We start from the raw sequence: 111,718 nt of genomic DNA, 5'->3' as shown, positions 1-111,718 counted from the left end.
GCGGCGCATCCTCTGCAGAATGTCCACATCATAGAACATTTTTGCTCAAATTATGGACACATCCTCTAGCCTGCACTGTATGGACGACAGCCGGATAACCCAAGAAGATCTTCCACCCTTTATTGATGCCGCGTGGCTCGAGGCGAACCGACGTAACGTTGTCACCGCTGATGTTCGCTGGTACCTCGACGGCGGGTCGGGCCGTGCAGCGTACGACGGCGGGCATCTTCCAGATGCGGTGTTCGTGGACCTGGCCGCATGGCTGTCGGGCAATTCGGGACCACACGGGCTGAACCCGCTTCCCGACTCTGAAGTGTTCGCACATGGAATGTCCTCCTTGGGAATCGGCGACGACACGACCGTCATCGCCTACGACGACGCGGGGGGAGTCATCGCCGCGCGGCTCGTGTGGATGCTGCGTGCGCTCGGGCACCGGGCGGCGTTGCTCGACGGCGGGATTGCCGCATGGACGGGACCGCTGGAGACAACGCCCGTGAAGCCGGCGCCCGCGACCTTCACGCCGTCTCCGTGGCCCGAGGCCCGTCTCGCCCAGCTTCAGGACATCACCGCAGGGGCTGCCGGGATCATCCTCGACGCCCGCAATGCCGACCGCTTCGACGGAAGCCTCCAGCTGCCCACCGATCCCCAAGCCGGACACATCCCCGGCGCAGTGAACGTCCCGTGCCGTGGGAACCTCGCCCCCGATGGACACCTGCGCCCGATCGCCGAGGTCCGACGAGCGTTTGCGAAGGTTGGGATCGAAGACGCGACTGCCGTCATCTCCTACTGTGGCTCAGGCGTCACGGCCTGCCACAACCTTCTCGCTCTCGAGCATGCAGGACTCGGCCGCGGCCGTCTCTACGCAGGCCGGTGGTCAGAGTACGGAGCCGAGCCTCGCCGCCGAGCCGAGCTTGGCTGACAACCGACCTACGATGCCCGCTCGGGTCGAAACCACGACCTCCATCCTGAAGAGTGGAGACAGTCTCAGTCTGGCCCGGTAAGGGATCCTTGGGTTCTTGCGGTGATTGCAACACTTAGCGGATGGGTGTTGTCGTGGCGAGGTATTCAATTTATGTAAGACCGGATCTTCTGCAGCTGTTTTGGGCCGGGATGCAGGCCGGCGATTTCATCACGGACGCTGTTGTGCCGATCGATACGAGCAGGCGGACCGGTCGCCGGGTCCTGGCCGAAGCCGGGGGTGTCAGGCCACGCCGCGGCCGGGATCTGAAGGGCAGGTGCCTGACCTTCGCCCAGCGTGAAGAGATCGCGGTGCTGCGCGCCCAGGGACACTCGCTGCGCCGGATCGGGGTCGTGATCGACAGGTCGGCCTCGACGGTGTCCAGGGAGCTTCGGCGCAATTCGGTGGCCGGGTTGCCCTGCCGGGCAACATCGGCTCACGCGTTGGCGTATGAGCGGGCTTCGCGGCCGAAACCGTCGAAACTGCACACGAACACGGTGTTGCGTGCGAAGGTGGAAGAGGACCTGAAAAAGAAGTACTCGCCGGAGCAGATCGCAGGACGCCTGCGGGTTGAGTTTCCCGATGAACCGGAGATGCGGGTGTCACCTGAGACCATTTACCAGTCCCTCTACGTTCAGTCCCGCGGAGCACTCAACCGTGATCTGGCCGCGTGTTTACGCACCGGACGTGCGCTCCGGCAGCCCTGCAGGAAGGCCGGTCAGCGGAAGAACCGGATCCCGGGGATGGTCAATATCTCCGAGCGTCCCGCGGAGGTTCAGGACCGTGCGGTGCCAGGGCATTGGAAGGGTGACCTCATCATCGGCAAGGGCAACCAGTCCGCGATCGGGACCCTCGTGGAGAGAACCACCAACTACACGATGCTCGTTCACCTGCCGGATAGATACAAAGCAGAACAAATGCGTGACGCCCTGGCAGCCAAGATCAAGACGCTCCCCGAGGCGCTGAGGCATTCCCTCACCTGGGACCAGGGCATCGAAATGCAGGACTGGAAAACCGTGAAAGTGGACGCCGGTATCGACATTTACTTCTGCGATCCGCACTCACGCTGGCAGCGGGGCATCAACGGGCCTAGTTGTTGCATGCGAAACGGAAGGCAGTCCCGAGTCCTATCCATTCCAGGTGCTTTTTGACTCTGCAGGGGGCGACGTGATGCCCGGCCGCACGCCGGTTGAGGAGAGCGTGCGGCCGGAGTCTTTGGGTCGAAGGCGGAGCAGGGGTCGGCATTTCGGGGCTATTTTCAATGTCCCTCTTCGCGCTGAGAACAGCCTGAGAGCCGACCCTCCACTGTCCCGCATCCCACCGGCCGGACCGGAGCCGTCAGCCCACACGTTTAGGTGGTCGGCCCGGGCGGGTTCCCACGCCACACCCGGGTCAACCACCGCCGCGCGGCGCGCCCCACTGCGGGCGGACGGCCACGGCTTGCAAAACCTACCTCCGCACCCGCCGCGCGGCAAGGGCCCGAGGCCCACCGGATCAGAGTGCCCGCGCTGCATCGACGCATGGGAGAGCCCCGCAGCTAGTGTTGACGAGAACGAGGCAAATAGAATCTGGCTGGAGGTCACGGTTGCATGAGCGAACCTCCAACGTTGAGTTTTACTCTGACGTACGCCGCCACACTTGGAGTGGCGCTGCCATTCTTCCTGGCTCAGATCATCGCCATGAGCGCACTACTGGCCTTGGCCGGAATCAGCGCTGCGCTGGCCGGGACAGTCCAGTCCATGGCTCGGCTCCTGTCACGGTTCTGATGGTTGTGTCACGTATTTCTGGCCCCTCGAGGGCGGTTGAAACTTGCCCCACCCTGCGATGACTGGGAAGTCTTGTCGCGGGCCCGTCTTCGGTGCCTCATCGACTTGGGGTCTCAGTCAGGGCGCCGCGGACGAAGGAGTTTCAACGTTGGAACCCGCTGGGGGTTGCGACCGGCAGATCTGCCGTCGTGCTAGGTGAGCCTTGCGGCCAGCTCCTGGTATGCGGGGTGGAGTTCTTGCCACCGCACCCGTGCGTCGCAGCGGTCACGTCCGGCGAGGTAGGCGGCGAGATCTTCGACGTGGATCTGGTCTCCTGCCCCGTAGGCGGCGATCTGCTCCAGAGGCAAGCCGCGGTCCTCAATAACCAGGATGGTTTGATCGCCGTCAGCGCTAAGCGTCGCCTCGATCACGCCGTCCGGTTCGTCTGGGGCCGTGGTCAGAATCCGGAGCCACTGTGGGGGCTGGCACACTTCCACACGACAACTGCCTTCCCACCCGCTGGCAAAGTAGCGGGCCCTGAAGTCACCGCCCTCGCGAAGATCGCCTTCTACCTCGCCGAGCCAGCGGGCGAGACGGCCGGAATCGGTGAGCGCCGACCACACGTCCTCCCTATCGGTGTCGAACCGGACCTCAAGTCGCACGATGCCGTTGCCCTCCACCGCTCGCAGGGTGCCCAGCGTGCGCACGCTTCCAGGGGTGTTGTTGGTCACGGGGTGCTCCTTCGCTCACGCTTGCCGCGTGCTATTTCGGTGTGCAGGACATCCAGCCGCTGTTCCCACAGGGCCACGTATCGATCCAGCCAGTCGTAGATCTCAGTGAGCGGCTGTGGGCGGAGGGAGTAAACCCGCCGTTGCGCTTCTTGGTGCACCTCGACCAGACCCGCTTCTCGCAGCACCCGCAGGTGCCGCGAGACACCCGGGCGTGCAATCGGCAGGAGCGCTGCCAGTTCACCCGCGGTTGCCGGGCCGTCAGCAAGGGCCTCCAGCATTCTCCGTCGGCTATCATCCGCGAGGGCCTTTAGAGCGGCTTCCATGACCCTTTTGTACCAAGTCGGTTACGTACCAGTCAAGGTACTTAAGCCGCCTTCGATTCCATCCGGACCGGCCTTCCGCCGCATCCATCCACTGGTGAATCCAACGCTGAAGGCGGTCACAGGTAACCGTCGCAAGTGCCCGGCGGGTCACCAAGTGGGGCCAGAAATAGCCGTCCTGTCTCTGGAAAACGTGCGGGGGCCCAGCCGTGGAGTCCCGAGCCCGAGAGGCTTCACAGGGCTTACTCAGGGGCTACAGACACAATGTTGATTCTGGTGTGGAACGGTAGACGCCACTTGACACCTGGCCCATTGGGAGCCGGGCCAGAGAGAAAGCCGGAACCGATGAGCCAGAATGTCGCAAAATTCTTGGGCCGGAGCCGCGCGGCACGACCGGCGGCGCTGATTCTTGCTGCAATCCTCGCCGTGGCGGCCACGGCTTGTGAGCCCACCCCGCCAGGAGGCGGGCCATCGCCGGGCCAGGGCAAGACAACGGCCGCCCCCGGCACTCCTACGACAACCCCCTCCCCACAACCCACACAGGCCTCGGGGAAACCCGGCCACGTCTTCGTGATCAACCTGGAGAACCACGACTACAACGACGTCTGGGGCCCCGAGTCGGCGGCCACCTACTTATCGAAGACCCTGCGCGCACAGGGCGTGCTGCTCTCCCAGTACTACGGGACAGACCACAACTCCCTCCCCGACTACCTGGCCCAGATTTCCGGGCAGGGCTCGAACGCCATGACGCGCGCCGATTGCCCTGTATATGCCGAGTTCCAACAAACCGGGACATCCGAGGCGGGCCAGGTGCAGGGTACCGGCTGTGTGTACCCCGCTTCGGTTCCCACCCTTGCAGGCCAGCTCAGTTCCGCCGGCAAGACCTGGAAAGGCTACATGGAGGACATGGGCACGCCCTGCCAGCATCCCGAGCCCGGCTCCACGGACGACCATCACAAGGCGAAGGAGGGCGACCAATACGCAACGCGCCACAACCCGTTCGTGTATTTTGACGAAATCACATCGTCTCCGGACTGCCCGAACAACGTGGTGGACTACACCCACTTCGCTGATGACCTGAAGTCCACGGACACGACACCGAACCTTTCCTACATCACACCCAACCTGTGCAACGACGGACACGACAGCCCCTGCGTCGACGGCAGCCCGGGCGGCCTCGAAAGCGCCGACAGCTGGCTGCAGCAGCAGATCCCCGCCATCCTGGACTCCCCCGCCTACAAACAGGACGGGGTGCTGGTCATCACCTTCGACGAAACCGAAGCCAAGACCTCCGGCCCGTCGGGAGTCACCGGAGGCACCGCGGGCGGCCGCGTCGGCGCACTGGTGATCTCCCCGTTCACCAAGGGCGGGACGACGTCGGACACGATGTACAACCACTACAGCCTGCTCGCCAGCATCGAGGACATCTTTTCAGTACCCCGGCTCGGATACGCGGGGGCACCGGGCCTGAACAGCTTCGGCCCGGACGTCTTCAACGCCCGGTAACCGCCCGCGTCACCGAACCTCCACATTGCCGTTCCCCGATCCGGGGCTCCCACAGTGCAAGAAAAAGCGCAGCTTCAGAACCTACTGTTGCGTTGTGGCACAGCAGCCCAGTCAGGGGCACGCCACAACGTCATTTCACCCTCAGAATGACGAAGCGCACCCCAGAGACCGGCTCCACCTCCCTTAAAGATGGAGCCGGTCTGAGCGGACCATGGAAAAACGCGCGGAGCGATGCCCTGCAGCTAGCGATCGACTTCGCCCAACGACAGCTGAGGACACCGGAGGAACTTGATCTCGACTTCGATCTCAGTGACTAGGAGTCGCGGCGCGACCTATGCGGATGGGGCCCATGGTCAGCGGAGCGTGCGCAGGTACCGTGGGCGCACGATTCGCTGCCCGATTCGACGGAGTGGGTAGGGTGTCCGCCAGGGTTGGTGTGAGGCCGCCGGCGTCGGTGAGCACCCCGGGCGGGGTCACCCCTTTCCGATTTCTTGTAGCGCCCACGAGTTGCCGTCGGGATCGCTGAAGTACGCGAACTTGACGCCTCCCATGTCCTCTATTTCGGTCACGGCGGCCCCGTGCTTGATGAGTTGGTCGCGCGCCGCAGCGATGTTTTCGACCACTAGGTGCAGGCCCTTGACCGTGCCGTCGTCTGGGCTGCTGTTGGCCATTCCGGCGCCGATGACTATGGAGCATGCTGAACCGGGTGGCGTGAGCTGCACGATCCGCATGCCGTTCCCGGGCTGCACGTCATGATCCAAAGTGAAGCCGACGGTGTCCGTGTAGAAGGTCTTACTCCGCTCGACGTCTGCTACCGGCAGCGGCACCAGTTCCAATTTCATTGGTACGCGCATTTACCTCTCCTAATTTTCGTCAAATGACGCTTGGATCTTGGGGTGAGCCTGTTCCAGCTTCCTCTGCCCGGTTGTGACGAGGCGGTACGGCGCAACTCTGATCACACAACTATTCAAGGCCGTGCGGGTCAGGGGTCGATCCGGCGTATTTCGATCGGCCAAAACTTGGCCTCTCCGAATTTTCCGGCGATTTCCACGGCGCGGGCCATGCCCACACAGTCGACGATGTAGTAGCCGGCCACGATTTCCTTGGTCTCAAGGTACGGACCGTCGGTCACGGTGCAGGTGCTGCCGTCACGTCTTACGAACTTCGCCTCTTCACCGAGCTGATGTGCCTCCACGAACTCACCGGATGCCCTGAGTTCCTGCTGCAACGAGGTATGTGCCTGCATGATCGCCTCGATTTCGGACGGGGAGAGTGCGTTCCAGGTGTCAACGTCGTTGGGGATCAGCATGAGGTGTTTCATTTGTACTCCTTCGCGGCGGTGCGGGGATCGGGTGGGGATGGGGACCCGGCGCTTGTCTCGGCCAGGCGTTTGGAGAGGTAGCGGCGCTCGGCCTCGGAGGGAGCGAGGTCACGGGCCCGCTCATACTCGAAGCTGGCCTCTGACTTTCTGCCAAGGCGGCGCAGGAGATCAGCCTTCGCCGCGGGCAGGAGGTAGTACCCCTCGAGGGACCGTGTCCGGTCCAGCTCGTCGATGAGGTCAAGTCCTGCTTCCGGTCCCTGAGACATCGCGACGGCAACGGCACGGTTGAGCTCGATGACCGGTGACGGTGCAATGTGCGCCAGGCGGTCATACAGCTGTGCCACCCGGGCGAAGTCCGTGCTGCCAGAGTCCGGGGCGATCATATGGCAGGCAGCAATGGCGGCCTGCACACGGTAGCTACCTGCTCGGGAACGGCGTGAAACGCCCATTTGCTCCGCGGCCGCCAGCAGCGCCACAGCCTCCGCGACCGCAACCTTGTCCCACAATCCGCGGTTCTGCTCCTCAAGGGTCACCAAGTCCCCTGCGGCGTCCGTCCGCGTCCCCCGCCGGGCATGGTGGAACAGCATGAGCGCAAGGAGGCCCAGGGCCTCAGGTTCCTGCGGGGACCCGTCGAGCAACACAACCAGCAGCCGGGTCAGGCGAATCGCTTCCCGGGCGAGTGGTTCGCGGATCAGTAAGTTGCCCCCGGTGGCCGAGTACCCTTCGTTGAACATCAGATACAGCACGGCCAGGATTCCGGCGGTGCGTTCGGATATCAGCTGCGGCGGCGGCACCCGGTATGGGATCCCGGCATCGCGTATCTTCGCCCGGGCCCGAACGAGCCGTTTGGCCATGGTTGCTTCGGAGACCAGGAACGCGCGGGCGATCTCCCCGGTCGCGAGTCCCGCGACTGTGCGCAAGGTCAGGGCCACCCGGGCCTCAAGCGGGAGGGCCGGGTGGCAGCAGGTGTGAATCAGCCGCAGCGTGTCATCCTCTGCCGCCGTCCCTATGCCGGCCTTGTCTTCGAGCCCTTCGAGCTCGGTGAGAATGGCGAGTTCACGGACCGCCCGCCTTTCGCTGGCGGCGCTCCGCATGCGGTCGATTGCCTTGTTCTTGGCCACGGTAGTCAGCCACGCCCCGGGATTCCTGGGAACGCCGTGCTCCGACCAGTCGACGAGGGCCCTGGCGAACGCATCCTGGACACAATCCTCGGCCAGGCCCCAGTCGCCCGTCACGCGGATGAGGGTTGCGGTGATTCGTGCTGCCTCACCGACGGACGCGGCCTCCACGACGGCCCGCACGTCCGTCAGCTCCGGCGCGTCTTCCCTACCCTGATCATCAATGCCGGCCTCGGGGCGAATCACTATTCCCCGAGCGGCCACACGGGCCTGATCTCGATCTTGCCGAACCGGGCCATGGGGTGCTTGGACGCCACCTCGATAGCCTCATCAAGATCGGCACAAGCGATGATGTCATAGCCCGCGATCCATTCCTTCGTCTCCGCGAACGGCCCATCCGAGACCACCACTTCGCCCCCGCGCACCACTACCGTGGTTGCGTCCTCGACAGGACGCAACCTGTCACCGTGACGGGCGACGCCCCGCGCCTCCATCTCGGCCCCCCATTCGACAATGTTGTCCTCGGCGGCCACATATTCCGGCGCTGTGGGATCGCTACAGATGAAAAGCATGTACTCCACGACGTCTCCTTCTTTCGTTAGTTACATCAGCACGACGACCGGGGAGCCGCCAAAAGGACATCTGGTGGGAAATTCTTTTCCGGGGCCATCCCCACGCATTCAACGCCAGGGCTCAGCACGAACTCAAGGCGGCGCGGATGTCCCAGACCGCGAACGGCTTCCCGTCCGGGATGAGATCACGTCGCCACGAGGGACGATGTCCAGTATCGTCGCGCGCCCGGCGGGAACATAGGCTCTACATAGGCTCGGGGTTCTCACCATCGGCCGAGTGGGTTAGCCTCAACGTCGTTTTCCAAGTTCCCGCCGTATTGGGGTCGATGGCAGCCTAGGCTGGGGCGCCGTTGAAGAACTTGATCAGGACCGGTGCGACAGCATCGCTGGCGACTGCGTGGTCCTGGCCTTCCAGCTTTTCTTTTTTCATGCCAGGAACGGCTGCGGCGACGGCATTGATGGCATTCCCGGCCCAGGAAGGGCTCGCACCACCGTAGATCCCGAGCGTGGGAACCTGAATATTCGACAGCCTCTCCGGGACGCTGCCGTCGGCCGTGAGGGTGAGGTCATACGGCAGGGTCTGGGCAACGCTGAGGAGCGCGGGCCACCACGGCATGGTTTTGATTCCTTCGTCGAAGTCAGAGCCGGTATGGCGGATGAACAGTTCCACGGCGGCTTCCCGGTCTCCCCCGTTCAGTGCCTCCTGGACCCGGTCCCTGAAATTTTCCCAAGGTTCTTCGGGGGCATGCCCGGTCAGATATGGCGGCTCGTAGGCCGCCAATTTGGAGATGCCCGCTCCGGCAGCCGCTGCTTCAAGAATCAGGATGGCACCCGAGGAATGGCCGTAAGCGTAGGCCGAACCGCCCGCCGCGGCTATCAGCGCTTCCAAATCCTCTAGTTCACGGCCGGGACTGTAGGGAAGGGTGTCGGAGCTCTCGCCTCTCCCCCGACGGTCATAGGCGTACACGGTGAAGTGCGGGGCCAGCCAAGGCACCAGCCCGTCGGCCGAACGCCGGCTGTTCAATGCACCGCCGATAATGATCAGAGGTGGTCCTTCACCTGTCCGTTCGAAGGCGATTTTCGTGCCGTCGGCCGAGCTCAGAAAGTCAATCATTTGCGCGTCCTGTTCTTCAGTGCCGGATGTCGGGCCGGTTCGGGTGAATGCTGAAGTTCATGCCGTCCCCGAACGGAAAACTCACCGTAACATCCCCTCCCTGTAAGCAGCAGAGGCGGTGGATAAACGGATCCGTGGGTAGCGGCCAACGAAACCCGACCGCGGTCCATCAAGACCCGCGACGGCATCGCAGATTCCGGCGCTGGCGAGCAACCCGAACAAGAACTCGTCCATCGTGGACAACAACCAAGAAATGTCGCAGACACAGTCAGTGCCCGATTTGGACCGAGCCTGCGTCGGACACCATTGGAACCTCTAGCTGGCCGCGCCAGCAGAGGCCGTCACAGGTTGGAGCGCGGCGGAAACCACCATCTGAGTTCGGCGGGAGTGTCTTGGGTGGGCTTCTCGCAACCGAGTTGGGCCGCCTGACCCGACGTTCCCTCGCGCCAGGCGGCCATCTGCTGTCGGCTCAGTGCGCGCCCGGACCGGGATGGACCGCAGCTTTGCCTAGACTCGGTGAATGTCTGAGATCGCAAATCTGAAGGACAGCGCCGAACACCGCTGGCCGGCCGTAATCGGGCTGCTCATCGCGCTGGGCCTCTATGCCGCCCTTCCCAGCGCCTTCCTGCCSGCCRTCCGCTACACGGTGGTGGGAATCGGACTCCTGATGCTGATCCCCCGCTGATCCTCAACCCCCGSCGCCTGCACAAAGAGACACGCTGGTCCAAACGATTRGCSACGRGCCAGGCACTCCTCCTCGTCGCCGCCAACGGCGTCGCCCTGGTGCAGCTCATCATTCTTCTGACCGACTCCGGCAGCGGCGACGGGCGGCGCACGCTCCTTCTGGCAGCACTGCAGATCTGGGTAACGAACATCATTGCGTTCGCCTTGGTTTCTGGGAAATGGACCGCGGCGGACCGGTCGCACGGCGCAATACCCACCGGGGCAACCTCCCGGCCGCGGACTTCCGGTTCCCCCAAGACGAAGACCACGACGCCGTCACGGAAGTTGCGACACGGTCCGCTGGGTCGCTTCTTTCGTGGATTACACCTACTTCTCCCTGTCCAACTCCATGGCCTTCAGCCCCACCGACACCATGCCCCCGTCGCCGCGGACCAAAATGATGATGGGACTCGAAGCCGCCGGAGGCTTCGTTCTCCTGGCCCTCGTGATCGCCCATGCCGTCCCCCTGCTGGGCTAAGCCTCGATCCGACGCATTCCGGGCGCTGCGGGAGRGGCGCAGCAGGCCATATCTGCAGCCTTCGATGAGTATGGACTCATGACACACGCACGTTTGGCGACTCTCGGCACCAAGCCGGGCGCGCGCGATGGCCTCATAGAACTCCTCACCAGGCGAGCCGACGGGCTTGCGGAACTGGGTTGCCTCCTCTACGAAGTAGGGGTAAACGACGACCAACCCGACACGGTGTTCGTTGCCGAGTTGTGGATATCCGAGAGCGCCCACAGGGCCTCCCTGGAACTAGACTCGGTCCGGAGCAGCATTGCCGAAGCGATGCCGCTGCTGTCGGGATCGATGAGCAGCCAGGGTTTCGAAGTCGTCGGATCTCCACTGCACGATTGAGGTTCGGATTTTTCGATACCGGTTCCTGATCAAAACGACGCTAGGCCACTTTCTGTGGTGCCTCGGCACAGCCTTGCGCGAAGGCTTCCCAATACGCACGCCGCTAAAAAGCCGGCCCGGAACTTCGGTGTTCCTGGCGACGCGGCTTTCGTGATCGTTCGAGGGTGTCGCGCCGGATGGCCCCCCGCTGGAGCGTGACTGCAGTGGTTGGCCCAGCGGCGGACCGCCCGGAATTTCCAGGTTCGATGACTCTGGGAACATGAGTTACCGGACGACTGTATTGGGGGATCCAGCCGCCCGGACTCACTTCAACGTTACTCCGTTTCGTCGGTGAATAGGGTGAAGTGGATCTGCCCACGTCGCTACCGTGCAGGCCCAGCAGGCAGGCGTCGCAGTACGGCCGGACTGTCGGGTCTTGTGAAAGAGAGGCGACCACTGATGCGGCGATGTCCCGGAGTTTGACGTATCTGGTGCTGGAAGCAATTTTTAGGATTTTTATGGCCGTGTCCTGACTGCAGCGGTTTTGCGCCATGATGGCGCCGGTTGCCAGGTCGATGATCGTCCGGGATTCTATGGCAGCGGTGGGGTTTGTTTTCGCCTCGGCCAGTTGGCTGATCCGGACCGCGAGGCGGAGTGCTTTGGACGCGTGGTATGAGTACGCTTCGACCGTGTCGATATCCTCATCGGTGAAGCCATGGGACCGGGTGGAATACAGGTTCAGGCCCGCTTCTGCTTCTCCCTCAAGGACCAGTGGTACAGACAGGCCGGATCCCACACCCGCCTCCAGCGCGGGCGCCGTGTAGGCGGCCCAGCGGTGCTCGTTGGTTAGGTCCGGAACATGTACGACGACTTGGTTGCGGGCGCTACCTGCGGCGTCTCATCGCAAACCGCCCGACGCCGGGTGGAACGGTTTCTCGCTTCCGGTTACATCACGCTGAGGTGCGACGCGTCCTCCGCAGCGAACCGGGGCCTCCGGGAGGTGACGTTGATGCTCAATGTCCCGGCGCAATACGTTGACGATGCCGGCCGTTACTTCGCCGCCCAAACAAATTGCCGGCTGAGCGCCCAGGTTCTCGGCGCACAGAACCTGGAGGTCACGCTGTGGGTCCGCGACTACTTGGAGGCGCCGGCGTTTGAACGGGAACTGGCCGAGCGCGCGCCCGGCAGCATAGTCATCTCACGTCAGGCTGTGGTCCGGGCGTACACGCGACTTGGCCATATCCTCGATGAATCCGGACGGAGCCTCAGCGTGGTGACGCCGCCGCCGTGGAGGCACGACACACCACAGAATGCCACTGGCTTGCCTCGGGCTGCACAAAAACATTGGGCTGCACGGCGGGAAGAGGAAGCGTCGGCGACCGGCCGTCGGCGGCGGGTTTGACCGCGGCTCACCATGGAGCGAGACGCTGATGGGCCGACGGCGGGGTCAGGTCTACGATTTTGAGAGCCGGCCGCACGTGGGTTGAGGTTGGACGTGCGGCCGGGGCCTGCAACGACGCCAGAGGGCCAGATCTACAGCGTCCAGATACTAATCTCCCCCCTCGGCCTGAGAACAGCCTGAAAGTCTTTGGGCGCGTAAACCAATCCCCCCACTGCAGCCATCGAATCCCGGACCATTATCGACCTGGCGACCGGCGCCATCATGGCGCAGAACCGCTGCAGCCAGGAGACCGCCATCAAGATCCTGAAAAACGCTTCCAACACGCGAAACGTCAAACTCCTGGACATCGCCGCCTCGGTCGTCGCTTCACTATCCCAGGACCCGAGAGTCCGGACGCACTTCGACGCGTAAGCACGTTGCTCAAAAGGCCGGAAGCGCACCGGTGCGGGAGGTAAAACAGCGGTATCGACAGTGCGGCGCGGCAACGCCGCACCTGCGGCTTCGATGTAGGTGGCGATAGGGTCTACAAGCCCGCGGGGAAACGTCCCCCGCGAGGGTGTCCCGCACCTGTCAGGCCCCCAGACCAAGGTCCCGCCCGCGAACACCGGCAAATCCTGAGGTCGGCATAGGACCCGCCCGAGAAAATGCCCGGTGGCTGGGGATAAACGGTACGGGCACGACCATGACCGGACTGCTGATCGGATATGCGCGCGTATCCACCAACGACCAAGACCTCACCGCCCAGAACAATACCCTGGCCGCTCTGACGACGCCGAGCTCCGCGGCTACTGGGAGAAACTCTCAGCACCGGCATGAGAGTTGCGGTCTCCAGTGACTCCTTCCTCGCCTCGGGACCCGACTCTGGACCTGAGTTCGGGCATCTGACTCCGCCAGGCGGGCGTCCGGCTGGGGCGGGCCATGACGTCGGCGCTTCGTGAGGATCGAAGACGTATCCACGCGGCTCACGTACGCCGCTCATTCACGCCCCGGCGGCTCGGACACCTTGTCACGACGGCCGTTTCGGTGGAAAGCTTTGACCATTCGCCACCCGGACTTCCGCCGCTTCAGTGAAGACCGGTTGTAGACACAGTCCTGAACACTCCAGATTCAAGAACTGACGAGACAGAGGAGCTGCCGTGAACCCGCTGAATTCCGTGGTCGCCGCCATAGAACATTCCGAGCGGCTTGACGGGGTGGCTTCAGCCGTTGCCGCCGCGGTCGGGCGGGCAGTGCGGGCGCGCACTGTTCGAAACATCGTCAGCGGCACCGCCCTGGGCCATCCGCTGCATCCGGTCCTCACGGATCTGCCCATCGGAGCGTGGACCATGGCAATGCTCCTTGACACGATAGGGGGCGTGGATTCCGCCCCCGCCGCCGACATCCTGGTGTGCGCGGGCATTGCCGCTGCTGTTCCCACTGCGGCAGCCGGGCTCAACGACTGGTCGGACACCCAGGGGAAGGCAAGGAGAACAGGGCTAGTTCACGCGGTCGCAAACAGCACAGCCCTCTGCCTCTACACAATCTCCGCTGTGGCCCGCGCGCGCGGACACCGCGGTGTCGGAAAGTCACTGGGCATGGCTGGGTTCGGGATCCTGATGTTCGGCGGTTTCCTCGGCGGACATCTCACCTATGCCAGCGCCGTGAACGTCAACAAGACCGCAGACAGGAACGGCCCTACGAAGTGGACACCTGCGCTCAGTGAGAATGACTTGCCCGACGGCGACCAGCGCAAGGTGGACATTGCCRGCGTCTCCCTGCTGCTGCACCGCGCAGGCACCCAGATTCACGCCCTGGACAGCATGTGCAGCCACATGGGCGGCCCACTGGATGAAGGGAAAATCGCCGACGGCTGTGTCACCTGCCCCTGGCACGGAAGCACCTTTCGCCTCAACGACGGGAGCGTCGTGCGCGGGCCAGCCAGCCACCCGCAGCCCGCATACGAAACGCGGCTCAACGACGGTCAAATCGAGGTCCGCCGACGATAGGGCCGGCACTACGCACGCCTCAACCCGCAGCGCTCCGGGGAGCGTGAGGGCCTGCGGACGTCGGTCCAGGCCTGAGGCCGCGCCACCTCGCGACGATGTGCGCGGACCAGGAGCGCAATCGAATTCACGACGGAAAGGTCATCGCCAAAAACCAGACGCCGCGATTCCAAATCCCAGAAGGAGGGGCTCAATGTCCACGGAACGACTCACTGCAACAGGACCGGGGGCTGGAATGGACGGTGTCGGCACGGCGTCCGCCGACTCAGCCTCGTTTGGATCCGCCGGACGGGAGCGCTCGGTTCCCCCTGGGGCCCTGGTGCGTACCCGGGTGCGTATCCCTCTCAGGTTCACCGACGGCTTCGCCACGACCGCAGATGCGTTCACTTTCCGGGATCTGGTGGACCGCAAGGAGCACCTGCTGCTGGGGCTCGGTGATTGGCACGGCGCCCTCGCCGCGGCTGCCGCCCCCTTGGTGCGCCCTCACAGCGAATGCCTCACCGGGGACGTCCTGGGATCGCAGAGGTGCGACTGCGGCCCACAGCTCCGCGAGGCGGCCGAGCGGATCGCCGGTGAGGGCGGCTTCCTGCTGTATCTGAGGCAGGAAGGCCGGGGCATCGGACTCTACGAGAAGCTCGACGCCTACTCCCTTCAGGACCGCGGGCTCGACACCTACGCCGCGAACGTCGCCCTCGGCCACGGTGAGGACGAGCGGGACTATCGTGCAGCGGCCCAGATGCTGCTCGCCGTCGGAGCGCACCGGATCCGGCTGCTGAGCAACAACCCCGACAAGGCCCTCCAGCTCGAGGCCAACGGCGTCGCTGTGGCCGAACGCGTGCCCACCCGGGTCCACCTCTCCTCCGCAAATGCCCGCTACCTGGCCACCAAACGCGACCACACCGCCCACACCATCGTCCTGGGACCGATCCCGACCGACATGTGAAGGAATTCCGTCGCCTCCGGCCACTACCAGTTCCTCAAGTTTGCCGGAGCGGACCTCCGAAGTATCCAGGTAAGCGAGGAAGTCATCCATGTCATCTCTCCCGTTGAAGGCCCCGGCTGAACGCCTCGACCTGGCAATTAGTGCGGGCCGGCGGCGCCGCCTGGCATGCCGGCTTTGATCAGATCCATCACTGAGGAGTCGGCCAGGGTGGTGACATCCCCGATCGGCCTGTCCTGCGCCACGTCTTTGAGGAGCCGTCGCATGATCTTCCCGGACCGGGTTTTAGGCAGCTCGGTGACCACCATGATCTGCCGGGGCCGGGCGATTTTGCCGATTTCCTTGGCTACATGGTCGCGCAGCTCCTGCACGACCTCCGGTCCGCCGTCGCCCGCATCGCTGCGCAGGATGACGAAGGCGACGATGGCCTGCCCGGTGGTGTCGTCGAGGGCGCCGACGACGGCGGCTTCGGCCACCTTCGGATGGGCGACGAGCGCCGATTCGATCTCCGTCGTCGAGAGCCGGTGTCCTGCCACGTTCATCACGTCGTCCACCCGGCCGAGAAGCCAAATATCCCCGTCCTCGTCCTTCTTCGCGCCGTCCCCGGCAAAGTAGAGCCCCGGGAACCGTGACCAATACGTCTCCACGTACCGGTCGTTGTCACCCCAGATGGTGCGCAACATGGATGGCCAGGGTTCCCTGAGGACCAGATAGCCGCCGGAGCCGTTGGCAACCGGTGCGCCCGCGTCATTGACGACGTCGGCCACGACCCCGGGCAACGTCCTCATGGCGGCGCCCGGTTTACCCGCTGTGACTCCCGGGAGCGGACTGATCATGATGGCTCCGGTCTCGGTCTGCCACCAGGTGTCCACCACGGGCGTGTGGTTGTGCCCGATGTTCTCGCGGTACCAGATGTAGGCCGCCGGGTTGATCGGTTCGCCCACGGTTCCGATCACGCGCAAACTCCTGAGACTGTACTTGGCCGGTATCTGGGCGCCCCATTTCATGAAGGTACGGATGGCGGTCGGGGCGCAGTAGAGAATCGAGACTTTGTACTTGTCGATGATTTCCCACCAGCGGCCCTGGTGCGGGGTATCCGGCGTGCCCTCGTACAGCACGGAGGTGGCACCGTTGGCCAAGGGACCGTACACGATGTAGCTGTGCCCGGTGACCCAGCCGATGTCCGCGGCTGTCCAGAAAATATCGGTCTCGGCCTTTAGGTCGAACACCGCCCAGTGGGTGTAGGCGCACGCCGTGAGGTAGCCCCCAGTGGTGTGCAGGATGCCCTTGGGCTTGCCCGTGGTGCCGGAGGTGTACATCACGTACAGGGGATGGTCAGCGTCGAAGGCCTCGGCGTCGTGATCGGCGGAAGCCAGCTCAACCGAGTCATGCCACCAAATATCACGGCCCGGTGTCCAGTCGACCTCCTGGGCTGTGCGGCGGACCACCAGGACGTTGCGAACGTCCGGACAGTCCAGCAGGGCCTCGTCGACGGCGGGCTTCAACCCATTGGCCTTGCCGCGGCGGTAGGCGCCGTCGGTCGTTATGACGATCCGCGCGTCGCAGTCGTGGATCCGCGTCCGGAGCGCGTCCGCGGAAAACCCGCCGAACACGACGGTGTGCGGTGCTCCAATTCGTGCGCAGGCCAGCATAGCCACGACGGTTTCCGGGATCATCGGCATGTAAATGGCAACCCGGTCTCCCGGCTTGACGCCCAGATCGGTCAGCGTGTTCGCCGCCTGGCAGACCATGTGGGTGAGCTGGGCATAGGTGATGGCACGGGTGTCCCCGGCTTCTCCTTCAAAGTAGTAGGCGACCTTGTCCCCGCGGCCGGCAGCTACATGCCGGTCAAGGCAGTTGTACGCGGCATTGAGCCTGCCCCCGACGAACCATTTGGCAAATGGCGGATTCGACCAGTCCAGGACCTCACTCCATTTTTGGGACCAGTCCAGCCGCTCCGCCTGCCGCGCCCAAAACGCCAGCCTGTCGCCGGCAGCTTCGTCATAGTCCGACGATGTAGCGTTGGCCTGCGCCGCAAAGCCGGCGTCCGGAGGAAAGCGCCGCTGCTCGTGCAACAGGTTTGCGAGGGTCTCATCCGATTCTGTTGGGTCTGCTGCCATGGCCTGTCACCGTCGTCCCACCGGAAGCACAGTCCGCTTGTAGGTGGAGTTCGCGACCACCGCGAGGGAGCAGTACCAGGCAATCAGCGCCGTCACGATGCCCAGCCAGCCGCCCAGCATCGACAGCCCGGCTGCCCCGAAGAAGGCGCCGAGAAACAGCGCAATGAAGGTCAGGGTCAAGAAGACAAAAACGGCAAAGACACCCATGCTGACGCGCCAAGCTGAAACGGTCATGTAGGCGGTAAAGATTGCCCAGCCCAGAAGATAGAGGCCGACTCCTTTGCTGGCGTCCGCTGCCGGAAGGCTGCCAGCGCTGAACTGGCTCAGGAACCAGAAGGACAGCCAGAAGGCTCCGTATGAGCAGAAGGCCGTCGCGCCGAAGACGTTGCGGTTGGCAAATTCCCAGATTCCGGCGGCGAACTGCGCCATGCCGCCGTAGAACAGTGCCAGTCCCAGGACAACGGGTTCGACTGCTTTGGGGATCAGGCCGGCATTGATGACACTGAGGACAAACGTGGTCATTGCGAAAGCGCCCAGACCCAAAGCTGCCGGATCGGCAAAGGGTGGGCTGGTGCTCCCCTGTGGAGAAACAACTGCGTCTTGGGCTGGTACGGGATTTTCAGCCCTGCGACCACCTCCCGCCGGGACGGTCCCCGCCGCGGAGCTTGATTCGACACTCATGGCACGACTCCTTGGTCAACACCAGCACCATTGCTGGTGACGTATAACAGGCTACTCCTGAATGCGCAAGGAAATTATCTGAATTTGTTGTGATTCAGGTCGCGCACCCTTGTGTCGCAGATCACATTGCTTGGCCCAGTGGTGAAGTGCCGGCAGGACCATGCCCCCTCTTGGCCTGAACCGTACCGCCTAGGGTCGAGCATGCGTGTACCGTTCGAACCGAACGGCGCCACGCCGGGCGGACCAAAAGTCGACTCTGCGGCTCCCGTCCCGGCCCAGGACCTACACTCCTGACCATGACCACCCACAATGAACGGCAGGCCCGGGCGGAACACCGTTGGCCTGCCGTCATCGGCCTTCTCATCGCACTGGCGCTATACGCCACGCTGCCCACGACGTTCCTTCCGGCGGTACGCTACTCCGTTGTTGTCGTCGGCCTGGCCCTGCTGATTCCGCTCATTATCCTGAATCCACGCAGGTTGGTCCGCGAAACCCGCTGGTCAAGGCATCTTTCCGTCGGCCAGGCGTTGTTGCTTGTCGTGGCCAACGAGGCAGCACTCGTCCAACTGGTCATTCTCCTCACGAACTCCGGAAACAGCAACGGGCCAACGCTGCTGCTCGCGGCCCTTCAGGTATGGGTGACAAACGTCATCGCGTTCGCCTTGGTCTACTGGGAACTGGACCGGGGCGGTCCGGTCACCCGGCGCCACGCCACGCGCCATGAGCTGCCCCGGGCAGACTTCCGGTTCCCCCAGGACGAAGACCACGACGCAGTGCAGGAAGTTGCCGCCCGGTCCTCCGTGAAGACGGACTGGACGGCTTCATTTGTCGACTACGTCTACTTCTCCCTTTCCAACTCGATGGCATTCAGCCCCACAGACACGATGCCCCTTTCGGCCCGGGCAAAATCCCTGATGGGACTGGAGGCCTTCGGAGGATTCGTGCTGCTCGCACTCGTCATCGCCCACGCCGTCTCCCTGCTTGGCCAGTAGGCCGCCGGGCAGCAAAGGGCCGGACACGAACGACAGCCGTTCCACGATCGAAGCGCCCTGCCCCTATATGTCACACACACCGGTTCACAACGAACAACTGCTCCCCGCCAGCCAATTTTCCGCAAGGTGACTTGCGGCTGGTCTCAGTTTTCGTCGAAATATCTCGGCCTCCGTATGGTCAGTGGCGGGGAGTGTCTGAATAACGGTGGATTCAGGGTTGGCCAGACACACCGGGCGATGCCTGGCGGGGAGGACTGATCATGAGCGGAACCATGGATCCCATGGCGACTGAATTGGATCAGCAAGAGTTAGCGCAGCAGCTCCTGGCCCAGGCCAAAGAGCAGGGTATCGATCTCGTCGGCCCGGACGGGCTGTTGAACCGGCTGACGAAAAACGTCCTGGAGACCGCTCTGGAAGCGGAGATGGACGAACACCTCGGATACGAAAAACACGACGTGTCCGGGCGCGGGAGCGGGAACTCCCGCAACGGCACCCGCACCAAGACCGTCATGACGGAGATCGGGCCGGTGGAGATCGACGTGCCGCGGGACACCGGTGCGACGTTCGATCCGCAGACCGTGAAGAAACGCCAGCGCCGGCTGACGGGAGTCGACGAGATCGTGTTGTCGCTGAGCGCGAAAGGGCTCACGACCGGAGAAATCGCAGCCCACTTCGCCGAGGTGTTCGGCGCCAGGGTCTCGAAGGACACGATCTCGAGGATCACCGAGAAGGTCATCGGCGAGATGACCGAGTGGCAGAACAGGCCGCTGGACCGCGTCTACCCGGTGGTGTTCATCGACGCTATCCACGTCAAGATTCGTGACGGGCAGGTCACGAACCGGCCGGTCTATGTCGCTATCGGTGTCAGCGTCAACGGTGAACGCGACATCCTCGGGCTATGGGCCGGGGACGGCGGCGAAGGCGCAAAGTTCTGGCTCTCGGTGCTGACCGAGATCAAGAACCGCGGCGTGGAGGACGTCTGCATCACGGTCTGCGACGGACTCAAAGGCCTGCCGGAGGCCATCAACACCGTGTGGGAACTCGCCGTCGTCCAGACCTGCATCGTGCATCTGATCCGGAACACCTTCCGGTATGCGGCCCGGCAGTACTGGGACGAGATGTCCCGTGATCTGCGCCCGGTCTACACGGCACCGTCCGAGGCCGCGGCCAAGGAAAGGTTCGTAGAGTTTTCGACCAAGTGGGGCCGGCAGTACCCGGCGGTGACCCGGCTGTGGGAGAACGCCTGGAGCGAGTTCGTGCCGTTCCTGGACTACGACGTCGAAATCCGGCGGGTCATCTGCAGCACCAACGCCATCGAATCCCTCAATGCCCGCTACCGGCGCGCGGTCCGGGCCAAGGGCCATTTCCCCACCGAGCAGGCGGCCCTGAAATGCCTGTACCTGGCGACCCGGGCACTGGACCCGACCGGCAAAGGCAGGGCACGATGGGCCTCACGGTGGAAGCCGGCCCTGAATGCCTTCGCCATCAGCTTCGACGGAAGAATCAACTAAATGCCAACGGTGAATCCACCGTTAAACGGACACTCCCCAGTGGCGGTGTCCTCCTGCAAGAGGGTGTGTTAACTGTCGTCATGGTGCCGCCGGCCGGGCGAGGCGGTGAGCTGTTTCGAGCATGGCGGCGTGGACGAACGCCTGGGGGAAGTTGCCGCGCAGCTGGCGCTGTTCGACGTCGTATTCTTCGGTGAACAGTCCCGGGGAACCGCAGGCGGCCCGGTTGCGTTCAAAGAGTCTGAATGCGTCTGTGGTGTTGCCCTGCTCATGTTCGGTCAGGGCCAAGAAGAAGCCGCACAGGAGGAAGGCGCCTTCGGCGTCCGCCAGGGGGCCTGGCCCGTGCCTGAACCTGTAAACGTATCCATCATCGAGGAGTTCTTTCCTCACGGCCGCTGCCGTGGCGAGGGAGCGGCCGTCGCCGGTGGGGAYGGCTCCGCGGATGGCGGGAAGAAGCAGTGCCGCGTCGATCCTYTCGTCGKCGGCCGATCGTTGCCATCTGCCGCTGGGGTGCGTGCAGGTGTCGGCTGTATGTGCCAGAATCCTGTCKGCCAGTGRTCCCCAGGCAGAGACCTGGGTGGCGGGGGCATACCGGGAGACGGCTTTGAGGCCGGCGACGCACATCAGCCGTGAATGGGTCCACCGTTCGTTCTCGAGTTCCCAGATGCCGGCATCCGGCTCGGCCCACTTCTCCTCTATGGCCGCCACCGCCTGCTCCACTGCGTGCCARTGCCTGTTGTCGAGGTGGTCATGGCGGGCGGCGGTGGCGAAAAGCAGCAGGRCYTCGCCGAGRCTGTCCAGCTGGAATTGCCCGTTTACCCAGTTGCCGACCTTGTCCGTCCCGCCCGGGTAACCCGGAAGGTCGAGTGTGTGCTCGTCCGGGACCCTGCCGCCGCGGACGGTGTARGCGGGTTTGAGGCKKGTTCCGTCCGCCAGCAACCGTTCGCTGACGAAGTGCACCGAGCTGTCGAGGAGGCCGGTGGCTYCGCCGGCRCCGGCGGCCTGGCCGGCAATGCATTGATCCCGGATCCAGGCGTAGCGGTAGTCGTAGTTGCGTTTYGCCTCGTCACGCTCCGGCAGGCCCATGGTGGCGGCTGCGGCCATGGCACCGGTTGYGCCSGTCATCCCGCGCATGACCGCGTAAGCCCGGCGGGCGTCGGCAGGGGCAACAGTCCCGTTCATTGCAGGTACCGTTGTGGCCCAGGCGCGCCCGGTGGCCGTCCAGAGATCCGCRGGGACGGGCGSCCGGGTCGGTAGCGGCCTGGYGGAAAGCTCCAKSACGACGTSGTGTTCCTCYCCGGGCCTAAGCTGCACATCCTGYTGCAGCACGCCATCGTTCGCGTTTGCCCGGCCCATCCCGCTGACGCGAAGGTGCAGTCCGCCGCCCTCACCGGACCACACACCGTCCCCGCCGTTGGAAAGGTCCACCCGGCACCGGCCGAAGCCCGGCCGGGGGTGCAGGAGGACCCGGACCGGCGCGGTGCCCGATACAACCCGGATATGACGCATCAGCACCGCCAGGGCGGGGTCSCCYGGCATSGCGAGGGCMTCGCGGCATTCGACGATGCCGTCCGTGGTGACCCAGCGACTGTTCCAGATCAGTGTGCCGTCGTCGTAGTGCCCTCCCCACACATAGCGCGGGTTCAGGGGTGTCACGGAAAATGCCCCGGCGCCGCCCACCAGGGACGAGAACACGGCGGGGTCATCCCATTGCGGGGCACACAGCCAGACAACGTCACCGCGCGGGCCGATCACCGCGCCCCGTTCACCGTCCGCCAGCAGGGCATAGTCGCGCAGAACCTGGGGCGGGAAGAAGACTTCYCCGCCRTCGGGCTGGGCTGKTGYCATCAGGTGTCCGCCMGGCCCGTACCGGCGTGCCYGCRTCCYTGAAAARCTGAGTGYTTCAARCYGGCTCCTTCTGSYCYRCGGCCTAGATTCGGTATGGTTCGGCGTCCMGSGCCCGRAAAAYGAGTCCGTTGCCGGGCCGGTCGTCGCTGGGCCGRACGYTKCCTCCTTGYGGATCGGGCGTCCCGTCRAAGAACATCTCCTCGATCCGGACGTGGTCGTGRAACCACTCCAGGTGACGGAAATTGCSKGTGCTTGCRGCCGCGGGSACGGTCAGGTTCGGTGCACAGTGCCCGGAGACTTCCAGGCCGTGGGCCGCGGCTACCGCGGCGGCCCGGAACCACTCCGWGATTCCCCCGCAGCGGCTCACATCCACTTGRAGGCAGTCAACGGCGCCGGCGCCGCACATCTGCTGGAAATAGAACAGGGTCGTACCGTATTCGCCGGCTGCGACRTCCGCCGTGACAGACTGCCGGACCTGGCGAAGCCCCTCRAGGTGATCGCTGGATACCGGTTCTTCGAACCACGTCAGATCCTGCTCTGCCGCGGCGTCGAAAACCCGAACGGCTTGCTTGGCGGTGTAAGCGCCGTTGGCGTCGACGAACAGCTGGACGTGCGGCCCGATGGTGTCCCGTGCCTGACGGATCCGGAGGAGGTCGCGGGCCGTGTTCGCGCCGCGGTCCTCGCCGATTTTGATCTTGACCCGCGGGATCTGTTGCTGGCCGGTCCAGCCCTCCAGCTGGCGTCGGAGCTGGGCCTCTGAATASGTGGTGAACCCGCCGCTGCCGTAAATCTCCACCTCYGCCCGCGCCGCCCCGAGGAGCCGGTGCAGGGGAAGGCCGAGGATCCGTGCCTTGAGGTCCCAGAGCGCGCAGTCGACGGCGGAGATCGCGTAGCCGGCCAGTCCGGGGCGTGRAGYGTTGCGCACCGCCCGGGCCATGGCTTCGGCCGCTGCAGGAACGTCGAAAGGGTTGAGCCCGGTAACGGCCGGTTCCAGGGTCTCCTTGATCAGCGCCGCGCAGGCCCCCGGCGCGAAGGTCCAGCCGATGCCGGTCCAGCTGCCGGCCACGGCCTGGACCAGGACGATGGTGGTGGCGTCCCACGCCAAGGTTCCGTCGCCCTCCGGCGCGCTGGTCGGCACCGTGTAGGCCGAGACGTCAAGACGTCCCAGCTGAAGGCTTGAATCGATCATGACGGTCAATCCTTCTTGTGCGGGAGGAACTCCTGGGCCTTGGYTTTGACGCCTTCTTTGATGATGCCCCAGCCGCTGTCGTCGCCCTTCATGACCGCTTTTGCGCTGTTGAGTGCCTGTTCCAGGGTGGCGTGGGGCGGGATTGGCGGGATGTCCGGGTCTGTGCGCACATCCAGAACGGTCGGCCGGTCCGCTGCGAGTGCCTTCTCCCATGCGTCCCCGAGTTCGTCGGGGGACCCCACGCTGATGCCCTGCAGCCCGAGGCTGGACGTGAAAGCCGCGTAGTCGACGTCGGGAAGGGCTTGGGATTCACGGAACGCCGGGGCCCCTCCCATGGCCCGCATTTCCCAGGTCACCTGGTTCAGGTCATCGTTGTGCAGGATCGCAACGATGAGCCTGGGATCAGTCCACTCGCGCCAGTARCGCTGGATGGTGATGAGCTCGGCCATGCCGTTCATCTGCATGGCRCCGTCCCCGGCGAAGGCGATCACAGGACGTGCGGGGTGGGCGAATTTTGCTCCRATGGCGTAGGGCACCGCCGGTCCCATGGTGGCCAGRTTGCCGGACARGGAGCCGCGGATGTGGCCRTGAAACTTCAGYTGCCGGGCRTACCAGTTGGCYGYGGATCCGGAGTCTGCTGTGAGGAYYGCGTCKTYMGGCAGCCGGTCGGAGAGCTCGGAGAASAGCCGCATGGGGTTGATGGGGCTGGCTTCGACCATSGCCTCGGCGCGCATGGTCTCCCACCACCGGGTGATTTTCGTTTCCAGGTCYGCGCGCCAGGACTGGTTCTGTTTCCGYTGCAGATGCGGAATCAAYGCCCGCAGGGCGGTGGCGGAATCGGCGACGATGTTGAATTCGTAGGGGTACCGCAGTCCGATCATGCCTGGRTCRATGTCGATCTGGACRCCGCGCGCCTGCCCTTCTTCCGGCATGAACTGGGTGTASGGGAAGCTTGATCCGATGGTCAGCAGRGTGTCGCAGTCGCGCATCATTTCGTAGCTGGGGCGGGTTCCRAGMAGGCCGATTGATCCGGTCACATAGGGAAGATCGTCGGGCAGGGAGTCCTTGCCGAGCAGCGCCTTGGCAACGCCTGCGCCCAGCAATTCCGCGACCTGGCGGACCTCCGCGGCCGCGCCACGGGCCCCCCGGCCAATGAGCATGGCCACTTTGCTTCCCTCGTTGAGCAGCTGGGCCGCGCCGCGAATCGCGTCGTCGTTGGGCTGGATTTCAGGCCAACGGATGCCGAGGCTGGAAGGAACCATCTTGAAGGCGTGCGTCGGTGGCGTGTACTCCAATTCCTGGACRTCGGASGGGATGATGACCGCCGTCGGGGCCTKCCTTGCCAGGGCTATCCGTACKGCCCGGTCCAGGACGTTGGGGAGCTGYTCGGGGACCGTGACCATCTGGAGGTACTCGGAGGCCACGTCCTTGAAGAGGCTCASCAGATCCACTTCTTGCTGGTASGAGCCYCCCATCGCGCTGCGGGCTGTCTGGCCGACGATCGCCACCACCGGCACGTGGTCCAGTTTCGCGTCGTACAGCCCGTTGAGCAGGTGGATCGCGCCCGGGCCGGAGGTGGCCATGCAGACCCCGACCTTGCCGGAGAACTTGGCATAGCCGACGGCTTCGAAGGCACTCATTTCTTCGTGTCGGGCCTGAATGAATTTCGGTTCGTTGCCGGCTTTCCCGAAGGCAGCGAGCAACCCGTTGATGCCGTCCCCCGGAAAAGCAAAAACTTTGTCCACGCCCCATYCGCGGAGCCGGGCCAGCAAATAATCAGCAACTGTCTGTGATGCCATGATCAGTTTCCCTTCCAGTGCTCAGTCTTTCGGCGGCGCGGGCCGCCACYGCCATGATCGTCAGCGCCGGGTTCGCGCTTCCCTGTGTCGGCAACACGCTGCCGTCGGTGATGAACAGGTTCGGRACGGCGAAGCTGCGGCACRTCTGGTCGACCACGCCATGGCGTTCGTCGGCAGCCATSCGCGCCCCGCCCACCAGATGGGCGAAGCGTTTGATGGTCATGACTTCGTCCGCGCCKGCAGCTTTCAGGATYTTCTCCATGACATCCTGYGCGGCRCCCATCAGTTGCCGGTCGTTCTCGCATTGGCTGTAGCTGAACTCGGCAACCGGCAGCCCGGTCCGGTCTTTTTCCTCCGCCAAGGTGACACGGTTTCCTTCCAGCGGAAGAAATTCGCACAGCGCGCCCAGGCAGGCCCAATGCGGAAAGTCGCTCATGTAGCGGCGCAAGTCCGCTCCCCAATGTCCCTGGGCGGAGACGTGCTCGGCCCAGGTGATGGGCAGYGGSGAAACGGTCTGRATGGAGAATCCGCGCTTGTAGGGCTTGGTGGGGTCCGTTTCATAGAAGTCCTCAGTGCTGACTTCCGGCGGCGGAGCCTTCCACATGCGTACCTCCGCGTCGAACCGGCCCGCCGTTTGCGGSGCGCCCTGGACCATCACGTACCGGCCGACCTGGTCGAAGTCGTTGCACATRCCCTGCGGGAATCTCGCKGAGGTCGARTTCAGCAGRAGACGCGGTGTTTCGATCGAATATCCGGCGACRGCSACCATCCGSGCCCGCTGGAACCGTTCCMGCCCGTGCCGGGYGTAGTGGACRCCGGTGGCCCTGCYGGTCSCTTCGTCGAAGCCGATGCGGGTCACCATCGAATCGGCCCGCACTTCGGCGCCGTGGGCGAGTGCGTCCGGAATGTGGGTTATCAGGGGCGAGGCCTTCGCGTTCACCTTGCAGCCTTGAAGGCAAAAGCCCCGGTAAATGCAGTGTGGCCGGTTGCCGAAGCGGCCGTTGGCGATCGCGACCGGACCSACCWTGGCCGTGATSCCGCAGGCGCGTGCRCCGCGGAGGAAGAGCTCWCCGTTGCCCGAGACRGGGTGAGGCCGGTGCGGATACCGGTGCGGATCGCCCCACGGCCAGKGTTCTCCGGCCACCGGGAGTTCCCCTTCGATGTCCTCATARAASGGACGCAGATCCGCGTAGTCCAGGGGCCAGTCGGCGCCGACGCCGTCCGTGGTGAAGGTGCGGAAGTCGCTGGGGTGGAACCGGGGCGTGTATCCGGCGTAGTGCACCATGGAGCCACCCACCCCGCGGCCTGAGTTGTTCGATCCGAGGGGCACGGGGTCATCACCGCCGATCACGCGCGGATCGGTCCAATACAGTTGATGCGAGCCGGCCTCGTCACTCACCCAGTCACGCTCAGGGTCCCAGAACGGGCCAGCATCGAGGGCGACCGCCCGCCATCCCGCGCGGGCCAGCCGTTGCAGCATGGTTGAGCCGCCCGCWCCGCACCCCACGATRACGATGTCCACTTCGTCACGGTCATCGAACACGCGCATGTCATCGCGCAGCSSGTGGTTGCTGCCCGGGCCGGCCGGCAGCAGCCACGCGGATTCATTACGGCTCCGCACRSTCCGCACGTGGCTCACCTCCGGGTTCCACCGTCCAGCGCCACGGGGTCCTCCGTGGGTCTGGTATCGGCCACTTCGAACGGTTCCAGCCGGTTGAGTCCCACATTTTTATACCCGCGGGGGTACGCGGGYCCCCCGAATCCGATYTCGTCCCACGCCCACGGATGTGAGTAAAAGGCYGTGCACGCGTAGCGGGTCCACAGCCCCCACACGCGTCCGGCCGGCAGGCCCTGCCATGACGMAGCGCCCAGGTCCCTGACGGTCCGGAGCAGGTCGGCCTGCCGGTCGTCGTTGCAGYTGGCGAACGTCTGGTTGAACGCCTCYTCCGCCGCACGGTCCAGCGCCGACAGCGATGTCCGCCAGGCCTGTCCGTCTTCAGGCATGTCCTCGAAGCGCCAGCCGTCGGTCTGGTTCTCGGCCAGGCGCGCGTCGACGAAGTTAACGACCGGGACGCGGGGCTCGGCATGCTGGTCAAGGAGTTGGTCAAAGAGYGCCCTGGCAGTGGCCTCTTCGGCCGGRGTGAAGAAMCGGATGTCGGCGGGTCGCGCCAGCCGGCCCAGGACCACGCCCGCGGTTGCCCGGTCCCAATGGCCGGACTGGGCGASCGTGCTGAAYCCCGGGTACCGGCCACCACCGKCGCCSCTATCCAGGGGAAGCCGGCTCATCGCTCCCGCCTGAGAACGGAAGCCAGCAGCCCCATGCCGCCGACCAAKGTCACCAGYAGCGGCGCMAGCAGCGGCGGYCCCATCTCCAGGTTGTAGCGCAGATTGGAGAATCCGCCCGGTTTTTGGGCTATTCCYCGGGCATGSAGATAGGTTCCCTGCAGCCCATTGGCCACTATCGCGGCACTGGCGATCGGCAATRCAGTTTTGGCCATCCKGCGGCTGAAGACCCCKGCAASCCCGGCCGCGGCGCCCACCGGACCAAGCGCCACGGGCAGCCACATCCATTTGTTCCCGAAGCTGGCYTTGTCATGTTCGAAGTAGATTTCTGCCGCTGTCACCAAGGCYCCYGCTGCGGTGAGCCCGGAAAGAGACCGTTCGAATCTGCCCGTTTTCACGTTGCGGACCAGGCGATCAAYGAGGTGGGTCATTTCCCTTTCGGGTGCATGCTTCATGGTGCGCTCCTCCGCAATCAGGAAAAATACGTGCCGCTGGGCAAACTTTGCTGCTCCGCAAGCACCGGGGTAATACTGGGGTGCGTGGAAAGAAACAGCGACGAGCGCGCCGACGCCCARATCGATGCGGTCCTTAGGGCCGCGAACGTSCTGCTGCGTGTCGTGGCCCAGTCAGTTGTCGAAGTCGAAGACATTGTCACCAGCCCCCAGCTGCGGGTGCTGGTAATGATTGCCTCGCGCGGACCGCAAAATCTCGGTGCGGTAGCCATGGAACTGGGGGTCCACCCGTCCAACGCCACCCGCACCTGCGACCGGCTGGTCAATGCCGGACTGATCGCGCGGCGCGATGACCCCGCGGACCGGCGGTACGTGGAGTTGTCCCTGACCCCTGAAGGCGCGTCGCTGGTCAACACCGTCCTGGAGCACCGGCGAAACGCCGTTGCCGCGGTGATGGGACGGATGACAAACGAGTTGCGCGGCGCCACGGCGCTGGGAATGGACGCGTTTGCCGCGGCGGACGGCGGCGAAGGCACCGAAGACGGCAGGTTCACCATCGACCTGCACGTGTGACCGGCGCCGCTGCCAGGCGCGCAAGCAACACCGCTGACGATGATCATCCGAACTCCCCCGCCGCGAAAACCAACGCAAGCGCCGCGCTGACTCCCGCAGACCTCCGATGACGGCTATCCAACACGGCGACCCCGGCCATACTCGCGGCGTGGACCACATCCACACTGCCTCCGACAAGGTGGGCAGAGCGCCCGCCGCGGACAGTCAGCACCGCCTGAACCAGGTGCCGTGCGCCCAGAATCCGGATCACCACGCGGGTCCTGCCATCCGGCATCTCACCCAGTAGCAGGCCGGAAACATAATCCGGTGCCAACAGCTCGCACATCCCGTACGCCGCCCGGACCAATTCCAGCGGCTTCACCGGTTCGCCGACCGCAAAAGCGCGCGGCCCGCGACGGCCACGGAGGCGAGGAGCCCGGCTGCGGCCGCGCCCACCGCTGCATAGTGCTGGGAGGCCCACAGCTGCGCGCTGCGGTTGGAGGCCCTGGAATCAAAAATACCGCGCGTCCCGAAATCCTTCCGTTTGTCGGCAGGTTCCCAGAGATTCTTGGGCTGGTCGGGATGGCGGGGTTCCGCGGTCTGCTGGGCGTTGAAGCCTGTCTTGGCCAGGTAGCGGTCGAGCAGGCCWGGRGCGACGGCGTTCGCGATGAGKGTCCCMGCAGTGCTGCCGCCGACCCAGTACTCSCGACGCTKKGGATGSTCCGCCGCGTACACGACCGCCCGSGCSGCSASCTCSGGCTGGTAAATCGGSGGCACGGGCTGCGCCTGTCGCGGAAGGCGGGACAGGACCCAGGAAAACTGGGGCGTRTTGACCGCCGGCATTTGCACCATCGTGGTGTGGATCCCGCTCGACTCATGCAGCAGTTCACACCGCAGCGATTCATTGAAACCCTGGATAGCATGTTTCGCGCCGCAGTAGGCGGTTTGCAACGGGATGCCCCGGTAGGCCAGGGCCGAGCCGACCTGCACTATGACGCCGCGGTTTCGCGGCCGCATGCGCTTCAAGGCCGACATGGTTCCGTAGACGTAACCGAGGTAGCTGACCTCGGTCACGCGTGCGAACTCAGCTGCGGAAATTTCCGAAAAGGGGGAGAAAACCGAAGTGAAGGCAACGTTGACCCAGACGTCGATGGGCCCCAACTCGCGCTCAATTCGCTCGGCGGCAGCATCCACAGCATCGGCGTCGGCGACATCGACGCTCAAAGTCCACGCGCGGCCGCCGGCGGCCTCCACCTCCTGCGCGGCCCCGGCCAGACCTGCCTCGCCACGGGCAAGCAAGGCAACGGTGGCGCCTTGACGGCCAAAGGCAACCGCCGATGCGCGCCCGATTCCGCCACTGGATCCGGTAATAGCGACGATACGCCGGGCCTTGTCCATGAGGGTGACTCCTTAGAGTGTCAGCAATCGCGTCAGCTTCCCGCCCTTCCTGCACGGGCGCCGAGCCGGGTCCCCCACTAAGTCTTCAATCTAACGGGAATCATTGCGTAACCGCAACAGTATGCAGGCTTATGGATCTCAGGAAAATACCTGACTGTGGCGGCCCTTGGGTCGTTCTGGTCGACATGGCCCTTCCGCATGCTGGCGACTCTGCACTATTGCAAAGCATGCGTCACGACCAGGAACCCCGGATCAACCGTTATCCAGATACTCCTGGAGAGGGTTCCGTGGACGACCGATTCGGCACGAGTGGAGCTCCGCAGGCCCGTGTCGTCAGGTGGCCATAGAGCCCGCCTGCGGGAACTCGGATGTAGGTGGTGCCGTCGCGGAGCACGGCCCAGAGAAGGTTGAGGCGGCGCCGGGCCAGGGAGAGCATGGTCTGGGTGTGGGTCTTGCCTTCGGCGCGCTTTCGGTCGTAGTAGGTCCGGGAGGCGGGCTGCTCTTCAGGGCCGAGAGATCCGACCTGTAGAAAACCCGCAGGAGCTGCCGGTCGTAGCCGCGGGGCGGTGGAGGTTGCCGGGGCTCCTGCCGGAGTCCCGCGGGGGTCCGGTGTTTGGTCCGGATCACGGCCGGTGTGAAGCGGGGCGGCCGGGCTCCAACGCCCCACCCGGTCGAACCACAAATCGGGAATTTCCTGTCTCCGGAGCAACGACCGTGGCCTGCACTCCGGCTCCCAAGCTCGGAGATCGCCGCGGCAACGGCTTCCGCCAAGGCAAAAAGACCCCGGCCCCTCGCGGACCCTTCGGACGACGGTCAACGCGAGAGAGTCTTGAGCGGTTCGTAACTTGCGGCGGTGATGGCGTGGAAGTGGTTATGGCATGAGTGTCAACGCCGACGACAAACCGACGGAATTGCGCCACGATAGACACACCTGCCCCTTGTCTCGTCCCCGTTTCGCGGATAACCAGGCCGCGTTCGGTCGGACCCAGTCCGGTAGAGGTGACTCGGAACAGCACCGTCCCAACCCCGCCGCACGGGCTTCCGGGTCAAGTTACCGGGCGGCGAGCAAGTACCGTCGATGCCCGCGGACGGGCAAAWTCGAAGGGCAGTTGGACCCAACATGACAGAAAGGAACCCCCATGAGCCCCGACTCGCGCAACGCGGGCACACCCAAGACCGGGCCACTTAACACCGACCCCGTTGAACAGGCTCCGAGCGCCAAAGATCCGGCGGCGGATSAGAAGGTGCAGCTCCAGCTGGCCATTTTCGAAGTCACGCAGGTCGCCCGGGGCAAGAGCCTGGGTGAGATCCAGCAGATGCTCYTGGCTGCGTTCTCGCGCCGCGGGGTGGAACCCCCGCCCGGCATCTGGCTGGACTCGGTGGCTTCGGCGGCCTATTACGGTGMGCCCTACATCGTTGACCTCCCCGCSGCGSTGGCAGCGGACGGCGTARTGCCCGCTCCGAATGAGAAAGTGCGGCGCAGGCTTGCCTCACGTCGGCGTCTCCGACAGCAGAGGCTTCCGGCCGGTATCTTCCCCTCCTCTGCCGAATGGGAGGTGACGGACAACGAGGTCACAGGTGGCAGCACCGGCCAGCCCGCACACGGGTTTCCCCGTGCCGTCACCGGGCGGCTGGGTGGACCGGGCACGGCCTTGGCCGCGGCCGTGCTGATCGTGGCCGCCGTAGTTGCCGTGCGCGCCGTGAGCGCGGTTCGCCAGGAGCGTGCAGGCAGTCGGTCGGGCCGCCCCGGGTAACCGAGGGGCAACGACGCGGTCCTGACGAGAGCACCGAACAAGAAGAACGAACAAGCTTTTCAAGGATCTGCGGGGTGACAAAATAGCGCTGCGAAAAGACCGCCATTTATCGCTGCGAGTCACAAGCCAGCACCTGCACGGAACGTAGCGGCGCGTTCCTGGGCACGGTGATCGACCGGCATACGGACAGCTGGTTCAGGGAAAATGAAGGGGTTTATCCTCAGTCGATGGAGCGATTTGAGAAACGGTTGATAACAGTTCGCCAGGGGAATGTCCGCCCGACCGGCTCGTGGCTTTATGTGTGGGTTGATACTGCTGATGGCGCGATGGCGTACGTCGGCGCCACCGGCTTTGACCCTGAGCTGCGATAGAACAACCGTGGGAGGTGGGAAGGATGATCCTCAACGTCGACCTGGCCAGAGAGATACCGATCTATCAGCAGCTCCGGGACCAGATCGTGGAGGCGATCGCCGAAGGCGCGCTGACCGAGGGCAGCACCTTGCCGGCCACCAGGACGGTCGCGGCCGACTTCGGCATCAACTTCCACACCGTGAACAAGGCCTACGACCTCCTGCGCCAGGAAGGCCTGATCCGGCTCAACCGCAAGACCGGTGCGGTGGTGACCCCGACGGTCGCGGATCCGCCGTTCCCCGCAGAGTGGACCGCGAGGGCTCGGACCCTGCTTGCCGAGGCCTTGGCCAGAGGCCTGCCGGCCGACGAGGTTCTCGCGACCTGCCGGGCGATAGTCGAGTCATTTGATGCCAAGAAGCCAGAGGACACGCCATGACCGTTGCCATCATCCTGAGCTCCGCGGTGCTGGCACTCGCGCTCGTAATCGCCCTGGCGCTGCCCTCGATCACCAGCCCCGCCGTGCCCTTCGGGGTCCGGGTACCGCCCCAGCATGCCGGGGACCCGACGGTGGTCCGGCAGACCAGCATCTAACGCTGGCGGGTACTCCTCGGTGGAATCGCCACCGCCGCGGCCGGCGTGCTCATCTTCGCCGTGACCGGCGCAACGTTGGTGTTGCCGCTGTCGGTGCTGGTGCTCGAGGGCGTCTGGTACGGCTGCTTCTTCCTGGCCAACCACGAGATCCGGGCCGCCAAGGCCGCCGGGGGCTGGTACCGGGGCCTGCACCAGGGCATCGCGGTGGACACCGAACTGCGGACCAATCCACCGCGGTTTCCCTGGCTCTGGCTGGCCCCGGCACTGATCATCACGGCCGCCACGGTAGTGATCGGCGTGATCAGCTACCCATCGATGCCCGAAGTTCTCGCGGTCCACTACGACGCGAACGGGGTGCCCAACCGCGTGGTCGCCAAGTCGGTCGGCGCCGCCTTCTCACTGGTGTTCGTGCAGATCGGCATGACCGCGCTGCTCGCCGGTATAGCAGCGGCCATCGTCCGCAGCCGGCCCGATCTCAACCCGGCACACCCCGTTACCTCAGCGCGCTGGTACCGCCATTACATGTCACTGGGTGCCGAGGCCCTGCTCGGGCTGACCGCGATGATCGACCTGGGAATGCTGGGATCATCGCTGCTGATGTGGACCGGGACGGTCACACCGTGGGCGCCGCTGGTAATCGTCCTCCCGATCCTGACCGCCGCCGTGGTGGCCGTCGTCATCCTGGCCAGGAACAGCCGGGAGCGGAACGACGCCGAGGAAGACACCGGCCTGATCCACCGGGACGATGACAAGCACTGGCGCGGTGGCCTGTTCTACATCAACCGCGAAGACCATGCGCTGGTCGTTCCGCGCCGGTTCGGTCTGGGATGGACGCTAACTTCGGCAATCCCAGGGCAGCGATGCTTCTGGCCGGTGCGGCCGCGCTGATCGGCCTGGCGGTCAGCCTCCGTTTTGGCGGCTGACCCAGACCATAGCGTCGCGAGTGGACTTGCGTCCCTCCCCAATGTCTATCGGTAACGGCGAAAGCCCCTGCCTCGAGAGGCTTTCCCATGTGCCGGGTGTGCGGGCGGGGCGGCGTTCACAGGCCGCCTGACCAGGGTCCCGGCGCGCCCCCGGCGACCCTCATGGAGCCAACTGCCGTCTGCTCGCAGCAACGGTGGCGGACGTTCGGGACCCGTGTCCTGCATGCCCGGCGTACGCCTAAAGACTTGATGCCTCATTCCCTCCGGACGAAGGGCACGACTGTGACTGTGTGGGCCCACCGCCATTGGGATCAGGATGTCGCGAGCCGAGCCTCGGGAATCGTCGGTTCGAATAGTTCGATCGGATTGCCCGAGGGGTCTTCGATCAGTACCTGATTTCCGCCCATGCCCGTCACGATGTCATTGCGGAACTGCACGCCTGCGTCGCGGAGGGTCCGCACGGTTGCCGCGAGGTCAGACACCTCCAGCGCGAATCGATTCCACCCGCCCGGCGCGGGCCTGGTGCCGTCGGGCATGCTCTGCCCTCCTCCGCCCTGGCCGCTCGGAGCGCTGAGCAGCAGCCGCAAATCACCGCGCTCGAGCATGGCAAAAGGCGGGGCCGGATGCATGACGAGCGTGAATGCCAAATGTTCGCGGTAAAAATTGATGGATGTATCGACATCATCGACGATGTAGCGCACGCTTACGGTGGCCATAAGGAGACCTCCTTGCTCTGCACTCAGGAATACGCGCCACCTCGCGGCCTGTCAACGCGCCGAATATCAGACACGCCTACGATCGTTCGGGGCAGGACATGAAGGCAGTGGTTGTCGGGGCGGGCATAGCGGGCCTCGTCGCGGCCCGCCAGCTCGGCTTGGCCGGCTGGGACGTCGAGCTTCTCGAGAAATCGGCCGCTCCGCGTCCCGATGGCTACATGATGGACTTCTTCGGTCCGGGAGTCGAGGCTGCGGAAAGAATCGGCCTCTACCCGCGGCTCGCAGAGGTGGCCTACCATGTCGAGGCAGCCGAGTATGTGGACGCAGAAGGCCGCCCGACGTCCAGCCTCGACTACGACCAGTTCGCCCGGCTTGCCGGCGGGAAGGTCCTGAGCCTGCTGCGCCCCGACATGGAGTGCGCAGCCCTCGCCGCGCTCGACGACGTGGCCCCGGGCCGGGTGCAGGTCCGCTACGGGATGCCCGTTTCCCTGGTGTGGAATGATGAGGACGGCGTGCGGGTCGCCGTCGATGACTCGCCGGACGTGACGATCTCCGCGGACGTCCTCGTGGGCGCTGACGGCATCCATTCCGGAGTGCGCGCCCGGGTCTTCGGGCCCGAAGAGGAGTACTTGCGCCCCTTGGGCATGCGTGCTGCCGCATTCATCGTGACCGAACCGATCCTGAATGCAAGCTTCCGGAACAGGTTCGTCCTCAGCGACAGCATCGACCGGATGGTCGGGCTCTACAGCCTCCGCTCGGACGAGGTGGCGGCATTCATGGTCTACCGGGACGCCACAGGCGCACCACGGCACCTGCGGCCCGGGAGCCCGCGGGAGCGGCTGCGCCGCGAGTTCGCCGGACTCGGCCACGCGGTCGACCGGCTGCTGGACTTGTGCCCCGAGCATCCCTACGACGATGTCGTCGCACAGATCGCCATGCCGGGCTGGCAGAGGGAGCGGACCGTTCTCGTGGGGGACGCCTGCGGGGCCGTATCGCTCCTCGCGGGCCAGGGCGGCTCGCTCGCCATCGCCGGTGCCGCGCTACTGGGGGACATCCTTGGACCCGTGGCCTCACCCGAGGGGATCAGTTCGGCCCTCACCGAGTTCGAGCGACGCTGGCGACCCGTGGTCGAGGAGGCTCAAGCCGCCGGGAGACGCACCGCGTCATCGTTCCTCCCCGCGAACCGGACCCAGCGCCTCCTGCGCCGGTGGACCATACGGGCAACCCATCTGCCAGGAATCGACCGACTGGTGGCCCGCCAGATCGTGGGCAGAATTGCAAAATAAGCCCGACCCACGCCATCCCCAGTGACCATTAGTGGAAGCCGCATGAAAGACCCGCACAACACCCTGGGAATCCGAAGGACACCCTGATGTCAGCAGGCAACGACCTGAACAGCGCGGTGACGTGGTCTCTGATTCTCGAAGGCGGCGGCACGCGGCTGATCCTCATTCACGAAGGGTTCGACCCGCAGGCGCATAGTCACGTGAGAGCTCACCGCCTCATGGCCGGCGGCTGGCGCGGACAGATACTCAAGAAGCTGACGGAAACGCTGCGCAGACCGAGGAGTGGGTATCCGCCAGTCCGGGGTAGTCGAACCTGACGACATGGCCTGCCGTTGTGGTTATACGCCCGCCCGGGCCGAGCCGGCGCCTTTGAACCGGAGGAGCAAATCTCCCTGCGACGCCCATCTCTCAGAATCCTTAATCGCCTATGTTTCGGCCGTCCTTTTCGTTTCGGTCGCCGGAGGTGTCTCTCCGCCTGCCCGGCCCGGAGGCGTGGATTCCTGCAGCCTGATGCGCGCATGGAGGACGTCGCCGATGAACCAGTCGTAGAGCAGCACGCCGATCACTGCGCCGATGAAAGGCCCGACGATCGGCACCCAGAAATACCAGCTGAAGGCCCCGTCCACGGTGCCCGGCAGCGCCGTCTGCCCCCATCCGGCCAGCCAGGCAAACAGCCGTGGCCCGAAGTCACGGGCCGGGTTGATGGCATAGCCGGCGTTCGCGCCGATCGACATGCCGATGGCTGCAACGGCCAGCCCGATCATGAACGGACCCAGGTTCGCCTGGACCGCGGTATTGCGCATGTCGATGATGGCCACCACGAACATGAGGAGGAAGGCCGTGCCGACAATCTGGTCGACCAGCGGCCCCACGGGGCTGCCGTTGAAGTAGGGTGCGGGGAAGGTGGCGAAAATGGAGTAGCTGGCAAGCCCCTTCGGATCTGCACGCCCGGTCCCGACGGCCTGGTTATAGGCATCGATGGCGTCGTGATACAGCAGGTACACCATCGCGGCGCCGACGAAGGCGCCCAGAACCTGGGCGACGATATACGGACCCACTTTGCCCCAGGGAAATTTACGCCGGACTGCGAACGCCAGGGTCACTGCCGGATTGATGTGTGCGCCGCTGACGCCACCGGCAACGTAGATGGCCATCGTCACCGCCAGTGCCCATCCCCAGGTGATCAACAGCCAGTCCCCGGCGGCCAGGAAGATCGTCGTCGATGTAGCGGCCCGGCCGGATCCCGGCAAAGCGGCGACTGCCATGGCCACAACGCCGTCGCCGAAAGAGATCAGCACAAAAGTGCCGAGAAACTCTGCAAGAAGTTCACCCCAAGTGCCGCCCAACTGCTTAAGGCCGCTGCCATGACGGACTGCATTTCTGAGTGGACTGATATCGCTCATCGCGAGTGCCTCCTCGAGTCATCTGATCTACCTACCGAAATTGACAACCCCAGTAGATTTATGCTACGCCGATAGTGTCCGTAGGCAACGGTCTAAGATCTATCCGCCGTGGGCAGCACCTCGGGCCCGCCCCTCCCGTCCCGTCCCGGCAAGCCCCAGCAGGCCCGGAGGCGGATTCTGTCGGGGAGCGCGGCCCACGGTGGGCTTGGATTGCGCCGCAAAGACGCGGATTTCGTTTGGGAAAGGCACCACCATGTCCGACGACAGCAGCATTGAAGACACCCCCGATGAGGCAGGCCCGGAGAAGAAGCCGGAAGAACCAGACCTGCGCGGCCGGTACGTCGAAGGCAACTACGGCAAGGCCGGAGCGCAAAGCGGCCGCCATGCGGACGACGAGGAAGGCCAATACATCGAAGGGGACTACGGGGCGGCCGGCAGCGAAGGCGGACTGCCCGAACCCCTCGGAGACAAGGCAAAGGAATCGGGACGCTACGTGAAAGCCAACTTCGGCGACGCCGGGTCGACACCGGGCCGCACCGCTGAATCTGAAATCGGTCAGTATCCAGAGGGCAACTACGGAGCAAGCGGTTCCGTGGATCCCGTCCGCAAACCGCGCACCAAGACCGACACCGATACGGACACCGGCACCGGCACCGGCACCGGGACAGATAAACAGGAATAGTCCGGCACCTGCACCCCGCAGAACAGGCCGGGAGCGCCGTCGACCACCAGTAGTGAAACCCCCAGGCTGACGCAATATTCGGTGCCGCTGTAAACGGCACTGCTGGTCACTGACTACCCGGTCAGCAGCCCGGGTGAGAAGCCGGCCGACCGCTCACCCGAGGCGCGGCGCATTCTTTGCCTAGCCGATTCCAGAGGGAGGGCGTGGCCGGCAGCAACGCGTGACCCGCCGGTGCTTGAGTCAGCCACGAATTGAGGCACGCCTGCTCTTCCGGGGAGCGCGGGAGCTGACCTTTACCGTCCCTCACGGGCAGAATGAACGACATCGTTAATCCCGGCACGATAACGCAGAACCCTGCCCTCGAACGTGCCAGGGCGACACAGAACCGTGCAAACGACAGCTGACGCGCGCCTCCTAAACAACGCAGCCGGCGCCGCCCCAAACAAGGAACGAGCACACGGCGGGCAAGCCTCCCCCACACCCGTAGCTCCGTTGGCAGAGCAGTGAACTCTTAATCCTCGGGACGAGGGTTCAAAGCCCACAGGCGCACCCCAGGACCCCCACCGCATCACGCGCCCCCGGCGCGGAGGCAGCCCGGGCGAGTTCCAACGGCACCCGGGCCAACCATCACCGCACCCGCCTATCGGAGGGAACCCGCTGCGGCATATCAATACCTATGGCCGGGCAAGAGTAACGGTAAGAGTCCTATGGCCCTGAAACTACAAATGCCTGGCCAGCTTTCGGTCGGCCGCCCATGCCTTACCGGACCTTGGCATGCCTTCAGTCGCTTCGTTCATGTTCGCCACGGATAGCGGCCAGGCGGTGGTGACGGCCTTATCCGTCCATGTCCCCGTGCGCCCCTTCAGCGAGCCGCCGTTAAGCCTCGAACTTGGCGGCCGTCCCGGACACCACTGAGGCTCTCCGGGTCCATCAGGTTTGGAGAGCCCGCGGAATCTCCGCTCCGGACTCTTAAGTGCTGCTCTGTTGAGGACGCCTGACTCTCAGCCCGGTCCGGGCCGCAGTAAGGGCGGCGGCAAGCCGGGCGGCGTCCGTTGCCCGCTTCTGGTCCGTAGGTGGCACGGTGCCGGCCTCGCCGGTGCAATTCAACAGTGCTGCAGTGACTTCGGGGATCAGGTCCGGGAATTGGCTGGACCGGTAGCCTCCGTAGGAGGGGTTTTCGGAGTGGTCGAGGGTTGCGGTGACAAGCAGGGCGGCCTGCGTCCTGGTCGCGGTGCCGAGTTTCGTCAGGATGGTCGAGACCATGTTCTTCACGGTTTTTTCTGCCAGAAACATCTCCTTGCTGATTTGGCGGTTGCTCAGTCCTTTCCCCAGGCCGATCGCGGCAGTCATTTCCTGTTTCGTGAGGGTCAGGAGATTCTCATCCGGGCGCTGTGGCTGGAGCAGGAAGAACGGGGCCACGATCGCCGGATAAAAGCGGCCGCTGTACGCGGTGTGCCCGGCCAGGGCCCGTCGGATGAGCCTGAGCTGTTCGCTGCCCTCATCGTCTTTGGACAGGCATCCCCACGCGCCGGCCAGAATGGCGTCGATCAGCACGGTCTCGCCGCCCTCCTCGGTCATCAGCACACACCGGATCCGCGGGTCCGCCACGGCAACGGCACGGCACACCTCGGCACCGGAACCGTCCGGAAGGTCATCATCAATAATGACCAGCTCCGGGCGAAGGGCAGGAATCCGCCGGACCGCTTCGCGCGCGGATCCGGATTCCCCGGCGATGCCGAGACCATCGAACTCCAGCAGCTGGCGCAACCCCCGCCTCACGACCTCGTGATCGTCCAGCAGGTATACGCCCCGACCGACAAAAGCGGTGCACGGACGGCGTTCCGGGTCAGCCATCATTGCTCCGTTCCCTAGCCCCAGGGTGTCAGTCGGGTATCTCCATTTGGAACCCGCAGCTGCAGCGCAGCACCCTGGTGCGCAGGTACACCTCCAGGGGGCCTTCACCGGTCAGTTCCGTTGAGAGCGTGGCATGGATGCTGCGCTGCTGGGATCCGGCCATTGTCATCGGTTCCCCGCAATGGAGGTAGTTGCCGCCGAACTGCAGCACCCCGGATCGTTGGCCCGGCCGGTTCAGGACCACAGCAACATCCCCCACCGAGGCGGTGTGGGCGTAAAAGAAGTCACATTCAACGCAGGTGTACGCGACGTCGACCAGCCCCATGCGCGGTGGCCGGAGGGTGTCGATGGATTCGATGATCAGGTACTCATCCGTCTGGCATTGAGCGCACCAGAGCCGCTGCCCCTGGGACCAGCTGGACGGCCCCGGTTTGCTCGGATGGGAAACGGTAGACATGACAGACTCCTTTGTCCGGGAAAGCTGGCCCACATCCAGCGGCCCCGCTTCACTCGTCGTGCCCCCGTGAATCAGGCTAACTCCCGGTCCTGACACTGACAAGGAACCGGCCAGCCGAGGGGGCCATCCCTGCACCGCCGCCCGCTGGGTCAGCCCACCCGTCCGGAACCGCGGGACGAGCCAGGCTCCGGGGCCCACTTGGAACCGTTGACCGATGCAAACCATTGCCCCCTGTAAATTCACCCACCGGACCAGGCCTTTGTCATTGCTTGCTGCCAGGTTCCAGGGACAAGGGAACGCCCTCAAGGCCCCTGCAGACACTCACGTCCGCTCCATGATGCGCCTCGAAGTCAAGGCGTATGCTCCGGTTGACAGTCGCAGCCCGGCATCTTAAATTTTCTATGTACCCGAAGCCGGGACGGTTTTGCTTCACCCCTTGATAGCTGTGCCAGTTGAGCGGCTACGCCGCGGACGCAGGAGGCCAAGATGTTGAAGTCACCGCTACACGAATTCGTCAATGACTGCATCGCCCGGAACCAGGACGCTGACGGACTCACCCAGGAAGAGCTGTACGGTCTATACCTCAGCTGGTGCTCCCTCCGGAGAACCACACCCGCTCCAGCCAGAAGTTTCAGAGCCGGGCTGCGCGCAGCGAACATCCAGCCCGACCACCCGGGCGGCCTGTGCACCGGGCTGGCGATGATTGGCCCCGCGGCCTGCGATTACATCGTCCACCGGGAACTTCCCCTCGCACCGCTCCCCCAGGGATTCCAAACCAAGGGTGCCGACGCCGACCGGACCACCCCGATCGGCCGGGGACCGGCGAAAGAAAACGGCCCGGCATCGGCTCCGGCTGCCTAGACCCCGGTCCGGTTCCTCGATCCGTGGGGGAACGCTTGCGCTCCCAGGCGTTGCAAAATTGTGCCTTTTGCCCAGAAAGATCGTGTGCGACGATGCGGTCATGAACGAACACACCGAACCCGGGCCGGCACAACGTGCCGCCGCGTGGACGCGCCGCGAGGACCTGACCACACACCAGATGCGCACCATCGGGCAACGGCGCGCTGCCGCTGAGGAAAAGCTCGCACGCCATCTCAAGGAAGCACACCACCTGGCCGGAGAACACCCTCCGGCCACGGAAAAATCTCCTGACGTATAACCGGCCACATCAGCTCCGCCCTACGCCGTGCTGGACCGGTCAGGCGCCGGGTGCGGGCGGCACGGGGACCCGAACCGAACCTGCCCGATCCCTTTAAGGGAACGCCTCGTGCCAAAATACGCAGACCAGCCAGGGCGCAGAATCAGCATTTCCATCCGCAGACAAACAAGGGAGACTCTCATGTTGCTTTGGATAGCCATCATTATCGCTGTTCTCTGGCTTCTCGGCCTGCTCGGAGGCATCGGCGGTGGGCTCATTCACCTGCTTCTGGTAATTGCCGTGGTCGTCCTGATCTTCCACTTCCTCCGCGGCAGGTCCCGCGTGTAGTCCCGCGTGTGAATAGGAACTATGTTCCCGCCGCCGCCGAGTTGTCGGACAGACCACAGGTGCCGGAAGAGCGTCCAGCGTCAACAACGGTCGTTTGACTAGTCGCCTTGAAGTGGCTTCCAAGGGCCTCTGACCGCCGAGGGAGTAAGCATGAGAACTCGGGTATCCGATCACAGCCGGCAACTCTCCCGTATTCTCTCAATCCCGAACAATTCGCTGTTGTGAGACCGCCTTTTGTTGGACGGCATTTCGAGACAGCGGCGGCCCTTGTGGTGCCGGGAACTCCTGAGGCCCTCTGCGAGCCGCCGCGTGTCTCATCAATCGATCATATTTGAGACGCCAATAGGTGCCGGCGCGGAGGTGCAACTATGCCCATGCCTACGTTTCTGCCGGCATGACCGCACGCTCGGAACGCAACCGCTGTAGAGGCGCTGGAACAAGGGCGCGTTCAGCGGAGACCCCGCTGGGGAGGACACGCTTCGAGACATTGGCCTTTACCTGGCGAACAAATCTGTCCCCGTATGTGACCCAATGGCTACAGCTGCAACAGCCGGTCGCATCCTTGGCTCAATCCTCGGGCGTCTGCGCCTTCCACTCCAGCCGCATAAGCACTCGGAGATGTAGACCGTCCGAGGAAGGGTTCACTCCGGTCACTTGGGCCGCGAAGGACCCGGATTGGCCTAGGATTTCCACGTAGTCCAAGACGGGTGCTGGCACGTAACCAAGTTGGTCACCTGTCTCTGCAAAGACAGCCTGAGCCCGTGCGTCCGCCGGGTTGTTTGGCTCTGCGACAACTCGAAGGCTGGCTCCTTCCTTAAGCCGACCATAATCGACCAGTTCGCGGGCCTCCGTGCTCTGATATTTGAGGCCATGAATGGGGACTAGGAAACGCAGCGAGTCGGCAGCCAAATCCACTGCCGGCTCCGCGAACATCTCGTATGTGTCTGCGACACGCTTTCCAAATGATCGGGCCAAGATTTCAAAGGGAGCTGCGTCAGAGGCAAGGCCAAGCTTATGCAGCCACTCATCGCGGTCAGGTCGCCGGTGGCTCATTATCCGACCAGAAAAGAAGGGGAACAAAACCGTGGATTCATAGGTGCGCGTGACATCTCGAAATCCAGGAATTGCTCGGAAGTTGGGATTTTTTTCCACGCCCGGGAAGTACTGGAAGGTGTACGTACCGTCGACGTGCTCGACGGCACGTCCGAGGAGGACGTAGGTACGCGTCTCTGGATTTTGCCACGAAACGAGAAGTGACTTGTCCTGCGGGAGGGTTTCTGCCGTCGAGGGCCGATCTAGCAACCGAGACATGAAACCAACCTTTCCTTGTTGATGCTCACGATCATTGCAGCTAGCCTAGTCGCCCCTGCAGACATTTTACTTTGTTCGATGGACTGGGTTGCCAGCTCGATGTGGAAGCGACTCACAGTATTCGCCCAGTGGTCCTGAGCTTCCATGCTGCACCCTTTCAGGAAGTGCGATGCGAACTCAACCAGGGATGTCTTCGACTGTCCCTCGAATCGATGAGCCATTGCCTTGGTCGCAAACTGCCGTATCTGGTCCTCTGAGGAGAGCAGCCTCTCGAGGCGCTGTCCCCTCGTGGTTACGCCGAGCGAAGTGGCGTGATCGTATGACGGTGCCAGATGCATCGCGCCCTTTGGCGTAATTTCTATCGCCCAATTTTCACTATGCCGGTCTGTGTTTCCGATCAAAGCGTCAAAAATAAGGTAACCAGCAAACCAGTCCTCCGCACTCAATCCTTCGCTCGAGGCACCAATGGGCGGTTCCAGCTGCCTTAGGATGGTCCGGATCCACTCTTCGCTGTGGCCTTTGGAGTCTTTGGCGCGCGGGTCGAAGTTCGTTACAAACTCCGACAGGTAGAGGGAAGCGTGTTCAAGCGCATTGTCTTCATCACACACAACGTTTCTAGACAGGCACCCGCGAGATCCCGGAAGACGGGCGAGTCGAACATCTGCAGCAGGGATTCCGATTTGTCGGGCAAGGATGCTCGCCACCAGCTCTGAACGGTCCTCATGCTCACTGCGGTGCTGGCGGTTAGGCTTGTATATCCAGCGGTGGTCGGGCGCCTGGGGATCCCTGAACCAGGTCTTCTCATTTTCACCCGCAGGTTCATCTCTATCCAACAGCCATCCGGTAAGATCCAGACTTTCGAAACGATGGTCTGATGAGCTGGACAATCTTCTCCCAGGGTTCGGTAAGTTGAAGGTATTCAACAGAAGAGTACGGGCCGTTGGAGACGAGGGCCGTTTCGTTTATGCATCCGACTCCTAGCGGCCACCCTCACACGATATCTCTCTAAGCCCTATGAATTGTTGTCGAACGTCGCCAGCTTGTCGGAGGGGTGTGCGATTATTGCTTTCACACCGTCCTGAGGCGTCACTTTCATTGAGTATGGGGGAACCATGAAGGTCCATCGCTCCAGCTATGTCCGCGCCGCAGCGTTGCCGGTACTGAAGTCCGGGCGATTGCTTGCGCTGCGGCGGGCGGTCGGTGTATCGGTGGTTGTGGCTGGCCTGCTGCTGACCGGTCTTGCTGTTCCGGCCGAAGCAGCAACCGTGTACAAGGCTCCGTTGCGGACTGCCGTGCGTGCGCTCGTTGTCGCGGCCGAGGTCAACGCGGGCTATGACCGGGACCGCTATTTCGGTGTCTGGCGGGATACCAACGGGGATTGCCAGAAAACCCGGCAGGAAGTCCTGGTCCAGGAGTCCAGGGCTGCCGTGTCATACACGAGCCGGGGTTGCACGGCCAACAGGGGACGCTGGGTGACATCGTGGGACAACCGCGTTCACACCTCGGCGTCGACGGTGCAGATAGACCACACGGTTCCGGTTCATGAAGCCTGGGGATCCGGGGCACGGTATTGGTCCCAGGCGCGGCGGGTGGCGTTCTACAACGACCTCGGGGACAGCCGCACCCTGAGCGCCCAGACGTCGGCGCTCAATTCCTCCAAGCAGGCCAGTGGCCCGGAGGCGTGGATGCCGCCGAAGAACCGCTGCGCGTACATCGGCCAGTGGGTGGCGGTGAAGATCCGCTGGGGACTGCGCGTCGACAGCGCCGAGAAAGCCGCGCTGGTCCGTTACGCGGACTCCTGCTCCAACATCACGCTAACAGTTACTCGCGCCTGATCAGGAGACGGTTTTAGCCGCACTCCCCCGGGCCTGGCGCTGCCCACCGTAGAGACACGAACTGACGGGTTTATCGACGGTCGCCGGCCTCCCCATCGACGACGGTGGACTCACGGTGGCCGGCGGGCTTGCCGTTTAGGAGTGGGCGTTGTCGTAGGCCTGTTTGATGTCCTGGCTGATGCGTCCGCGGGAGCTGGGGCTGTATCCGTTGGCGAGGGCCCATTCCCGGATCTTCTGCGTCTCTTCCCTGCCGATCGGCGCGCTACTGCCGCGCCGGCTCCCTGCAGCGCCGCGGGCGCGCCGGCCGGCGGAGACAAACCGTGCCAGCGCCTCGCGCAGTTCTGCCGCGTTCCCGGCGGTCAGGTCGATTTCGTAGTCGGCGCCGTCAAGGGAGAACCGGACGGTTTCCTGGGCATCCTCGCCGGAGAGATCATCGATCAGCTGGATCTGTACTTTGCGGGCCATGGGGGTCCTTCTATTTGTGGTTCACGCTGCTGCCACCCCCAAACCGACAGCGGCCTCTTACCTTCATCGTATTTGACTACCGCCCGCTTCCGCGGAACGCAGGCCTGAGCGGCCAGCCCCGGCGGCGCGACAGCGCCCAGGAACGCTCCCGCTGGGCCGGCACTCAGGTGGGGTCGATTCCGAGCAAACCGCCCAGCGAAAAATGAGTAACCACAGTGGCAGCTGGCGACGGACGGAAGCCATGTTGTCTTCCACAGTCACCCTCGACTCCCGCTCAGGCGCCGGAACCTGCCAACCGCTCCCCCATAGAAGGACCCAGAGTACCCTGCTGGCCGCGGCAACCAAGGAGACCTGATGCTGCCGGAATTCCTGAACCACCGGCAGGTGGATCAGGACACCGAGGCCCACAGCTGCATGGCAAACTGACGGCCCCCCGACTACTTCCGGTAACCCCTTAGGTCTCCAAAGGTCTGCTTCGGGGAACACTGCCAGGATCTGCGGTGAACAGGTTCCCCTCGTTGTACTGGCGCTCCAAAGCCTCGACCTCACGCTCCACGGCAGCGAGGATGAAGTCCGAGAGCGTCCTGGATCCGGTCAGGTGACGGGTCGCCATGTACGCGGAGCGCATCCGGGCGCCTGACTCCTTCGACTGGAAGAAGCTGGTCTTCCGGTACTTCTTCTGCTCCGGCGGCTCCGGCGGCTCGGGAGCCGGCTGCCGCAGAAGGGCTTGGTTCTGCTGCACCGGCTGAACCGGTTGCATGTAAGTGACAGGATTTGGCTGCTGAATGGGTGCCTGCTCTACCACCGGTGCCTGGACTATAGGAGCGTACTGAACCAGCACCGCTTCAGTCGGAGCCTGTCCGGGTGCGCCTCCGGCGACTGAGGGTGCCTGCGCGGGATCTGCCGCGGAGGTCGGCACGGAGTGCAGAGTCGCTGACTGTGGATCCGCGGTCGGCTCGTCTTCCATGCGCGTCATGTCAGCGATGACACTGGTGTTGCGTGCCTTGGTCAGTCCGCTGCGCTTCCGGACAGCATCCAACGCGCTGGGAGTTCCTCCGCGTTCCGGGGCGGGTCCTAGGCGATTCATGACTCTGCACCTTTCCAGATCTGCGTGGCCAGTTGGACCAGATCGGCCCGATGCGGGGCGGCTTCGGAGCCCCACGCCCGCAGCGGCTGCGCGGCCGCCTGCGCCTTGGCGAAGACTTCGCGGTCCTGAAGCATCGGCTCGAAGACAAGGTCACCGAAGTTGGCGTTGATCTTCTCAATCCAGTGCATCTGGTCAGCGCGCTTCTTCTGCTTGTTAACGATGACACCCAGGAGCGATATGTCCTCGCTATGTCGTACTCGTCCACGACACCTTTGAGCGCGATCCGCAGCCGATGTTCCCGGGCCATCATAGAGTCGCTTTCGCGAGATGCCAGATTGCGTTCGGCCGCGATCAAGTCGAGTCTCGGGAAGGACTCGTTCTTGTCGGCCTTTGGCTGCCAAGCCTCACCCGCCGGCATGATCGCGTCGCCGCCGACGCGGCGCCGCTGCGCCGTTTCACCGATAGCATGGGGCGTGCCCACTGGCGCCCCCTGCGGGTGGGAACCAGTGTTGGCGCTATGGTCCGGACACCTACGATTCGATCAATTGAACTTCATGCCATAAGCCATGCCATAAGCCACGTAGGACGATCCACGGTACGCAGGGTTGGCCATCAGGCAATACAGCCAATGGTGATGCCTGTCTGATTCCGGGCAGGAGATCCAGCGTGTCGGGCAATGACTAGTCCTGCTGTACTTGGGGCAGGACTTCACACCTCACGCCAAGTGGGTAATAACGCCTTAAAAGCCATTGGATGGACTGCTTGAGTAAACGCATCTCGTCCTGTAGATCAACTCATAGATAGTCCGGTAAGTAGATCAACCTAATTTCCCACGTGACTTCTTGCAGGACCTCAAATATGACGTCAGCCACCACTTCCAACGGTGTGTACAGCGTGTCGTCCTGTGAGCCTCCCAACACGACGCACCGTGAGGCCTCTTACGCGTGTCACTGCCATCAATCACGCAGTAATGCACATAGCGTTAGAGGCAGGACCACACGCCACCCATCACGTAGGAGAGTAGCCGGCCGATGGCACGATCACTGCAAGCCCCAGTACCCCCGAAAACCCACGAAACACGCGCAATTGACCGGGTCGTTTCCCTGGCGAACGGCAAAGGGGGAGTGGGGAAGACCACGACAGCAGCCAACGTTGGCGGCTACGTGGCGCTGGCCGGCTCCCGCGTCCTGATGGTGGACCTGGACCCGCAGGGTGACCTGGCCCGGGACCTCGGCTATGAGCGGCAGAGCGGCCGAGAACTGTTCCAGGCACTCATCGCCGGGACCGCGCCAATGATCCTCCGGAACGTCCGGGAGAACCTTGATGTCATCCCCGGCGGGCAGGACCTCGAGGACATCCAGGGCATCATGCTTTCCCGCTCCAGCCGCTCCGATGCCGGCGACTTCGGCGACATGCTTTACGGCGTCCTGGCGCCGCTGGCGGACGACTACGACCTGATCCTGATCGATACCCCGCCAGGGGAGCGGATCCTCGTGGAGGGTGCCTTCGCGATCTCCAGTGCGGTTGTCATACCCACCCGCTCCGACGACGCGAGTATCGACGGTGTGGAGCGCATCGCACGCCGCTTCATGGCCGTCCGGGACCGGAACCCGAACCTGCAGCTGGCCGGCATCGTCCTCTTCGGTGTTGGACCGCGTTCGCTTCGCCTGGAACGCAGCGTCCGCGACACCCTGGAGGAGATGCTGGGTACCGTCGCACCGGTCTTCGAGACCCGAATCAGGAACCTGGAGAGCGCCAGCGCCGACGCCCGCCGCAAGGGCCTGCTGTTCCACGAGCTGGAGGGCGCAGTCACTGACGCCCAGAAGAAGCGCCTGAAGGCGCTGCGGGCGGGGGAGAAACCGGCTGACGGGTTCTTCTCGCGCAATGCCGGGGGACTGGCTGAAGAATACGAGCAGCTGACCGGGGAGATCCTGGCCCGATTGAACGAGATCGAGAGCGGGAACCTGGCATGAGCGGCCGCCAGAGCCTTGCCGGGGCGTTCGCGCCGGTCGCACCGGCCCGCGGAGTAGGACTGCAGGGGCTGCTGCCTCCGAGGCGGGGGAGGGGCACCCAAGCGCCGGAAGCAACAACGCCCGACGAGTCCGGCGAAACCCCCGTCCGGGAGCCCATTCAGGCACCGCCGGCCGCCGCACCCAGGCCCGAGGGGGTGCAGGTGCCTACAGTCGAGCTGGCTCCCCCTGAACTGGGGGAGCGGGATGAGCCGGAGCTGGCATCAGGGCCCGCCGTCGCCCCGAAGGCCACACACCGGCAGTCGGCAGCAAAGAAGGCCGCTGCCGTACAGAAACCAGCACCAGTACAGAAGGCATCCGAGACGGTACCCGGGGCGCTGCGCAACGTCGGCGTGTACCTGCCGCCGCAGCTGCTAGCCGAGGTCAAGGATGCGGTCTACCAAGGCCGGACCACATATGCCGACCTCCTCATTGATGCCTTTGAGACTCTGACCGACGAGCAGATCACGGGGGAGTTCACTGCTGATACGGAGCTGACCAGCTCGGGCATGCCTCGGCGCGCACCCCGAAAGAGGGGAGAGGCCGGCATTCAGATCCAGTTGCGCCTCGACGGGCTGCAGGTTGCCTGGCTGGATGAGAAGGTCACCGAGTTCGACGCCCCGTCACGCAGCGCCCTCGTCTCAACCGTCTTCAGGCTCCACACCCAAGCGGGTCCAGGAGCGGAGAAGTGAGGCCACGCGTCGAGCAGGACTTCCGCCCTCACTTCTCATAGTCCTTATGGCATGACTTATGGCATGAAACTGTGGCTGCAGGAATTCGTTCCTGCAGTGGGGGAGTAGCTGCCGAAGGGCAGACCTTCGGCGTTTGACTTACCCGCCTCTGCTAAACGCGATTTCCGCCAGGGCCCAGTCATCCGGCGGACCCTCGAAGGCTTCCCACGGGTAATCCTCACCGGGAGAGAGGAGCTCGGCGACGGTGGTGACGTTGCTAGCAAGCCATTCGCGCCAGATGATCCGCTCGATCCGGTAACGCTGCAGCTGCACGGCGACAGCTTCGAGGACCCCAAAGTGTTCGGCGAGCTGACTCAGCGACGTCGTTGCCACCACCGACCAGGCCCGTCCGCCGTTCCGTGTCACCAGGTCCCAGGCGGCGAGTATTTCCAGGGCCTCGTTGACCGCTGACCGCGAGAGCCGGGTGACCCTGACGAGGTCGGTGATCGGCAGAGCAGGGGAGTGCTCCAGTGCTTCGTAGACGAAAGCCGCCGGCAGCCCCAATTCCCTGAACGCCGGGCGGAGTGCGTGGATTTTTCCCTTCTGCCAAGACGCATCCTCGGCCGCGGTCTTCAGCTCTTCGGGGACTGTGAGCATATACAGATCGCCCCTTGTCCCGCGGGCTTCTTCGACCAGGGTGATGAGGGGATCTTTCTCCGCCCGGAGGGCCTTCAGGTGCAGGGCCACCGTGGTGTGATCCAGCCCGGTGGCCACGGCAATAGACCTGACACCGAATTCAATGAACCGAGATGCTGTCATGTGGGCCGCCTCCCCCAGTGACCTCAGCACCATTCTTCGAGCCATTCCTATCCGGGATTCCGTGTAGTTCACCTCCCTGACTCGTAGCGCGTTGCGCCACGTCCGGATGAACCGATGCTCTGCATCGGGATTCGAATTTTGCTTTAAGCCCTTTAGTTCTGGGGGCTGTGTATTTGGCTGGCTTGTGGGGGATCTGCGGACATTGTTATTTCCGTCCGCAGTAGACCGGTTTTTGCTCAGGTAGGCGACCGCATTGATCCAGTCCCTTCGCAGTGCCGGGACACGGTGACGGGAGGCATAGCGGGCATAGAAGGAAGCGAGCCCCGGCCAGGTCCCCTGCATCATGCGGCGTTCGACGTCAACGAGTTCCAGTCCGGCGGCCGCGGCCCCTGTGATGATGGCCTGGCGTGCATCCGAATTCGAGGCGTACCGGTTCGTGTCGTAGAGCCCAGTCTGGGCCATCAGCTGCATGACGCGGGACATCCGGCCTGCCGGATGCTTGATCACAGGGGCCTCTTCGGCCTTAGGGGTGAAGGTGGCCTCGAGGCGGAGCGCACGGACGGCGGCGATCTCCCCCGCCAGATCATCGGTCATCGCGGCCCAAACGGTGGCCGTGTTGGGTCGGCGGGCAACGTCGTAGGCCATGGACAATGACATGGCGAGTTCCTGGTGTCCGCCTCGCTTGTGTGGGGACCCGGGTGTGCGCATGCAGCCGTGCAGGAGGTTCTGGTGCGGGGTCTTGTCCAGGCTCCGGTACCGGGTGCCCAGCGCCTCGACAAGATCACGCGCTTCAGAAAAGGTGACCCGCTGCTTGAACGGGATGTAGACGTGACGGCCGCCGTTGGGGGAGTAATCCTCAATCCAGCGGGCACCAACCGAGTGCAGCCACATCTGGACGGCACGGACGTCGGCCTCGACCCAGTCAATACCGGCGACGGACGAGTCAAAGTCCAGGAAAATCGCAGCGCAGGTGCCGTCTTTACCGAAAATTCTTACTGCGGCGGGCAGCGAAGGAAGGCTGTCCGTGAGGTTCCGCTCGTTTTTTTGCGGGTAAGACTTCCCGGCGTCACGGGAAACCCGTACGCGGGGCTGGCCGGCCAGCAGGGGTGATAGCGCTGCCCAAACAGTGGCTGGATCGTCTGACTGGCTTGACACGCCAGCAGCGGGGCGTGCTGGAAGCACGGAGACGTGCTGATGTACGATGTGAGTAATCCTTCCGGGGATTGAGGTACGAAAAAGGGCCGATCCTGCCAGATCGGTTTCATGGCAACACAAAGGATGGCCTGTTCAGGCTCTCCACGACTTACAATCTGATCCGCCGGCAAGCAATCCAGAGGGTAAGTCTCAAGCTTCGAAGGCCCGCCTAGTGCGGGCCTTCTTTTTGTTATGAGGCAATACGGATGGGCAGCTCCTGCTGGTAGTCGTCCTGGACTAGTGCCGCCAGGTCTTCTTGCAGCTTTGGCTCTACAACGGACAGAAGGTACTCAGTGACGGTCAACCCCTTGTGAGCGGCGACCTTGGCGATACCGTCAGAAGTGGGTATCGGCGCCCGCAAACCAATGAACTTACGCAGGCCTTTACTGGGGCGCCCGCCGCCTCGATTTACTGCTACTGCCGTCATGTTCTGTGTCCTTTGAATTTTGTACCCGCCAGAGCGGGTACAGCTTCATCGTTGTATTGCCTGCCGCTCAGACTGACTTGGATGTCAATGCGACTGCTCTGAAGCTATCACCGGGCAATTGAAGGCGCGGGGATTTGTTTTCAGAAAACGGGAGCGTGTCGCGTTTGTGACTTGGGACTCCGGCATTTATCTCCTTCGGCCGCTAGACGGCACGGCGTGCCAGCGCCTTCGCTGAGTTCATTAGCATGTGTCGAGAACACCGCGGAGACTGTTACATCCACATGATGTGGTGTCCGCCATCGACGTGGATCATCTCTCCGGTGGGGGCCGGGAACCAGTCACACATCATCGCAATAACCGCCCTGGCCACAGGTTTCAGATCAGTTCTGTCCCAGCCCAGGGGGCGCGGTTCTCCCACACTCCGTCTGTACTCTCGATGCCATCGATGGCTGCGACCGTTTTGATAAACGAACCCTGCACGCGGTGGCGGCGTGTCGCTCTTTGGCTTTTGGTGTCCTAGGACTCTTCGATAGGCAACGCCCCCTGTTGCATCCCATCAAGCTTGTTGGGACGCCCTTCCGCTCGGTCTATCAAAGCACCAACGTACTCACCGAAGGACATGTTGTACCGCCGCGTTGCCTTCCAGGCGGTGAAATGCTGATGTGGGAGCACAAGGCAGTTCAGTGGCGCCTTCTTACCGATCCGCTTGGGTGGGCCGTATTCCTCCATTCCATCACCCTCACTTCCGTTTTAGAGAACCTGTAGATATACAGGTCCTGTCGCGGTTGCTCCTTCAAAAAGACTTAGCAAGCGACAGACTACATACATGCTCCGCACATGCACAACTCACTACCTGCACCCTGCGGTAGGCATCGGGTAACATCTCTTGTGTCAGCTGCCCGCCTGCTCTGTGTTGGCGGCCTACGCAAGTGGCTGAGCTTGGCTAAGGAGCTGTATAGATGGCAAATGGGGGCCGCAGCGTGTTTCTGACGCAGCAACAGAAGAAAGAGCGGCTAGCGGATCGCATGGGCATCCTGGTGGATATCTGGGAAGCAGATAACAACACTGCGCTCATTTACCCTCATGTCGAAGAAGCACTTTCCGCCCATGGAATCCACCTGTCGCGGACACGGTGGTCCTACTTGATCAATGGCACTGGCAGCCTGGTGACGGATCAAGAACTGCTGAAGGGCATAGCAGAGTTCGTTTTTGCCGTACCAGCCAGTTACCTGTGTGATCTCAACAGCGAGACTCCTCCCGAGGTAGAAGCGCGCATGGAATTCCTTGTGCAGATGCGGAAGCTCAAGGTGAAGAACTTTGCAGCGAGAAACCTGGGGGCCACCTCGCCAGAAACACTGAGGACGATCACGAGGATCATCGATGCATCGATGAAAGGCGACGAGTGAATGGCACTCCCGCCGGTCCCGGAAAAGGTCCGGGAGTTATGCGGAGACGGCACGACGTCGATGAAGGAAGTTATCGATCGCTTGACCGTGATCTGTGAGAAGCCGATCAATCTGATCGAGTACAAGGAGTCCTGGGGTGCGCTGACGGCCTTCAAAGCCGAATTTGAAGATCGCATAAACGTCTATTTCCCCCCGCAGAAGTCGCGGCAATACAAACTTCACTGCATCTATCACGAGCTCGGACACATCTACTTGGAGAGCTTTCGGATTTCCCTGGCTCTGCCGGATCTCTCTGAAGAGATGCTGAGGGAAACCGCGGACGCAATTAGCGTTACCTGCCGGTCCGTTCCGAATCATCCTGTCGAACGGTGGGTGGAGGATTTCGCTTTCGAGATGTCGAAGAAGACCCGTGCACGCAGCTTGTCCGATCCTGATCCTTTCCTCAGCTAGACCATGAAACTGTTGCTCTTTGCGCTGCTGAGTGCCCTATGCCTCCTTCGGATCCCCTCGGTGGTGAAGGTGGCGGAATCCCGGGCGTCGTGGCTGGCTTCCATGTTCGGCCTGACGGCGCTCTTTGTCCTGGGCACGGTTACACCGCTAGAGGTCATCGACAGCTACCTCGGTGGCATCAACGTGACGAACCTGCTTCAAGCCATCTTCGCGCTACTGGCGATCTTCTTCTTCAATGACAGCGTGCGGCGTTTAGCGAACGTACCCATTGTCAGATGGACCTACTACGCCCCGTTGCTGAGCATTCCCATCATGATTGTCAGCTTCGCCCTGATTAAGGACAAAGCTCCAACAGCTGCGGACTTCATTGATACCCGCATGGATCAGCTCGCAACTGCCACGTACAGCGGCACATACATGCTCGCGTTGTTGTTCACCGTGCTCAGGATCATCTACATGCTTCGGCACAAGGCGCGGGGCCCGTATGCAACATTCTCAGCGGGCCTGCTTGTGGTTGCGGCGGCTTGTTCGTGCCACATTACGTACGTGGTGCTGTTCCATTTCTCGCCCTGGGATGCCTTCGCCCAAGCGATCGGATCCTGGTTTGACCGCCTTTTCTATGTAGGACTCTCGGTGACGGCGGCGGGGTGGCTGATTCTTTTCCTGTCCAAGCAGCTCCCGAAATTGCGGCTCTGGATGATCGATGCACTCTGGCTTACGGCGTTGAGGATCCGGGTAAATGCAGATCAATCCCGAGTCAGCCCGGCGTGGGACCTTTTCAATGAAACGCTCGAAAACGGGGTTTACAAAAGCCTCATCGTTCTGCACAACTACCAGCGGGGGAACATGACGATGTTCCCGGAGTCTGTTGAGGGCAGAATCAGCAAAATTGAGGCCAAGCTAGACGCAAAGACCTAGCCCTGCTCAGCCAAGATCGTCTTGCTGACCCAAGCCGTCAGTTCGTTGGAGAAGGTACAAGGCGAGGCATTCCACTCCTGGGTATGATGCGCCTCAGGTAGGGGAATCAGGGTGACGGTGTCAGGATTCGCGCGTTGGAACGCCGCGGAGATCTCCCAGGGAACCTCTTGATCTGTGTAGGAGTGCAGGACCAGCGTCGGGACTGCAACCCGGTTAGGTACATCGACCCATTCAAGTGCATCGAAATCGATCGGTTCCTCCAACCCGAGCATCCTCGCGAACGGGGGAGCCTGCAACAGGCACATGACAAGGCCGGCACCAATCGCCGGCACGCCAGCCCGCACCGCCCCCGCCGTGATGGTCTTGCGCCAGCTCGTGACCGGCCCTACCAGGACGACTCCGACGATCCGGTCCCGATGGGCGCTGCGCTCCGCCGTCAGCAGCGCAATGGTCCCACCCATTGACCAGCCGGAGAGGATGATGCGTCTGGCTCCACGAGCGACGGCGTAAGACACAGCGCTTTCCACATCACGCCACTCCGTTTGCCCAAGGTGGCTCGATTCGGCCTGTGGTGGGCTGACCTCCGGGTCGCTGCGAAATGTGGGGACCAAGGAGGTGAATCCTAAAGAACTGAATGCGTGGACGTCCCGGAACATGATCGAGCGGTCGGTCCAGCTGCCATGGATATGGATCACCCATACGTCCGTGTTCTCAGCTTCAAATAGCCATGCAGGCGCCGCACCGTACGCGGTGGGGACGTCCACCTCTTCGAACCGTCCGCCGACAGCAGAGGGCTCGAAAAACACGTCCGGAGTCCAATCGACGATTGGCCCCAGACGTCCCGGCGCGGACCCAAGAGGATCAATCCGCCGTTCTACGTACTTTTGATCCTCATTGATCAGCGTGACCTCGCCGACTCTCGTGTACTTCTCTGTCGCGGGGTCGAACACGCCAAAGTCGCCCGGGGCTTTGGTGTAGTCGTCCAAATCGATGCGGACTCTACGGCCATCATCTGTCAGTTCGGCACGACGGTAGTCCTTTGGTCCCCGTTTAACGATCTTGCGGGCCATGACAACCGCGAATCCAGATAGTGCGGCCGCCGGTACAAGGAACGCGAGGCAGGCCAGGCCGCGCCGTGTCGTCAGCATTAGGTCTCATCCTCCAGCGCCGAACCAGGAAGAGGAACGGAACCCAATCATCGTAACGTCGCCTCATCCCTCATATCTGAGCAATTCATGCCCACTACAAGCGTTGCACATGTTCACTACAGGCGTGTAATCTTTTGGTTGAGCCAGTCGACGTCCAAGGGGGAGGGGCGAATCTAATGCAGCGCACATCGCTTGGCCTAGTGGCCATCATTGCCATCCCCGGGCTGTTCTTCGGACTGATCTTCTCCATGCTTCTGCTTCTCGCCCCCGCGAAGCCAGCTGCCGCCATCTGCGGTCCGGCCGTCTCTGTTGTCATCGACGGCAACACCAGGGTCGAGGGCTACACCGAGGAGCAGTTGAAGAACGCCGCGGCGATCATGGGTGCCGGTAAGGCACTAGACCTGTCCGTGAAAGGGCAGATGATCAGCGTCATGGTTTCCCTGGGGGAGTCGGGCCTGCGGGTCCTGGACTACGGCGACGGACCGGGCCCTGACTCCCGTGGGTTGTTCCAGCAGCGGGATAACGGCGCGTGGGGCTCCTACGCCGACCGCATGGACCCCACGACCAGCGCGACGAACTTCATCAAGGCCCTGCAGCGCGTGGCCGGCTGGGAGCTGTTGGAACCGACCCTCGCCGGCAACAAGGTCCAGCGCAACGCCGACCCCTACCACTACCAGAAGTACTGGCCCGAGGCAGTGAAACTCGCCCAGGCGCTCTCGAACTCGAAGTTCTCCCTGCAAGGCAGCGACTGCGCCATCCCGGGACAGTCGGGCGCGGGGGATGACTACCCATGGAAGAACTCCCCGACCTGGCTGCAGGTCGGAGCGAACACCGCCAGCACCTCACCGCTGGGCATGTACTACCGCGAGTGCGTGGACTTCGCCCTCTGGCGGGTAAACCAGCAGATGGGTTCAACCAGCGCACCGTTCAAGTTCCTCAACGGCTCCTTCCGTCCGGACGGGCGGGGCCTCGGCTCGGCCCTGACCTGGAAGGCCGGCTGGGACGCCAAAGGCTGGGACGCCGGCAGCACACCCCGGGTCGGCGCCGTTGTCTGGTACGCGCCCGGCGCCGGGGGAGCGGACCCGAACTTCGGCCACGTCGCGGTGGTCAAGGACGTCAAGGACGTCAAGGACAACGGGACCTACGTCGAAGAGGGCTACAACGGCAACCCGGCCCCGGCGGACCACAGCTACTACACCCGGACAGTGGCCAACACTCTCCCCTCAGCTTTCCTGTACCTGCCCACTCAAGAGGAGAAGAAGTGAAAAAGCCCTTGACCCTGCTCGCCGTGGCGCTGCTCTGCGTTTCCTGCGCACCGGTGGCAAGCACGACGCCGGCACCGGCGGCATCAGCCAGCCAGCCCACAGCGTCCGCGCCGGTCTCACTGAGCGCCAACAGCGGACCCCAGGCGCCCGGGGGAACAGTCCCGGCCACGATCGGCATCACCTGGGATCAGGCCAGTAAGGACCAAGCAGTGGAAGTCGCAGGGAAGGCCATGGCGGACTTCGCCCGTCCCGCGGTGGAGGAAAAGCAGTGGGCCAATGACCTGGCCCGGTGGCTGACTCCGCAGGCCATCGCAGACTACTCGGCGGTCGATCCGGCCAACATCCCGGTAAGCCGCGTCACCGGCCCCGCCACCCTGAGCGTCGATGGAGCCAACGGCTTCGGTGTCATGGCGGCCGTTCCCACGAACGCCGGGACGTACACGGTGCAGCTGCTCCGCACGGGCAGGGACGCCCGGTGGAAGGTCAGCCGGCTCACCCCGCCCTCGTCCTAAGCGCCGCACCTCTCTATCTCACACACGTAAGGAAGAAGCTCATGGGTACTACACCAACCGAGGTCATGGCCTTTCCCAACATCCGGGCCATCGTCCGGGACAACGGCACCGCCGAGGTCGTCGTCGCGGGTAACTCCCGCGTCGTTCCTGCGGGGGAATCCGTTCAGGAACTGCGCAACAATGCGCTGGCCCTCATCGTGGGCGAGGCACAGACCCTGCAGCGCCCCGTGCGGGTCCAGATCGAGGATCCCGAGGGCCACGGTGAACTCATCGTGCATCCGGATAACAAGATCGAATCCGTCTCCTATGACCCCCGGCAGACCCGCCGCCGGGCAGAAGCTCCGGAATCCACACCCAAGGCAGTTGTCCCGGCGATCATTGAGACCGTCCCTGCACAGGAGCCCGTGGCCGCTCCCGCAGAGTCCGCGCCAGTTCCTGTCCCTGCGGCACCGGTGGACGCCCAGCGGTGGCCACCCGTCCCCGTCCCAGCCGATACCCTTCCGGTGCCGGTCAACCCGGAACAGCAGGCGCCCGCCGCCGTTGCTGAGGAAGCGGCGCCGACGCGGCGCCGCCTGAAGGAAACCTCGTTCCTGGTCAGCGCCCCGGTGCTTGAACCGGCCACCCAGGGCTGGCGGGGAACGCTTACGCGCCTGGGACTGCGGATGGACCCCTCGGAAGAAGAACTCTCAGAGCGGGAGGACATYCGTACGGTGAGCCAGCACTGGCCCGGTCCCCGGACCATTGCCGTGGTCAACCGCAAGGGCGGGGCGAACAAGACCCCCACCGTGGTGATGCTCTCGGCGATCCTCGCCCGCTACAGCGGCGCGGCCACCGTGGCGTGGGATAACAACGAGTCCCAGGGCACCCTGGGCTGGCGGACGGAAAAGGGCTCCCACGACCGGAGCGTCCTGGACCTGATCGATGCCTCCACCGAACTTCTCTCCCCGGCAACGAACGCGGCGGAAATCGCCAGGTTCGTCCATCACCAGACTGCCGACAAGTTTGATGTCCTGCGCTCGGATGAGAACGAGGAAGGCGACCACGAAGTGACCGCCGAGGAAGTGGACATCGCCCACCAGGTCCTCACCCGGTATTACCGACTGGTGGTCATGGATTCGGGCAACACGGCCAGGGCCGCGAACTGGCGGCGGATGATCGACCACACCAACCAGCTCGTCGTCCCGGTCACCGCCATCGAGGACCGTGCCGAAGCCGCACGTCTGACGCTGCAGACGCTGGAATCCCGGGGCGGCCATGACGCGGAGCTGGCCCGCAACGCCGTCGTGATCGTCTCTGAGTCCACCGACGCCAAACGCAGCATGAGCGGCGAGGCGCTGAAGCGGGCCAAGGACGAAGCGCAGCGGATCGCGGACGGCTTCGCACCGTTCGTCCGGACCGTCGTGCGGATTCCCTACGATCCGGCCCTGGTCAACGGACCCATCCGCTACGAAGCCCTCCAGCCCGCAACCCAGCGGGCATGGCTCGCGGCCGCGGCCGCCGTCGCCGCCGGCTTCTAAACCACCCACCACCGGACTCTGAAAGGAGGCAACCATGCAACAGTCCCTGAACCCCTGGATCACCCGCCCGGCTCCAGCCGACGGCGCGGAAACGGCACCCCCGGAGGCGCAGGTGCCGCCGACGGCCGTGATCAGTGCACCGCTGAGGGGAATGGTCGAACCGGACGCCGCAGACCGGCTTGGCTGCCGTACCGTCGCGGGCTCCGCAGCACTGTGGGTCACCGGGGCCCACGGGGGATCCGGTGAAAGCCGCATCGCTGACCTCATCGGCGGGGCACGCATCACCGGTCACTGCTGGCCCGTCCTCCAGGACGGCAGCAAGCCGCGGGTGCTGCTGGTCTGCCGTGCAGACATCCGTGGCCTGACAGCGGCCCGGAGCGCCCTGACCCAGTGGGTATCGGGCGCGGCGCCCGCGGTTGATCTGCTCGGCCTCGCCGTCCTGGCGGACGCGCCGGGGAAGACTCCCAAACCCTTCCGCGACTTTGCCGCCATTGTCGGCGGGGGAGCGCCCCGGTTCTGGACCCTGCCCTGGGTCGAGGCTTGGCGACACGGGGATGCCACCACCCCGCCGACCGTCCGCGAGTACCAACGCTTCATCTCTGACTTAGCCGTCCTGGCTACCGACACCACACCCAGCACCACCCACTGAAAGGTCTCACCATGAACTCCTTCTCCGCACTTGCAGCAAGCGTCATCCCGAACCCGACGCCCACCGTCCCGGCAGAAGCCAAGGGTTTGCTGACCGTCCTGAACTGGGCCTCCGGCATTGGCCTGGTCCTCGGCGTCCTGGGCGTGATCATCGTCGGCATCGGCATGGTCATCCAGCTCCGCCGCGGCGAAGGCGGGGAGTCCATCGGCAAGCTCGGCTGGGTCCTGGCCGGCTGCATCATCATCACCGGCGCCTCCGGCATCGTCCGCGCCTTCGTCTAAATCCCGACAACCGGAGAGGTTCATCATGAGCGAATCCACCCAAAGCAGTACCGAACGCAGCCCGTTCACCAAGCCCGGATTCATCATCTCGGCCGCCCTGGTCATCGCACTGATCGCCGCCGTCGTCGTGATCTTCTTCCTCCCCAAGGCAGACAGCACAGTCCAGCCCGCCACCGCCTCATCGTCTGCCGGCGCCTCCTCGTCGCCAGCGAAGACAGAAGACGCGGCTGGAAAGAGTGTTTGCGGGCTGCCCTCCAGCACGGAGAAGACTTTGGGAACCGCACCGAAGTCGACGTGGGCACTCGTTGGAAAGATGGCGGCACCCACCGATCCAAAAACCTTCGGGCCGGGATTGACGGACGGAAACGGGTTCCGGTCATGCTTCGCCCAGAGCCCCACGGGAGCCCTCTTCGCGGCAGCCAACGTTATCGCCCTTGGTTCATCCACAACCCTGGACAAAGTCAAACTCGCCGAAGACTTCCTAGTCCCCGGCAGTGGTCGGGACGCTGCCATTGCAGACACCAAGGCCAAGGTCTCGTCGCCCAGCTCCAGCGGGGGAGCCGCGCAATTCCAAGGCTTCCTTATCAAGTCCTTCACTCCGGCAGAAGCCGACGTGGATGTTGCCTTCCAACTTCCGACCGGTCAGTACGCCCACACGGTCCTTTCACTGCGGTGGGTTGATGGTGACTGGAAGGTCAAAGCAGCCGACGACGGCCAGATCTTCAATGCCGTCGCCCAGCTCAGCGATCTGAGTGGATTCATCCTCTGGACCGGAGTCTGACATGGCCGGGTGCGAGTTTTGGGACCTTAATTGCGTATCGAAAAGCGCGGTGTCCGGCGTACTCGATGACGCCATAGGCAATCTGGCGAAAGCCATCATGGAGGGCATGAGCCAGATGGTGACCACGCTCTCCACCTTCTGGGTAAGCATGCCCACGGCCAACCTCGCATCCCAGGACGGGCTCACCCCCAGTCCTGTGGTCGGGTTCGTCAATTCAGAACTGGGCTACTGGACGCTGGCACTGGCTGTTCTGTCGGTCATCCTGGGCGGCACCCGGATGATCTGGGAGCAGCGCGGGGCACCGTTGAAAGACCTGCTTCGGTCCCTGCTGACGCTCACCCTGGTGTCCGGTCTTGGGCTGGCGGTGATCTCTATTCTGGTGATCGCGGCCGATGCGTTCTCGGCCTCGATCATTGACCGGGCAACCGATGGCAAGGGCTTCGCCCACGCGATGGCCATCCTGGTGATGACGAACCAGACCGGGGTCGGGGTCTTCATTCTGATCATCCTGGGCCTGGTGGGTTTGCTTGCCTCGCTGGTGCAGATCGTCCTCATGATCGTCCGCGGCGGCATGCTGGTGATCCTGGCCGGCATCCTCCCGACCACGGCTGCGTTCACCAACACCGAGATGGGACGGCAGTGGTTCCAGAAAGCCATCGGCTGGACCATCGCGTTCATTCTCTACAAGCCCGCCGCGGCCGTCGTCTACGCCGTTGCCTTCAAGCTCATGGGATCCTCTGGCGGGAATGTCCTGCTGGGATCCATTACCGGGTTCGCCCTCATGATTGTCGCGCTGCTGGCGCTGCCGGCATTGATGCGCTTCGTCACCCCGATGGTCGGAGCTGTCGCCTCTGGTTCCGGCGGGGGAGCAGGAGCGGCGGTGGGGGCCATGGCCACCGGGGCCGTCTCGTTGGGCCGTTCCGGGAGTGGACGCGGCAACGCGTCACCCACACCGGGAAGTCAGCCCGGCCAGACGGGCGCCAGCGCACAGGGCAGCAAGGGCGCCGGCGGCAGTAACGGCGGCAATGGCAAACCCACCCCTGGCTCAACGGGCCCCGGCGGAGCGCCCGGCAAGGGCACCACCGGAAGCGCCGCTACCGCCGGGGCAGGCACCTCCGGCTCGGTCGCAGGAGCCGGAGCTGGCACCGCCGGTGCAGGGGCCGCGTCGGGAGCGGCGAAAGCCGCCGGCCCGGCCGGAATCGCCGTCGCCGCGGGAGCACAAGCAGCGTCCAAGGCCGCGTCGGCCGCACAACAGACCGCGCAGGATTCAACCGGGGAGGGCCCCAGTGGCAGCAATTAATACCGAATACAAGGAACCGTCCTACGGCAACTGGCGCGTTCCCCGTTCCGCAGGGCTAGGAAGCCTGGGCGCGATCGGCACCGGCATCGTCATGACCGGCTTGCTGGCCGGCATCATCACCTTCGCGTTTCTTGGCCTGCTGCCGGGCCTGAGCGTCCTTGCCGTCGCCGGGCTGCTCGTGCTGCTTCTGACGGTCAAGGACAAGCACGGTCAGTCCACCGTGGACCGGTTCGCGACGCGGATGAACTTCCGTCTCGCCCGTTCCGGCGGGACCAACCTCTACCGTTCCGGCCCGCTCGGTGTCACCGAGTGGGGCATGTTCCAGCTTCCCGGCCTGGCCGCGAAGTCCCGGCTGTACGAGTTCAACGACTCCTACAACCGCCCCGTCGCCATGCTCCATGTCCCCACCACGAACCACTTCACCGTGGTCTTCTCCACCGAACCAGATGGCGCTTCCCTGGTGGATCCGGAACAGGTCGACGCGTGGGTCGCGAACTGGGGCGGCTGGCTCGCCGGCCTCGGCGACGAAGCCGGCTTGGAAGCCGCGGCCGTGACCGTGGAGACCGCTCCCGACTCCGGCTACCGGCTGCGCAACGAAGTTGAAATGAACATCCATGCCGACGCCCCGGAGGCCGCGAAGGCAATCCTCCGCGAGGTCGTCCGCACCTACCCGGAAGGCTCGGCCACCGTCCGGGCCTGGGTGTCCCTGACCTTCACCGCCGCACTGCGCTCCGGATCCCGGAAGCGCGATCCCGAAGACGTCGCCCGTGACCTGGCCTCCCGGATCCCCGGGCTCGGTGCCCGGCTGCAGGCCACCGGCGCCGGCATCGCCCGGCCGATGTCCGCGCAGGAACTCTGCGAGGCCGTCCGGATCGCCTACGACCCGCCCGCGGCGTTGATCATTGATGAAGCCCACGCCGCCGGATCCCCGGTCGCCCTCACCTGGGGCGACGTCGGCCCCTCTGCGACGCAGGCGAGCTGGGATGACTACCGGCACGACGGCGCGTTCTCTGCCTCCTGGACTATGACCGGCGCCCCGCGCGGGTCGGTGAACTCCTCGGTCCTGTCCCGTCTGCTGGCCCCGCACGGGGACATCGATCGTAAGCGTGTTTCCCTGCTGTACCGTCCGATGGATTCGGCCCGGGCCGCCGCCGTGGTCGAGCGGGATCAGAACAACGCCAATGTCCGCATCACCTCCGGGGGCAGACCGTCCGCCCGCGCCCTGGTCGATGCCCGCTCCGCCGCGCAGACCGCCCAGGAGGAAGCTCAGGGGGCCGGGCTGGTGAACTTCGGCCTGGTTGTCACCGCCACCGTCACCGACTCTGCCCGCCTCCCCGATGCTGTCGCCGCCGTGGAACAGACCTCCGGCACTGCCCGGGTGCTGCTGCGCCGGGCCTACGGCTCCCAGGACACCGCCTTCGCCGCGTCCCTGCCGCTCGGACTCGTCCTGCCCAAACACATCCTGCTGCCCACCGAATTCAGAGAGGCACTCTAAATGGCACCCATGTGGCCCCTCCGCCCAAAGACAGTAAAGGCAGTAATGACTGCATTCAGTGCCGGTGACGGGCCCCCTATGCCAGAGAAGTCGGTCAGGGTTCGTGAGAGGGTTCCGGGCTCCCGCGGCTGGGATGGGCGTGGGGGAGGGGCTGCCGCCCTCGTCCCGGCAGTGCGTGAATACCGTGGGACCACCGTGCAGGTCTGCGGGCTGTGGCCGTTTTCCTCGGGTACGTCCTCGCCCATGGTCGGTGTGCCGCTGGGCCGGCACGAGGAAACCCAGGCCACGGTCTGCTGTGATCCGATCAGCTGGTTCCAGCGCGCCCACCTGATTTCCAACCCCTCCGCGTTTGTCCTGGGCAAACCCGGACTGGGGAAGTCCACGCTTGTACGCCGCATGATGCTGGGCCTGTCCGGCCAGGGCGTCCACCCGCTCGTGCTTGGGGACTTGAAGGGCGAACACGTGGACGCCATTAGCGCCATCGGCGGGCAGGTCATCGAACTCGGCCGGGGACGGGGCTACCTGAACATCCTCGATCCGGGACAGGCCATTGAGGTCGCCCGGCTCCTCGAGGAGCACGGTCACCATCAAGCGGCCGTTCGGGTCCGGGCCGATGCCCACGGCCGGCGCCTGAACATGGTCGTTTCCCTCATCACGATCAGCCGGAACAACCCGCCCACGGATCAGGAACAGACCATTTTGGACCGGGCCCTGCGCGTCCTCGATGAATCCTTCGACGGTGTTCCGGTCCTGAAAGACCTGCTCGACGTCATCATCGCCGCCCCGGACGAGCTGCGCCAGGTCGCGTTGGACCGTGGGGATATGACCGTCTATCTGCAGGAAACCCGGGCACTGGAAGCCACCCTGCTGGGCCTGACCGGCGGCGGGAAGCTCGGGGAAATCTTCTCCCGGCACACCACGAACCCGATGCGGCGTGACCGGGCCGTGGTCTTTGACGTCTCCAGCATTGACGAGACAGAAACGGACCTGCAGGCCGCCGTGCTGCTGGCCTGCTGGTCCTACGGTTTCGGCACCGTCAACGTCGCCAACGCCCTCGCCGACGCCGGGCTGGAACCGCGGCGGAACTACTTCGTCGTCCTGGACGAGCTCTGGCGGGCACTGCGCGCCGGCAAGGGCATGGTGGACCGGGTGGACGCCCTGACCCGCCTCAACCGCTCCGTCGGCGTCGGGCAGGTCATGATCTCCCACACCATGTCCGACCTGCTGGCGCTCCCGGCAGAAGAGGACCGGATGAAGGCCCGCGGCTTCGTCGAACGCTCCGGCATGGTCATCTGCGCAGGCCTGCCCGCCTCCGAGATGCCGCTGCTGACCGCCGCGATCCCGCTCTCGCGTCAGGAACAGCAGAAGCTCATCTCCTGGCAGGACCCGCCCGCCTGGGACTCCCGCGGCGGCGACGTCGAACCTCCCGGACGCGGGAAATTCCTGATCAAGGTCGGCGGCCGCCCCGGCATCCCCGTCCAGATCGGCCTCACCTCCATCGAGGCCTCCCTGAACGACACCAACAAAAAATGGAAAACTCCGGCCGGGACCGTGCTGGAAGCGGCCGCGGCTCCGGTCCAGGAAGAGGGGGCGGCATGAGTGCTCCGAACCGTAAAGGCACCGGGCTCGGCGACGGGCTGGGGATCTGGCTGGCCATCGGCGCAGCTGTCGTCATTGGGGGCGGCAGCTGGGTCTCGGCACATCTCGGATCCTGGATGGCCGGTCTCGCCTCGCCCCCTGCCCACCCGATTGATCTGGTGGCCGGGCTGGTCAAGGGCCGGGTGCCCTGGCCGGTCCAGTCCACCATCGTCGCCTGCGTGCTCCTCGGAATATTGATTGCCCTGATGGTGACAGTGCTGGTGGTCCGGACCCGAACGGCGCACAAGCGCACCCGGGTGGATAAGGCCGCCGTCCACATGGGCCGCGGGAAAGACCTCGATCATCTGGGCACCAAGGGGGCCACGGCCACGGCCGTGCGTCTCGGCGTGGAGAACTCCACAGGGGTGCGGCTTGGCCGCAGCGTTGCCGGGAAGCGCCCGCTGTGGGCCTCCTGGGAGGACATGCTGATTCTCATCGCCGGTCCCCGCACGATGAAGACCACCTCCTACGCCGTCCCGGCAATCCTGGACGCACCCGGCGCGGTGATCGCCACCTCGAACAAGCGCGACATCGTGGATGTCACGCGCCCGATCCGGGCTAAGGCCGGCGCCGTATGGGTCTTCGATCCGCAGGCCGTCGCCGAAGAAGAGCCCAGCTGGTGGTGGAACCCGCTCTCCTACGTGAAGAACGAAGCGACGGCCGGGAACCTGGCACAGCACTTCGCGAACGGCTCCCGGGAACCCGGGACCAAACCGGATGCCTACTTCGACCCGGCAGGGCAGAACCTGCTCAAAGCCTTCCTGCTCGCCGCCTCCCTCGACTCCGCCCCGGTCACGCAGGTCTACACCTGGCTGACCCGCCCCCACGACGAGGCCCCCGCAGAACTGCTGAGGACGGCCGGCTATGACCTGCTCTCGGACATGGTGATGGGCCACATCCGGGAACCGGAAAAGCAGCGGGCCGGTGTCTACGGCACCGCCCGGCAAATGGTTTCCTGCCTGACCGACCGCGAGGTCAGCCAATGGGTCACCCCGGCCCGGGACACGACGGCGGCCACCGACCCGCGGCCGCAGTTCGTTCCCGAGGACTTCGTGCGCGGCAAAGGCACGCTCTACAGCCTCTCCCGTGAAGGGGTCGGCACCGCCGGCCCCCTCGTAACCGCCCTGACCGTCGCCGTCGTGGAAGCGGCCGAGAAGTACGCCACTTCCCAGCCCGGCGGCCGGCTCGCGACCCCGCTGCTCGGGATCCTGGACGAGGCCGCGAACGTCTGCCGTTGGAAGGCCCTGCCGGACCAGTACAGCCACTACGGCTCGCGCGGGATCATCCTCATGACCATCCTGCAGTCCTGGTCCCAGGGCGTGGAGGTCTGGTCCCTGGAAGGCATGCGGAAACTCTGGTCCGCATCCAACGTGAAAATCTACGGCGGCGGCGTCTCCGAGGTCGGCTACCTCGATGAACTCTCCCGGCTGATCGGCCAATACAGCTACATCAACGTCTCCCGCAGCCACAGCAAAACCGGGTCCTCGTCCTCCCGCCAGGAGAACAAGGACGAAATCCTGTCCGTCGCCGACCTGACCGCACTGCCGAGGTTCCGGGCCATCCTGCTCGCCTCCGGCGCCCCGGCCACCATGATCGAAACCATCCCCTGGATGAACGGCCCCCACGCCCAGAAAGTCAAAGACTCGCTCGCCACTCAGGCGAAAATAGAGCGCGAGCCGGTGGCCGCTGCGGCGCACAACCCCTGGATAGACGGTGACAGGGCATGAGTGAAGAGTTCGGGGACGCGTTCGGCGACGAAGAGGCCCAGACCACACCGGGCGGACACAGCCATGACGAGCCTGAGCCGGAACTGGTGTACTCCAGTGCCGTGGAGTTTTTCGCCGAGCTGCTGGCCCTGTCCTACGTCCGTGACGTCAACGAAGGGGCAACGTTCGCGTGGTGCCCCGAGTGGTACAAACACCCCGAAGCCCTGGTCCGCATGGAGGCGATCTGGCGGGCCTGGGAACACCTCCGCCTGGAGCCGGCCCTCGGGATCAGCACCTGGTGGCTGAACCACGCAGACCCCCATATGCGCGTCCTCATGGACAAAGAAGGCCCCTTCAAGAAATGCGCCTACGACGGACACAAGCCCCCGACCCCGGAGAAGGCAACACTGCCTCACGCCGCACCCGAGGCAGGGATCTTCGACTAACAGGCGCCTGTTGTCCAGCCAACGTGATATCTGATGCGTCATTCAGCCGGAGGGCTACGGGGCAGGTCTTCCGCGAGGTGTCCCGCGATGGCCTTCACTGACCCTTCCTCCCGCAGGCGGACGAGAGCACGAAAGCCCTCATCGATGGCTTGGCGGAACCGGGCGGGCTGATCACCACCGTGAGTCGTACGGTCAATGTCGTGCATGACTACCATGTCCAGATACTCCAGGCCAAGACGCTCCAGACTGCCTTCCACGGATCGCATCACGCCGGCAAAGGAATAATCAAAATTCACCGCAAAAGGAGCAGGATCCTTGATGAACCGGTATCCGAGGGCGGATCGTCGGCGTGGATGTCCTGGGCGGCGTTGACCAGGTGCGCATCGACCCAGTCCCGTTCTGTCACCGGGCTGGCTCACACCGGTAGAAGCTTTGCTTGCTAAACTTCAACACCCTGCAGGTCTCCGCCACGGGCATTCCCTCGGCGGCAAGATCCGTGGTCAGCGGGTAGATCTGTAATGGTCAATAGCTGGCCAGATAGGCAGCAGCCCGGCGCAGAATCTCATTTTCCTGCTCCAACAGGCGGTTGCGCTTCTTCAAGTCCCGCATCTCGGCCGACTCTGATGGTGCCGGCCCTTCCCCGGTTTCCTTACGTTCGGCGATGGCGATCCAGCGCTTCAGCGTGGTGACCGAAGCCCGAAATCCTTCGCAATCTGTGCCTCGCCCTTGCGGGCCACATCAATAACATCCTGGCGGAACTCCGCCCCCGTTAGCCGTCGGCATGGTCAACATCCTTCCACGAGCACTCGCTCGCTAGGTCAAGGCGTCAACAAAACCGGGGGCAGTCCCGGGTTGATTGCATCATGGTGGCTGTGTTCCAAATACAGTCGCATTAAGATCTTGTGTGTGGGTTATGGAAAGGAGAAGGGCATGGCAACCAACCGCGCCTCTCAGCGCCCCGTGATTGCACCAAAATTCCACCATACGACATTCACGACCATGCATCTGGATGCGATGGTCGCGTGGTATGAAAAAGTAGCGGGACTAACGCCGGTGTTCTATGGCGAGAGGGGAGCTTGGCTTACCAATGACGACGCCAATCACCGGATCGCCTTGCTCGCACTTCCGAACCTGAAGCAGCCGGTGGACAAGCCACACACGACCGGACTTCATCACACTGCCTTCGAGTACTCCGACTTCGACCAATGGCTCGACAATTACATACGTCTGCGCGATGCACGTATCACGCCATTCATGTGTCTTGACCATGGAATGACTGTGTCGCTCTACTATGTTGACCCGGATGGAAACGGTGTGGAAATCCAGGTGGACACATTCGGTCGGTGGGACAAGTCGAAATCCTGGATGTGGGCGTCCCGAGAATTTTCGGCTGATCAGATAGGAGAGTTTTTCGACCCGGAACGATTCGTCGAGGCCCGTTCCAACGGCATTACATTCGAAGAGATCCACAGCCGTGCCCGCGCCGGCGAATACCGGCCGGCCGTAATTCCGGACATCTACCTTCCGGAAATATATTGACTGTAAGGCACGCGAGGCCGCCCAGTTACCACGGCCGCGGCACGGATCCCAGTTCCTTGCTCCACCGTATGAGCATCGTTCCCGACTTGCGGCCGCACGCAGGAGCGTCCCCGACGCCCATAGAGAGATCGTGCGGCGCGTGAACACGCGCCGCACGATCTTCACGTTATGGCCATGCTTCAGGCTTCCCGCCCTATGCTCCCACGCCGGAGCCCTGCAGATCGCGGCTGCATTGGAAGTGGTTCATTGGTCAGCGAGACTCCAGGCCCGTGCGGGCCAGGGAGGCAAATACGATGTTGCCATCCTTATTGGCGTTACTGATTAAGCAGCTAGGCGTCAAGACTCCAGACAGCGTGTTCGGCGATATCGACCAATTTCCGCTCTCCATGGTCAGTGACTATCCACATGAATCCGAGCCTACTGTCGGTCATATCCACTGTTCCCAGCCAGAGCTGCCGCTGATCGTGTCTAATCTCAACCCTATGACCTACCGACAGGTCTGATAGCGCGTCACCTTCGATTTTCGTCATGGCTTTCTTCATGGGTTTTCCTTAGTAAACGTGGCCCCAGATGGCCGGCAGTCCCTGTGACCCGGTCGGTGGCCTCACTCACTGGCGCGGTAAATGTGCTTCACCTCTTGAAATTCCGCCAAGCCGCCTTGGCCGTTGAGCCGTCCGACGCCGCTCTTCTTGTAGCCGCCTTCTTCGAACTGATCGAGGATCTGAGCCCATGCGTTCGTCCACACCGTTCCTGCTTCGATTCTTTCCGAGACCCGCAGCGAGCGTGCCCCGTCAGCCGTCCATACGGATGCGGCGAGCCCGTATTCGGTGGCGTTGGCCCGCTCGATTGCTTCATCCTCGCCATCGAAAATTTCGAATGTGGCAACAGGGCCGAAAAGCTCAGTCTGAATGAGCGGCGAATCGAGGTCCTGCACTCCGAGGAGCGCCGGTCGGTAGAAGGAACCGGGCCCGTCAATTGAACCGCCTCGGACAATGATTTCAGCGTCGGTCGCGTTATTGATGATGTCATCGACTCGTGCAACAGAAGCATGGTCGATCAGTGGCCCCATCTGGGTGTCTGGGTCCGTCCCGCGTCCGACGACCACACTCCTGAGTGATTCGGCAAGTCGACGCTGAAGTTCCGGGGCAATGCGTCGCTCCGCGAGGATCCGACTTCCGGTCATACAGAACTGCCCTGCGAACGTTGTCACCGCGGCCGTGAGAGTGGGCACCGCTCGGTCCAGATCTGCGTCGTTGAACACGATCATGGGCGTTTTGCCCCCCAGTTCCAATGAGACCTTCTTGAGCTGTTCGCCGGCTGCGCTAGCGATCTGGGCGCCGACGCCGGTGCTCCCCGTGTAGCTGATTACCTGGACATCGGGAGAAGACACGAGTTCTCTGGCCCCGGCGCTGTTAGATCCAGTGAACATGTTGATGACGCCAGCCGGAAGGGACGTTACTCCGGAGAACACGCGGGCGAGCAGAGCGTTCGTGAGTGCAGTCTGGCCGGGCATCTTCATAGCCACGGTGCAGCCTGCCGCCAACGCAGGAGCGAGCGATCTAATTGCCAGAATCGCCGGGGAGTTCCACGGCACGATGATGCCAGCCACGCCGCTAGGTTCCTTGAGGAGCATGGATGTTGCGCCCGAGTACACACTTGCCGCGGTTCCGACGTCGGTCAATGCCAGCCCAGCGAAGTAGCGGAGCTTCGGGGCAGCGATGCTGAGCTCGAACCGGGCGTCATTGACGGGTTTACCGTTTTCTAAACTGATTGCGAGTGCCAGGGTTTCGAGGTTGGCCTCGACAGCGTCTCCAAGTTCCCACAAGACCTTCGCCCGCAGCTCACGGTCGTGACGCCACGCGGAGCCACCGAAGGTCTCACGAGCGGCAGTGATCGCAGCCTGGGCTACCTCCCGGCCGCCATCGAAATAGGTTCCGAGAACTTCGTCTGTGGCGGGATTGAATGATTCCTTGATTTCTCCGCTGTCGGCCCATTTACCATTGATGAAATGCTGGGCTGTTTCCGCGGGGAAGGGGCTTTTCGTCATGTTTGCTCCTGTAGAACTGAGGTTTATGTAGGGTTATGGAGAGTCAAAAAACGAGCACGGGCTTGATCGTTATGCCCTTTTCTGAATCCTCGAAGGCCTCATTGATGTCGCTAAAGTCGTAGGTCTTGATGAGCTTGTCAAACGGAAATCTTCCCTGCTTCCACAAGTCGATGAGAGCGGGAATGAATATCTGTGGCACGGAACTTCCCTGGATAATGGTCTTGAACGTCCAGCCCTTGTTCAGGGATTCACCGATTTCCAAGTGCACCTCGGTGCCCGGAAGGGATGACCCAACCAGGGCCGCCGTCCCTCGAACGGCCAGGTTATCGATTGCCGTGCGAAGAACCTGGGGGATTGCGGTTGTATCAAGAACAAAATCAACACCTCGGCCCCCTGTGATGTCTTGAAGGCGGGTCGAAAGGTCTTCCCGGCGGCTGTTGATGGTGTGGGTTGCTCCCAGTGTCATCGCCAGGCTTAGACGGGCATCAAGTATGTCAACTGCGATAATGCGCGTGCAGCCGCTGACAGCAGCAGCCATGATCGCCGCCGATCCCACGGCGCCGGTTCCGAATATGGCGATGGACGAACCGGCAGGCGGGCGAAGTTCGTTGAGGACAGCACCGGCTCCTGTCTGAATACCACATCCCAGTGGGGCGACCGTCGCGAGATCGATGTCAGGATCGATCCGCACCACGCTTCGCTCGGCGACATTCGAGTAACTACTGAAAGAGGACTGGCCGAAAAACAGTGAGGATATCTTGACCTCATCAAGGCTGAGGGAAGTAGAACCGTCGCTCCGGCTGGCACCGAAATTTCTGGCAAACAGGTCTTCGCAGTATGCCAGCTGCCCTGAGAGGCACTTGATGCACACCCCGCAAGAGTTCGCGGAAAGGATGACATGGTCTCCCGGCCGGACTGTCGTAACGGCCGACCCCACAGCCTCGACGATACCCGCCCCTTCGTGGCCCAGAACAGCCGGAAGAGGTGTGGGGATGACCTGATCCCGCACGACTGCGTCGGTGTGACACACCCCGGATGCAACCATCCGCACCCGTACTTCATCGCGGCGCAGGTTATCAAGGTCCAACGTCCTCAGGACGAACGGTGAGCCTGTTGAAGGGGTAACTGCCGCTGTAACTTGCATTGGATTCCTTATTCTGCGGACTCGGAGCCGGTGCGTGTCGCCACGGTCGCGGCGGTTGCGTGTCTTGGAGGCCCGCCCAACGTGGAAGCAGCTCCTACGAAGATCCCTCGGGAGTCAACACCCTTGTTCTTGTCGCAGAATGCCCCCCACCGCGCGGGTACAACTCCATGAAAGTGGAAAAAAACCGAAACGTCAAGCAAATTTCGAAAATAGATGCTCAGTTGGTTTTGTGATGTTACTATCGACACAGCAGAGAGGAAGAGTGCGATGGTGCGAGTGCAAGAGAGGCCAGGGGCCACGGCAACACGAAGCGGGGCTGTCTACGAGGAGTTACGTCGCGACATCCTTGCCGGACGATTGATTCCGGGAGCGAAGCTTCCATTTGCCGGACTGGTGGAAAAGTACGGATGTTCAATGGGGTCTGTCCGCGAAGCGCTTCAACGACTCGCTGAACAGGGACTCGTCGAATCCATCGCGCAGCAGGGATTCCGCGTCGTGTCAGTGTCGGCAGAGGACCTCATCGACCTGACCGCTGCCCGATGTGAGATCGAAGGTTTGGCACTTCGCCACGCGATTGCAGATGGCGATGTTGCGTGGGAAGGTGCAGCTGTGGCGGCGCTGCACATACTCGAGCGCATTCCGGCTTTTGACCCGACGGATCCCAGCCGACAGTCCGACGAATGGGCGGCTGCGCACGACGTCTTCCATCTGGCGTTGTTGAAAGGTTGCAAGAACCGCCGTATTCTCGCAACTGCTATCGCCCTCCGGGACTCCGCAGAGCTATACCGGCGCTGGTCAGCACCCCTCCACGACCGCGGGCGGGATGTCAGTGGTGAACACCGGTCCATTCTTGACGCCGCAGTCAGCCGACGGGCGGATGACGCGGTGGAGCTATTACGCGCGCACATACAGCGGACAACTGACAAGCTTCTTCCGGCTCTAGCCGAGCCTGCTTCTTAAGTAGTGACTGGCCGCTGAGAACCCACGGTCAGGGCTTCAGCATCGACAACTTTCTGGGCGGTGCCGTGGGCTCTTTGGAACCTGGACGGCACGCTCACGATTCTGCAACCGTCTTCGCATGTTCTTTCCTCGCGTGACAAACACCGTTCCACACGGACGGACGGGTAACTCCTTATCCATATGCTCACGGGCTAGATGGTCCCATTGCCTTCATGCCCGCAATGGCGAGCTGGCGAGACAACAGAGATTTGTTGCTTGAGGCCGCCAAACTGAGCGTGTCTCGCTTTGTTCGTGGCCCGCGTCAGATTGCGAATCGCTTCAGGCGCCTGGCGGAATGCCAGCGCGGAACTGGCCTTAAGTTCACCATGTGCGCTTGCGCAGGCGAGGTCGGGGATCTGCATGCGAAGAAGCGCACACCCCTGCCAGTCGGATGGGACATCTGTTTCGAAGGGCGCCGGCAGAGGGCACTGAGTGTCCAAGGCCGGCGTCCTTGCCCAACCAACGCGTTTGAACAGTCAGTACGCCGCGTCCTACAGGGCAAAGAACGAAGACGTTTTAGCGGCGGATGACATTCCTGCCGCCTATCGGCGTCAGGTCTTCGTCCCACTTCTGCCTAGACTGACCGCGGTGCCGGCAAATGGCTGACCTCTTTAAAAGTCTGCCATCTGCCGGCCTGGGTTAAACCAACTCGGCTGAGACCTTGTTTTGGATTCGTCCCACGTTCTCGATTTCGACGGCAACGACATCGCCCGGCTTGAGGAACACCTGGGGATCACGGCGATAACCGACACCCCCCGGGGTTCCCGTGAGGATAACGTCGCCTGCTTCGAGTTCGGTGAACTCAGAGATGTCAGAAATGAGTCGGGGAATGCTGAAGATTAGAGAGGAGAGATCGGACTCCTGCATCACCCGGCCGTTAAGTACTGTGGTAATTCGGGCGTTCGTGATGTCCGCTTCATCCGGCGTGACGATCACGGGACCAATCGGGGTGCTGTTGTCCCAGGCCTTGCCCTGAAGCCATTGATGCGTCTTGTACTGGTAGTCCCGCATAGTCACGTCGTTGGCTACGGAGTATCCAAGGACGTGGGACAGGGCGTCCTCCTGAGAAATCCGGCGTCCCTTCTTGCCAATAATTACGGCAAGCTCACATTCGTAGTCCACCTGGTGGGACTCAGGGGGAATGATGATGTCGTCGTTGGCCCCCAGAAGGTTAGACGCAAACTTGGGAAATAGGACGGGGTAGCTGGGCGTCTCCCTGCCAGTCTCGTTAATGTGGTCGAAATAGTTCAACCCGACACAGAGGATTCTCGCCGGTCGGGGACTTGCGGGAAGAAGCCTCACAGATGAGATCGGCGTACGTCCGGCCAGGTCCCGTGCGGCAGCCTCCAGTTCGGCAGCACCGGTCCCCGGCCCTATGAAGTTGACGCCCAACAGTGGAACTATGGTGTCGCCATCGACGACTCCGACATGGTCGGTATTACCTTTTCGGTACGAAATGTATGCCATGTCAGATGCTCGCCTCGCTCGTCTTCCGCCACTTGGGAAGCTGGCCTCCCCAAAGATTGACGCTGCTGGGAACCGGGCTCCATTTCCGCGAAACGTATGTAACGTGGCTGTCGTAGAACCGTTCCATTTCAGCTGAAAGCTCGATGTGGTTGCCGGCGGGGTCGTCGAAGAAAACAAACAGGTTGTTGCCTGGTCCGTGACGCCCCGGGCCCCATGCGACAGGGACGTCGAGTTCCGTGAGGCGGTCGCACCAGGACTTGAAGTCCTCCCACTCGGCGAGATCATAGGAATAGTGATCCAGAACTCCGGGGGTTCCGACGTTCACCACTGCGAGGGTGTGGTGGTCTTTGTTGCTGCGGAGCCAGCAAAACTTTCCATCGGCCAGCTGGTCGCTGATGCGGAACCCGATCGTGTTGACGAAGAAGTCGATCATTGCCTGGACATCGGCGGTTCCGATGGTGGTGTGCTGGAACTTGATGGGGCGGCGACCAGGATCGGCACTGCTCTCACCCTGGCGCCACACAGCAGTATGGAAATGAACAGGGGTTCCATCGGGGTTGATTGTCGTCAAGCCCTCGACGGGGCCCGACGGAAAGTCCACGAAAGACGGGTCGAGATCTGAGACCTCATACCCATTGGCCAGGAGCCGTTCCCGGATACCTGCGATGCCGTCGGTATCGCGGACTTCAAAACCGAAATGCGCGAGGCCTTGGTCTCCGGGCAATAGATCCATGACATGGTGGCCGGTACCCCACCCCAGCCGTGCCCCGCCGTCCGGGAGGTCTGCTTGCCGGACCAGGCCGAGAACGTTGGCGTAGAACGTCTCGGCGGCGGCGACGTCCGGGACGTAGAAGCCGATGTGGGATACGGACGTCCGGCGCAGCATGCCGGAATTTTGCGTTTCTTCTAAAACAACACGGGTCGGGCGATCGACCATGACTGCTCCTTTGGGGTCGTTGTATCGAATAACACTACACTGTACTTGAAATACGATACATGCGAAAGACTTTGAAGTTTTCGAAAACTAGCATCTAGGATGAACTGTGGCAGATGACCGGAAGACCTATAGGGACGGAAACAGCACTGCTGATCGCGCCCTGACGATCTTGAGCCTTTTCAGTGAGTCGAAGAGCGCCGTGGCGGCAGCCGAGGTCGCGGAGCACTTAGGCGTCACTCGGTCGACGGCCTATCGCTACCTTCAGACGCTTGTTGGTTCCGCTTTTCTGCAGGAGGACCCAGGCCACGGCTTTCGCCTCGGAACGCGGGTACTCGAACTGGCACGAATCGCCCGGCGGGGGCATGGATTGTCGGACCTCGCCTTGCCCGTGATGAAATCCCTCGCCGGCAAGTTTCACCAAACCGCGCTCTTGACCCGACGCATAGGTTCTACTGTCGTTTGCCTGGAGCGCGAAGAATGGTCAGGCCAATATGTCCGGTTGTCCTATGAGCGGGGAAGCCAGCTCAGCATCAACGCCGGGGCCTCGGCACTGACCCTCCTCGCCTGGCTTCCCGAAGAGGAGGCACGTTCGCTGCTCTCCCAAGAGTCACTTGTGCGGTACTCGGACAAGACGCTGACCAGCGTCGATGCCATCGTGGAACGACTGAGCCGCATTCGCAGCGAGGGGCACGCCGTCACATGGGGCGAGGTCGACGCCGATGCGATGGGTATAGCAGCTCCGATTTTTGACCAGGACGGTACCGTGGCGGCGGCATTGAGCTTCGTACTCCTCCAGTCCCGCCTCCCCGACGGCGACCTGCCACGAATGGTCGAGGGCATAAAGGACGCGGCAGAGGAGATTTCCAGCTCACTGTCGCTTTACGCCGCCTGAGTAGTTCACGTCCCTTTGCCGGCGACGCTGAAAGGCGAGTGCTCGCACTACTTTAGTTGAGCAGCCCCCGGCGGGCTGTCTGCTGTCCGCTCATCCGCATCCAAACCGCGGATGGATGCGGCGTCGACACCTAGCTGTAGCCGACTTCCATTGCGATCTCAGAGCGTGCGGCACGGCTACCCCAATCCACTAGAGCAGCTTCGGACCCGTGGCAGTGCGAACATATTCACACTCGCCATTAATTTCGAAAAAGACTTGCTATGTTGATAATGAAGAGATAGCGTCGCTTGTGGCCTATCTGACAGGAAAGGAAGCCCGTCCATCACTGGCACGTCGGTCACAATCGATGGCGGCTTCGCGTATAGGACGGGCCACCCGCTCGTGCGACCGGTGCTTCGAGTAGGTAGGTGCGACACATGAAACCCGCGGCAGAGCAATACTGGCAACCGCCGGCCTCGAATTAGGAATATTAATGACACGAACTACCCGAACCGGCCTGACCGTTACTGTAACTGACGCGACCGCCAAGTACCGTGAGCTAGACCGAGCTGAAGCCACTATCCGCGTGCAGGCAATAGAGATGCGATGCGGGATCCTCGTCACCCGCCAAGGTCCCCGAACTTTCATGGTCGAACCCAGCATGGAAGTACCTTTTGGCCATACCTACGAGGCCAAGGCGGGTACGGGAGGTCATTGACCGGATGATAGGGCCCAAGTCAAGGGCTTAACGACTGGCCGACTCGGCAAAGGGCCCGAGCTTACTTCCCAAATCTGCCTGACTATCGCGTGCTCGAAACGGAAGTACTGGGATTCGATCAGCGCCAGATCCACTTTGAAAGCACCAGAATCCGGCCGTCTTTCCTKCGACGTCATAGTCACGCGCCGCCGCTGTGGCGCCGACAACGGATCCGGACAGCCCCTAAACAAGTCTCTAGCTAGCGCGGCTGGCCGGGATCCGCTCCCGCTTCCGCTCCAGTTCCACCGGAGGCAGGATGCCATCACGGCAACCATCGGCCCCTGGCATCGGGCCGGGTGAGGAAGTTGATCGTCTGGTCCCACTACTGGATGGAAGGGCAACGTCCTGAACGAACGCGTGAAGGTGGGTCGTCAGACTGCCCAGGATCTGCCTCAGCCGCTCGTCCGGGGTCCGCGAGAAGCTTTGTAACACCTCGGACCGCAACTGCACCGCGCCCTGGAGGGCTTCGCTGCCATCCAAACGGCCGACGGCAGCACCGACCACATCACCGCACACGGTGAAAGCTACGAAAAAGCCAAGACCGCCCTCGAGGCCGCCACCGGAAGACACGAAGCCGATCGCCATCCGCACAGACAGCTGAGCGGAATGCCCGAACAGAAGCGGACGGCGCCACGTCAGGAATGGGTCCAGTTGTACCGGCAAGGCCTCAAGACCGCCAAAATCGCAGCCGGATATCGTCCTCCGTCCGCGCAAGGACTCTGGTGTCGATTGTCTACAGCCACCAGGGAAGCGTTCCTCTTCTTTCAACGTTTCAATTGCAGGCTGAGGCGGTCCACGCCGTGCATGGCGTCTGCGGCCCGCACCAGGGTCAGGTGGGAGAATGCTTGTGGAAAGTTTCCCGCCATTCGCTTTTCCTTCATTGAATATTCTTCGCTGAGCAGACCGAGGTCATTGGACAGTCCCACCAGCATGTCCATCAGGTTCTCGGCGTCGGTCCAGCGGCCTGAGCGCGCGTACTGTTCCACTAGCCAGAAGGAGCATGCGAGGAATGGATGTTCTCCCGGTTCCAATCCGTCGACTCCCGTCTCGGTGCGGTAGCGCAGCAGCAGACCGTCAGCGGTGAGCAGCTCCTTTTCCAACTGCGCGACGGTGCCGAGCATGCGTTCGTCGTCATAGGCAAGGAAGCCAACCTGCGGCAAGGCCAGCAGGGCAGCGTCCGTCTGCTGACCGCCGTAGGTTTGTGTGAAAGAGTTGAGGTCCCGGTTGAAGCCGAGATCCATTATTTCGGCAGCTAATCGATCGCGGATTTGCTCCCAATGTTGGAGGGGTCCGGGCAGCCGGTGATCCCGAACAGCCCTCACCCCGCTGTCAAAGGCGGCCCACATCATGACTCTGGAATGGGTGAAATACTGGGCATCGCCGCGCATTTCCCACAGGCCGAAGTCTTTGTCCTCGAGGTGATTTTCCACAGATCCGAGCAGCGCACGCTGGAGCGCCCAGGAAAAATGGTCTTCCTTGCCCCCGGCCAGACGTAGCCTTTCAAGCGCCACCATCACTTCACCGACTACGTCGGCCTGGTACTGGGAGACGGCAGCGTTACCGATTCGCACCGGCCTGGCATTCTGATAGCCGGGCAGGTGGGGTAGCTCCCTTTCTGTCAGGTCCCTTTCACCCCCCACGCCGTACATTATTTGCAGGTCCTCGGGATCGCCGGCGAGGGCGCGCAAGAGCCAGTTTCGCCACTTCAGGGCCTCGGATTCATAGCCATGTGTCAGCATGGCCTCCAATGTCAACGACGCGTCGCGCAGCCAGCAGTAGCGGTAGTCCCAATTGCGGGGTCCACCAAAATCCTCCGGCAGGGAAGTGGTGGGTGCGGCGACAATGCCGCCTGTCTCATAGTGGGTGAGCGCACGCAGCACCAGCAGCGATCGCTTCACTGCAGCGCCGTATTTGCCGTCATCGCGGCAATTTCCTGCCCAGGTGCTCCAATAGTCCACCGCAAGTTCAAGAGCAGCATCGACATTGATGGCAGGCGGCACATCCTCGTGCGAGGGGAACCAGGTCAGTTCGAAGTCGACGTTCTGCCCCTGTGCAACCAAAAATTCCCCGGCATGCCGGTGACCTTCGGCCAACGGGAGGGAGTCTCCTCGTAGGGCCAGAGCGTCCGGTCCCGACATGGCCAGCAGTATCTCCGCACGCCGAACCGCCGCGTCATCACGGACTCGGCTTACCCAAGGCAACACAGTGGCGTATTGGGGTCTGATTCTAATCTCCTGGCGCATGAGGACGGTTCCGCTCAGTCCTGTCACGCGACGGACCAGACGCGAACGGCCGTCACCCACCGGCATGAAGTCCGTCAACAGGACCTTGCCGGCGTCGGTCTGCCATGTTGTGTGGAGTACAAACGTCGAGTCCACATAGTGACGGTCAATGACGACGGCGTCAGGCTGGCTTGGTGCCAGCAGCCATCGGCCATGTTCCTCACTCCCAAGCAGGGCAGCGAAGACAGAGGGCGAGTCAAAACGCGGGAAGCACATCCAGTCCACGCTGCCTTGCCGGGAAACAAGAGGTCCGGTGTGAAGATCGGAAAGTAGCGCATAATCTTCTATTGGTGCGACCATGCTTCACTCAATCACGACGGGACGGAATCCAGATAGGCTCCGGCTTCCCCCAGCCCTTGCTTTCCGCAGACCGCCTGCGCCGTCGCGTTCGTGCCAAGCATCCGTCTGCAGAAACAGTACTTCACGCGTTGGCTCCGCTGACCTCGGTGAAGGCTGGCATAGTCTTCAAACGTGGGGCATGTCAGGCGTGGGTAAGTCGGAGTCCTGGGGTGCAGTTGAAGAACGCCGGCTGTACAACGCTTGCAAACGGGATGATGAGCCATTGGTTGCCGTAGAACTCCACGTAGGAGTCGGAGGGGCAATGTGCAAAGGCTTCGTCTCGAGTCATCTTGGTGTTCCCTCCTCTAGCGTTCGAACGAGCAGGACGTGAGCCTGGCCGCGTCATCCAAAAGCCCTCCACGACTCGACTCTGGGATGCTGAGCTCGGTGTCTACGCAATTCCTACTGCCGCTGATCCAATATTTCGAATATCTGTACGGTGCAAGCATATTCGCAATATTCCGAAATATCAATATATTTTCGAAAACTAGTTCGCGCTTCGGAGATTATGAAGTCGGGGCGCCTGGATTAGCCCTCCGCTCTTGAGGTCAACCCAAAGTTCTAGTCTGGGGGGTCCTCACGGATTTGGGCGAGCGGAAGCTGCTGGACATCGCACTGCACACGGTCCGGCGATCGGATACGCGACAAGGCTGCGACAGCCAGCGCTGGATTAGAGAACATCCTGGACGCCCTGGCTGACCTGGGCGCCCGGACCACGTCGAACGTGACGACCACGTCGAACGTGACGTGAGTGGCGGAAGTGACAGCCCACGCCGAGCTTATTAGTCTCGGCATCTTGGACGTGACGCTCAACCGGACACTCGCCAGGCGCCGCAGACATTTCGCAGTCGCTGTCCCTTTACGCCGGCTGAGAGATCATAGCTCACGCACCCTCGCCAGGGAGACGGTGCAGTGCAGGACTACAGGTCAAGCTTTTCTGCGCACACGCATGAAATCCGTGTCGACGAACTGACCGCTGGCCCGAAGTCACACGAAGTGTTAGCTCAGCCTTAAGTGCAGCCTCCGGCGGCGGGGCGCCCGCTGAGAACTCCTCCGGTCCAGCCACCCCGCATATGGGCGCGTGGTCGCCCTGGCTGCAACGGAACTTCCAAGCGCTCCTAGAATGTGGCCGCCTCTCACGGTTCATCAGCACAACTTGCACTCCTGTGCAGAGCAGCGAAAGATCCACATTTTGCCGTCCTATTTTCGAAAAGATCTTGTCATATCGATATGGAGGCACTATCTTGAGTAGGATCCGAGCGGGGAAAAGCGCACGATTCACCAGAGGACAAAGATGTTCACACAGAGCGGCGCCACGCACCTGAGGCTGAGACCGGAGTCGTCCCGCCTGTTCGTCCCCACAGCGACGACCCTCAATACAGCCGTCACCCCGCACCGAAAACGAAACACCCACGTACTAGGAGGCCCAATGTATTCACAAGCCCAAGGCCATCGGCTCAACGCCATAACGCACACGTCCCCGCAACGGCGGCGGGCGGCGGCACGCGTGCTCACAGTCCTGCCTTTGGTGGCGGGTTTGATTGCGCTCACCGCATGTGGCGGCAATAGCCAGAGTGCAGCTGGCCAGGCAGTCAGCATCGATGTTGGGACGAGAACCCTCACCATCGACTCAAGCAAGGAAACCAAGATCGCCTTCTTCGTTGAGGGGACCAACAACAGTGCGGTAGCTGCCAGCGTCGACGCGGCACAGAAGAAGGCAAAGGAACTCGGGGTGAAACTCGATGTGTTCGATGGAAAATTCGACGCAGTCACCCAGCGCAACCAAATGCAAAATGCCCTCAATCGCGACTACAACGCTTGGGTAGTTGGGGCCGTCGACGGGAACCTCGTATGTTCCATGGTCACTGAGCAAGCTCCCGCGAAGAATATCGTTACGGCAACATACGTATTGCCGATCTGCGGACGCAATGCCAACGAGGGAGCAGAGCTCTGGGCACCAGGAACCACGACGTACGTCGGCGGAACCGAAACGCCCCGTGCATTTAAGGCGATCATGGAGCGCGCAATCGCGGAAAATCCGGGCCCCCAAAAGGTTGGGGTGATCACGGGGCCGGAACTCAACCCGATCACTCAGAGTTTTGATAAAGCACTGGCGGAGATCAAGTCCGAACACCCTGAATTTCAGATCGTGCAGGAGGCACGAACAGACTACTCCACGCCTGTCGCACGGGAAAAAGCGGTACCAATGCTGCAGGCAAATCCTGATCTGTCCGTGATCATCACGGCCTTTTCCAATATGTCGCGAGGAGCGGTCTCGGCATTGCAAGCGGCCGGCAAGAAACCCGGGGACGTCAAGATTTACGAGTCGGGTGGGACTAAGTGGGCTGTGCAGGCTCTTCAGGACGGCTGGATTGAATCCTCAAGTGCGTTCTGGCGAGGCCAACCTGCAGCGGCCGCCGTTGAAGCCGTCGTTGCAGCCCGCAAAGGAAAACCCGTTGAGCGCGTGATACTCAATGGCGGCCACCCCGTGCTGCCCGGCGGCAAACTCGAGGACGTGTTTCTCCTTGACAAGAAAAACGTTCTCACCGTCGGCTACGAGCCCGAAATCGACTGATGACTAATACAGCAGAAGAGCCGATTGCCGTTTCGTGCACCGGCGTCACTAAAGAATACGGAGCAACACGGGCTTTGTCCGGTGTTGATGTGACCGTCCTCACCGGAACCATTCATGCGTTGGTAGGCGAAAACGGCGCAGGCAAGTCGACATTGCTGGGGATCCTAGCTGGACGGGTGGTGCCAAGCGGCGGTCATATCGAGATACTGGGCGACGACGCCCCCCTAGGTAATCCGAGAGCTGCCCGCCATCGAGGGGTCGTCGCCATTTACCAAGAGCTCACTATCGTGCCTGCGTTAAGCGCATGCGCCAACGTCTTTCTCGGACAGACGACCAGCCGGATGGGCGTGCTATCGGAGCGGGTAATGAAGCACCGCTTTGCTCAATTGTGCGAGATGCTCGGTGTGCGCATCGACCCGGATATCTCCGCAGGCCGGCTTTCGGTTGCAGACCAACAGCTCCTCGAAATCATGCGGGCCGTGCAGGCGGATGCGCGACTCATTCTTTTCGATGAACCAACCGCGTCCCTCGCGGAGTCCGAACGCGAAGCGCTGTTTCGTTTGATGAACGATCTCCGCAATCACGGTGTAACAATGATTCTCGTCTCACATAATCTCGACGAAGTCCTGTCCATTAGTGACGCAATCACCGTTTTTCGCAATGGCACCGTCCAAGACAGTCGCCCGACTCGCACGTGGAATAAGGCAACTCTGATTGAAGCGATGCTCGGTGAAACGAAAGTTTGGGAACACACTCCTCGGATGCGTCAGGTTCATGTCGGTGAACCCCTTGTTGCAGTCACAGGACTTTGCGTTGAAGGCGCTCTAGTCGATGTCAACATCGACGTCAGCCCTGGTGAGATCGTGGGAATCGCTGGCCTTGTGGGTTCCGGCCGAACCACACTACTGCGTGCCCTTGCAGGACTGGAAAGCTCAGCTACGGGCCATTTGCGGATTGATGGCATGCCCGTATCGTGGCCTCACACGGTGCGTGCTGCGCGCAAACTTGGCATTGCTCTAGTGCCGGAGGATCGCAAGTCGCAGGGATTGGTGCTTGGAGCCAGTGCGGCGGAAAACATAATTCTCGGCAATATGGCAGGAGCTTCCCGCTGGGGGGTGATCTCCCAGCGTCGAATGCGGAGCTCAGCGCAGGCGGCGGCCGAGGAGTTCGGCTTCGACAGTGCCAAAATCGATCAATTGGCGCGGAACCTCTCTGGAGGGAACCAGCAGAAAGCGCTCCTCGCGCGCTGGAAATACTGTCCGCCGAGGTTGCTGTTGGCAGACGAGCCCACCAGGGGCATCGACATCGGCGCCAAGCTAGAGATCATCGAAACCCTGCGAAACTTCGCGGATTCCGGCGTCGCCATTGTGGTCGTTTCCTCAGAGATCGAAGAAGTCATCTCAGTCGCCGACCGAATCTTCGTTCTGGCAGAAGGTCGTGTGACCGCGTCCCTGGACGCGGCAGATCGGAAACTCACTGTCGAAAATATCCTTCATCACGCATTCAAGGTGGAAACAGCACATGTCTAGGTCCGTACAACAAATCACTCATTCCCACAACGCTTCATCTACTCTGGCCCCGGGTCCGTCCACAGACGGCGCGGTGCCAGCCCGTACGGGAAGCGTCCGAGGACGCACCGCTGTCCTGCTTCACCGATACGGGATGGTCGTGCTCTTAGCTATTCTGGTCGTCGCAGCACAAGCGCTCTATCCGGGCTTTCTGACGGGGGAGACGGCGTCAAACATCCTCAGTCAGGCCGCCCCGATAGGCATCATCGCAGTGGGCATGACGCTGGTCATGATCACCGGCGGCTTCGACTTGTCGGTAGGCGCCGTCTACGCCGCCGGCGCTACCTTCTATGCCAGCTTTGCGTCTCAAGGCGTCCCGCTGCCTTACGCTGCAGCTGCGACCGTTGCGCTGGGCTTGGCTTGCGGGGCACTCAACGCCCTCATAGTCGCTCGCTTGAAGGTCAACTCTTTTGTCGCAACGCTCGGCACAGCGTCGATCATTGGCGGTGCCGCGTATATTTACTCGAATTCTAGGTCATACGTAGTGTCTGACCCGGTTTTTGGCGAGCTCGGCAACGGCGCATTCCTCGGGATGCCCATATCAATCTGGATTCTCCTCGTGGCCTTCGCTGGTGCCCAGTTTGTGCTGTCCAAAACAATCTACGGTCGCTCAATCTTTGCGATCGGAGGAAATAACGAAGCTGCGCGCCTGGCCGGCCTCCGAGTGGACGTTCTAAGAGCAAGCACATATGTCATCCTTAGTGGCTGCGCAGCCGTAGCCGGAATGCTGATGTCCTCACGCCTCGGCGTGGGCCAAGCCGATATCGGCGCGACAGTAGCGTTGGATGCGATCGCAGTGGTAGTCATCGGCGGAACATCGCTCCTGGGAGGGGAGGGAGCGATCTGGCGAACCATGATCGGTCTGCTAATCGTCGGAGTGCTTGGCAACCTGCTCGATTCGTTGGCAGTCGATCCGAACGGACAGATGCTGATCAAGGGTGTCATCGTAATCGCCGCAGTGGCGCTAGACACGCTCGCAAAAAGGAAAAGGGGATAACCACCCGGTGTTTGAACCGTCCCAGGTTTGATGCCGCTGTCTTCTGTGAGAAAGATAGCGATTATGGCCAAGCAGTTCCCTCCCGAGGTCCGTGACCGTGCGGTGCGCATGACGGTGGATCGGTTGTCCGAATACCGGCCTGTTTATGGCGCCGAAGCTCGGAGTCGGTCGTGAATCGCTGCGCCGTTGGGTTGTCCAAGCCCAGGTTGATACCGGTGAGAAGGCCGGTCCAAGCAGTGACGAGCGGGAGGAAATCAAGCGGCTCCGGGCTGAGGTGCGGGACTTGAAGGAGTCCAACCAGATCCTGAAGCAGGACTCGATTTTCTTCGCGAGGGAGCTCGACCCTCGCCGCCGCTGATCTGTCGATTCATCGACGAAATGCGCGCTGTTGGTTATGCGGTCGAGTCGATCTGCGCCGTCCTGCGGGAGCAGGGCGTGGCGTGCAGGTCGCCGCACGAACCTACCGGGCGTGGAAGAAGCGCCTGCCGGCCCTGCGCACCATCGAAGACGCACGCGTCACCGACGCGCTGCGCAGCTTGAAAGTCCCCGAGGCGAAGGGACGCTCCCGGCGCGAGAGCATCTACGGGCGGCGGAAGATGACGCAGTGGCTGCGCCGTAACGGCTTCCCCGAAGCTTCCAAACACGCCGTGGACCGGCTCATGCGCGAAGAGGGCATGAACGGCCTCGTCCGGGGTCGCAAGACCCGCACCACGGTCCCCGGCAAGGACGGCCGCCGCGCCGGCGACCTGCTGAGCCGGGATTTCACAGCACCGGCCCCGAACCGGATCTGTGTGACGGATTTTACGCATGTCCCGGTCTACTCCGGATTTGTCTATGTTGCCTTGGTCATCGGCCTGTACTCCCGGGCGGTCGTTGGCTGGGAGACCTCAACAATCAAGGACACGGCGTTCGTCGAACATTGCCTGCGTATGGCCTTGTGGCGGCGGGAGCAGACCGGCCGGCCCGTGTTGGCGGGACTGATCCCATCACTGCACCGTAATTTCCAGGCGCTCCTGGAATGTGGCCGCCTCCCCACGGTTCATCAGCACAACTGGCACTCCTGTGCAGAGCAGCGAAAGACGCACATTTGTCAACAAATTTTCGAAAAGATCTTGTTATATCGATATGAAGATACTATCTTGAGTAGGCGTCCGAAGCGCGAGACGAGCTCTCAATTCACCAGAGAACAAAGATGTTCACACACAGCGGTGCCATGCACGCGCAGCTGGGACCGCAGTCGTCCCGCCTGTTCGCCCCCTCAGCGACGACTCCCGATGCCGCCGACATCCCGCACCGAAAACGAAACACTCAGGTATTAGGAGGCCCAATGTATTCACAAGCGCAACGCCATTCGTCATACCGCCATACCGCACACGTACTCGCAACGGCGGCGGGCGACGTCCCGCAGCTCTTTCATTCTCACGGAAGGTGTCCCGAATGAGTGACATCGCCCTTACCCCGACGCGTGCCCGCCTGTCTGGCTCGTTCGCTCCAGTTCGCCGGGTGCTCCGAAATAGGTCGTCGGGGATGGCGCTGGCCTTGGTCGCCCTGTGCGTTGTCGGCGCGTTCAGCAGCCCCCAGTTCTCCACCCTCAGCAACGGGCTGAACGTTGCCCAGCAGGTTTCGATCATCGGCATCATGGCGGTCGGAATGACCTTCGTGATCATCGCGGGAGACATCGACCTCAGCGTCGGCTCGATCTACGCTCTTGCCAGCGTGTGCGCTGCACAAGTCCTTGCTCAGGGCCAGTCGATGCTCCTCGCTGTCGCCGTGGGCCTGGGGGTCGGAGCACTCGCTGGGGTCGTGAACGGCATCCTCGTCGTGGTGTTCAAGATCCCGTCCTTCATTGTCACGTTGGGCACCCTCAGCGTGTTCCGGGGGATCAGCCTGCTGATGACCGAAGGAAGCCCGATCTCTCTGAAATCGGGCCTAGCAAACATCGATCAGTTCGCGGTGATCGGTCAGGGGCGGCTCTTCGGTCAGGTGCCTGTTCAGGCGGTCATTTTTCTTGCCGTTGTGGTCCTCGGTGTGCTCCTTCTGACTCGCAGCAGGTTCGGATTTCACGTCTACGCCATCGGCGGCAGCTCTACCGCTGCCCGGCTTGCCGGCATCAACGTCTCCCTGATCCGTGTGTTGAACTTCGCGATCACGGGCATCCTCGCCGGTCTGGCTGGCCTCATCGGACTCTCGTTCCTGCTCTACGTGCAAGGCGTCTCCGGCGCCGGACTGGAGCTAACCGTCATCACCGCAGTCATCGTCGGAGGCACTGCCTTGTTCGGTGGAGCCGGAAGCGTCGTCGGCACCGTCATTGGCGTACTCATCATCGGCGTGCTCAACAACGTGCTCGTGCTCCACGGAGTCTCATCGTTCTGGCAAACCACCGTCATCGGAATCGTCATCATCGCCGCCGTCGCGTTCGATGCCTTCATCCGCAGACGCACAGCTTGACCTCCCACCCCGCACCCAATCGATCACCCCGAAAGGACCCCTCATGAAGCTCCAGCGTTGGTGCACCGTCGCGTCAATAAGCGCCCTCCTGCTCACGGCTACTGTCCTCACCGGCTGCGCCACCGCCGATCCCACAGCCGCAGCCCCCAGGTCGGACGCGGGCGCGGTAACCGCGTTCGTACTCTCACCCCGCATCGCCGACAAGGTCAAATCGGGCGAAGAACTCAACATCGCCGTGAGCGCCCCAAACACCTCCCTCGCATTCGCTGCCCCTCAACGCAAAGGCGTCGAGCGTGCCGCGAAGGAACTCGGCGTTCATGCACGATTCATCGGACCGAGCGACGGCAGTGCCGACGGGCAGATCAACGAGCTCCGCACCCTGATCAGCCAAGGCCAAGTCGACGGCATAGCGCTGTCCGCGGTGGCGAACGATGCCCTCAAGCCCGTCATAGCCGAAGCATTCGATGCCGGTATCCCCCTCATCGCCTACAGCACCGACAATCCCGACTCCAAGCAGCTCGCCTTCATCGGCACCGATGTCGCAGCCGGAGGAACCCTCGAAGCGACCGAGCTCGCAAAAGTGCTCGGCGGAAAAACGGGCAAAGTCGTGACCTTCTCCGTCGCGCCGGAAGCCGCCTGGTCCGCCACCCGCTTCCAGGCCTTCAAAAAGGCCCTGCCGGCGGGACTGGAGGTCCTCGACCCGATCAACACTGGTACGGAGCCGGCGCAGATGTTCACCGCATTGCAGAACGCGATGTCCGCGAACCCCGACGCAGTTGCGATCGCCTCGATGGACTGCTGCAGCTTCACCTCGGCCGCGAAATGGGTGGACGAATTCGCCCAGGGCAACAAGCCGGTCGTCGTCGGGTTCGACGCCCTCCAGCAGACCCTCGACTACATCCACAAGGGTGTAATTTCGTTCGCCATCAGCCAGGCCCCCTCCAAGCTCACCTACCAATCCGTGAAGATGCTGCGGGACTACATCGAAGACGGAACACCGCTCACCGACACCACCCTCGATCTGGTGCTCGTGACCAAAGACAACGTCGCCGATATTACCCCGGAGGGCTGATCCGATGACCGAAGTCGTGCTCGAGGCGGCCGGGCTCAGCAAGTCCTTCAGCGGCATCCCCGCCTTGAAAGACGGCACGATCACCCTACGCCGAGGATCCATCACCGGGCTTGTCGGAGAGAACGGGGCCGGGAAAAGCACCCTGTTGTCCCTAATCTCCGGCAACCTAAGACCCGACAACGGACGGCTCGAGATCGACGGAGTGCACGTCACTCACTTCACTCCCGCCACCCTCCTGCAACAGCACGGGGTCGCCCTCGTGCCTCAGGAGATCGACTTGGCACTGGACCGTTCCGTCGCCCACAACGTCATGCTCGGTCGAGAAGGCCCCCCCATCCCCAGGCTTGCCGTCATGCGCCGCGAAACGATCGACCTGTGTCATCGAGTCGGCCTTCACGCTGACCCGTCGCGGCCCGCCCGGGGTCTACCGGCGGCCGAACTGCAACTCCTCCTCGTCGCCCGGGCCCTCGGGCGCAGATCTCGAGTGCTGCTCTTCGACGAACCGACCGCGAACCTCACCCCACCTGAGGCGGACAGGCTGCACACCCTGATGCGAGACCTGACACGCCGAGGTGTCTCGATCGTGTACGTCTCTCACCACCTTCGTGATGTCCTCAACCATTGCGACCAGATATACGTGATGCGAGACGGCGCTGTCCGGGCCCGCTACGACAACGGCAGTACCGAAGGCGCCGAGGGCGCGGCCGTAACCGAAGATGTCCTCGTGGCCGAAATGATCGGCCGGGAGCGCACACCGCACCGGAGGGCGGCACCTCGTGCAGCATCGTCGTCTTCCGTGGAGTTCGACCACTGGACCGGGCCGGGGTTCGGCCCCATTACGACCACCCTTACCGGGGGAACCATCGTCGGTGTCGCCGGGCTGCCCGCCTCCGGTCGGACAGAGCTTCTGAGCTCCATCGTGACCGCGACCGGAACGACCGGCTCCGTGCTCGTCGACGGTACCCGGCTCCGGCTCGGAAGCCCGAAGGAAGCCCTGATCGCAGGGGTCGGTTACGTACCTCCCGAGCGAAGATCAGAGGGCGTGTTCCTGGATCTGTCAATCGGAGACAACATCGCCTCTCTGAACGTCGTCTCGCCTCTTCGCGGGTTCTTCGATACCCCAAAGAGCAGACGTCAGCGTGCCCGACCGGTGTTCGAGCAGGCCGGAATCTCCGGCCGAATCGAGCAACCCCTCCGCGAGCTCTCCGGCGGCAACCAGCAGAAAGCCGTGCTGGCACGAGCCCTCACCAGCACACCCCGATTCCTGCTGCTCGACGAGCCCACCCGGGGGGTGGACATTGAAGCGAAGCGATCCATTCACGCGCAGGTACAGCGACTCGTCGACACCGGCTGCACCGTCCTCGTCTCCAGCTCCGACGTGCCAGAACTCCTCGAACTCTGCGACCGCATCCTCGTGATGAGAGACGGAAGCATCGTCGCCGACCTCATCACTGCCGACGCCGACGAAGAAGCCGTCCTCGAACCCGCCCTACGAGTTACAGACCGACCCGCATTCGCACCCGCTCATTCCGCAACCCCCGAGAGACAGGAACCCCAGTGACCAATCATGCCCAACGACGCACTGCACCCTCATCGCACGGCGATGTCAGCTACCTCATCGTCGGCACCGGACCGGCTCACCCCGAAGGGAGGCTCGCATGAATACCTCACGAATCGACCTCGTGATGTGGGAAGGCAGCGTCCGAAAACTGGCCTACGCCCAACAGGTCGAGGCGTCAGCTGTAGCCGGGTTCACCGGACTCGCCCTCACCCCGGCCGCCTTCCGTACCGCCATCACAGACCACGGGATCGCCGGAACGCGAAGCCTCGCTGAACAAGCCGGTCTATCGCTCCACCTCGACACCGTCACCGGCTGGGCGCCTATCCGAGTGCCCTCCGGAGCGACCAGCGCACAGAAGGCACGGTTCGACGTCTCTGTCAGTGAGTGCCTAGAGCTAGTCGACGCACTCACGCTTCGTTCGATCCTGGCCGTGGCGGTCTTTGATCACGGCGCCGTCGACCAAGACGATCTTGTCCGCGGGTTCGGAGCGCTCTGGGACCGAGCCGCCGAGCGAGAAGTGCCCGTGAACCTCGAATTCATGCCGTTTTGGGGAGTGCCCGACCTCGCCGCCGCCTGGAGGATCGTCGAACGAGCAAACCGGCCCGGAGCCGGGATCATGCTCGATACCTGGCATTTCGCTCACAGCAACCCCGACCTCGACCTCCTCGCACGAATCCCCGAGACCGTGCCTATCCACCTTCAACTCGCCGACGGATCGCTCGCCGCCCCCGGCGCGGATCTCATCGACGCTACGATGCACACACGCCAACCCCCAGGCACCGGGTCACTCCAGATCCAGGACGTCGTGAATATCGTTACGCGGCGCGCACCCGCCATAACGGCGGGACCCGAGGTGTTCTCCGACGAATTGGACGGCCTCGATGCCCATACCATCGGTGAGATCCTTGGAACGACCACGCGCTCTGTCCTCGAATCTGGCGCCGCGAAAAGCCGTGTTTGATGGTCGACCACCCACCTCTCTCAGCAGTGGTCCCGGGCCCCACGCGCCGGTTCGCCGACCCAACATCCGACAGGAGGCCGATGAACTGCACCACCGCTGCTCCCGGCCCGACATGAGCATCGCCGACATCCTCTGCGACTCTCACCCTCGGGAGGCGGCAGCCTTCATCTCCCTGGATTCAGAGCACACCGGGGTCGGCCTGACGTACTGCAGCCGGCGTTCATCGGCGGAGCGGGATTGCCGTCGCTGTTCTACCAGACAACCCCCATTCTGCTGCTAGCGCTGGGCCAAACGTGTGTGCTGCTCGTCGGGCGGTATTGATCTTCGGCGGCGGCGATCGCCATCCTCAGCGCCGTGGTGCTGGCCCAAAGTCTCCCGGCGCTGGGGGCGCAGCACTGCCCCCCGGCCATCGGCGTCGGCGCCTTGGCCGGTATGGTGAACGGCGTCGTCGCCAACTTGTTCCAGGGGCCTGCCTTCGCGGTGATGCTCGGCACCCTCGGCGTGTTGCAGGCCCTTTCATTGATCCTTTCCAACCAGACCACCGCCGACGTCTAGTCAACGGGGCCGCTGTCACGTGGCTCGTCGACTACACGGTGGCGGTGCTGCCGCTGTGCGCCTGGCTGTCCTTAGCTTCTCGCGGCCATGCTCTGGGCGGTCGTACAGTTCACGAGGATCGGCTTGAACATGCGGGCTGTGGGGCTCAACGAGCGGGGGGCCATACTCTCTGCGCCCCGCACGAAGTTGACTAAAGTGCTGGCGTACGTGCTGTCGGGAGCCTTCGGAGCGACCGCGGGCATTGTGCTCACCGCGCAACAAGGAACAGCATCGGCGTCGGGGCTCGGCATTGGGCTGCTGCTGCCGTGGTGGGTGGAGTGGCCGTCACCGGCGGAGTCGGCAACCCCATGGCAGTCATTGCGGGGGCCTTGATAGTGGCGCTCATCCCGGTGGGCAGTTCGGCGATCGGCGTTCCCCCGGTGTTCCAGCAGATAGCCTACGGAATTATCGTCATCTTGGCGATGCTGTCGACCATCAATCGATCGAAACTCAAAGAAATCAAGTGACCATCGTGGCTCACTGGAAGGACACCATGCAGACCACAGACACACCGCTCGACCCCACATCGACACTGCTTCGCTTTTACGAGGCCGAGACAGCCTATCTAGCACCCGGTGGAGGAGACTTCGCAGTAATTGCCGAGACGCTCGACCCCGACTGCGTGCTCCATCAGCCCGCGTCACTGCCCTACGGCGGTGAATGGCGCGGGCCTGCGGGATTTGAGGCTTGGATGGTCGCTTTCGGCCAGGCCTGGTCGCGGCTCGAGGTGATCGACCCGCAGTTCTTTCCTTCGGGTGAGGACTCGATCTTCGTGCGCTCCCACGTCAGCGCCACGGCGCGAGTAAGCGGCAAGGAGGCCGAGTGGGATCTGCTACAGCACTTCCGGGTGCGCGACGGCCGGATCCTTGAGCTGAGGCCGTTCCACTGGGACACTACCGTCCTTCTACAGGCGCTACAGCCCGTCGCCGGTGAGGTGGCCCCATGACCGGCCTGCGCACGGCGTTGGTAACCGGCGGTGGGTCGGGCATAGGAAGGGCCACGGCGGTTACGCTGGCCCAAGCCGGCTATGACGTGGCCGTCACATACTCCGCCAACCGTTCAGGCGCCGAGCATACCGTCGCCCTGGCCCAGGAGGCCGGCGTGCGTGCCTTCGCCGCCCACGCCGACCTCGCAGACCCCGCGTCGATGACTGTCGCTATCGAAGGCCTGGTCGGCAGTCTCGGGGGGCTCGACGCGTTCGTCAACAATGCGGGCATGCAGGAGCTCTCCCCGTTTCTCGAGACAGAGCTCGACTCCTGGCAGCGGGTGATCGCGGCCGATCTCACCGGGGCGTTCGTGGCGGCGCAGTCGGCCGCGCGCATCCTTCGATCACAGGGGCGAGGCGGAGCGATCGTGAACGTGACGTCGCTCCACGCAACGGTGCCGCTCGGCAACGGGGCGTCGTACTGCGCAGCGAAGGGCGGCCTGTGGGCACTCACCCAAGTGATGGCGCTCGAACTCGCCGAGTATGACATCACGGTGAACGCCATCGCCCCCGGTGAGACGGCGACACGGATGAGTGGCGCCACCGACGGCGAGACCAAGGTTCACCGCCCCGACGTACCGGCGGGCAGGCCCGGCGATCCCGACGAGATGGCGGCGGCGATCGCCTACCTGGTGTCGCCGAAGGCGCGCTTCACCACCGGGTCGCAACTGTTGGTCGACGGTGGCCTGTCGTTAATGGCCGCCATCCCCAATCAGCGCACGATGATGAGGTCGCGTCCGAAGGTGGCGCACAGTGAGTTTGAAGGCGGGCCCATCGTGAAGGAGACGACAGATGCTGAGGCTTGAGAAGAAGGTCGCCCTGGTCACCGGAGGAACCGGCGGCCTCGGCAGCGAGATCGCACGCGAGTTCGCGCGGGAGGGAGCCGCCGTGGCGGTCATCGATCGGGCTGCTGGTGAAGAGATTGTCGCAGAGCTGGTGCAGCTGGGTGCCTCTGCTCTCGCGCTGACGGTGGACATTACCCGCGAGCCCGAGGTTGAGGCGGCGGTGGCCGAGATCGAGCGCACGCTCGGACCCATCAACATACTGATAAATGTCGCCGGCATAGCCGGATCCGCGAGCCCCACCCACGAGGCCACCGAGAGCGAGTTCGATGCGGTCTTCGCTGTCAACGTCAAGGGCACCTTCTTCTGCACCAAGCACGTCATCCGCGGCATGCTCGAGGGCGGGCGGGGTGGCTCGATCGTAAACATCTCCTCCACTTATGGAGTCGCCGCTAATGCCGACATCCCGCTCTACCACGCCACGAAGGCTGCGGTCATCATGATGGCGAAGACCGATGGCGTCACGTATGCCACCCGCGGCATTCGCTCGAATTCGATCGTGCTTGGGTCCACCAAGACACCGATGGCCGAAGCGGCCGGTGCGGTTAGCCCGGAAGGCGCGGCCTACCTACAGAATCTGATCGACCTTCATCCGGTCAAGCGGCAGGCGGAGGCAATTGAGATTGCTCGCGTGGTGGCATTCCTCGCGAGCGACGACGCGAGCTACATCACCGCGGCCGCCGTCCCGGTCGATGGCGGATACACGGCGGTCTGAGATGCCCAATGATGCTATCTGTGAGTGTGAGCCATATGGCTTGAAGCACCCTGTCGCCAATTGTCAGACAAAGGTGCCCATGTGGGTACGGCTATGGTCTCTACTCTGAATAGTTGTGAATCTGAGCGGTGAGATCCGCTGCGCTGGTTACTAGGCTGCGTGTGGTGGTTTTGATAGCTTCCGGTGTCAGGCGGGTTCTGAGGGTGACCAGACTAAGGGCCGCGCTAACATCTCCTTGGTTGTCGAAGACGGGCGCTGCGATTCCGAGCACGTCGGGGTCGACTTCGCCGTATGCAATGCAATATCCGTCTACGCGGATTTGCGCAAGTCGTTCGAGGATGCTGTCGGGCTTGGTGAGTGTGTTTTCCGTGTAGGCGTAGAGCTCGACCCCGGACAGGATTTCTCGGACGTAGTCTTCAGGCAACCAAGCGAGGAGTACAAGTGCGGATGCGCCAGCGTTAAGGCTAAGACGAGTACCGCGCTCATAGGAAAGACGGACGTATTGGCCGGGCCATTCTTCTCGCTCAAGGCACAGAATTCCTGTTCCCACTCGGCGGGTCAACAGAACCGTTTCCTTATGTTTAGCGGCAAGCTGGCGCATGATCGGGATGGCCATATCTGATAGCCCGTAGCTTCGTCGGGCTACCCGGGCAAGCTCCATAACTTTCGGGCCAAGCCGAAAACCGGTACCGGACTCTTCTACCAGGAACTCTGATCGAACGAGAGATTGCGCGTAGCGGTATGCGGTCGAGCGGCTTACGCCGAGATGTTCGGCTATGTCGTTAGCGGATACTCGGTCTTGCTGCTCGCTGAACATCTGCAGAATAGTTAATGCGCGGTCCGCCGTGCTGTTTCCGTCGCGGTAGGCGCCGCGCCGCTCTGTCGCTACCGTCATGAACTCAGTCTATGTGCAACATACGATACATAGCCTTCACAATTTGACCCGTCCTTATGGGGACCGCTCTCAATCTGACGAGCGCGATTCGGCGGGCAGGCGAGTTTCCGCTTGTATACCGGCTTAATGGCGGCTTTCTAGTGTTGCGGGAAGGCCTGCTTTCGGCCGAAGGTGACTGCCAGGAGGGCGACCGCGGAAAGTGCGATCATCGCGATGGGGAGCGCTGCCGGTCCGCTGCCATCGACCAGGAGCGCGCCGATCGCCCCTCCGCCGAAGATGGCGAGGTTGAACGCGGTCGTGAGCATCGCGTTCGCAACGTCGACGCTCTCGCCGGCCGCGTCGCCGATCGCCGTCTGCAGCTGCGTCGCGGAGCCGCCGAATGCGACGCCCCACACTGCGACCGCAACGATCGTCACCGGCAGTGAAGCCGAGAAGAGGAGCAGGAGTGCACCGGCGATGATAAAGGCCGCCGTGCTCACGAGGGTAAGGAGCCGAAGCGATCGGTCGATCAGGGTGCCCGTGATCCAGATGCCGACGAGTGCGGCGACGCCGAAGACGAATAGGGTGACGTCGGGGCGGAGATCGACCCCCGCGCCTTCGAGGTACGGTGCGATGTACGTGTAGAGCAGATTGTGGGCAAGCATCCAAGCAAACACCACACCGAGGATCACGGCCACGCCCGGGATCACGAGCACCCGGCCGAGGGGAAGTCGGGTATCTGATCGCTGCCCTGGCGCGTTCGGCACACACGCGAGCACCAACAGCACGACGACGACGGTGAGTGCGGAGACGCCAGCGAAGGACCACCGCCAGCCGACCGTCGAGCCGAGCCAAGCGCCGAGCGGCGTCCCGATAGAGAGCGCGACCGGTGTGCCGGCCATCGCGATCGCGAGGGCGCGGCCTGCGTGTTCCGGGGCGGCGATGCGACGCGCATAGCCCGCGAGCATGCCCCAGATCAGGCCGGAGAACGCCCCGGCGATGAAGCGCACGACGAGCGCGATCACGAGTGTCGGCGCGATCGCCATGAGCGTGTTCGCGACGAAGAAGCCGAGCAGCCCGATGATGAGCAGCGGCTTGCGGGACGCACTTCGCGTCATCGCGATCGCGGGGATCGCGGCGAGGACTGTGCCGAGTGCATAAGCGGTAATGAGCTGGCCGGAAGTGCCGTTGCTGACCTGAAATTCGACGGCGAGTTGGGGGAGCAGACCGGCCGGAAGCGTCTCGGTCATGATGATGATGAACCCGCTGAAGGCCATCAGGACGAGTGCGAGGACGGGCAGGCTACGTTCGCGCTCCGGCCGTTTCGAGGCGGTCGATTCGGATGTTGAGACAGACACAGATGACTCTTCTCTATTTATGGAACGAACGTTCCTATAGTGACGAGCGCATGTCTGTGTGTCAAACTGGAACGAGCGATCCGAAAGGGCTGAGATGGCACAGCAGGGACGACCGAGGACCTTCGTCGAGCACGAGGTACTCGATGCCGCAATGCGGGTGTTCTGGCAGCACGGGTACGAGGCGTCGACGATCACGCAACTGCGTGCGGCAACCGGGCTCTCATCGGCGAGCCTCTATGGCGCCTTCGGGTCGAAGGAGGGCCTGTTCGAGCGTGCGATCGAGCACTACATCGCCGGGCCGGGACAGGTGAGCGAACTCGTCGGCGACCTGACGCTCGACCCGCTCGACGCGCTCGGCCTGATGCTTCACGGGACGATCGAGATGCAGTCCGACCCGGCGCATCCGGGCGGGTGTCTCGTCACACTGTCGGCGACTGTTGGTGCGGGCGGAGACGATGACGTCGCAGCGCGGAGCGTCGTCGCCGCACGTCGGGCAGAGGATCGTACGGGCATCGAGGCGTGCATCCGTCGAGGTGCCGATGCCGGCGCAATCCGTGCCGACCTAGATCCTGCGGCATCGGCGATCCTGGTGCACTCCTTTGTGCTGGGTGTCGCAACGCAACTGCTCGACGGTGTACCGCCCGCCGCGCTGCACGCCGCTACCGAGCTCCTCCTCAACAGCCTCCGTCGTCCGTCTTGACCCCTCGCCCTCATCCTGTTTCGTCCCTTATGCCCTTTTCTTCAACGTGGCCGCCGGCCTCTCACCCGCGACAATTGGCCAAGACAGCAGCATCGAAGCTGGAGCCAGCATGAGGGTCGGGTTGGATGCCGGGCCCCGGTTTGATTCTGGTGCGGGTTGATTTTGTGGTTTTGGGCGCGCTGGCGGGCCCGGTTGTCGCTGGGTGTGCGTCGGGTTCCACGTCTCCGAGGCGTCGTGCTGGTGGCTGAAGGGCCCGCCGGCACCAAGAAGCGCGAAACGTATGGGTCAAGGTGGAAGAAGAAGCCGGGCTCGTCGCCAATGCTGAGCGCGAGAAGGTCACCGTCCCGAACCTGCTGATTTCAGGGGCACTTTCGAAGCATTCCGATTCACCGACTGAGCCGCGCCATTGCAGCGAGAGCTCATGTCTCTGCATAGCGCAGACGCCACCAATTGGCGCTTTCAATAAGACCCTCCCCGGGCGATTCCACGCCGATGTCCCACCTTCGTTAACCTGCACACGGCCATTCGGTGGGCTCCAACAAGTTGCTGGCCCGGCCGGCCGGCCGGACGCTGTTCCGGGTCTGCAGGGGTGGTCGGCATCGAGCTGTAGCATCAGGCGTATGACCCCGGAGCACGAGACCTATGTCGAGCACCTGATGCACGTCGGTGAGGAGCTGACCGGCATCAGCCTTGAGCAGTTGGGGTACGAGCCGCGTCCTGAAGATCTCAGTGCTGATGAACGGAACGATCTGGAGGCCGGGGACCTGGACTGGATGGAATCGGTCACCCCGGAGCGGCGGGACAGAAGCCTGTTCCAGGCAAAGCTCCTGGCTGGTGCGCCCTGGGAGGCATCGGCTATCCTGATCGACCAGCTCTTCGAGGACGTCGCCGAGCTGCGAAGCCTCACTGAAGTCAGCCGGCAGGACGTCGCGGGCAGCTTCGTGCTGTCAGGGCTACCACCCAAGCACGCCGAGAAAAACGATGTGCGGTTTGCCCAGCAGTTTCTGGTCATTGCCACAGACATGGCCGGTGCTCTGATCCGCGGCTGGACCCATCCGTCGTGCGTGGCCCAGGAGTTGGCGGTTCGGTGCCTGCTGGACCAGGTGGAAGTCATTCAGGACCTGTACGGTCTTGACCTTGCGGACGACTGGCGCGGCAGGCTTGAAGAACGCATGCTCGAAGACACGGACAGCGAAATGCTCTACCAGAACGCGATGGACGGATTCGAAGGTGACGTCGAACTCAACCTGCAGCTCGGCCTCGCGCCGATGGATCTCAAGGACTGGTTTGAGCCCTTCAACGATTCCTGCGCTCCGGCCTTCGTGCACTGACCGCAGACGCCCCTAATGCGGGCACTCCCCCGCCCAATTTTTAATGCCGATAATGGACCTTATGTAAGGTTGTCAGTATGTAAAGACAAATAATCTTTCGAATTTAAGCTACCACCTATGTCCTTCCTGAAGCTAGAAGTACGAATCGCACCGCTTCCCCCGGATGACCACCTTGAGGCAATTCCGCACTTGTCCACCGGCCTGTGTCGGCCAGCGTCACGTGGAATGTGCCTTGGCAGCACTCGCACGGCGCCGACGCTGTTGCAGGTCAGCGAAAGGGTTCGCCACGGATTGAGCCTTGCTCGAAAATCCTTTGCATCGGTGGGAACTGTAACGCCACCAAGCCTGACCATCGAGCCGCTCCGCGACAGCTGAAATGTCGGAGGTCGAAAGTATGATCAGAACAGCCACAATGGGGGGCTAGAAAAGGTGGCGTGCAATGGGTGTTAGTGCTTCGTTTGACGAGCTTCAAACCGTCGTAGATGCAGATGTTGCAGTTGTTAAGGTGGCGCGTGAGCGCAGGGACGCTTTCAAAAGCGCGCTGAACGCTGCTCCGGACGTTTGTTCTGTTTGGGGGTCTGGGTCCCTTCGAAGGAGTACGCAGCTTCAACCCGTACACGACGTAGACCTGGTGGTGGAATTCGACCCCACGTTTCACCCTGAATGGGGCGAGGATGGGCCGTCGAGCAGCGAGGCAATCGAGCGGTGCCGCGAGCTTGTCACGGAGCTTCTGGGCGTGACAGCCGGCACTTACGAGCGTCTTGTCAGGCAGGTCAACACCGCCAACCGGAACCGTGCAGCCAAATGCTTTATTGACGATCCCGACGATCCCGATGCGTTTACGGTTGATGTCATGCCTGCCCTCCGTGGGAAGGATGGCATCTTAATCCCCTTCAAGAGCGAGGCCCGCTGGACCCTGGCCGATCCGGAGTATCTCATCAATAGGGTGGCCGAGCGCCAAGAAGCGTGGAACCGCTTTCGTCCCATGGTCCGAGTGCTTAAGTACTGGGCTCGCCAGCAACCCTTCAAGGTGAAGTCGCTGGTCATGGAGGTCTTGGCTCTAGAGTGCCTTCCAGTCTCGGCGAATCGGGCGACAGCCTTGAGCGGCTTCTTTGCCGCGGCATCGCGTCATTCCCTTTCCGTTGTAGACCCGGCGGGGCTCTCCGGGGCGATTCAGCCGTCCCTTGATTCTGCTGCCCTTCGCCGGGCGATGGAAGACGCGGCCTTGTCTGCAGCGTCTGCGCTCCGGGCGGCAGCTGACGGGAATCAAGCTGAAGCGACGCGGATGTGGCGTAGTGTCCTGGGCCCTGCGTTCCCGGTTGTGGCAGCAGCCGGAGGTGCTGCCGCCGGTCCGCGCCAGGTTAAGGACTCGCCTCAAGGATGAGGACGCACCAGCTCACGAGCCTTACCTGGTGGGAGGCTGAGCCCGATTTGCTGGTCCGGGAACTGAAAGCTGTCAATGAGTTTTTTCCGGATCTCAGATGGGTGGGTGAAGGGGCGGGCTACTGCATCGGGCCCGTTCCCTCCTGGCCCTTCTCACGGGCAGCTCCACATAATCTAGACCGGCTCCTCGGAGACTCACCTTTCGAAATCCGAGTGCAATATGGTCATGCCTTTCCCGCAGCTCCCCCCTCGGTTTTCCCGCTGGCACCGAAACCCCGTGTAGAGTTGCGCAGCTTTACTGACTATCACGTGCTCAGCGACGGATCGCTCTGCCTGCTCCGGGATGCAGAGCAGTGGACCAGTTCATCGCTGACCTCCGACCTCGTCCTTAAGGCTGCGGCATGGCGCATCGAGTATGCGCTTTTCGAAGTCGGAGCAATCGAGAAGATGACACAGAACGGAATTGTTGTAGATGATGTGCTCGACTCGCTCCTGGTGGAGCACATAGAGGAGCTGCCAGATGAGGGGTGACGAATCTCGGTTGCTGCTCATCCCGAAGGCAGCAGCAGAACTCATATCGAAGTCGGGGCCCTGGGGCCACATCACTTGTCGAGTGTCCGAACCAGACCGAGCCGCCATCGTTATGGCGGTTTCCGAGGGAAATTCTCTGCCTCAGCGGATGGACGAAAATAAGACCCATTTCTTGACCAGCGCGGATACCCACCCGTTAGGTGTCTGGTATCGAACCACAGCAGAGCTCGCCGTCCAGGCCTATCTGTTGATCCGCCAGCAACAGGCGCTTACGTTCAAGGCTTTCAAGAAGTACGTGCCGGAGGCCCGTGACCCGGGCGCCGGGCAATACATCGCCATTACATTTACTGAGGCACCCCCCGAGATAGCCCCCGGCCGGGTCCTCCCCCAGTTCACGGCCTGGACGGTGAGCCGGGACGGGGCGCAGCCCGAGAATTGCGATGTTGAGACGGACCGGGGTCAACTCTCAACGCTTGCCGCCCACTGGCCAATTAGGGAACTCAAGGGCCAACGCGTGCTTCTCATAGGCGCAGGAAGCATAGGAGGTGCCGCCGCCGTCGCCTTGTCTGGCTACGGCGTAGGAAATCTGGATATTGTCGATCCTGACCGGCTTCTGTACCACAACATCCCGCGGCACATCTGCTCGTCGAGCGCCGTGGGCAGGTACAAGGTCGATGCCCTCGCAAAGCATATTGGACCCAAATGGACCGAAACAGATGTCTCCGGTTTCCGGATAGATGCGATTGCGGATGCTGATCTTCTTCGACCCTTGATCGAAATGGCGAATGTGGTTGTATGCACTGTCGACGGGGTCGAAGCCAGACGGGTAATCAGTTACCTGTGCAAGCGAGCAGGGCGACCACTAGTACTCGCCTGCGTGTTAGCAGATGGCCGATACGGCGAGATACTGCGACTTCGGCCATTCCCCGAAATCGGCTGCCTGGAGTGCCAACGACGCGCCCTGCACGCTTCCGGGCAGATGGACCTCGAACCTACCCTGGACCGCGGCTACGGCGAAGGAACGCGCCATAACCCCATGACCGCTGTAGGGGCAGACCTTCACCTGATGGGATCCCTCGCTGCAAAAACGGCGGTAGCCACGATACTGAACGATTTGGGGCACTTGGATCAAGTACTCGAGGACGATAACGCAGTTGTCGCCCTGCGCCCCGAGGCTGGCCTGGCAAAACCTTTCGACTCTGCCCGCGCGATGTCTATTGGTTGGTATCCGTCCGCTGCGTCCTATCCAGATTGCCTGGCATGCCGCCCAGCATAGGTCGACGACGCGTCCACATGAGAGAGCATGCTGCGCAATCCATATTGCGTGCCGTGGCAGATGGAGGAAGCCAACTCGAAACGGGCGGCGCCCTCTTCGGCTTTGACGATGGCCGTCATCTTCTGATTACTGCTGCCTCCGGCCCGGGGCCGGACGCACTACGGAAGGCAAACTACTTTCTGCGGGACCTGACACACACGCAGGAATTCGCCGCAGAAATATTTCGCGTGACCGGCGCGCAATGGATAGGGGAATGGCACACACACCCTCACGGTCCTCCAGTGCCGAGTCAGCGCGACATCCACACCTACGCTGCCCACCTTCTCGACAGCGACCTGAACTTCAACACGTTTGTCTCCATCATCGTGTCGCCGGTTACTCCTGAAGAGGAAGTATCGCTGCAATTCTGGCTACTAACCCACGATGACAAAGACATAGCCATCTATCCGATAGAACCAGAGAATGGGGTCAGCCAGCATGGTCATGCCGTTTGATTTAGGACAAGCATTTACCGCCAAGCAGAATCACATGTTGACCGGGCTTGGTTTGATGCCGAACTTCACCAATCACCCGACAGCCAAGGGTGACGCCACCGAGGACCGCTGGATAGACATGCTCAGCGAGTTCCTGCCCCGCCGCTATGGAGTGGGCAAAGTTTTCGCAATCGACTCCAGGGGTAACCAGAGTCAACAAATTGATGTGGCCATCTACGACCAGCAGTATTCGCCCCTGTTCTTCGAACAAAGCGGCCTCCACTTTGTACCGGTGGAGAGCATCTATGCCGTGTTCGAGGCCAAGCCGGAGTTGAACAAGGGTTACGTTGAGTATGCCCGTGACAAGGTGGCAAGCGTTCGCGCGCTTCACCGTACTTCCGTAGGCATCCGCCACGCCGGGGGAACGTATGCGCCTCAGGATCCCGCCACCAAACCCATCCTCGGAGGAATCCTTGCCACGGGGTCTGCATGGGCCGACATCCAGGGAGAAGCTGCTCGTACCGCCCTCCTTCAAGGTGACAAACAGGATCGCCTGGACTTCGCGATCGCGGTGCAATACGGCGCCGTCGAACGCGTCGGTGACGAACTGGTCTACGCCGGACCAGATCAGCAGCTCATTTGGTTTGCAATGCAACTTTTCAAGAGGCTATCGACGCTGGGTACCGTGCTCGCACTTGATCTGAGCGCGTACGGACGCCACATGGAGGACATTCCCGCGTCGCTTCTGGAACAGCCTCCCTTCGACGTCTCTCCTGCTGCAGCCCGATAACTCATCGCCCCCAAGGGCCAGCGGCTGCGGCCGCTCTCGTCACCGTTCCGAGATTCAGCTGAATGCCGCGGTGACAGACAGGTGTGCGGAGGGGACCTGCCATAGCAGGTCTCCTTCCCTCATGTCTGGCTAGCGTTCGAGTCCGCCACGTTCCAACGTCCGGCCTTTGCCGCCTTGCTTGGCCATCTTTGATGTCTTGGCCAATGACGGTTTCTGCGCGACGGCGGCCGAGGGGTGGGTACCCTGGTGCTTGTCTGCCAGGAGCCGGGAGATTACGGCTTCGCGGTCGCCCTTGCCTTCCAGGCTTTCGGCCAGCTGCTGGCGTCGGTCGGCGGTATCCCACGCCGGTTCGCTTCTGTCTGCCCGGTCCTGTCGGTTGGCACCGGCAACTGCTGCGCCGGCCACCACCTCATCGCTGCGCGCGGCCGATTCTTTGGTCCGTTCACTTTCGGCTTCGAAGCGGGCCTGCTGTGCCCGGACCAGGGCCTCGGACACGGATACCTCGTCCGCACCGGTGTTGTTCACATCGATGCCGTAACGGCTCTGGACTTGGTCGCTGATTTTCTCGGCTGCCTGGGCGGCTTCGGGGTCGTAGGCCTTCCAAGCCGTGGCGGTCTCGTGAACCCCTTCGATCATCTCTGGGGTGGCTTTGTCCCACCAGTCCACGCGGGAGACCGGCGCCAGCTGGGCCCGGGCGGCAGCCCGCTGGCCGTCAAAGCGGTCCTGCAACTCCCGCGCCCGTTGTTCCTCTGCTGCGGCGATGGTGCGCTGTTCCTGTTCGCGCATTCTGGCAAGCTGCTCGCCGATGCGGCTGGCAACCATCAGCCCGGTACGCATCGCACCGTCCACCGCGTCGTCTATTCCGTCTGCTTCGCTCATGCTCTTCCCCTATCGCTCGATGCCTGGATTCCGATGCTGGTCCCGGACCGGTTCCTCGGGCCGGGTTGGCCCGGCCTGCTGCAGTGTTCGATCCGGTCTGGTGAGTGTGGTCGGGACGGGTGAGCCGCCACGTGAGCGTTCGGCGATGAGCCGTGCACGGAGGGCTTCTTCGCTGGCTCCCGGGTGCTGTTCGCGCAGCGCTTCCATCGTCATGGGGTGAGCCGTGATGGTGTGGGCGGTGGCGCTGGCTTCGACGGCTTTGCCGGCTGCAGTGACGGCAGCTGAGAGGCCGCTGACGCGCCGGAGGTCGTCGGTGGCTTTGTGCATGTCGTGGATGGCGCGGGCGGTCTGGGCGAGTTGCCGGAACAAGAGGGCGTAGGCGGCGCGGTCGCTTCTGGACGTGGCGGCCAAGAGGATCGTTGTGGCACCGCGTGCCGACGGCAGAGCATCCGCCGGCCGGGGCGGGTAGCGCCGGAGCTGGGCTGATTTGGACAGCTCCCGTGCGGCGTCCGCCAGCGGTCCTGGTGTCGGTTCGATGCGTTTGGACCATGCGCCAAACGCGGCCGAAGTTTCCCGAGCTGCCTGTGCCCAGGCCGCGTGGTCACTGTACGGAGTGGTGGCCAGTTTCTCGCGCAGGGCGCTGACGTCGTGGGCGTACTTGCTCCACAGTTCGGCCGACGGCTGCAGGGTCTCCCGGCCACGGCTTACCGGCCGGCAGTTGCGTGCCGCAGCGTTCCATTCCGCAACAGCGGCAGTCGCTGACTCCGGGCTGCTTTCCCACCCAGCCCGGAGCTTGGGCAGAGCCAAATCACGTCCCAGAGAGTTGCCGCCGAACCACACGGCACGCTCACCCTTGCGGGGACGTTCGGCCACGGAGTACCCGGTCACGACATCGGTACGGCCGGCGGCGTACCGGGGCCGCACGAGAACACCCTCCTGGCGTGCACGGCGGACGAACTCAGCTTCATCCATTGATGCTGTTGCGCAGGTGCGGACCTTCCGGGCGAGGCTGTGGCGCTCGACCTCGGGCAGGCCCTGGCGGGCGGCCTTGGCCTGTTCCGCGGGCGTGAATCCCCGTTCGGCACGGACCGCGTCCAGCTGGTTGAGGCCGTACTTTTTCTCCAGCGCCCTCGCGGCCTGTTGGGACTTGTATTTGCTCTTCCAGCTGTTCCATTTGGTGCCGTCGTCGCGGACCATGCTGGCCACGATGTGGATGTGGTCGTTGCCGTTTTTGCTGAGTCCGTGGCGGACGGCAACCCACCGGGCCGGGGCCTTACCGCCGTCTTCGGTGAAGTCCATGTCCGTCATGAAGTCATTCGCGATCGCGCCCCACTGGGCGTCGGTGAGCTGTCCTTCTTCGGCGGCCAGGCTCAGTGAGCAGTGGAAGACATGCCCGCCATCAACTTCGGTCTTGTAGAACTGGTGGGCTCGGTCCAGGGCGTTGGCGATGTCCAGGGCCGCGTCCCGGTTCAGTTCGTTATCGTCGTGCCATGCCATCAGCGCTGAGTCGCCGGCGACAAGGTGCGGTTCCTCGTGTTCGTTGGCACGTCCCGGGCCTGCGAGGTAGATCAGCAGGCCCGCCATCCGGTCGCCCTGGGTGATGTTCGGAATCACGGCACGATCACCGGCCGGCCATCTCGGCGAGCTGCCTGTCGATGCGAATGATGACGCTCTTGGCATGGGCGATCGTTGCTGCCGCTTCGGGCGGCACGTCGCCGGTGGAGTTGGCGTGCCGGGCGATCTGGTTGATGTTGTTCGCCACGCTCCCGATGAGGCGCTGCAGGTTGGACAGCTGCATGAACTGATCGCGCCGCTCCGACGGACTCTCACTCTCCTCATTGAGCACCGCTTCGATCAGCAGTCGCGGAATCGTGACGCGGTGCTTCTCCGCCAGAGCGAGCAGTTGGGCTTCCTCTTCGGGACTGACCTTGACCTCGTGGCGGTGCATCCTGCCGCCGTCAACGTTCGCCCGGCGGCGGCGGGACTTCCAACCGGCGAAGCCGTTACCTTCACTCACGTCTCCCGCCTTTCGTGTTTGCCAGCGCAGCGACCCGGAGTACCCGGGATCAGACTTCAGTCTGCCGCGACCGGAACTCAGTTCCCGGCAGCGACACGAACTTAGCCCGGCTAAGTTCCCAGCTTGCTCCGGTGTTTTTTCGGATCGCTGTCTGCGCGGCGGTTCGTCCCGTGGACTCGGGGATCTGGTGGTTAGGGTGGATGCATGGCGAACCTCGACATTGAAAAGACACGTAACCAGGCCCGCGCGCTGCTCGACTCGCGCATCGAATCCGTCACGCAGTTGGTCAAGGCCCGGCAGCGGGTCGCTGACCTCAAGGAACAACTCGCGGAGGCCGAACGCGACGACAAGCGCTCATACGTCCGGGCCACCAAGGACGGGTGGAGCACCGAGGAGCTGAAGAAGCTTGGACTCGAACCAGGGGCCGTCTCACGCCGGCGAAAAACCTCCGCGTCACAGACCGCAGGCCAGGCGTCCACTCCCCCGCACGGTGACATCCTGGACACCGCGACCACACAGTCCTAAGGAGCGGCGGGTTCCTTCCCCATGGTCCAAGACGGTGCGCCCGGCACACCCCAGGTCAGGGCCGGCTTTCTTCAGCCAAGGACCACAAAGAACACCCGCAAGCGGATGCACCGCGCCACTGATTGGCCGTCACCTTTGGGTGGCGGCCAATCCGCGTTGTCTTGCCTCAACATCTTCCCTGCTGCCCCCGAAGGGGAGGCCGGGCGGGGTCAGGTGGGCGGGTCGAGGAGTTGGGGTCCGTTGTTGCGGACGCTGTTCACCCGGTCCGTGACAACCCGCGGCGTCAGGACCGGTTCGGGCATGGCGTCCAGCAGCTCCTGCACGTCGTTCTTTCCGGTGGTGCCCGGGTTGAGCCAGGCCCCGTACATCTCCGGCGGGACGATGACCGGGGCCCGGTCGTGGACGTGGCCGAGGGAATCGTGGGCCGTGGTGGTCAGCACGGTGCAGCTGAGCAACCACCGGTGCGGGTCATCCTCCGGCAGGGACGGGTCGGGCCAGAACTCGTAGAGTCCCGCAAAGGCCAGCAGGTCATTTGAGTATGTCAACTATCTTTGGCCCCGGTGGGACGGTTATTTCTGGCCCCGCTTCATCGGCTTAGCTCGCTGATTGTGGGTTAAGCGTGCGCAGAGGCGGGCGCGGCCCTCACGACTTGAGCGTCTGGGGGTTAAATACTGGGACATCCCCTATGTCGACATTTAGGATGCAGGCATGTTCACCTGCAATTTGACCGTCGTCCGTCAGAGTGGCATGGATCTCACGGTCCAGACTTTGGAGACCACGGAGACCCATCTCCTCATTCGCCTCAGATCAGAGGCCCGAATTCCATCCAGACATCATCGGGCCGGGACAACTCTTGCAGCGGCGCATGAGGGATTTACGCTCACCGATGGACACGGCACGACGCTGATGTTGGCGCATAGCAACTCGCTTTCAGACAGCCCCTTCGGAGGAATCCTCGACCTGGCCTTCCCGTCAGATGGCCAGTTCGATCTAGGCACTCCGCTGACCCTCAAATCCGAGAACGCCGAAGTGATATTTCAACTCTGACGCAAACGTAGGTGTGCCTTACAAGGGTCAGCTCGATGTTTGTTGGTTGAGGGTGTGGGCGAGGCGGTAGGAGTCGGTTCCGGTTTCGATGATGGTGCCGTTGAAGGTAAGGCGGTCCACGATGGCGGCGCAGAGGCGCGGGTCGGTGAAGGTTTTGGTCCAGCCGGAGAATGACTCGTTCGACGCGATCGCAATGGAATTCTTTTCCTCGCGTTCGGTGAGGACCTGGAACAGTAGTTCGGCGCCCCGCCGGTCCAGTTCCATGTAACCCAGCTCGTCGATGCAGAGCAGGTCCACCCGGCCGTACCGGGCAATGGTCTTGGCCAGGACCTTCTCATCGGCGGCTTCGGCAAGTTCGTTCACGAGACGGGTGGCGAGGGTGTATTTGACTCGGTAGCCCTTCTCTGCGGCGGCGGTGCCGAGTCCGATGAGCAGGTGGGATTTGCCGGTCCCGGAGTCCCCAATCAGGCAGAGGGGTTGTCCTTTGCGGATCCATTCCCCGGTGGCCAGGGTGTGGATGGTGGCGGGGTTGATGTTCGGGTTTGCATCGAAGTCAAAGTCCCCGAGCCACTTGTCCCGGGGAAAGTTCGCGGCTTTCACGCGCCGGATCGAGGAGCGCCGGTCCCTGTCGTCGCACTCGGCCAGCAGCAATTCGGCCAGGAATCCTTGGTAGGAGAGTTGTTCCTTCCCCGCGACGGCGAGGGCTTCGTCGAGCACCGCCCGGATCGTGGGCAGGCGCAGCCGACGGCACGCCTGGTCCACGGCGGCGACCGCTGCCTGCTCAGTCAGGCCTCGCCGCCGGCGCAAGGTCGGGGTGATGGTGGTCGCCGGTGCGGTGGGGCTCATGAGATGTTCTCCTTCGACGCGGTTCCTGCAGGGTGTTCGGAACGTTTGGCCAGCAGCTCGTCATAGGCGCGGACTGAGGGCAGTGGCCGGCTCTCAGGCGGCAGCCCGGCAATGACCGCGGCGGGGTCCATGAGCCGGCGTTGGGTGAGACTGACAACCCGTTGCACTTTCTCTTCAGCATGAGCACCGGGATGACGGCCGGACCTGGCCCCACCCCGGCAAGATGCCGTAGCGTATCTGCGTGCTTCGACCGCAACGACGTCGGCGCTGACCGCACCCACTACCAGCGCCGCACTGATCCCTGCATGAATGTCTCCGGCATCCATCGACCGGTGAAGGAGCAGGACGTCGATGAGTTCACGAGTCCCGTCGGCGTCGCCGTTGACCCGGCGGGAGGCGGCCCAGAAAGCCTCGTGCGCGCTGGTAAACGCCCCGGACTCCCGCGCCCTTGCCAAAGCAGTAGAGCCTGGAAGGGCGCCGGGCTTGGTTTTGAGGACCTCGAGATAGTGATCCAGCTGGACCGACTGACCGGACCGGGCGGCGAGCCGCTGATGCCTGGCGACCACGGTGCGGCCATCGAACACCACAACCTCGGACGCCCGCAATGAGACCCTGACCCTCCGCCCGATGAACCGGGCTGGGACGGAATACTTCACCATCCTGACCGTGACCATCGAGGACCTGTCGACCCTCGGGTTCAGCGCCAGACCCGGATCAAATTCCTCCGCCGGCAACGGGGCCAGAAACGGCCGTTCAATCTCGAAGTCCTGGCCTATCGTGCGGATCCTGTCATTGATCCGCCGGTTCTCGTCCTGAGCTTCCCAAGCCCGTATCCGGTCGTTGAGCTCGTCCAGGGAGTCAGCAACAGGCATCGGTGAAAGCCGGTTGCGGCGGAACCAGCCCACCTCACCCTCAACCCCGCCCTTTTCGTGGGCCCCTGCGATGCCGGACTGGCAATAGAAGGGATCGAAGCCGTAGAACGAACGGAACAACACCCATCTGTCGTTCTCCCGGCGCTGCCGGCCCTGCCCGAACACCACCGCGGTGACAGCACTGGTGAGGTTGTCATAGCGGATGTGTTTAGTCGGGACGCCGCCCAGAACCTTGAAAGCCTCGACGTGCCCTTCAAGAAAGGCTTCCTGGGCCTGGGTCGGGTAGATCCGATGGATGGCCCTGCCCGAATGCGATAACCGGAAAATGAACATGTGGCACTTCGTCTTCACGCCGTTCAGCACGACATAGACCTCGCCGAAGTCCACCTCAGCCTCAGCACCCGGTGCGTGTTCCTGGGGAATGAACACCTCAACGCGGCGTCCGGCCTCCACATCAATTTGGGCCCGGCGGACCCTGACGTAATCACGCACCGTGGAATACGACAGCTCTTGCGCACCGTGCTCTTCGATGAGCCGGGCCAGAATCCTTTCGCCTGTGAACCCCGTACCGGACCGCCAACGCACGAACCGATAAGCCCTCAACCCGGGCGTCCCTCCGAATCCGCGCGAACAACTCCACTCTCGACTCCATCCAGACCAGCCTTCCGCCGCATCCATCCACTGATGGATCCAACGTTGAAGGTGGGGCCACAAATAACCGTCACAGGTGCCCGGCGAGTCACGAAGTGGGGCCAGAAATAACCGTCCTACCGGGGCCATCCAAACCTGTCACAGCCAGCAGGCAGGGAATCCTGGTCATACAACGCGATTACGGCAAGTACACCGTTCGAGTCGACCATGAAGTGCCATGCGGCACAACTCGGGAGTTCCGCGATTAGATCGTGMGAAGGTGAACGAGAGGACACGACACCTTGGTCGCGCGCCGTCCATAAAGCCTGGTGGACAAATATCCGCCCTGAATGCCCGCTGCTCTCTAAACAGATTCTCTAAAACCGCCCACCAAACGCAGGTCACGGTCTACGTCGCACGCGGACTCCGCCGAGCACCGAAACAGGAAGAACCTCAAACTGTCCAGACGCCATCTGGACAGTTTGAGACTCCCTTACGGGATGGAAGCTCGCCCTGCAACAGCTGTGCCGGCCCTCATAGCACCAGCAATCGTGCAACAAGCTGTTGCACTAATCAGCACTCCGCCTCCCCCTAGGAGACTTGAACCGTCCGCACGCTCCAAAGAAGAGAGCAGTGGCATTAAGTCTCGTTGCTCCCTATCCTGTCCATCACTAATCAACTGCTCACACCTCTGGCATCCAAGGCCGTCAGCGTGAGCACAACCCACGTCTAGTCATGTCGGAAGATGACGTCGCGCARATGAATACACGTGACCGTCAAGAAATGCGAAGAGTGCACTGAAGGCTTCAAGCCCACACGAAGGACACAGCGCTTCTGCTCAACGCGCTGTGCTAACAGGCAGCGGGACCGTCGACGTCGGTCTCGTAACCGCCCGGCTCAGCTACGCAAAGCAGACTCGCTGTCCACTGACCTGAAGGCCCAGCTGGAAGCCAGCAAGCGACAACTAGAGTCCAAAACAAGATCATGTCAGCGGCACCGGGAAGTACTCCAGTCCAAGCTCAGGTCCCAAGCCTTCGAGATCGATCGGCTCGAAGCGGAGAACTCMGAACAAAGAGTSARCAACAACCTYCTCCAGTCAGAGGTCTCCCGCCTCAAACGCGCGCAAAGAACCAATGTCCAGGATCTGGCACACATCTCCGCCTGGCTGGTCTCTCTTGCTCAGACAAAAGGCGTCGCGCTCGATCAAGCAACGCTGGAGATTTTCCGTCGTCGTGGATGGCATCCATCGAAGCGTCAAGCTGGAGCCCCGCGGCTATGACAATGTCCATCGCCCGGCTTTCTGCACAAGCAGGCCTGCGCTACCTGTTCAAGACGACGATGATGGACGACCAATCCACTTCTACCCGGGACGCCACCACCTACTACATGAAGGCCGGCACTCCGGAAGGCCGATGGATTGGCAGCGGACTGCAAGGAATCAACAGAACGGCCGCTGAGCCCATCTCCGAAACGGACGCGAAAGCAGTCTTCGACTTAGCAGTCCACCCCGACACAGGCGGGCCGCTGGGCCGCCCCCACAGCGAACCCACTGTCGTAGACAACAAGACCGGCCCACCGACCGTGAGGCACGCCGTCGTCGGCTTTGACCTCACCTTCAGTGTGCCGAAGTCTGTGTCCGTACTGTGGGCACTCAGCCCTCGCGGCACCCAGGACCAAATCCTGCAAACCCACCGTGAAGCGGTCGAGGAAACCCTTGCCTGGCTTGAAGATGCCGTCATCCACACCCGCGCCGGACGGAACGGCGTCGCCCACCTCGGCACAATGGGCACCATTGCCGCTGCCTTCGACCACTGGGAATCCCGCGCGGGAGACCCTCAACTCCACACGCATCTGGTGATCGCCAACCGCATCCAGCGGATCACCGACGGAGCGTGGGTCACACCCGACTCCCGCACCCTGTACAAGGCCGCCGTCGCCSCCAGCGAACACTACAACGGACTCCTGTTTGACGCCCTCCACCGGAACCTCGGAAGTGACACGGAAATCCGTAACCCCGTCACCAGCACCCAGAATCCCAGCCAACAGCTCACCGGCATAGACGAAGCACTCATCCGCGAATTTTCAAACCGGTCTCGACTCATCAATCTGGAAACAGACCGCCTCGTGACGGAATGGGTCACGGAACACGGTCATCCTCCCACCGCAGCAACGATCATCAAGCTTCGCCAGCAGGCCACCTTGGCCACCCGCGTCCCGAAGGCAGAGCTACCCAGACCGCTGCATGAACTCTCTAGCCGATGGCGCGAACGGGCGGCCGCAAAAGGATTCCAACCAGCGGACGTCCTCGCCGCCGCCATCAACCGCTCCTCGGACTCCCCCTTCGCGTTCACGGACTTCACCTCCGACTGGATCGACAGTGTCGCCTCCCATACCCGTGAAAGGGTCGCCGGCAAACGCTCAACCTGGAACCGCTGGAACCTCCTCGCCGAAGCCGAAAGGGTCTGCGCACAGATCCGTTGCCGGTCCGCTTCCGACCGGAATGCACTAATGGATGCCGTCGCCACGGCCGCTGAACATCAGTCCGTGGCGCTCAACGACTA

Annotated in this window: 112 protein-coding genes and 8 pseudogenes; 70 read left to right on the top strand and 50 right to left on the bottom strand. The window is 63.0% G+C overall.

The features are described from left to right. The first annotated feature begins 79 nt into the window (after nucleotides 1–79). The 3 genes and pseudogenes from AC1DEY_RS05995 (at nucleotide 80) to AC1DEY_RS05985 (ending at nucleotide 2,724) form a co-directional block, all read left to right on the top strand. Complete coding sequence (locus tag AC1DEY_RS05995; protein ID WP_476867161.1) at nucleotides 80–919, top strand: sulfurtransferase; 840 nt, start codon at nucleotides 80–82, stop codon at nucleotides 917–919. 122 nt (nucleotides 920–1,041) lie between these two features. Then, a pseudogene (locus tag AC1DEY_RS05990) lies at nucleotides 1,042–2,043 on the top strand (IS30 family transposase); the annotation flags it as partial. A 522-nt stretch (nucleotides 2,044–2,565) separates the two neighbouring features. After that, nucleotides 2,566–2,724, top strand: coding sequence for a hypothetical protein (locus AC1DEY_RS05985; RefSeq protein WP_476867160.1), 159 nt, complete (start codon nucleotides 2,566–2,568; stop codon nucleotides 2,722–2,724). A gap of 191 nt (nucleotides 2,725–2,915) precedes the next feature. On the opposite strand, the gene AC1DEY_RS05980 is transcribed toward AC1DEY_RS05985, so the two are convergent. Together AC1DEY_RS05980 and AC1DEY_RS05975 are read right to left on the bottom strand one after the other, a co-directional pair. Then, nucleotides 2,916–3,434 (bottom strand): SRPBCC domain-containing protein, encoded by a 519-nt coding sequence (locus AC1DEY_RS05980; RefSeq protein ID WP_476851070.1) that lies wholly within the window; start codon nucleotides 3,432–3,434, stop codon nucleotides 2,916–2,918. Further along, entirely contained in the window at nucleotides 3,431–3,757 is a 327-nt protein-coding gene (locus tag AC1DEY_RS05975) for an ArsR/SmtB family transcription factor (RefSeq protein ID WP_476851071.1), read from the bottom strand. Before AC1DEY_RS05975 ends, AC1DEY_RS05980 begins: the two co-directional genes overlap by 4 nt. Nucleotides 3,758–4,099: 342 nt before the next feature. On the opposite strand from AC1DEY_RS05975, the gene AC1DEY_RS05970 reads away from it, so the two are divergent. Continuing rightward, nucleotides 4,100–5,260 (top strand): alkaline phosphatase family protein, encoded by a 1,161-nt coding sequence (locus AC1DEY_RS05970; protein ID WP_476856338.1) that lies wholly within the window; start codon nucleotides 4,100–4,102, stop codon nucleotides 5,258–5,260. Between the two features lie 473 nt (nucleotides 5,261–5,733). Here the strand turns inward: AC1DEY_RS05970 and AC1DEY_RS05965 are convergent, their stop codons facing one another. From AC1DEY_RS05965 to AC1DEY_RS05945, 5 genes are all read right to left on the bottom strand, one after another. Then, on the bottom strand, nucleotides 5,734–6,114 hold the full coding sequence (locus AC1DEY_RS05965; protein ID WP_476851073.1) for a VOC family protein: 381 nt from the start codon (nucleotides 6,112–6,114) through the stop codon (nucleotides 5,734–5,736). Between the two features lie 128 nt (nucleotides 6,115–6,242). After that, nucleotides 6,243–6,581 (bottom strand): YciI family protein, encoded by a 339-nt coding sequence (locus AC1DEY_RS05960; RefSeq protein WP_476851074.1) that lies wholly within the window; start codon nucleotides 6,579–6,581, stop codon nucleotides 6,243–6,245. Then, nucleotides 6,578–7,945, bottom strand: a complete 1,368-nt coding sequence (locus AC1DEY_RS05955) for an RNA polymerase sigma factor (RefSeq protein WP_476851075.1) — start codon at nucleotides 7,943–7,945, stop codon at nucleotides 6,578–6,580. The genes AC1DEY_RS05960 and AC1DEY_RS05955 overlap by 4 nt, the downstream gene beginning before the upstream one ends. Beyond that, nucleotides 7,945–8,271 (bottom strand): YciI family protein, encoded by a 327-nt coding sequence (locus AC1DEY_RS05950; RefSeq protein WP_476851076.1) that lies wholly within the window; start codon nucleotides 8,269–8,271, stop codon nucleotides 7,945–7,947. The genes AC1DEY_RS05955 and AC1DEY_RS05950 overlap by 1 nt, the downstream gene beginning before the upstream one ends. Before the next feature lie 334 nt (nucleotides 8,272–8,605). Beyond that, nucleotides 8,606–9,385 carry an alpha/beta fold hydrolase gene (locus tag AC1DEY_RS05945; protein ID WP_476851077.1) on the bottom strand — a complete coding sequence of 260 codons (780 nt, stop codon included), beginning with the start codon at nucleotides 9,383–9,385 and terminating at the stop codon, nucleotides 8,606–8,608. 520 nt (nucleotides 9,386–9,905) lie between these two features. Here AC1DEY_RS05945 and AC1DEY_RS05940 point away from each other — a divergent pair. The 3 genes from AC1DEY_RS05940 (at nucleotide 9,906) to AC1DEY_RS05930 (ending at nucleotide 10,967) form a co-directional block, all read left to right on the top strand. After that, a complete protein-coding gene (locus tag AC1DEY_RS05940; protein WP_476867159.1) occupies nucleotides 9,906–10,070 on the top strand; it encodes a hypothetical protein in 165 nt (54 codons plus the stop codon). Between the two features lie 354 nt (nucleotides 10,071–10,424). Further along, nucleotides 10,425–10,586 (top strand): hypothetical protein, encoded by a 162-nt coding sequence (locus AC1DEY_RS05935; RefSeq protein ID WP_476851079.1) that lies wholly within the window; start codon nucleotides 10,425–10,427, stop codon nucleotides 10,584–10,586. Nucleotides 10,587–10,664: 78 nt separating this feature from the next. Next, nucleotides 10,665–10,967, top strand: a complete 303-nt coding sequence (locus AC1DEY_RS05930) for a putative quinol monooxygenase (protein WP_476851080.1) — start codon at nucleotides 10,665–10,667, stop codon at nucleotides 10,965–10,967. A gap of 103 nt (nucleotides 10,968–11,070) precedes the next feature. Here AC1DEY_RS05930 and AC1DEY_RS05925 read toward each other — a convergent pair whose 3' ends face one another. Together AC1DEY_RS05925 and AC1DEY_RS05920 are read right to left on the bottom strand one after the other, a co-directional pair. Then, nucleotides 11,071–11,682 (bottom strand): ANTAR domain-containing protein, encoded by a 612-nt coding sequence (locus tag AC1DEY_RS05925; RefSeq protein ID WP_476851110.1) that lies wholly within the window; start codon nucleotides 11,680–11,682, stop codon nucleotides 11,071–11,073. Further along, nucleotides 11,659–11,769 (bottom strand): annotated as a pseudogene (locus AC1DEY_RS05920) (response regulator receiver protein); the annotation flags it as partial. The pseudogene AC1DEY_RS05920 and the gene AC1DEY_RS05925, both read right to left, overlap by 24 nt. 36 nt (nucleotides 11,770–11,805) lie before the next feature. On the opposite strand from AC1DEY_RS05920, the gene AC1DEY_RS05915 reads away from it, so the two are divergent. The 5 genes and pseudogenes from AC1DEY_RS05915 to AC1DEY_RS05895 all read left to right on the top strand — a co-directional run bounded on the left by AC1DEY_RS05915 (nucleotide 11,806) and on the right by AC1DEY_RS05895 (nucleotide 15,273). Then, nucleotides 11,806–12,348: a hypothetical protein gene (locus AC1DEY_RS05915; RefSeq protein ID WP_476851081.1), complete on the top strand. Its 543-nt coding sequence runs from the start codon at nucleotides 11,806–11,808 to the stop codon at nucleotides 12,346–12,348. 219 nt (nucleotides 12,349–12,567) lie between these two features. Beyond that, on the top strand, nucleotides 12,568–12,759 hold the full coding sequence (locus AC1DEY_RS05910) for an ANTAR domain-containing protein (RefSeq protein ID WP_476851111.1): 192 nt from the start codon (nucleotides 12,568–12,570) through the stop codon (nucleotides 12,757–12,759). 271 nt (nucleotides 12,760–13,030) lie between these two features. Then, a pseudogene (locus AC1DEY_RS05905) lies at nucleotides 13,031–13,114 on the top strand (recombinase family protein); the annotation flags it as partial. A gap of 370 nt (nucleotides 13,115–13,484) precedes the next feature. Beyond that, nucleotides 13,485–14,333, top strand: coding sequence for a Rieske (2Fe-2S) protein (locus AC1DEY_RS05900; protein WP_476867158.1), 849 nt, complete (start codon nucleotides 13,485–13,487; stop codon nucleotides 14,331–14,333). Nucleotides 14,334–14,523: 190 nt separating this feature from the next. Beyond that, on the top strand, nucleotides 14,524–15,273 hold the full coding sequence (locus tag AC1DEY_RS05895) for a GTP cyclohydrolase II (protein ID WP_476851083.1): 750 nt from the start codon (nucleotides 14,524–14,526) through the stop codon (nucleotides 15,271–15,273). Nucleotides 15,274–15,410: 137 nt separating this feature from the next. Here the strand turns inward: AC1DEY_RS05895 and acs are convergent, their stop codons facing one another. Continuing rightward, nucleotides 15,411–17,390, bottom strand: a complete 1,980-nt coding sequence (gene acs / locus AC1DEY_RS05890) for an acetate--CoA ligase (RefSeq protein ID WP_476851084.1) — start codon at nucleotides 17,388–17,390, stop codon at nucleotides 15,411–15,413. A gap of 6 nt (nucleotides 17,391–17,396) precedes the next feature. Then, nucleotides 17,397–18,071, bottom strand: a complete 675-nt coding sequence (locus tag AC1DEY_RS05885) for an acetate uptake transporter (RefSeq protein WP_476867157.1) — start codon at nucleotides 18,069–18,071, stop codon at nucleotides 17,397–17,399. Between the two features lie 296 nt (nucleotides 18,072–18,367). On the opposite strand from AC1DEY_RS05885, the gene AC1DEY_RS05880 reads away from it, so the two are divergent. Together AC1DEY_RS05880 and AC1DEY_RS05875 are read left to right on the top strand one after the other, a co-directional pair. Continuing rightward, the gene (locus AC1DEY_RS05880) at nucleotides 18,368–19,063 is read left to right on the top strand and encodes a hypothetical protein (RefSeq protein ID WP_441410677.1); all 696 of its coding nucleotides are present in this window, start codon (nucleotides 18,368–18,370) and stop codon (nucleotides 19,061–19,063) included. 272 nt (nucleotides 19,064–19,335) lie between these two features. Beyond that, a complete protein-coding gene (locus AC1DEY_RS05875) occupies nucleotides 19,336–20,574 on the top strand; it encodes an IS256 family transposase (protein WP_476851112.1) in 1,239 nt (412 codons plus the stop codon). Between the two features lie 78 nt (nucleotides 20,575–20,652). Here AC1DEY_RS05875 and AC1DEY_RS05870 read toward each other — a convergent pair whose 3' ends face one another. The 7 genes and pseudogenes from AC1DEY_RS05870 to AC1DEY_RS05840 all read right to left on the bottom strand — a co-directional run bounded on the left by AC1DEY_RS05870 (nucleotide 20,653) and on the right by AC1DEY_RS05840 (nucleotide 27,693). Continuing rightward, nucleotides 20,653–21,753 carry a glycoside hydrolase family 15 protein gene (locus tag AC1DEY_RS05870; protein ID WP_476867189.1) on the bottom strand — a complete coding sequence of 367 codons (1,101 nt, stop codon included), beginning with the start codon at nucleotides 21,751–21,753 and terminating at the stop codon, nucleotides 20,653–20,655. A 144-nt stretch (nucleotides 21,754–21,897) separates the two neighbouring features. After that, nucleotides 21,898–22,419, bottom strand: a pseudogene (locus AC1DEY_RS05865) (trehalase-like domain-containing protein); the annotation flags it as partial. Nucleotides 22,420–22,501: 82 nt separating this feature from the next. After that, entirely contained in the window at nucleotides 22,502–23,608 is a 1,107-nt protein-coding gene (locus AC1DEY_RS05860; protein ID WP_476867156.1) for an enolase C-terminal domain-like protein, read from the bottom strand. A gap of 5 nt (nucleotides 23,609–23,613) precedes the next feature. Beyond that, nucleotides 23,614–25,407, bottom strand: a complete 1,794-nt coding sequence (locus tag AC1DEY_RS05855; protein ID WP_476867155.1) for a thiamine pyrophosphate-requiring protein — start codon at nucleotides 25,405–25,407, stop codon at nucleotides 23,614–23,616. Further along, nucleotides 25,385–26,062 (bottom strand): GMC family oxidoreductase, encoded by a 678-nt coding sequence (locus AC1DEY_RS05850; protein WP_476867188.1) that lies wholly within the window; start codon nucleotides 26,060–26,062, stop codon nucleotides 25,385–25,387. Before AC1DEY_RS05850 ends, AC1DEY_RS05855 begins: the two co-directional genes overlap by 23 nt. Nucleotides 26,063–26,131: 69 nt before the next feature. Continuing rightward, nucleotides 26,132–26,887 (bottom strand): annotated as a pseudogene (locus AC1DEY_RS05845) (GMC family oxidoreductase N-terminal domain-containing protein); the annotation flags it as partial. 155 nt (nucleotides 26,888–27,042) lie between these two features. Beyond that, nucleotides 27,043–27,693, bottom strand: a complete 651-nt coding sequence (locus tag AC1DEY_RS05840) for a gluconate 2-dehydrogenase subunit 3 family protein (RefSeq protein WP_476867154.1) — start codon at nucleotides 27,691–27,693, stop codon at nucleotides 27,043–27,045. Between the two features lie 536 nt (nucleotides 27,694–28,229). Between AC1DEY_RS05840 and AC1DEY_RS05835 the strand changes: the two genes are divergently transcribed. Then, the gene (locus tag AC1DEY_RS05835) at nucleotides 28,230–28,715 is read left to right on the top strand and encodes a MarR family transcriptional regulator (protein ID WP_476851091.1); all 486 of its coding nucleotides are present in this window, start codon (nucleotides 28,230–28,232) and stop codon (nucleotides 28,713–28,715) included. A 357-nt stretch (nucleotides 28,716–29,072) separates the two neighbouring features. Here the strand turns inward: AC1DEY_RS05835 and AC1DEY_RS05830 are convergent, their stop codons facing one another. Together AC1DEY_RS05830 and AC1DEY_RS05825 are read right to left on the bottom strand one after the other, a co-directional pair. Beyond that, complete coding sequence (locus AC1DEY_RS05830; RefSeq protein WP_476867153.1) at nucleotides 29,073–30,092, bottom strand: SDR family oxidoreductase; 1,020 nt, start codon at nucleotides 30,090–30,092, stop codon at nucleotides 29,073–29,075. A 370-nt stretch (nucleotides 30,093–30,462) separates the two neighbouring features. Continuing rightward, nucleotides 30,463–30,608, bottom strand: a pseudogene (locus AC1DEY_RS05825) (IS110 family transposase); the annotation flags it as partial. A gap of 623 nt (nucleotides 30,609–31,231) precedes the next feature. Between AC1DEY_RS05825 and AC1DEY_RS05820 the strand changes: the two are divergent. The 4 genes from AC1DEY_RS05820 to AC1DEY_RS05805 all read left to right on the top strand — a co-directional run bounded on the left by AC1DEY_RS05820 (nucleotide 31,232) and on the right by AC1DEY_RS05805 (nucleotide 33,676). After that, nucleotides 31,232–31,846 (top strand): hypothetical protein, encoded by a 615-nt coding sequence (locus AC1DEY_RS05820; protein WP_476867152.1) that lies wholly within the window; start codon nucleotides 31,232–31,234, stop codon nucleotides 31,844–31,846. Nucleotides 31,847–32,240: 394 nt separating this feature from the next. Beyond that, the gene (locus AC1DEY_RS05815) at nucleotides 32,241–32,633 is read left to right on the top strand and encodes a GntR family transcriptional regulator (protein ID WP_476851094.1); all 393 of its coding nucleotides are present in this window, start codon (nucleotides 32,241–32,243) and stop codon (nucleotides 32,631–32,633) included. Then, nucleotides 32,630–32,788, top strand: coding sequence for a hypothetical protein (locus tag AC1DEY_RS05810; protein WP_476851095.1), 159 nt, complete (start codon nucleotides 32,630–32,632; stop codon nucleotides 32,786–32,788). Before AC1DEY_RS05815 ends, AC1DEY_RS05810 begins: the two co-directional genes overlap by 4 nt. Nucleotides 32,789–32,848: 60 nt before the next feature. Beyond that, nucleotides 32,849–33,676, top strand: a complete 828-nt coding sequence (locus tag AC1DEY_RS05805; protein ID WP_476851096.1) for a DUF1648 domain-containing protein — start codon at nucleotides 32,849–32,851, stop codon at nucleotides 33,674–33,676. 346 nt (nucleotides 33,677–34,022) lie between these two features. On the opposite strand, the gene AC1DEY_RS05800 is transcribed toward AC1DEY_RS05805, so the two are convergent. Next, nucleotides 34,023–34,427, bottom strand: a complete 405-nt coding sequence (locus AC1DEY_RS05800) for a VOC family protein (protein WP_476851097.1) — start codon at nucleotides 34,425–34,427, stop codon at nucleotides 34,023–34,025. Nucleotides 34,428–34,525: 98 nt separating this feature from the next. On the opposite strand from AC1DEY_RS05800, the gene AC1DEY_RS05795 reads away from it, so the two are divergent. Together AC1DEY_RS05795 and AC1DEY_RS05790 are read left to right on the top strand one after the other, a co-directional pair. Next, nucleotides 34,526–35,713, top strand: coding sequence for an FAD-dependent monooxygenase (locus AC1DEY_RS05795; protein WP_476851098.1), 1,188 nt, complete (start codon nucleotides 34,526–34,528; stop codon nucleotides 35,711–35,713). Between the two features lie 86 nt (nucleotides 35,714–35,799). Next, nucleotides 35,800–36,030: an SRPBCC domain-containing protein gene (locus tag AC1DEY_RS05790; RefSeq protein ID WP_476851099.1), complete on the top strand. Its 231-nt coding sequence runs from the start codon at nucleotides 35,800–35,802 to the stop codon at nucleotides 36,028–36,030. 108 nt (nucleotides 36,031–36,138) lie between these two features. Here the strand turns inward: AC1DEY_RS05790 and AC1DEY_RS05785 are convergent, their stop codons facing one another. Next, on the bottom strand, nucleotides 36,139–37,116 hold the full coding sequence (locus AC1DEY_RS05785) for an MIP/aquaporin family protein (protein WP_476851100.1): 978 nt from the start codon (nucleotides 37,114–37,116) through the stop codon (nucleotides 36,139–36,141). Nucleotides 37,117–37,369: 253 nt separating this feature from the next. Here AC1DEY_RS05785 and AC1DEY_RS05780 point away from each other — a divergent pair, with 253 nt between their 5' ends. Beyond that, entirely contained in the window at nucleotides 37,370–37,798 is a 429-nt protein-coding gene (locus tag AC1DEY_RS05780; RefSeq protein WP_441410660.1) for a hypothetical protein, read from the top strand. Between the two features lie 969 nt (nucleotides 37,799–38,767). Here AC1DEY_RS05780 and AC1DEY_RS05775 read toward each other — a convergent pair. Together AC1DEY_RS05775 and AC1DEY_RS05770 are read right to left on the bottom strand one after the other, a co-directional pair. Then, nucleotides 38,768–39,655 carry a response regulator gene (locus AC1DEY_RS05775; protein WP_476851101.1) on the bottom strand — a complete coding sequence of 296 codons (888 nt, stop codon included), beginning with the start codon at nucleotides 39,653–39,655 and terminating at the stop codon, nucleotides 38,768–38,770. 25 nt (nucleotides 39,656–39,680) lie between these two features. Then, a complete protein-coding gene (locus AC1DEY_RS05770; protein WP_476851102.1) occupies nucleotides 39,681–40,109 on the bottom strand; it encodes a hypothetical protein in 429 nt (142 codons plus the stop codon). Between the two features lie 486 nt (nucleotides 40,110–40,595). Between AC1DEY_RS05770 and AC1DEY_RS05765 the strand changes: the two genes are divergently transcribed. The 3 genes from AC1DEY_RS05765 (at nucleotide 40,596) to AC1DEY_RS05755 (ending at nucleotide 41,595) form a co-directional block, all read left to right on the top strand. Further along, nucleotides 40,596–40,970: a hypothetical protein gene (locus AC1DEY_RS05765; RefSeq protein ID WP_476851103.1), complete on the top strand. Its 375-nt coding sequence runs from the start codon at nucleotides 40,596–40,598 to the stop codon at nucleotides 40,968–40,970. Nucleotides 40,971–41,070: 100 nt separating this feature from the next. Beyond that, nucleotides 41,071–41,268 carry a hypothetical protein gene (locus AC1DEY_RS05760; protein ID WP_476851104.1) on the top strand — a complete coding sequence of 66 codons (198 nt, stop codon included), beginning with the start codon at nucleotides 41,071–41,073 and terminating at the stop codon, nucleotides 41,266–41,268. A gap of 180 nt (nucleotides 41,269–41,448) precedes the next feature. Beyond that, on the top strand, nucleotides 41,449–41,595 hold the full coding sequence (locus tag AC1DEY_RS05755) for a lmo0937 family membrane protein (RefSeq protein WP_441410653.1): 147 nt from the start codon (nucleotides 41,449–41,451) through the stop codon (nucleotides 41,593–41,595). 567 nt (nucleotides 41,596–42,162) lie between these two features. Here the strand turns inward: AC1DEY_RS05755 and AC1DEY_RS05750 are convergent. Both AC1DEY_RS05750 and AC1DEY_RS05745 read right to left on the bottom strand, forming a co-directional pair. Further along, nucleotides 42,163–42,906, bottom strand: a complete 744-nt coding sequence (locus AC1DEY_RS05750; protein ID WP_476867151.1) for an HIRAN domain-containing protein — start codon at nucleotides 42,904–42,906, stop codon at nucleotides 42,163–42,165. Beyond that, a complete protein-coding gene (locus AC1DEY_RS05745; protein ID WP_476867150.1) occupies nucleotides 42,891–43,829 on the bottom strand; it encodes a HipA domain-containing protein in 939 nt (312 codons plus the stop codon). The genes AC1DEY_RS05750 and AC1DEY_RS05745 overlap by 16 nt, the downstream gene beginning before the upstream one ends. A 189-nt stretch (nucleotides 43,830–44,018) precedes the next feature. On the opposite strand from AC1DEY_RS05745, the gene AC1DEY_RS05740 reads away from it, so the two are divergent. Further along, nucleotides 44,019–44,741 (top strand): HNH endonuclease family protein, encoded by a 723-nt coding sequence (locus tag AC1DEY_RS05740; protein ID WP_476867149.1) that lies wholly within the window; start codon nucleotides 44,019–44,021, stop codon nucleotides 44,739–44,741. A 135-nt stretch (nucleotides 44,742–44,876) separates the two neighbouring features. On the opposite strand, the gene AC1DEY_RS05735 is transcribed toward AC1DEY_RS05740, so the two are convergent. The 3 genes from AC1DEY_RS05735 to AC1DEY_RS05725 form a co-directional block, all read right to left on the bottom strand. Beyond that, on the bottom strand, nucleotides 44,877–45,206 hold the full coding sequence (locus tag AC1DEY_RS05735; protein WP_476867148.1) for a histone-like nucleoid-structuring protein Lsr2: 330 nt from the start codon (nucleotides 45,204–45,206) through the stop codon (nucleotides 44,877–44,879). A 454-nt stretch (nucleotides 45,207–45,660) separates the two neighbouring features. Beyond that, nucleotides 45,661–45,948, bottom strand: coding sequence for a ParB family protein (locus tag AC1DEY_RS05730; RefSeq protein WP_476867147.1), 288 nt, complete (start codon nucleotides 45,946–45,948; stop codon nucleotides 45,661–45,663). A 341-nt stretch (nucleotides 45,949–46,289) separates the two neighbouring features. Beyond that, nucleotides 46,290–46,481, bottom strand: coding sequence for a hypothetical protein (locus AC1DEY_RS05725; protein ID WP_476867146.1), 192 nt, complete (start codon nucleotides 46,479–46,481; stop codon nucleotides 46,290–46,292). 843 nt (nucleotides 46,482–47,324) lie between these two features. On the opposite strand from AC1DEY_RS05725, the gene AC1DEY_RS05720 reads away from it, so the two are divergent. Beyond that, on the top strand, nucleotides 47,325–48,266 hold the full coding sequence (locus tag AC1DEY_RS05720) for a ParA family protein (RefSeq protein WP_476867145.1): 942 nt from the start codon (nucleotides 47,325–47,327) through the stop codon (nucleotides 48,264–48,266). A 200-nt stretch (nucleotides 48,267–48,466) separates the two neighbouring features. Beyond that, nucleotides 48,467–48,994: a hypothetical protein gene (locus tag AC1DEY_RS05715; protein WP_476867144.1), complete on the top strand. Its 528-nt coding sequence runs from the start codon at nucleotides 48,467–48,469 to the stop codon at nucleotides 48,992–48,994. 138 nt (nucleotides 48,995–49,132) lie between these two features. On the opposite strand, the gene AC1DEY_RS05710 is transcribed toward AC1DEY_RS05715, so the two are convergent. Further along, entirely contained in the window at nucleotides 49,133–50,947 is a 1,815-nt protein-coding gene (locus tag AC1DEY_RS05710) for a MarR family transcriptional regulator (protein ID WP_476867143.1), read from the bottom strand. Nucleotides 50,948–51,176: 229 nt separating this feature from the next. Then, a complete protein-coding gene (locus tag AC1DEY_RS05705) occupies nucleotides 51,177–51,413 on the bottom strand; it encodes a hypothetical protein (protein ID WP_476867142.1) in 237 nt (78 codons plus the stop codon). A 959-nt stretch (nucleotides 51,414–52,372) separates the two neighbouring features. Here AC1DEY_RS05705 and AC1DEY_RS05700 point away from each other — a divergent pair. Genes AC1DEY_RS05700 through AC1DEY_RS05690 form a run of 3 tightly spaced genes read left to right on the top strand, consistent with a single transcriptional unit; the run spans nucleotide 52,373 to nucleotide 54,187 of the window. Next, complete coding sequence (locus AC1DEY_RS05700; protein WP_463943573.1) at nucleotides 52,373–52,819, top strand: hypothetical protein; 447 nt, start codon at nucleotides 52,373–52,375, stop codon at nucleotides 52,817–52,819. Continuing rightward, nucleotides 52,820–53,269, top strand: coding sequence for a hypothetical protein (locus tag AC1DEY_RS05695; RefSeq protein ID WP_476867141.1), 450 nt, complete (start codon nucleotides 52,820–52,822; stop codon nucleotides 53,267–53,269). It abuts the gene before it with no gap. Between the two features lie 3 nt (nucleotides 53,270–53,272). Continuing rightward, nucleotides 53,273–54,187: a hypothetical protein gene (locus AC1DEY_RS05690; RefSeq protein ID WP_476867140.1), complete on the top strand. Its 915-nt coding sequence runs from the start codon at nucleotides 53,273–53,275 to the stop codon at nucleotides 54,185–54,187. Here AC1DEY_RS05690 and AC1DEY_RS05685 read toward each other — a convergent pair. Next, a complete protein-coding gene (locus tag AC1DEY_RS05685) occupies nucleotides 54,184–55,335 on the bottom strand; it encodes an alpha/beta hydrolase family protein (RefSeq protein WP_463903736.1) in 1,152 nt (383 codons plus the stop codon). The genes AC1DEY_RS05690 and AC1DEY_RS05685 overlap by 4 nt on opposite strands. A gap of 176 nt (nucleotides 55,336–55,511) precedes the next feature. On the opposite strand from AC1DEY_RS05685, the gene AC1DEY_RS05680 reads away from it, so the two are divergent. The 11 genes from AC1DEY_RS05680 to AC1DEY_RS05630 all read left to right on the top strand — a co-directional run bounded on the left by AC1DEY_RS05680 (nucleotide 55,512) and on the right by AC1DEY_RS05630 (nucleotide 66,925). Then, nucleotides 55,512–56,600, top strand: a complete 1,089-nt coding sequence (locus tag AC1DEY_RS05680; RefSeq protein ID WP_476867139.1) for a CHAP domain-containing protein — start codon at nucleotides 55,512–55,514, stop codon at nucleotides 56,598–56,600. Further along, a complete protein-coding gene (locus tag AC1DEY_RS05675; RefSeq protein ID WP_476867138.1) occupies nucleotides 56,597–57,112 on the top strand; it encodes a hypothetical protein in 516 nt (171 codons plus the stop codon). Before AC1DEY_RS05680 ends, AC1DEY_RS05675 begins: the two co-directional genes overlap by 4 nt. Before the next feature lie 41 nt (nucleotides 57,113–57,153). Next, nucleotides 57,154–58,629, top strand: coding sequence for a MinD/ParA family ATP-binding protein (locus tag AC1DEY_RS05670; protein ID WP_476867137.1), 1,476 nt, complete (start codon nucleotides 57,154–57,156; stop codon nucleotides 58,627–58,629). Nucleotides 58,630–58,663: 34 nt separating this feature from the next. After that, complete coding sequence (locus AC1DEY_RS05665) at nucleotides 58,664–59,278, top strand: DUF6668 family protein (RefSeq protein ID WP_476867136.1); 615 nt, start codon at nucleotides 58,664–58,666, stop codon at nucleotides 59,276–59,278. A gap of 11 nt (nucleotides 59,279–59,289) precedes the next feature. Then, on the top strand, nucleotides 59,290–59,559 hold the full coding sequence (locus AC1DEY_RS05660; protein WP_476867135.1) for a hypothetical protein: 270 nt from the start codon (nucleotides 59,290–59,292) through the stop codon (nucleotides 59,557–59,559). A 25-nt stretch (nucleotides 59,560–59,584) separates the two neighbouring features. Next, nucleotides 59,585–60,340, top strand: a complete 756-nt coding sequence (locus tag AC1DEY_RS05655; RefSeq protein ID WP_476867134.1) for a DUF8175 domain-containg protein — start codon at nucleotides 59,585–59,587, stop codon at nucleotides 60,338–60,340. Nucleotides 60,341–60,389: 49 nt separating this feature from the next. Continuing rightward, nucleotides 60,390–61,640, top strand: coding sequence for a TrbL/VirB6 family protein (locus AC1DEY_RS05650; protein ID WP_476867133.1), 1,251 nt, complete (start codon nucleotides 60,390–60,392; stop codon nucleotides 61,638–61,640). After that, nucleotides 61,627–63,135, top strand: a complete 1,509-nt coding sequence (locus AC1DEY_RS05645) for an SCO6880 family protein (RefSeq protein WP_476867132.1) — start codon at nucleotides 61,627–61,629, stop codon at nucleotides 63,133–63,135. The genes AC1DEY_RS05650 and AC1DEY_RS05645 overlap by 14 nt, the downstream gene beginning before the upstream one ends. 78 nt (nucleotides 63,136–63,213) lie before the next feature. Next, nucleotides 63,214–64,734: a helicase HerA domain-containing protein gene (locus AC1DEY_RS05640; RefSeq protein ID WP_476867131.1), complete on the top strand. Its 1,521-nt coding sequence runs from the start codon at nucleotides 63,214–63,216 to the stop codon at nucleotides 64,732–64,734. Then, entirely contained in the window at nucleotides 64,731–66,500 is a 1,770-nt protein-coding gene (locus AC1DEY_RS05635) for a type IV secretory system conjugative DNA transfer family protein (protein WP_476867130.1), read from the top strand. The genes AC1DEY_RS05640 and AC1DEY_RS05635 overlap by 4 nt, the downstream gene beginning before the upstream one ends. Next, entirely contained in the window at nucleotides 66,497–66,925 is a 429-nt protein-coding gene (locus AC1DEY_RS05630; RefSeq protein ID WP_476867129.1) for a DUF4913 domain-containing protein, read from the top strand. Before AC1DEY_RS05635 ends, AC1DEY_RS05630 begins: the two co-directional genes overlap by 4 nt. Nucleotides 66,926–66,963: 38 nt before the next feature. On the opposite strand, the gene AC1DEY_RS05625 is transcribed toward AC1DEY_RS05630, so the two are convergent. Then, nucleotides 66,964–67,221 carry an aldo/keto reductase gene (locus tag AC1DEY_RS05625; RefSeq protein ID WP_476867187.1) on the bottom strand — a complete coding sequence of 86 codons (258 nt, stop codon included), beginning with the start codon at nucleotides 67,219–67,221 and terminating at the stop codon, nucleotides 66,964–66,966. Between the two features lie 6 nt (nucleotides 67,222–67,227). Then, nucleotides 67,228–67,708 (bottom strand): annotated as a pseudogene (locus tag AC1DEY_RS05620) (transposase family protein); the annotation flags it as partial. A 147-nt stretch (nucleotides 67,709–67,855) separates the two neighbouring features. Here AC1DEY_RS05620 and AC1DEY_RS05615 point away from each other — a divergent pair. Next, on the top strand, nucleotides 67,856–68,464 hold the full coding sequence (locus AC1DEY_RS05615; protein ID WP_476867128.1) for a VOC family protein: 609 nt from the start codon (nucleotides 67,856–67,858) through the stop codon (nucleotides 68,462–68,464). Between the two features lie 329 nt (nucleotides 68,465–68,793). Here AC1DEY_RS05615 and AC1DEY_RS05610 read toward each other — a convergent pair whose 3' ends face one another. From AC1DEY_RS05610 to AC1DEY_RS05600, 3 genes are all read right to left on the bottom strand, one after another. Continuing rightward, entirely contained in the window at nucleotides 68,794–69,006 is a 213-nt protein-coding gene (locus AC1DEY_RS05610) for a hypothetical protein (protein ID WP_476867127.1), read from the bottom strand. A gap of 62 nt (nucleotides 69,007–69,068) precedes the next feature. After that, a complete protein-coding gene (locus AC1DEY_RS05605) occupies nucleotides 69,069–70,511 on the bottom strand; it encodes an aldehyde dehydrogenase family protein (protein WP_476867126.1) in 1,443 nt (480 codons plus the stop codon). A 43-nt stretch (nucleotides 70,512–70,554) separates the two neighbouring features. Continuing rightward, nucleotides 70,555–71,655, bottom strand: coding sequence for an NAD(P)-dependent alcohol dehydrogenase (locus AC1DEY_RS05600; protein WP_476867125.1), 1,101 nt, complete (start codon nucleotides 71,653–71,655; stop codon nucleotides 70,555–70,557). A gap of 213 nt (nucleotides 71,656–71,868) precedes the next feature. Between AC1DEY_RS05600 and AC1DEY_RS05595 the strand changes: the two genes are divergently transcribed. After that, nucleotides 71,869–72,615, top strand: a complete 747-nt coding sequence (locus AC1DEY_RS05595; protein WP_476867124.1) for a GntR family transcriptional regulator — start codon at nucleotides 71,869–71,871, stop codon at nucleotides 72,613–72,615. Between the two features lie 678 nt (nucleotides 72,616–73,293). Here AC1DEY_RS05595 and AC1DEY_RS05590 read toward each other — a convergent pair. Continuing rightward, on the bottom strand, nucleotides 73,294–74,121 hold the full coding sequence (locus AC1DEY_RS05590) for a fumarylacetoacetate hydrolase family protein (protein ID WP_476867123.1): 828 nt from the start codon (nucleotides 74,119–74,121) through the stop codon (nucleotides 73,294–73,296). A gap of 1 nt (nucleotide 74,122) precedes the next feature. After that, nucleotides 74,123–75,058 (bottom strand): VOC family protein, encoded by a 936-nt coding sequence (locus AC1DEY_RS05585; RefSeq protein WP_476867122.1) that lies wholly within the window; start codon nucleotides 75,056–75,058, stop codon nucleotides 74,123–74,125. A 106-nt stretch (nucleotides 75,059–75,164) separates the two neighbouring features. On the opposite strand from AC1DEY_RS05585, the gene AC1DEY_RS05580 reads away from it, so the two are divergent. Next, nucleotides 75,165–75,950: an IclR family transcriptional regulator gene (locus AC1DEY_RS05580; protein WP_476867121.1), complete on the top strand. Its 786-nt coding sequence runs from the start codon at nucleotides 75,165–75,167 to the stop codon at nucleotides 75,948–75,950. 931 nt (nucleotides 75,951–76,881) lie between these two features. On the opposite strand, the gene AC1DEY_RS05575 is transcribed toward AC1DEY_RS05580, so the two are convergent. From AC1DEY_RS05575 to AC1DEY_RS05565, 3 genes are all read right to left on the bottom strand, one after another. Then, nucleotides 76,882–77,454 (bottom strand): hypothetical protein, encoded by a 573-nt coding sequence (locus AC1DEY_RS05575; protein WP_476867120.1) that lies wholly within the window; start codon nucleotides 77,452–77,454, stop codon nucleotides 76,882–76,884. After that, complete coding sequence (locus AC1DEY_RS05570) at nucleotides 77,451–79,268, bottom strand: glycoside hydrolase family 15 protein (protein ID WP_476867119.1); 1,818 nt, start codon at nucleotides 79,266–79,268, stop codon at nucleotides 77,451–77,453. The genes AC1DEY_RS05575 and AC1DEY_RS05570 overlap by 4 nt, the downstream gene beginning before the upstream one ends. A 181-nt stretch (nucleotides 79,269–79,449) precedes the next feature. Continuing rightward, nucleotides 79,450–79,596 carry a hypothetical protein gene (locus AC1DEY_RS05565; protein WP_476867118.1) on the bottom strand — a complete coding sequence of 49 codons (147 nt, stop codon included), beginning with the start codon at nucleotides 79,594–79,596 and terminating at the stop codon, nucleotides 79,450–79,452. A 1,140-nt stretch (nucleotides 79,597–80,736) separates the two neighbouring features. On the opposite strand from AC1DEY_RS05565, the gene AC1DEY_RS05560 reads away from it, so the two are divergent. The 15 genes from AC1DEY_RS05560 to AC1DEY_RS05490 all read left to right on the top strand — a co-directional run bounded on the left by AC1DEY_RS05560 (nucleotide 80,737) and on the right by AC1DEY_RS05490 (nucleotide 93,625). Continuing rightward, nucleotides 80,737–81,882: a sugar ABC transporter substrate-binding protein gene (locus AC1DEY_RS05560; protein ID WP_476867117.1), complete on the top strand. Its 1,146-nt coding sequence runs from the start codon at nucleotides 80,737–80,739 to the stop codon at nucleotides 81,880–81,882. Continuing rightward, nucleotides 81,882–83,411, top strand: coding sequence for a sugar ABC transporter ATP-binding protein (locus AC1DEY_RS05555; protein ID WP_476867116.1), 1,530 nt, complete (start codon nucleotides 81,882–81,884; stop codon nucleotides 83,409–83,411). The genes AC1DEY_RS05560 and AC1DEY_RS05555 overlap by 1 nt, the downstream gene beginning before the upstream one ends. Nucleotides 83,412–83,550: 139 nt before the next feature. Continuing rightward, nucleotides 83,551–84,447, top strand: a complete 897-nt coding sequence (locus AC1DEY_RS05550; RefSeq protein WP_476867115.1) for an ABC transporter permease — start codon at nucleotides 83,551–83,553, stop codon at nucleotides 84,445–84,447. 145 nt (nucleotides 84,448–84,592) lie between these two features. Next, nucleotides 84,593–84,805: a hypothetical protein gene (locus AC1DEY_RS05545; RefSeq protein WP_476867114.1), complete on the top strand. Its 213-nt coding sequence runs from the start codon at nucleotides 84,593–84,595 to the stop codon at nucleotides 84,803–84,805. Between the two features lie 82 nt (nucleotides 84,806–84,887). Next, nucleotides 84,888–85,766, top strand: coding sequence for a DDE-type integrase/transposase/recombinase (locus tag AC1DEY_RS05540; RefSeq protein WP_476867113.1), 879 nt, complete (start codon nucleotides 84,888–84,890; stop codon nucleotides 85,764–85,766). 118 nt (nucleotides 85,767–85,884) lie between these two features. Then, nucleotides 85,885–86,895 carry an ABC transporter permease gene (locus AC1DEY_RS05535; RefSeq protein ID WP_476867112.1) on the top strand — a complete coding sequence of 337 codons (1,011 nt, stop codon included), beginning with the start codon at nucleotides 85,885–85,887 and terminating at the stop codon, nucleotides 86,893–86,895. A 43-nt stretch (nucleotides 86,896–86,938) separates the two neighbouring features. Further along, entirely contained in the window at nucleotides 86,939–87,967 is a 1,029-nt protein-coding gene (locus AC1DEY_RS05530) for a sugar ABC transporter substrate-binding protein (protein ID WP_476867111.1), read from the top strand. Between the two features lie 4 nt (nucleotides 87,968–87,971). After that, a complete protein-coding gene (locus AC1DEY_RS05525) occupies nucleotides 87,972–89,528 on the top strand; it encodes a sugar ABC transporter ATP-binding protein (RefSeq protein WP_476867110.1) in 1,557 nt (518 codons plus the stop codon). A gap of 97 nt (nucleotides 89,529–89,625) precedes the next feature. Further along, nucleotides 89,626–90,489 carry a sugar phosphate isomerase/epimerase family protein gene (locus AC1DEY_RS05520; protein WP_476867109.1) on the top strand — a complete coding sequence of 288 codons (864 nt, stop codon included), beginning with the start codon at nucleotides 89,626–89,628 and terminating at the stop codon, nucleotides 90,487–90,489. A 354-nt stretch (nucleotides 90,490–90,843) separates the two neighbouring features. Further along, a complete protein-coding gene (locus AC1DEY_RS05515) occupies nucleotides 90,844–91,044 on the top strand; it encodes a hypothetical protein (protein WP_476867108.1) in 201 nt (66 codons plus the stop codon). An 87-nt stretch (nucleotides 91,045–91,131) separates the two neighbouring features. Then, nucleotides 91,132–91,416 (top strand): ABC transporter permease subunit, encoded by a 285-nt coding sequence (locus tag AC1DEY_RS05510; RefSeq protein ID WP_476867107.1) that lies wholly within the window; start codon nucleotides 91,132–91,134, stop codon nucleotides 91,414–91,416. Then, the gene (locus AC1DEY_RS05505; RefSeq protein WP_476867190.1) at nucleotides 91,362–91,550 is read left to right on the top strand and encodes a hypothetical protein; all 189 of its coding nucleotides are present in this window, start codon (nucleotides 91,362–91,364) and stop codon (nucleotides 91,548–91,550) included. The genes AC1DEY_RS05510 and AC1DEY_RS05505 overlap by 55 nt, the downstream gene beginning before the upstream one ends. After that, nucleotides 91,547–92,029, top strand: coding sequence for a nuclear transport factor 2 family protein (locus AC1DEY_RS05500; RefSeq protein ID WP_476867106.1), 483 nt, complete (start codon nucleotides 91,547–91,549; stop codon nucleotides 92,027–92,029). The genes AC1DEY_RS05505 and AC1DEY_RS05500 overlap by 4 nt, the downstream gene beginning before the upstream one ends. After that, nucleotides 92,026–92,874, top strand: coding sequence for an SDR family oxidoreductase (locus AC1DEY_RS05495; protein ID WP_476867105.1), 849 nt, complete (start codon nucleotides 92,026–92,028; stop codon nucleotides 92,872–92,874). The genes AC1DEY_RS05500 and AC1DEY_RS05495 overlap by 4 nt, the downstream gene beginning before the upstream one ends. Continuing rightward, nucleotides 92,861–93,625, top strand: coding sequence for an SDR family NAD(P)-dependent oxidoreductase (locus AC1DEY_RS05490; protein WP_476867104.1), 765 nt, complete (start codon nucleotides 92,861–92,863; stop codon nucleotides 93,623–93,625). Before AC1DEY_RS05495 ends, AC1DEY_RS05490 begins: the two co-directional genes overlap by 14 nt. A 100-nt stretch (nucleotides 93,626–93,725) precedes the next feature. Here the strand turns inward: AC1DEY_RS05490 and AC1DEY_RS05485 are convergent, their stop codons facing one another. Both AC1DEY_RS05485 and AC1DEY_RS05480 read right to left on the bottom strand, forming a co-directional pair. Continuing rightward, a complete protein-coding gene (locus AC1DEY_RS05485; RefSeq protein ID WP_476867103.1) occupies nucleotides 93,726–94,520 on the bottom strand; it encodes an IclR family transcriptional regulator in 795 nt (264 codons plus the stop codon). 137 nt (nucleotides 94,521–94,657) lie between these two features. Beyond that, on the bottom strand, nucleotides 94,658–95,857 hold the full coding sequence (locus AC1DEY_RS05480; RefSeq protein WP_476867102.1) for an MFS transporter: 1,200 nt from the start codon (nucleotides 95,855–95,857) through the stop codon (nucleotides 94,658–94,660). Nucleotides 95,858–95,951: 94 nt separating this feature from the next. Between AC1DEY_RS05480 and AC1DEY_RS05475 the strand changes: the two genes are divergently transcribed. The 7 genes from AC1DEY_RS05475 to AC1DEY_RS05445 all read left to right on the top strand — a co-directional run bounded on the left by AC1DEY_RS05475 (nucleotide 95,952) and on the right by AC1DEY_RS05445 (nucleotide 102,341). Further along, the gene (locus AC1DEY_RS05475; protein WP_476867101.1) at nucleotides 95,952–96,557 is read left to right on the top strand and encodes a TetR/AcrR family transcriptional regulator; all 606 of its coding nucleotides are present in this window, start codon (nucleotides 95,952–95,954) and stop codon (nucleotides 96,555–96,557) included. Between the two features lie 620 nt (nucleotides 96,558–97,177). After that, a complete protein-coding gene (locus AC1DEY_RS05470) occupies nucleotides 97,178–97,888 on the top strand; it encodes a hypothetical protein (protein ID WP_476867100.1) in 711 nt (236 codons plus the stop codon). Nucleotides 97,889–98,327: 439 nt separating this feature from the next. Continuing rightward, a complete protein-coding gene (locus AC1DEY_RS05465; protein ID WP_476867099.1) occupies nucleotides 98,328–99,272 on the top strand; it encodes a nucleotidyltransferase family protein in 945 nt (314 codons plus the stop codon). Nucleotides 99,273–99,580: 308 nt separating this feature from the next. Then, nucleotides 99,581–99,802 (top strand): hypothetical protein, encoded by a 222-nt coding sequence (locus tag AC1DEY_RS05460; protein ID WP_476867098.1) that lies wholly within the window; start codon nucleotides 99,581–99,583, stop codon nucleotides 99,800–99,802. Continuing rightward, complete coding sequence (locus tag AC1DEY_RS05455) at nucleotides 99,792–101,078, top strand: ThiF family adenylyltransferase (protein WP_476867097.1); 1,287 nt, start codon at nucleotides 99,792–99,794, stop codon at nucleotides 101,076–101,078. The genes AC1DEY_RS05460 and AC1DEY_RS05455 overlap by 11 nt, the downstream gene beginning before the upstream one ends. Next, complete coding sequence (locus AC1DEY_RS05450) at nucleotides 101,063–101,572, top strand: Mov34/MPN/PAD-1 family protein (protein WP_476867096.1); 510 nt, start codon at nucleotides 101,063–101,065, stop codon at nucleotides 101,570–101,572. Before AC1DEY_RS05455 ends, AC1DEY_RS05450 begins: the two co-directional genes overlap by 16 nt. Then, a complete protein-coding gene (locus tag AC1DEY_RS05445) occupies nucleotides 101,556–102,341 on the top strand; it encodes a DUF6602 domain-containing protein (protein WP_476867095.1) in 786 nt (261 codons plus the stop codon). Before AC1DEY_RS05450 ends, AC1DEY_RS05445 begins: the two co-directional genes overlap by 17 nt. 129 nt (nucleotides 102,342–102,470) lie before the next feature. On the opposite strand, the gene AC1DEY_RS05440 is transcribed toward AC1DEY_RS05445, so the two are convergent. Genes AC1DEY_RS05440 through AC1DEY_RS05430 form a run of 3 tightly spaced genes read right to left on the bottom strand, consistent with a single transcriptional unit; the run spans nucleotide 102,471 to nucleotide 105,237 of the window. Continuing rightward, nucleotides 102,471–103,220, bottom strand: coding sequence for a hypothetical protein (locus AC1DEY_RS05440; RefSeq protein WP_476867094.1), 750 nt, complete (start codon nucleotides 103,218–103,220; stop codon nucleotides 102,471–102,473). A gap of 9 nt (nucleotides 103,221–103,229) precedes the next feature. Next, nucleotides 103,230–104,834, bottom strand: coding sequence for a relaxase/mobilization nuclease domain-containing protein (locus AC1DEY_RS05435; RefSeq protein WP_476867093.1), 1,605 nt, complete (start codon nucleotides 104,832–104,834; stop codon nucleotides 103,230–103,232). Nucleotides 104,835–104,841: 7 nt separating this feature from the next. Then, nucleotides 104,842–105,237: a plasmid mobilization protein gene (locus tag AC1DEY_RS05430; RefSeq protein WP_476867092.1), complete on the bottom strand. Its 396-nt coding sequence runs from the start codon at nucleotides 105,235–105,237 to the stop codon at nucleotides 104,842–104,844. Nucleotides 105,238–105,441: 204 nt separating this feature from the next. Here AC1DEY_RS05430 and AC1DEY_RS05425 point away from each other — a divergent pair, with 204 nt between their 5' ends. Further along, on the top strand, nucleotides 105,442–105,762 hold the full coding sequence (locus AC1DEY_RS05425; protein WP_476867091.1) for a hypothetical protein: 321 nt from the start codon (nucleotides 105,442–105,444) through the stop codon (nucleotides 105,760–105,762). A gap of 209 nt (nucleotides 105,763–105,971) precedes the next feature. Here AC1DEY_RS05425 and AC1DEY_RS05420 read toward each other — a convergent pair whose 3' ends face one another. Further along, nucleotides 105,972–106,307: an SOS response-associated peptidase gene (locus tag AC1DEY_RS05420; protein WP_476867090.1), complete on the bottom strand. Its 336-nt coding sequence runs from the start codon at nucleotides 106,305–106,307 to the stop codon at nucleotides 105,972–105,974. A 163-nt stretch (nucleotides 106,308–106,470) separates the two neighbouring features. Between AC1DEY_RS05420 and AC1DEY_RS05415 the strand changes: the two genes are divergently transcribed. After that, nucleotides 106,471–106,809: a hypothetical protein gene (locus AC1DEY_RS05415; protein WP_476867089.1), complete on the top strand. Its 339-nt coding sequence runs from the start codon at nucleotides 106,471–106,473 to the stop codon at nucleotides 106,807–106,809. Nucleotides 106,810–106,836: 27 nt separating this feature from the next. Here AC1DEY_RS05415 and istB read toward each other — a convergent pair whose 3' ends face one another. Together istB and istA are read right to left on the bottom strand one after the other, a co-directional pair. Next, entirely contained in the window at nucleotides 106,837–107,655 is an 819-nt protein-coding gene (gene istB, locus AC1DEY_RS05410; RefSeq protein ID WP_476867088.1) for an IS21-like element helper ATPase IstB, read from the bottom strand. Continuing rightward, nucleotides 107,652–109,179, bottom strand: a pseudogene (gene istA, locus AC1DEY_RS05405) (IS21 family transposase). Before istA ends, istB begins: the two are co-directional and overlap by 4 nt. 1,253 nt (nucleotides 109,180–110,432) lie before the next feature. On the opposite strand from istA, the gene mobF reads away from it, so the two are divergent. Then, nucleotides 110,433–111,718: MobF family relaxase (gene mobF, locus AC1DEY_RS05400; RefSeq protein WP_476867087.1), on the top strand; the 1,286-nt coding region annotated here is incomplete at its 3' end.

Source organism: Arthrobacter sp. 05T47 (assembly GCF_056395825.1).
This window is presented reverse-complemented; position numbering and strand designations above follow the sequence as displayed.

What these genes read in the sequence shown, in the direction of transcription:
- AC1DEY_RS05700 (WP_463943573.1), top strand. Translation starts at nt 52,373, where the DNA reads ATGGCAAATGGGGGCCGCAGCGTGTTTCTGACGCAGCAACAGAAGAAA.
- AC1DEY_RS05555 (WP_476867116.1), top strand. Translation starts at nt 81,882, where the DNA reads ATGACTAATACAGCAGAAGAGCCGATTGCCGTTTCGTGCACCGGCGTC.
- AC1DEY_RS05740 (WP_476867149.1), top strand. Translation starts at nt 44,019, where the DNA reads ATGAAGGTCCATCGCTCCAGCTATGTCCGCGCCGCAGCGTTGCCGGTA.
- AC1DEY_RS05975 (WP_476851071.1), bottom strand. Translation starts at nt 3,757, where the DNA reads ATGGAAGCCGCTCTAAAGGCCCTCGCGGATGATAGCCGACGGAGAATG.
- istB (WP_476867088.1), bottom strand. Translation starts at nt 107,655, where the DNA reads ATGAGCCCCACCGCACCGGCGACCACCATCACCCCGACCTTGCGCCGG.
- AC1DEY_RS05915 (WP_476851081.1), top strand. Translation starts at nt 11,806, where the DNA reads ATGTACGACGACTTGGTTGCGGGCGCTACCTGCGGCGTCTCATCGCAA.
- AC1DEY_RS05665 (WP_476867136.1), top strand. Translation starts at nt 58,664, where the DNA reads ATGCAACAGTCCCTGAACCCCTGGATCACCCGCCCGGCTCCAGCCGAC.
- AC1DEY_RS05605 (WP_476867126.1), bottom strand. Translation starts at nt 70,511, where the DNA reads ATGACGAAAAGCCCCTTCCCCGCGGAAACAGCCCAGCATTTCATCAAT.
- AC1DEY_RS05685 (WP_463903736.1), bottom strand. Translation starts at nt 55,335, where the DNA reads ATGCTGACGACACGGCGCGGCCTGGCCTGCCTCGCGTTCCTTGTACCG.
- AC1DEY_RS05720 (WP_476867145.1), top strand. Translation starts at nt 47,325, where the DNA reads ATGGCACGATCACTGCAAGCCCCAGTACCCCCGAAAACCCACGAAACA.
- AC1DEY_RS05690 (WP_476867140.1), top strand. Translation starts at nt 53,273, where the DNA reads ATGAAACTGTTGCTCTTTGCGCTGCTGAGTGCCCTATGCCTCCTTCGG.
- AC1DEY_RS05570 (WP_476867119.1), bottom strand. Translation starts at nt 79,268, where the DNA reads ATGGTCGCACCAATAGAAGATTATGCGCTACTTTCCGATCTTCACACC.
- AC1DEY_RS05810 (WP_476851095.1), top strand. Translation starts at nt 32,630, where the DNA reads ATGACCGTTGCCATCATCCTGAGCTCCGCGGTGCTGGCACTCGCGCTC.
- AC1DEY_RS05755 (WP_441410653.1), top strand. Translation starts at nt 41,449, where the DNA reads ATGTTGCTTTGGATAGCCATCATTATCGCTGTTCTCTGGCTTCTCGGC.
- AC1DEY_RS05475 (WP_476867101.1), top strand. Translation starts at nt 95,952, where the DNA reads ATGGCACAGCAGGGACGACCGAGGACCTTCGTCGAGCACGAGGTACTC.
- AC1DEY_RS05535 (WP_476867112.1), top strand. Translation starts at nt 85,885, where the DNA reads ATGAGTGACATCGCCCTTACCCCGACGCGTGCCCGCCTGTCTGGCTCG.
- AC1DEY_RS05635 (WP_476867130.1), top strand. Translation starts at nt 64,731, where the DNA reads ATGAGTGCTCCGAACCGTAAAGGCACCGGGCTCGGCGACGGGCTGGGG.
- AC1DEY_RS05640 (WP_476867131.1), top strand. Translation starts at nt 63,214, where the DNA reads ATGCCAGAGAAGTCGGTCAGGGTTCGTGAGAGGGTTCCGGGCTCCCGC.
- AC1DEY_RS05750 (WP_476867151.1), bottom strand. Translation starts at nt 42,906, where the DNA reads ATGTCTCGGTTGCTAGATCGGCCCTCGACGGCAGAAACCCTCCCGCAG.
- AC1DEY_RS05450 (WP_476867096.1), top strand. Translation starts at nt 101,063, where the DNA reads ATGCCGCCCAGCATAGGTCGACGACGCGTCCACATGAGAGAGCATGCT.
- AC1DEY_RS05470 (WP_476867100.1), top strand. Translation starts at nt 97,178, where the DNA reads ATGACCCCGGAGCACGAGACCTATGTCGAGCACCTGATGCACGTCGGT.
- AC1DEY_RS05945 (WP_476851077.1), bottom strand. Translation starts at nt 9,385, where the DNA reads ATGATTGACTTTCTGAGCTCGGCCGACGGCACGAAAATCGCCTTCGAA.
- AC1DEY_RS05970 (WP_476856338.1), top strand. Translation starts at nt 4,100, where the DNA reads ATGAGCCAGAATGTCGCAAAATTCTTGGGCCGGAGCCGCGCGGCACGA.
- AC1DEY_RS05425 (WP_476867091.1), top strand. Translation starts at nt 105,442, where the DNA reads ATGGCGAACCTCGACATTGAAAAGACACGTAACCAGGCCCGCGCGCTG.
- AC1DEY_RS05790 (WP_476851099.1), top strand. Translation starts at nt 35,800, where the DNA reads ATGTCAGCAGGCAACGACCTGAACAGCGCGGTGACGTGGTCTCTGATT.
- AC1DEY_RS05585 (WP_476867122.1), bottom strand. Translation starts at nt 75,058, where the DNA reads ATGGTCGATCGCCCGACCCGTGTTGTTTTAGAAGAAACGCAAAATTCC.
- AC1DEY_RS05875 (WP_476851112.1), top strand. Translation starts at nt 19,336, where the DNA reads ATGGATCCCATGGCGACTGAATTGGATCAGCAAGAGTTAGCGCAGCAG.
- AC1DEY_RS05520 (WP_476867109.1), top strand. Translation starts at nt 89,626, where the DNA reads ATGAATACCTCACGAATCGACCTCGTGATGTGGGAAGGCAGCGTCCGA.
- AC1DEY_RS05565 (WP_476867118.1), bottom strand. Translation starts at nt 79,596, where the DNA reads ATGACTCGAGACGAAGCCTTTGCACATTGCCCCTCCGACTCCTACGTG.
- AC1DEY_RS05680 (WP_476867139.1), top strand. Translation starts at nt 55,512, where the DNA reads ATGCAGCGCACATCGCTTGGCCTAGTGGCCATCATTGCCATCCCCGGG.
- AC1DEY_RS05770 (WP_476851102.1), bottom strand. Translation starts at nt 40,109, where the DNA reads ATGTCTACCGTTTCCCATCCGAGCAAACCGGGGCCGTCCAGCTGGTCC.
- AC1DEY_RS05815 (WP_476851094.1), top strand. Translation starts at nt 32,241, where the DNA reads ATGATCCTCAACGTCGACCTGGCCAGAGAGATACCGATCTATCAGCAG.
- AC1DEY_RS05765 (WP_476851103.1), top strand. Translation starts at nt 40,596, where the DNA reads ATGTTGAAGTCACCGCTACACGAATTCGTCAATGACTGCATCGCCCGG.
- AC1DEY_RS05590 (WP_476867123.1), bottom strand. Translation starts at nt 74,121, where the DNA reads ATGGCATACATTTCGTACCGAAAAGGTAATACCGACCATGTCGGAGTC.
- AC1DEY_RS05735 (WP_476867148.1), bottom strand. Translation starts at nt 45,206, where the DNA reads ATGGCCCGCAAAGTACAGATCCAGCTGATCGATGATCTCTCCGGCGAG.
- AC1DEY_RS05950 (WP_476851076.1), bottom strand. Translation starts at nt 8,271, where the DNA reads ATGCTTTTCATCTGTAGCGATCCCACAGCGCCGGAATATGTGGCCGCC.
- AC1DEY_RS05560 (WP_476867117.1), top strand. Translation starts at nt 80,737, where the DNA reads ATGTATTCACAAGCCCAAGGCCATCGGCTCAACGCCATAACGCACACG.
- AC1DEY_RS05655 (WP_476867134.1), top strand. Translation starts at nt 59,585, where the DNA reads ATGAGCGAATCCACCCAAAGCAGTACCGAACGCAGCCCGTTCACCAAG.
- AC1DEY_RS05775 (WP_476851101.1), bottom strand. Translation starts at nt 39,655, where the DNA reads ATGATGGCTGACCCGGAACGCCGTCCGTGCACCGCTTTTGTCGGTCGG.
- AC1DEY_RS05960 (WP_476851074.1), bottom strand. Translation starts at nt 6,581, where the DNA reads ATGAAACACCTCATGCTGATCCCCAACGACGTTGACACCTGGAACGCA.
- AC1DEY_RS05705 (WP_476867142.1), bottom strand. Translation starts at nt 51,413, where the DNA reads ATGACGGCAGTAGCAGTAAATCGAGGCGGCGGGCGCCCCAGTAAAGGC.
- AC1DEY_RS05530 (WP_476867111.1), top strand. Translation starts at nt 86,939, where the DNA reads ATGAAGCTCCAGCGTTGGTGCACCGTCGCGTCAATAAGCGCCCTCCTG.
- AC1DEY_RS05785 (WP_476851100.1), bottom strand. Translation starts at nt 37,116, where the DNA reads ATGAGCGATATCAGTCCACTCAGAAATGCAGTCCGTCATGGCAGCGGC.
- AC1DEY_RS05615 (WP_476867128.1), top strand. Translation starts at nt 67,856, where the DNA reads ATGGCAACCAACCGCGCCTCTCAGCGCCCCGTGATTGCACCAAAATTC.
- AC1DEY_RS05780 (WP_441410660.1), top strand. Translation starts at nt 37,370, where the DNA reads ATGTCCGACGACAGCAGCATTGAAGACACCCCCGATGAGGCAGGCCCG.
- AC1DEY_RS05800 (WP_476851097.1), bottom strand. Translation starts at nt 34,427, where the DNA reads ATGGCCACCGTAAGCGTGCGCTACATCGTCGATGATGTCGATACATCC.
- AC1DEY_RS05895 (WP_476851083.1), top strand. Translation starts at nt 14,524, where the DNA reads ATGTCCACGGAACGACTCACTGCAACAGGACCGGGGGCTGGAATGGAC.
- AC1DEY_RS05415 (WP_476867089.1), top strand. Translation starts at nt 106,471, where the DNA reads ATGTTCACCTGCAATTTGACCGTCGTCCGTCAGAGTGGCATGGATCTC.
- acs (WP_476851084.1), bottom strand. Translation starts at nt 17,390, where the DNA reads ATGGCAGCAGACCCAACAGAATCGGATGAGACCCTCGCAAACCTGTTG.
- AC1DEY_RS05490 (WP_476867104.1), top strand. Translation starts at nt 92,861, where the DNA reads ATGCTGAGGCTTGAGAAGAAGGTCGCCCTGGTCACCGGAGGAACCGGC.
- AC1DEY_RS05760 (WP_476851104.1), top strand. Translation starts at nt 41,071, where the DNA reads ATGAACGAACACACCGAACCCGGGCCGGCACAACGTGCCGCCGCGTGG.
- AC1DEY_RS05880 (WP_441410677.1), top strand. Translation starts at nt 18,368, where the DNA reads ATGACCACCCACAATGAACGGCAGGCCCGGGCGGAACACCGTTGGCCT.
- AC1DEY_RS05965 (WP_476851073.1), bottom strand. Translation starts at nt 6,114, where the DNA reads ATGCGCGTACCAATGAAATTGGAACTGGTGCCGCTGCCGGTAGCAGAC.
- AC1DEY_RS05660 (WP_476867135.1), top strand. Translation starts at nt 59,290, where the DNA reads ATGAACTCCTTCTCCGCACTTGCAGCAAGCGTCATCCCGAACCCGACG.
- AC1DEY_RS05445 (WP_476867095.1), top strand. Translation starts at nt 101,556, where the DNA reads ATGGTCATGCCGTTTGATTTAGGACAAGCATTTACCGCCAAGCAGAAT.
- AC1DEY_RS05485 (WP_476867103.1), bottom strand. Translation starts at nt 94,520, where the DNA reads ATGACGGTAGCGACAGAGCGGCGCGGCGCCTACCGCGACGGAAACAGC.
- AC1DEY_RS05595 (WP_476867124.1), top strand. Translation starts at nt 71,869, where the DNA reads ATGCTCAGTTGGTTTTGTGATGTTACTATCGACACAGCAGAGAGGAAG.
- AC1DEY_RS05610 (WP_476867127.1), bottom strand. Translation starts at nt 69,006, where the DNA reads ATGAAGAAAGCCATGACGAAAATCGAAGGTGACGCGCTATCAGACCTG.
- AC1DEY_RS05995 (WP_476867161.1), top strand. Translation starts at nt 80, where the DNA reads ATGGACGACAGCCGGATAACCCAAGAAGATCTTCCACCCTTTATTGAT.
- AC1DEY_RS05465 (WP_476867099.1), top strand. Translation starts at nt 98,328, where the DNA reads ATGGGTGTTAGTGCTTCGTTTGACGAGCTTCAAACCGTCGTAGATGCA.
- AC1DEY_RS05495 (WP_476867105.1), top strand. Translation starts at nt 92,026, where the DNA reads ATGACCGGCCTGCGCACGGCGTTGGTAACCGGCGGTGGGTCGGGCATA.
- AC1DEY_RS05510 (WP_476867107.1), top strand. Translation starts at nt 91,132, where the DNA reads ATGCTCTGGGCGGTCGTACAGTTCACGAGGATCGGCTTGAACATGCGG.
- AC1DEY_RS05440 (WP_476867094.1), bottom strand. Translation starts at nt 103,220, where the DNA reads ATGAGCGAAGCAGACGGAATAGACGACGCGGTGGACGGTGCGATGCGT.
- AC1DEY_RS05695 (WP_476867141.1), top strand. Translation starts at nt 52,820, where the DNA reads ATGGCACTCCCGCCGGTCCCGGAAAAGGTCCGGGAGTTATGCGGAGAC.
- AC1DEY_RS05725 (WP_476867146.1), bottom strand. Translation starts at nt 46,481, where the DNA reads ATGCACTGGATTGAGAAGATCAACGCCAACTTCGGTGACCTTGTCTTC.
- AC1DEY_RS05545 (WP_476867114.1), top strand. Translation starts at nt 84,593, where the DNA reads ATGGCGCCGAAGCTCGGAGTCGGTCGTGAATCGCTGCGCCGTTGGGTT.
- AC1DEY_RS05525 (WP_476867110.1), top strand. Translation starts at nt 87,972, where the DNA reads ATGACCGAAGTCGTGCTCGAGGCGGCCGGGCTCAGCAAGTCCTTCAGC.
- AC1DEY_RS05600 (WP_476867125.1), bottom strand. Translation starts at nt 71,655, where the DNA reads ATGCAAGTTACAGCGGCAGTTACCCCTTCAACAGGCTCACCGTTCGTC.
- AC1DEY_RS05885 (WP_476867157.1), bottom strand. Translation starts at nt 18,071, where the DNA reads ATGAGTGTCGAATCAAGCTCCGCGGCGGGGACCGTCCCGGCGGGAGGT.
- AC1DEY_RS05455 (WP_476867097.1), top strand. Translation starts at nt 99,792, where the DNA reads ATGAGGGGTGACGAATCTCGGTTGCTGCTCATCCCGAAGGCAGCAGCA.
- AC1DEY_RS05930 (WP_476851080.1), top strand. Translation starts at nt 10,665, where the DNA reads ATGACACACGCACGTTTGGCGACTCTCGGCACCAAGCCGGGCGCGCGC.
- AC1DEY_RS05795 (WP_476851098.1), top strand. Translation starts at nt 34,526, where the DNA reads ATGAAGGCAGTGGTTGTCGGGGCGGGCATAGCGGGCCTCGTCGCGGCC.
- AC1DEY_RS05630 (WP_476867129.1), top strand. Translation starts at nt 66,497, where the DNA reads ATGAGTGAAGAGTTCGGGGACGCGTTCGGCGACGAAGAGGCCCAGACC.